Source organism: Buchnera aphidicola (genome assembly GCF_900128725.1).
Lineage (GTDB): Bacteria > Pseudomonadota > Gammaproteobacteria > Enterobacterales > Enterobacteriaceae > Buchnera_F > Buchnera_F aphidicola_K.
In genome coordinates, this window is sequence record NZ_LT667500.1 from 288357 (window position 1) to 403699 (window position 115343).

The following is a 115343-nucleotide window of genomic DNA, read 5'->3' on the forward strand; positions in this document are numbered from 1 at the left end:
TAGAAAAAGCCAAGAAAAGAGCTAAAAAAAATAGCTCTTTTTATGCATAAGATTATACTTTTTTATTAAAAAAATTATTTGATTAAAAACGATAATCTAATTACTTAATGACGTAAACCTAATTTTTTAATTAAAAAAAGATAATTGTGATATTCTTTAGATTTTATGTAATCTAATAACTTTCTACGACGAGAAACCATTTTTAACAATCCCTTTCGCCCGCAATGATCTTCTTTATGAGAAATAAAGTGTTTTTGTAAGTAGTTAATCTTTCTGGTTAACAGCGCAATTTGTACAAATGAATGCCCACTGTTGAGATTAGATTTTCCGTATTTAAGAATTAAATTCTTAGTGTCTAATTCATGTTTTAACATAAATATACTCTATATATTAGTTTATTGAAAATAAAACAGTTAAATGCATGGAATGCAATATAATACTTCATAAATTAAAAATACACTCCGGAATTAAAAAACATAATTCATTTATTTTTCCAATTCCCAAAAATGTATTTTTTTTTCCAGTAACAACTCGAACTACACTAGCTTTAAGCGCATAACATAAAAAAATACTTAAATTTTTTTTAAAACTTTTAGCTTCTACATTATTCAATTTTATTTGAGGGCACTCTAGAAAAAAAGAACTCACCGGAAGCAAAAATGCACTCAGCATGTTCGGGAGATAAAATTTATGAATTTGATGTATATTTTTATTTTCTACAAAATATAAATCAGAAAATGTAACTAATTGGGATGAATTATAAGAACCTACTTTTAAGCGACGTAAAAAAACAACGTGAGCCCCGCAAGTTAACTTTTTTCCAATATCTTCTACTAAACTACGAATATATGTCCCCTTAGAACATATCACTGTTAACTCTAAAAAACCACTGATAAACTGAATACAGTTCAACTGATAAATGATTACGTTTCTTGAACTTCTCGGGATACATATACCTAATCGAGCATATTTATATAAAGGGATCCCTTGATATTTTATAGCCGAAAACATGGGAGGAACTTGCTGTATTTTTCCTAAAAAAGTATTTAAAATTTTAATAATTTCGCTGATGTGCAACTGTATAGAACGAGTATATAGGATTTGACCTGAAGCATCTCCTGTAGTCGTAACTTCTCCTAGCTTAGCTATAACATGATATTTTTTTATAGAATTTGTTAAATATTTAGAAAATTTTGTTACCTTTCCAAACAAAATAGGGAGCATTCCTGTAGCTAACGGATCTAACGAGCCAGTATATCCAGCTTTCTTGGCCAAAAAGATATTTTTTACTTGCTGTAACGCGCCGTTAGAGGAAATACCTTTCGGTTTATCTAATAATAATATTCCGTTATAACTATTATAATTTCTATCATCCATACATTAACCTGTATAATATACAATATAACGATGGCCACCAGTTTATCGTGCGCTCTATTTTTTTCTACTACTATGAATAAGCCTTGAAATCTTCATTCCTTTAATAAAGGAAATATCGTGAATAAAAAGTAACTTAGGGACAATCCGAAGATATATGTGTTGATTAAGTTGCGCACGAATAAATCCTGAAGAATTATGTAGTATTCCTAACACTAATTTAATATAATCAACATCTTCGTGATTTAAAAAAGTTATAAATATTTTCGCATACCCTAAATCTGATGATACTTTTACTTCAGAAACAGTGATTAAAGCATTTAATCGAGGATCTTTTAAATAGTGTCGAATAATAACCGCAATTTCTTTATGTAGGCTGCGTTCTAATCTATTAGCACGATAAAGCTTTTTCAGCATATTATTTCCTATTAAATAATCAATATATTTATATATATGCACAATGAAATCGATCGTGTATATCTTTAAAGCATTATAATAAATTATGTAATTATTTGAAATAATTCAATTATATCTCCAATTTGAACATCATTATAGTTTTTTACACCAATACCACATTCTACTCCGTTACGGACCTCTAAAACATCTTCCTTAAATCTGCGCAAAGACTCTAATTCGCCTTCATAAATTACAACACTATTTCTTAAAACTCGTATTGGATTAGTTTTTCTAATGATTCCATCCATCACCATACATCCAGCTATTAAACCAAATTTTGGAGATTTAAATATACTTCTTACTTCGGCTAACCCTAAAATCTGTTGTTTATGAGTAGGAGTTAATAAACCCGATACTACTGCCTTGATATCATTAATTAAATCATATATTATCGAATAGTATCGTACGTCCAAACTTTCTAATTCTATAATTTTTTTTGCAGAAGGAGTAGCTCTGACATTAAATCCTATTAAGATAGAACAGCTTGTAGAGCTCAAATATGCATCAGTTTCAGTAATAGCACCAACGCCAGACATAATGATGCTAACTTGAGAATTCGAGTTAGACAGTCCGGTCAATGAACCTAATATAGCTTCTAAGGATCCTTGGACATCTGCTTTTAAAATAATATTTACATCTGATTCTTTCGTAACATTAATATCATTAAATAAATTCTCTACATTCATTTTCTTTTGATTCGAAAACTGAAGATCTCGAAATTTTCTTTTTCGATATAACGATACTTCTTTAGCTTTTTTTTCATTATGAACTACTACTAGTGTATCACCATTTTTTGGAACTCCAGATAAACCAAATATTTCTACAGGAAGAGAAGGGGTAGCAAATAAAATATTTTCACTAAATTCATTACGCATTAATTTAATTTTTCCATATTCTAAGCCACAAATGACAATATCATTCAAACGCAAGGTACCTTCTCGTATTAATACAGTAGCCACCGGACCGCGCTGGTTGTCCAATAGAGATTCAATTACGGTTCCAGAAGCCATATTGTCATATGAAGATTTTAGTTCTAATATTTCAGATTGTAACAAAATTGTTGATAATAAATTATCAACACCTTTCCCTGTTTTTGCTGATACCGGTACAAAGATATTTTCTCCTCCTAATTCTTCAGAGATAATAGAGTGTTTTACTAATTCTGTTTTTATATTACTAACGTTAGCATCCGATTTATCTATTTTATTAATAGCCACAATAATCGGAACATTAGCTTGTTTTGCATGTTGAATTGCTTCTATAGTTTGCTGCATTACTCCGTCATCAGCAGCTATCACTAAAACTACTATATCTGTAATCTGTGTCCCTCTAGATCTCATAGAAGTAAACGCAGAGTGTCCAGGGGTATCCAAAAATGTTATCCTGCCATGAGCGGTATTAACATGATATGCGCCAATACGCTGAGTAATGCCCCCACTTTCTCTTGAGGCAACGGCTGTAGCTCGAATACGATCCAACAATGATGTTTTTCCATGGTCTACATGACCCATCATAGTTACTACAGGAGGTCTTTTTTCTAATTTTAGATTACCAGAATTTCGATTTTTCATGATAGAAATTTCTAATTCATTTTCACGATATATTAATACTTCATGGCCCATTTCCTCTGCGACTAACTGAGCAGTATCTTGATCTAATATGTGAGTGCTAGTAGCAGAAACACCTAAATTTAGTAAATTATTAATAACTGCAGAGCTTTTTACAGACATTTTGCTAGATAAATCTAGAACTGAAATAAAATCACCTATAATAATTTTTTTATTTAATTTTTTGGGCGGTTTATTAAACTTTTGTTGTAAAACAGAGCGATGCAAAGAATGAGAATTAAATTTTTTATTATCTCCAGACGAGCGTTTATGCAAACCTTTAGCTGAATAGAAACGGTTTTTTTTATTATTCTTCTGAGAATTAACTAGCTTAGTAGGCTTTTTACGATTAATAAAGCTTTTTTTAAAATTAGATGAGCTATAATCATAGTATGCTTTTTTCTTATCGTTGGGGGCAAGACTATTAGATTCAGTGTTTTGGTGCATTAATTTTTTTTTTTTATTTAATAAACGGGTTTCAGAAATCTTATTATTTATTTTTTTTTTTAAAACCTGATTAACCGGTTTCTGATTTTTTTTTCGCACTATAAAATTGGCGCCAGGAGACTTTATATCTAACTTATTTGTCAATATTTTATCTTTATAAACAATCTCCTTTTTTTTATTTGACATTAATAATGATTTATTATTTTTATCTCTGATTTTTTTAAATTTCACTGGTAGAATTATCTCTTTTATTTTAAAATTGCTTTTAAATAAATATTAATGTTGTTAAATATAATTGAAATACTGGTTAATAAAGATTGCTTAAAAATTTTTTAATTAAATAATTTCACAAATATATAAAAATATTAGGATACATATACCATGATTAATATTTTTTTTTAAAAAATTGCTTTATTTCTTACAACGATATCGTTTTAATAAAAACGATATGTTTGTATAAATCATATTACATATGGTCTATTGAACAAAAATTATAAAAATTTTCCAAAAAAATCTTTAACGTTTTGTAAAAAACTTAATAGAACATTTATCATGTTTTTCATTATAACCCCCTTTATTTAGCATTATGAAACCAGCAAATATTACGGGCCTCCATAATTAAACGGCCAGCCTGAGAAGATGTTAATATAGCAATATCATTTAAATCATCAATACTCTGTTCCGCTAAGCGCTCTAAAGTATATATTTTTTTTTCTGTTAATTCTTGAATGACAATTTCGTTAATATTTTTTAAACGAAATAATTCGGAATTTAGGCAATGTTTTTGAAATACTTTATTAGATTTTTCTTGCTTCTTGCTTAAAAGAGATATAGCTTGTTTGCGAAGCTCTAAAATAACGTTTCGTTTAATTCCTCTAATAGATAATAATTCTTGCATAGAAGCTTCAACTATCGATTGAGCAGAAGAAAAACCCGAATATATTAATAATGAAATATCATTTTCAGTAAGGCGCAATTTATCCTTCAAAATACCAAAAAAATTATTTTTTTCTGTCTTCTTTGCCTGAACTACAAACTCAGAAGTCATTATATTTAATTCCCAACCGGTTAATTGAGATGCTAAGCGTACATTTTGTCCGTTTCGACCAATAGCTTGAGCTAAATTACACGTTTTAACTTCTACATTAATTATATGATTAAAATCATCTAAAACAATTGATGACACATCTGCTGGAGCCATAGAATTGCTTACAAACTTTTCTGGATTCTTATCCCATAGAATAACGTCTATTCTCTCTCCACACAATTCGTTGGAAACAGCTTGAACGCGAGCTCCCCTCATGCCAACGCAAGCCCCTATAGGATCAATTCTCCCGTCGTAAGTAGTAACAGCTATTTTAGACCGAGAACCCGGATCACGAGCAATAGCTTTAATTTCTATTAATTTTTCTCCAATTTCAGGAACTTCAATCCGAAATAACTCTACTAGCATATCTGATTTAGATCGACTAATAAATAATTGAGCTCCATGAGTTTCATAAGATACCTTATACAAGATACCCCGAACCCTATCATTAATTCTAAAATTTTCTCTCGGTAACATATCATCGCGCATGATGATACCATCAATATTATTTCCAATATCTAAAATAGTATAATCTCTATTAATCTTTTTGACAATACCCGCTATAATTCGGCCTCTTTTTTTATAAAATTGATCAAGCACCATTTCTCGCTCTGCTTCTCTAACTTTTTGTATAATAACTTGTTTAGCTATTTGAGTAGCAATTCGGTCAAAAGTTACAGAACTAATACGATCTTCTATGTAATCATAGAGTTGGATAGCATTATCTTCAAATCGAGCAGCTTCTAATGTTATTTCTTTTGTAGGGTTACATACTACATTTACAACTAACCATCGCCGATATGTATTAAAACTACCATTTTTACGATTTATACATACTCTAATATTAATATCTTGATTATATTTTTTTTTAGTAGCAATGGCCAAAGCGCTCTCTAAAGCTTCAAAAATTTTTTCTCTTGAAATAGATTTTTCATGCGATACAGCATCTACTACAGACAATATTTCTTTATTCATATCAGTTATCCTTAAATTAACATGGATATATTAGCCACCTAAAGAATTCAAAGAAAAAAGAAATTTTTTTTTTTAAAAAAAAAATATTAAATATTTAATCATAAATACTACTAAATTATATAAATATATTTACAAAAATATAACAACAAAAAACCCCGAAATATTCGGGGTTGAAATATTAAATAGCTGTTTTAATACATATACATGCAATATAAAGAAATCGAAAAAAGAAAGAAAAAAGAAACATAATTTATACCGAAGACGGGAATCGAACCCGTATACTTATTATCATTAAGTACTACCTCCTCAAGATAGCGTGTCTACCAATTTCACCACTTCGGCTAAAGCTTTAATATAATCATGGCAACTATAGTATAGTAAATAAAAAGAAATAAAGAAATAAAAAAATAAACAAAAAAAACAGGATTATTTAAAATAAAAATTTTATCAATAATATTGATACATTTTATATTTACTATATTATACAAAACACCTTGTGTTCATTTTTAAACACCTGAATAAAAATTCATTAAACTCTTAAAATTAGATAACAATAAATTAATAATTAAAAATAACATTAATAAAAAAAATATTATATATATTGAGGCGGTATTTTTAGACCCCTCTGTAAATAACTGAGAAGAATAATCGCTAGTGGTGGACGATAATTCATTTCCTGGACTAGGTTGAAAAATAATAATAGAAACTAACGCAACAGAAACAAATAACAATACAATTAATAAAAAAAGATGCATACAAAACACCACAGGTTATTTAAACAATAAAATTTCATTAAATACAGCATATCAAAATCACTATATATTAATTATATTTTAATAATATTCTAAAAATATCTTAAAATTTAGTATATGTTACATCAGTATATATTTTTTATAAAGAACATATAAAATGCTTTATAAATGAAAGACAAAAAAAAAACAAGGAAATAACACTATAATTTATGTGCTAATTTTTATAGCTATTAGTTTATTTTTTATAACTTATATAAAATCTCAAAAACATATATCAACATGTTCGTTGTAAATAATTATGTATATTTTATATACATTGTTTTTTATTAAAAATCTATTAGTCATAGTAAATACTATATAAGTATGACTTATAATTTTTTCAAAAAATTAACTATTTTCAGTTTAGCATTATTTTAAAATTAAAAAAAAAAACAATAGCTACATAAAATATTTATCTCTTTAATTTTACTATTATAGATTTACCCGTAAAAAATGACTAAAAATTTTATTTCGTAGATTCGAATAAAAAAGAAAAACAAAGGTATTTATGATTTCATACTCATTAAAATTAATAACGATGAATAAACATAACGCTATACTGTAATAACGCATCTCGATTGAAAAAAAGCAGTATAGCGCATATATTTTCATTGAAATATAAAAATAAAAACATATATAATAAAAATTATATATGTTTTTTCAGAAATAATACCTACCTTATCATTAAAGATAGATATTATTAAATCATGAGAATTTTTTATTAAAGAATTAAAAAATAATTTCAATACTCTTAATCTTAACTAAAGCATTAACATCCTCTCCACCATAAAATAAAAAAAAGTTGTTGTTACTTATACCAAGTTAGTAAAAAAATAAACACTAAAAAATAGATCTCCTTGGAACAAATCTTTTAATTAGTAGACCATCCTTGAGGGGGTCTCACCGGCTTTCGGGACATCAAGTCATCAATTTGACAAGATTCCAGAGTTTCATATTTTATTAAAGCGTCTTTCATAGCATGCAATATATCTATATTTTTTTTAAGAATTTTTTTTGTCCGCTGATAATTAGTTTCAACAAATAATCTCACTTCTTGGTCAATCATCTGAGCCGTAGCATCTGAAAAACGTTGCTGTTCACTTTTAAATCGTTTAAACGAAGATTCATTGTTCTCTTCAGAATATAATAAAGGACCTAATTTCTCAGAAAAACCCCATTTTGTTACCATATTTGTAGCTAATTGAGTCGCTACTTTTATGTCATTGCTTGCACCAGTGGAAACCCGGTGGACACCATAAATTATTTCTTCTGCCAGACGCCCTCCGTATAAAGAAGAAATTTGACCTTCTAAATGCTGACGGTTTTTACTCAGGATATCCTGTTGGGGCAAAAATATAGTAACGCCCAAAGACCGACCTCTTGGAATAATTGTTATTTTATGCACTGGATCGTGCTCAGGCACTAATCTACCAACAATAGCGTGGCCAGACTCATGATATGCGATAAGTTCCTTTTGAAGATCTGTCATGATGCACGACCTTCTCTCAGAACCCATGGTTATTCTGTCTCTGGATTTTTCAAATTCAGACATAGTAACCTTAGTTTTATTAAGACGAGCTGCTAATAAAGCTGATTCATTTACTAAATTAGCTAAATCCGCTCCAGAAAAACCCGATGTGCCTCTAGATAGGATCATCGGCATCACATCATCTCCAACAGGTATTTTTTTCATATGAATCTTTAAAATTGCTTCTCGACCCCTTAAATCCGGAAGAGGTACTACTATTCGTCGATCAAATCTACCTGATCGTAATAACGCAGGATCTAGAACATCAGGTCGATTAGTAGCTGCGATTAAGATAATCCCTTGGTTTTCTTGAAAACCGTCCATTTCAACTAAAATTTGATTTAACGTCTGTTCGCGTTCATCGTTAGAGCCTCGAAAACCTCCTCCTCTTTTCCGACCCACAGCATCAATTTCATCAACAAAAAGTATACACGGAGCGCATTTTCTAGATTTTTTAAACATATCGCGGACACGAGAAGCCCCTACACCAACGAACATTTCTACAAAATCCGATCCCGAGATAGTAAAAAAGGGTACACGCGCTTCTCCTGCAATAGCTTTAGCTAATAAAGTTTTTCCAGTTCCCGGAGGACCTATTAGTAAAACTCCTTTGGGCATTTTTCCTCCCAATTTTTGAAATCGTTGTGGTTCTTTTAAATATTCTACTAATTCAGATACCTCTTCTATAGCTTCAGGACAGCCGGCAACATCTAAAAAAGTAACTTTAGTCATATTTTGAGATACAGTTTTCGCTGTGCTTTTTCCAAACAATAGAGTTCCTTTGCCAATGCTATTGTGTATTTTTTGTGCAAAAAAAACCCATAAACCCGCTAATAAAAATGCAGGAAACCATGATATAAATATAGAAACCAAGATACTTCTTTCCTTGTAGGCTACTCCGGTAATATTAACATGATTTTGCAGCAAAACATCTAATAACTCAGGATCATTCATAGGAGAATAAGTAATGTATTTTTTAAAATCAGTTTTGGTAACTTTGATCTCGTTACCATTAACTGTAGCATCACGAATTTGATTGTTATTAACGTCTTTCACAAAATCAGAATAACTTACGATTACATTTTCTGATTTATAAAAAAAAATGTTTTGAACTAGTGACACCAATATAGCTACAGCAAAAAAACATAAAATTAAATTTTTAATTCTGTTAATCAAAAGATAACCTCTCTATATACTTATATTAAAAAAAATAACTATACTTTTAAGCCATAAGCAATAATAAATACTTCTCGAGAATTCATACATGAAGCCTTCGGTTTATAAATCTTCACAAAATTAAATGTGTTATAAATTTTTTGCATATATTCATCAAAACCATAGCCTTGAAATAATTTTATAATTAAATACCCTTGAAAATTTAAGACTTGTATAGCAATTTTGAGTACAATGTTACTTAATTTAAACATATTGGCATTATCAACAACGGAACAACCGCTAATATTTGGCGACATATCTGACATAACGACATTCCAAGAATATTCTTTAACAATCAATAAAAACTTTTCTAAAAACTCTGTCTTTGTAATGTCTCCATGAAAAAAAGTAACATTCTTTAAAGATTTCATTGGCAAAACATCACACGCAAAAATTATTCCGTATTTTCCAATCTTTTTGCGCGCATATTCTGACCATCCGCCCGGATTTGACCCCAAATCCATAATATTCATTTTATTTTTAAAAATATTTTCCGATTCATTAATCTCTTTTAGCTTAAACCACGCACGAGATCTTACGTTTTTTCTATTTCTTTCTTTAACATATGGATCATTAAAATGTTTTTTTAACCAGCGTTTAGAATTATTTGAACTTTTTTTCAAAACCATAATATCATTTAACACCTTAAAATACACAAAATATACAAGCTTCGTTAACTATTCTTGAAATTAAACTATTTAAAATAAATATACTATTATAATATAAATATTACATTACAAAAAAAATAAATAAAAATAAGAATTTTATAGAAATATCAAAATTATGTTTATGAGAACAAAACTTTAATAAAAAATATCTACTTCAAGAATATTTACGCAATATATAATACATAATATATATTTTAAATATACTCAATTTTTTTAATTAAATATTCTACTGACCCAGAAGGGGTATTTACTATAGCAATATCATTTTTTTTTTTTCCAATTAGTGCTCTAGACATAGGTGAATGAATAGAAATGGAAAATTCCTTACAATTCGCTTCATCATCACCTACAATAGTATAAATAAAAATATCATTAGTACTATTTTGTAACACTGTTACAGTAGACCCAAAGATGACAACACCTCTAAAAGGTATTTTAGTGACATCTATAATTTGAGCATATAATATTTTTTTTTCGATCTCACATATACGATGTTCGCAAAAACTCTGTTCTTCACGAGCCGAATGGTATTCTGCGTTTTCTTTTAAGTCACCTAACTGTCTAGCATTCGCTATGGCCTGCACAATAAAAGGTCTTGTAATATATTTTAGTTTTTTTAATTCAGCTTTTAACCTATTAAAACCTCGCAACGTCATCGGAACTTTGTTAAACAAACCTTTATCTCCTTTACGCTAAAAAAAACAAAACAAATAAAATTTATTTATATTATTTATCTGTTAAATTAAACTATAATTAAATAAAATATCACTTTTGCTCAACACTTCGTTTATATGTTATTATTAAAAATGTTATATGTATTATCTATACACATAAAATGTATTATAAAGCATAATAATCATTGATGTTTTCAATTAAATGAAAATTTTTATAATTAACAGTTGATACAAACAAATTATCGAAAATCATATATAAATTATACAAATAATGATTTTTTTAGAGTATACCTATTACTTTGCTAATATATAGAAAAATTTTAATTAATTGGCGAATACAAGAGTTTTAAAAACCATATATAAAAAACTAAATAATATATTGATTAATGCATATTAACTACTTTCTTGTAAAAAATCGAGTAATAAACATGAACCATGATAAAATTCACTCTTTAATTAAAAAAAAATTAAACCTAAAAAAAGCTCTAGTTTCTGTAAAAGAAAAAAATATTTCAATTATCGCGATAGGAGATATATTTATAGGCATGAATTCTCTTGAAAAACAAAAAAAAATATATAAAATACTATTACCTTATTTTTTTAAAAAAAAAATTCATGCCGTTTCTATACAAGCGTATACTCTTAATGAATGGAAAAAAAAAAACTCTCTTTAATTTAACTAATATTCTCAAATATTTAAAATACATCAATAAATATACTAAAAAAAATCATTATTTATTGATAATAATACATACCTTGCAAAAATATATCATTATAAGTTCTTCTTTTTCTCAAGATCAGCATATTTATCTAAAATCAATGTTTTTAAGTTAAAAATTCTAAATTACAAACATATTTTATATGCATATAATAATTTTTCCAGGCATTTTAAAAAAATTTTAAGAAACAGTATCGTTAAGGAAGCGTCGATGAGCAAGCGCTCTGCATGAAGTAAAAAATATTTTTATTATATCGACCTATATCATTTTAGATGTATATTGTTGTATACGCTTGTCCATAATTTACATAAAATATTAATCTATACAATAATTTAATGACGTAAAAAAACACTTCCACATATATTTTTTATATAAATTTCAGTATTTAAAAAAACAATATTCATTAAAAAATTTTAAGCTTTGTGATAAATAAAATACTAATGTTATATTTAACTAAACAACCTTAAAATTATAAATAAATATACTTTTATTATTAATTAATGGATTAATACTCAGAGAAATATATTATGTATGCAATATTTTTAGACCGCAATAAACAGTATAAAGCTAAAGTAGGCAAAGTAATTAGGTTAGAAAAAATAAATAACAGTGTTGGATCACAAATTTTATTTAAAAAAATAATATTATTCTCGAATAATAAAAAAATATCTATTGGACAACCTGTGCTCCAAAACATATTAATAGAGGGATCAATTCATAAACACGGAAAAGAAAAAAAAATAAAAATCATAAAATTTCATCGTCGTAAACATTATAAAAAGACTCAAGGACACAGACAAAGTTATACAGATGTATTGATAAAAAATTTTATATATCAATAAACACACAATATTAGGATAAAAAATGGCTCATAAAAAAGCAGGTGGTTCATCACGCAATGGAAGAGATTCAAAATCAAAAAGACTAGGCATTAAAAAATATGGAGGAGAATATGTTTATCCTGGAAATATATTAATTAGACAAAGAGGAACAAAATTCCACCCAGGTTATAATGTAAAATGTGGAAAAGACCATACTTTGTTTGCCACATCTCAGGGAAAGGTGAAATTTGAAAAAAAAGGTATTTTAAAGAAAAAATTTATTAGCGTTATTCAAGTTGCATCATAGAAACTAAAAAATACTACATTATGTTTTTAATATACAAAAAAATAATTGTTCAATAATTTTTAAAGATCTATTAAAAAAGAGAAATATAACATGAAATTTGTTGATTCAGCTACAATTCATGTATCTGCTGGAAATGGAGGAAATGGATGCATAAGCTTTAGAAGAGAAAAATTTATACCCAAAGGGGGTCCAGACGGAGGCGACGGTGGTGACGGAGGAAATATATGGATTATTTCTGATACAAATATGAATTCGTTAACAGATTATAGAATACAAAAAACATTTTATGCTGAAAACGGAAAAAACGGATCTAGTGCAAATAGTTCTGGGCGAAAAGGAGAGGATATTTTTATCCGAGTACCTCTTGGAACCAGAATTATTAATCTTCATGACCATTCTATAATAGCAGACATAACGAAAAAAGAACAAAAAGTTCTCATTGCTAGAGGCGGATGGCACGGTATGGGGAACACAAGATTTAAATCTCCTACTAATCGATCTCCTAGAAAAAAAACTAATGGCACTTTGGGTGAATGCCGGCACATTGGTTTAGAGTTAATATTGATTGCTGATGTTGGAACGCTAGGCTTGCCTAATTCCGGAAAATCAACTTTAATTACAGCAATTTCAAACGCTAAGACTAAAATAAATAATTATCCTTTTACTACTTTACGTCCTATATTAGGAGCAGTTCAAATAAAAAAAGAAAAATTCATCGTTGCGGATATACCTGGCATTATACAGGGAGCGTCTACAGGAATAGGTTTAGGCATACAATTTTTAAAACATTTATCTCGCTGTCATTTGTTGCTTCATGTAATTGATATCACCGATATAAGGAAAAATAATATTAACAATATCAGGCGAATTATATTACAAGAATTAAAAAACTTTAAAGAATCGCTTTTTAAAAAACCACGTTGGTTAATATTCAATAAAATTGACAAGCTGACAGAAAAAAAAATTAATTCCGTAATGCTGCAAATAAAAAAAAAAATAGAAAATAACCAAAAATACTATCTTATTTCTGCAAAAAAAAAAATTGGAACTAAACAATTATCACAAGACATAATGCTATATTTGTATCAAAAAAAATATAAAATATAATTTACCGAGCAATCATACTCTCAAGAAGATATATAGACTTTAAAAAAAAATAAAATTATAAACAATAATGAATATTTATTATAAGAATCATGCAAAAAAATTTTAATATTATATGAAGTATAATGCACTTTTTCAAATTTAATAAAATGAAAAATGACACATATATTATAATAAGAAACCCGGGATATACATACCGGGGTTCTTCAAAACAAACAAATTTTAACGTTTAGAAAATTGAGGTCTTTTTCTAGATTTTCGAAAACCAAATTTTTTACGCTCTACTTGTCTGGGATCACGTGTCACAAATCCTTCTTTACGCAAACTTCCTCTTAACGAGTTATCATATTGTATTAAAGCACGGGTAATACCCTGACGAATAGCCCCGGCTTGACCGGATATGCCTCCGCCCTTAACTGTGATATAAAAATCAAAAAAATGTAACATGTTTACTGTATCTAATGGTTGTTGAACGACCATACATGACGTTTCCCTGCTGAAATATTCTTTCAGCGAACGCTTGTTTATAGTAATAACACCCTTGCCTTTACATAAAAAAACACGCGCTGAAGAGCTTTTACGACGACCAGTGCCATAATTAATATACTTCGACATAATATAATAACCTTATTATTTAAACAAATTAAATATCTAAAAAAACTGGTTTTTGCGCTATTAAAGTATGTTCGTTAAAAGGAAAAACTTTTAGTTTTTTAAAAAAAAGCCGTCCAAGCGGTCCTTTCGGCAACATACCTTTTATTGCTTTTTCAATAATGCGTTCAGGATGGTGTGACAGCATATACTTGAAAGTATATTTTTTTATCCCACCAACATGTCCGGTATGATGGTAATAAAATTTGTTAATTTGCTTTTTTCCGGTGACAATTATTTTAGATGCATTTATAACTATGATATAATCACCTACATCTACATGAGGAGTATACTCTGGTTTATGCTTTCCACGTAATCGCTTTGATATTTCAGCGGCAAATCGACCTAAAACTTTATTAGTTCCATCAACATAATACCAAGATCTAACCACTTTGTTTATATTAGCTGAAAAACTTTTCATAATACGATTCCTCAAATAATTACTTAATTTGTCAAATTGATTTACCTAAATTAGAGATAAAAAATTATTCTATATATCCTTTAATATAGATTAATACATCTGGAGTCTTTGTATTTTATAAACACATATAATAAACAGTTAAGATGGAAACTTAAATATGCAAATAAAAAATAAATTATATTTCTTAAGAAATCAAATTAATAATTTAGATTATAAAATAATTAAAATATTAAAAAAAAGAGAATCTGCATCTGTGGAAATACTCAAGTACAAATTATCTAAACAGTTATGCATTCGCGATAAAAACCGAGAGATAGAACTTTTTCAGTCTTTAAATAGACGCAGTAAAAAAAACAAAATAAATCCAGAATTTATAAAAAAATTATTTCAGATAATTGTTCATAATTCAATTCTTATACAAAAAAATTGGAAAAAAAAAATATTAACAAATCAAAAAAAATATTTTTGTGGATATTTAGGACCGATTGGATCATACTCGCACGCAGCTTTTTCATCTTTATCAAAAAAAAATAAAAATATTTTATTAGCGAGCGAACATTCGAATTTCACGTCTATAATAGAATCACTGGTTAGTAATCGTTGTAAATTTGCCTTACTTCCCATAGAAAATAGGATATCAGGAATTATTTCAGAGGTATATGACATAATTAAACAAAAAAAGGAAATATATATAATTAAAGAAATATATATAAAAATTAACCATCATTTATTGACTACCCAAAACTGCTTTATTAACGATATACAACGTATATATAGTCACGAACAACCTTTTAAACAATGCAGCACTTTCTTAAATAAGTTTCCAGAATGGAAAAAATGTTACTTTCCTAGTACCGCGGCCGCAATAAAGCAAATGGTTATAGAAAACAATAAAACTACAGCAGTATTAGGGTCTGCAGACGGAAAAGATTTTTATAATCTAAAATCTATAGCAAAAAATTTATCAAATAAAAAAAATAATATTACTAGATTTATTCTTATTTCAAAAAAATTAAAAAAAATACCCGAAAATATTGAGTCTAAAACTACTATTTTCATCACACTAAATGATAATATAACTAATAAAAAAAAAATACTAAATATTTTTAAGAAAAGAAATATTAAGGTAATTAAAATGATCTCTCCTAAAAATATTATAAAAAAAATACAAAAAACTTATTTCTTAGAAATTCAATCACATATAGATTCTGAAATTACAAAAGATGCATTACATCATGTAGCAAAATATGCAATAAATACTAGGATATTAGGTTGTTATCCCGCTGAATCTATGGAATTTTAAAACGAAAGATACATAAATTCGCGTTAATTGTAAACATAAAAAATAATTATAAAATTGTAAGTAATAAAATTAATCATAAAAAGGTGTTAATAATAGTTATGTTTAATAGCTTAACAAAAAAAATTACAAAAATTTTTGAAAATTTTTCATATAAAGGGCATTTAAAGCCAATAGTTATCAAAAAAATGCTTAAAAAAGTAAAATATGCACTATTAGACGCCGACGTTTCCATCAAAGTTATACAAACTTTTTTAAAGAATGTTAAAGAAAAAATTCAAAATAGCCAAATTAATACTCACTTAAATCCAGGGCAAAATATCATAGATATAATCTTAAAAGAATTAATTTATATTATGGGAAATAAGCCACATTCATTTACATTTATGTCTAACAAACTAACTATTTGTACTCTTATAGGTCACCAAGGCGCTGGAAAAACGACGAGTGTGGGGAAATTAGCCTATTTATTAGCGCATAAATATAAAAAAAAGGTACTTGTAGTATCTGTTGACATATATAGACCAGCCGCTATACTTCAATTAAAAAGACTAATAAAGCAAACAAAAGCTGATTTTTTTTCATCTCATGTTAACCAACAAGCTATTGAAATAGTAAAACTAGCAAAGAAAGAAGCAAGTAAAAAAAAATATGATGTATTGCTTATTGATACCGCAGGAAGACTGCACACCGATAAATTTAAAATTAAAGAGTTGGAAAAAATACAAGAAAATGCCCAGCCTCAAGAAACATTATTGGTCGTTGACTCCATGACAGGACAAGATGCTGTACATTCCATTAATACATTTAATAAAAAATTCCAGCTATCAGGAGTAATTTTAACAAAATTAGACAGCGATACAAGAGGCGGAGCAGCTCTATCGATTCGAATGCTAACAAAAAAACCAATTAAATATATTGGTGTAGGAGAAAAAATACATGATTTACAAATTTTTTATCCAGAGCGAATCGCAAAAAGAATACTTGGGATGGGAGATGTATTATCAATAATAGATGATATTAAAAATAAACTAAAACACAGCGAAAAAAACTTGTTAAAAAAAACAACACAAAAAGGTGATACATTTAATCTAAACGACTTTTTGATACAAATTAAACAAATAAAAAAAATTGGCGGCATTAGCTCTTTAATAAATAAATTGCCAGTCAATATCATTCCGTCTCGCGCAATGCTAGACAGCATAGATGAAAAATCCTTAATAAAAATTGAAGCTATGATTAATTCAATGACAAAACAAGAAAAAAGTTACCCTTCTATAATAAAATCACAAAGAAAAAAAAGAATTGCACGGGGATCTGGAAACACAATACAAGCAATAAATATTTACTTAAAAAAATTTGAACAAACTAAACGCATGATGAAAAATATAAAAAAAAATAAAAAAAACCAAATATTTGAAAAAATTAAAAATTATCTGATAAAATAACATTTAGCTAAATTCATTTTGTCTAGAGCAAATAAGTATTTCTTTTTAATAAAAACTACATAAAACATAAGGCAGAACTATGATAAAAATTAGACTTGCTCGACATGGAGCCAAAAAAAAACCATTTTATAAAATAATAATATCAGATGTAAGATCTGCTCGTAATGGAAAATTCATCGAACGTATTGGATATTTTAATCCGTTTGCTAAAAAAAATGAAAAAAAAATACATATTCGTATTGAAAGAGCTCAATATTGGATACAAAAAGGAGCAAAACAATCTCATCGACTCAAAAAATTATTTAAAATATCTCAAAAATAAAAATAAACACTCGTCACTAACCCTAGTATTTTTATAAATTATGATTATCATAGGAAAAATTAGTCACCCGCACGGAATTTTAGGATGGGTACACGTTATTTCCTTTACGGAAATAAAAAAAAATATTTTTAAGTATTTCCCATGGAAATTAGAAAAATCAAACCTTCAAATCCATAAATGTGATATTTCCATGTATCGAAATTATTCTAAAAATTATATTATAAAATTCAAACATATTAATGACCGAAATAAAGCTACAAAAATTTCTAAAAAAAATATTTATATACCACGCAGTCAATTGCCTATACTCAAATATCAGGAATATTATTGGCATGATATTTTTCAATGTTATGCATATAGTGATAAAAAAGAAAAAATTGGTCCTGTAGTCGGTATACTAGATAATAGTTTCTATAACACGTTAGAGATATTGAATGAAAAAAAAAAAAAAAATATTAATGTACCATTTATACAACCTGAGATAATTCAAAGTATAGATATAAAAAATAAAATTATTATTATTAATAGCTCATACCCTAAATAGGTATTCTAAACATTGAATAAAAAAAATGATAACATTCAGTATTATTACAATTTTTCCCGATATATTTAATACATTCTTGAAATACGGAATAGTAAATCGAGCTATAAAAAAAAAAATTATTGATATCAATATTTTAAATCTCAGAGATTATAGTGATAACCAAAGAAAAAGAATAGATGACCAGATTTATGGGGGCGGAGCAGGCATGCTAATAATGTTCTTACCTTTATTTAAAGCGGTTAACAGAGCAAAAAAAAATAAAAAAAAAAGCATTGTTATCTATTTATCGCCACAAGGAAAAGTTTTAAAACATCAATATATACAGTATTTCATAAAAAAAAAAAATTTAATATTTATTTGTGGTCGTTATAAAGGTATTGATGAAAGATTTATACAAACTCAAGTAGATGAAGAATGGTCTATTGGAGATTATATTTTAACTGGCGGAGAATTAGCTGCTATGGTATTTATAGAAACCATTACCAGATTTATTCCGGGAGCTCTAAACAATAAACAATCTCTATTCGAAGAATCGTTCTCTCACGGTTTATTAGATTGTCCGAACTATACGAGACCAAAAAAAATACATAACTATACAGTACCTTCTACATTATTATCTGGAAATCATAACGAAATAAAAAAATGGAGATTAAAACATGCCATAAAAAATACTTTATTAAAAAAACCTCATATGATAAAAAACATAAAAAGAGATACTAAAATATGAACAATTATATACAAAACCTAGAAAATGAATATAAAAAAAAAAATATACCTATATTTAAATCAGGAGATTCTCTAGTTGTCCAGATATGGGTCTTAGAAAGTAATAAAAAACGAATCCAGGCTTTTGAGGGTGTTGTTATTGCTAAAAGAAATAGAAACCTTAATTCTTCTTTTATAATACGAAAAATATCAAACGGAGAAGGCATAGAAAGAAAGTTTTTAATACATTCTCCTAATATACATAAAATAAAAGTTATTAAGCGAGGATGTGTAAAAAAAGCAAAATTATATTATTTAAGACACCGGACCGGAAAATCTGCTCGAATAAAAGAACAATTGAACTAAAAAAAGAATCATTAATTTTTTAGAAATAATTATAATAACTTTTTTTGAATAATTAAAAAATTTATTTATATTAATTATGCAGTCAGAATATTTTAAAAATTGACTGCACAATACAAATAAAAAAAATTAGGATGATCCTCCTACCGTTAGTTTATCTACTCTAATCGTAGGCTGACCGACACACACCGGGATATTTTGTCCGTTTTTCCCACAACAACCAAGACCATTATCCATCCGTAAATCATTTCCAACCATAGAAATTAGTTTCATTACCTCTATTCCAGATCCAATAAGTGTTGCAGATTTAAGGGGGTATAGAATCTTGCCTTTTTTAACTAAATATGCTTCAGAAGTAGTAAAAACAAAATTTCCAGAAGTAATATCAACCTGTCCATCGCTAAAGTTAACAGCATAAATACCATACTCTAAGCTTAATATAATATCTTGAACAGCGTCTTTTCCCGGTAGTAAATATGTATTAGTCATCCTAGGCATAGGTAGACTCGAATAAGAATCCCTCCGACCATTTCCAGTACTAGTCGACCCCATTAAGTGGGAGTTTAATTTGTCCTGCAGAAAAGACCTTAAAATCCCTTTATCAATTAAAATATTATATTTACTAGGGGTACCTTCATCATCAATATTAATAGATCCCCTAGAGCCTTTTAACGTTCCGTTATCTACTACGGTACATAAGTTAGAGGCTACTATTTTTCCCATTTTTTTAGTAAATATAGAGGTTTTCTTTCGAATAAAATCCCCTTCTAGTCCGTGACCTACGGCTTCATGGAATAAAATTCCAGGCCATCCCGACCCCAAAATAACAGGAAAAGCTCCTGATATAGATGATTTAGCAGATAAAGAAATCAAAGCAATCCGTACCGCTTCTTTGGTCCAAGATTCTATTAATGTTTCATCATTAGACTGTTTCTTTAATAAATCTTGAAACCCTAGTCTACCTCCTCCTCCACTACAGCCATTTTCGCGAATACCGTTTTGCTCAGCCATAACTCTGATAGTAATACGCACTAAAGGGCGAACGTCTTGAGACAAAATATTACTATCAGTCGAACCGATTAATATTTCTTCGTACTCACAAGTTAGAGTCGCATAAACATCTGTAATCCGGTGATCCGTATTACGAGCTAATTGATCAATTAAATTTAATGTATAAATTTTTTTTTCAATAGAAAAATTTTGTATTGAATTAAAGCGGGTATATAAATTCATATTATTAGAGTTAAAACTCTTTTTGAAAAGATGATTTGAAACATCGGGTATCATTTTACAAACTATCTTTGTGGAATCCATTAAACTATTTAATGTAATGACATTAGTGCAAGAAAAAAATGTAGAACAATTTTTTATCACCCTAATACCTACTCCTTCGTCAAACAAATAAGTACTTTTTTTTATTATGCTTTTCTCTAATACCCACGTCTCTTGCTCTCTTAGCTGAAAATAAATATCACCAAAATCAACTTTATTTTCTGACATATAATTTAATAATAAAAAAATATTACTTTCTTGAAGATTGTATCTATTTAATAAAACATTTTTCATAACCTTGATCATTAAAATAAATCTCTCAAAATAATCATAAAATATGATACGGAATCCAATCATAAAAAGGATTGTTTGCGACCTAAAAGTCTTTTACTTCCTTCAAATAAATTGCTATAAACAATGATTTGAATGATATAAAACCGAAAGAATAATATAATTTTAATTATAAAAAACTATTTAATTCTTGAATTAAATGTTATTATATTTTAATTATAATTTTTTATAATTAAATTTATATTATAGGCGTATATATGAATAAAAAAATAAAAATTTTGTTAATAAATGGACCTAACCTAAATTTATTAGGAACGCGAGAACCAAAAATTTATGGAAAAAAAACATTACCTCAACTAGTTCAAAAAATAAAAAAAATTGCAAAAAACCTAAACGTAAAAATTTATGATTTTCAATCCAATGCAGAACATCGAATCGTAGAAAAAATACACGAAAGCAAGACACTAAAAATAAAATTTATTTTAATTAATCCCGGAGCATTTGCTCATACCAGTCTCTCTATACGCGATGCGTTGTTGGCTGTTGGACTTCCTTTTTTTGAAATCCATATTTCTAATATTTTTTCTAGAGAAGAGTTTCGATCACACTCTTGGATATCTGATATAGCAAATGGTATTATATCCGGATTTGGAACCGATGGATATATTTGGGCATTAAATAGTGCAGTTAGTTATGTATTAAAAAAACAAAACTTCAAAAAAAAATCAAACAGTAATTCATAAAACGCACATGCAGTTTTATACTTTTATTTATTTAAAAAACCCATTTTCTTGTTTTAATGCTTCTTAGTTACTAATGCTCAACACAATAAAAACCTGAGTATCATTGGATTAAGTATATTATTGAACATCATCCAATAAAATTTTCCGTTTTTCGGGTAAAATACTATATATAAATTATTTTACTTATTTGATAACAATTAAAGAAAATAATTTCTTAAAAAAAAGATGTATCCAATGAAGAAAATATAAAAACTCTCTTTATTGAAAGAAAATTGAAGCTAAAGAACAAGCCGTATTTTTATTTTAAAGTAACATATTTTGGCTTCATCAATAGAAATACAATTATTAAAAATTAATATATAAAAAATTTTACTACTAAAAAAATCAGTTTTTTTAAATCTTTTTTATTATAACATATATAATAAAAAAGATGCATGTAAAACTAATGATTGAAGTAATCACTACTCACTTCATTATTTCATATCTTCTTCATATAAACAATGAATTAACGCAACCATATCACTTGGGGGACCGGCTACCCAATTTCGCATCAAACCTCTAGATGGATATATGAAAGTTAACCTTCTTGCATGTAACGCTGGTCTAAACCAACCGAATAATATTTTATGTAACCTATTAGTAGAGGAACATAAAAGTCGCGCTCTAAAACCTGGATCGTATACTTGATCGCCTAAAACAGGATGAGAAATAGATGAAAAATGTACTCTAATCTGATGCGTTCTACCTGTTTCTAATCGTACTCGCAAATATGTACAGTGCCGAAATATAGCTATCACTTGATAACGAGTAATAGATTCTTTTCCTCCTGCGCTTACCATCATTTTAGTACGGCGGAATATATGGCGTTTAATGGGTCGATTAATTTCTCCGTCTCGTTCAATCCGACCAACTACGATAACATCGTATTCTTTAATAATTTTACGAGTTTTAAATAAATCTAAAAGATACTGATATGCCGCTATTTTCTTTGCTATCACCAATAAGCCTGTTGTATGTCGATCTAATCGATGAACAATTCCAGCTCTAGGTAAATTAATACTTTCTTTATAATGATAAATTAAAGAATTAAACAACGTACCAGAGGTATGCCCGTAACCTAAATGAACTACTAAATCATAAGGTTTATTAATAATAAGGATATCTGAATCTTCAAAAATAATATTCAAAGGTATATTTTCTTCTTTAAATTCAATACAAGTATTTATGTCTTGAATATATAAACAAATTTTATCATTTAAAAAAACTTTTTTTTTGGAATCCGTATAGTTTTTTTATTAATAGAAACATATCCTGATAAAATTAATTTTTTAACCATAGATCGGGATATCTCATTAACTTGAGAAACGATAATTTTATCTAATCGAATAGCTGATAATTGCTGCATTGAAACCGTGAATTTAATTATTTTTCTGTTAGACATATAATTCTCATTAATTTCTTATTTTTCTTCCGACGAATTCAAAATGAATAAAGATTCTAAGTATTGATCAAAAAAAACTATTTTTTAACTTATAAAAAATCTCTGAAAATTTAGTAAAAAAATTAAGTTATAAGCAAAAAATCCAATGATAAACAGCATATAAATTAAAATCTATTATATATTCTTTTCAAATTATAAATATAATGTAAAAAATATATAATTCAAAAAAAAATAGATTTTAATATTATATAATTCTATTCTTTAAATATCAAGAGACGTTAAATATATGAAAACAGATGAATTGCGAACCATGTTTTTGCGTTTTTTTCAAGAAAAAAATCATAAAATTATTCCAAGCAGCTCTTTGGCGGCTCAAGACAACGATACGCTATTATTTACTAACGCCGGAATGAATCAATTTAAAAAAATATATTTAGGATATAAAAAAAATCATCAACCGTCTATGACTAGTGCTCAATATTGTGTACGAACAGGAGGAAAGCACGATGATTTAAAAAAAGTAGGATATACACCTTATCACCATACGTTATTCGAAATGTTAGGAAATTTTAGTTTTGGTGAATATTTTAAAGAAAAAGCTATTACTTATGCATGGGAGTTTTTAACACACAAAAAATGGTTGCATTTATCTAAAAAAAAAATATGGATTACATATTATTATAATGACGAAGAAACAAAAAAAATTTGGTTAGACGTTATTAGTCTTCCACCAAACCGGCTAATCGCAATATATGATAAAGACAAAATAGAGAATAATTCTGATAACTTTTGGAATATGGGCGATTCTGGTCCTTGTGGCCCGTGTACAGAAATTTTCTATGAACAAAACCTAAAAAAAGAAACTAAACCATTCATAATGAATGCTAGGAAACTAAAAAAATACTGTGTAGAAATTTGGAATTTAGTATTTATGCAGTTTAACCAAATTGAACCTGGTAAAATAGTAAAACTACCCATTCCATCAATAGATACTGGAATGGGATTAGAGCGTATTGCTGCCATTCTTCAAAAAGTAAAATCAAGTTATGAAATAGATACTTTTGTTGACTTAATTGAGATAATTAAAAAAAAACTCAATATAAAAAAAAATAATAAAACTACCTTGAGAGTTATTTCAGATCATATCCGCGCGTCTACTTGTATGATCGCAGAAAATATTCGCCCCGGAAACGAAGGAAGAGGTTATGTGTTAAGAAGAATTATTAGACGAGCACTATGTCATGGATACTTTGCCGGATTACATTATCCTTTTTTTTATAAATTATCTACAGCTGTAATGCATAGTATGCAAAAAATTAATACTGACTTTAATATTTACAAAAAAATAGATATCATTAAAAAAATTTTATTTTCTGAAGAACATCAATTTCATTTAACATTAAAAAATGGGATAAATCGTCTAGGGGAAGAGATTAAAAAAAATAAAAATAATGAATTATATGCAAATCAAATATTATACTTGTACGATACATTTGGACTGCCGATTGAAATAACTCAAGATATTTGCAAAGAAAAAAATATTTTCATTGATGTAAATCAATTAAATAAAATTTTGAACCTTAAAAAAAGAAAAGAAAAAAAAAATATTAAAAATTCATCTTTAATGTTTATTACTAAAAAGTCTATCTTTGATGGTTACCATGAATACACTCAACCCTCTAAAATCATTCAAATTATATCTAATAATAAAAAAACAGATCAATTATCCATAGGGCAAAACGGAATCCTAGTATTAGAAATAACGCCTTTTTACGGCGAATCTAGCGGACAAATAGGAGATTCTGGAGAAATTATAAGCAATAACGGCGCTTTTATCGTAACAAACACACAAAGATATGGCTACTATATCGCTCATATAGGGTTTATGAAATGCGGCACAATGTTTGTACATGATATTATCATGGCTAACATTAATGTAAAAAAAAGAAAAAAAATACAATCTAATCATACGGCTACACATTTATTAAACTCTGCTCTAAGAAATAAATTTGGAGTTAATATACGGCAAAAAGGATCTTTTATAAGCGATAAATATTTAAGATTTGATTTTAACTGTGAGGAATCTATTACCGAACAAGATATTGGTGACTTAGAAAAAGAAGTGAATGATAAAATCCACAAAACTATGTTTATAAACACGCTATATACCTCTTTTGAAAAAGCAAAAAAATATAATGCTATATTCTTAAAAAAAAGAAAATACAAAAATACAGTTCGTATAGTTGATATAAATAACTATTCTATTGAAATGTGTAACGGAACTCATCATACAAATACCGGTAAAATTGGATGTTTTAAAATTATTTCATACGCTAGTATTGGAAACAAAATAAAACGTATTATTGCAATAACAGGCTTACAAGTAATTAAATTCTTAGAAAAAAAAATAAAACAAGAAAAAAAAATAGAAGGTCTACTTAAGACAAAAGAAAATAATACTTATAAAGTAGTAAAAAAATTATTTACCAAAATCAATAAAATTAATCAAGAAAATATAAAATTAAAAAATACAAATACTATACATATTGCTAAACATTTAATACCCAAAGCGAATGTTATCAATCAGATATCTCTTATTATACAGCCTATAGATCAAACTAACCAAAAAATACTCAGAAATATATCTGACATTATCAAAAAAGAACTACAACATACAGTTATTATACTAATTAGTAATAATACCCTTAACAATCAAAAAATAACGTTTTTTATTAGCGTTACAAAGAATATAACTAACAGTTTAAATGCATTAGATATAATGAATATTATATTTTTTACCCTACCTGGAAAAGGAGGCGGAAAAAAAAATATGGCCGCAGGAAAATTAACTCAAACTAGAATTACATTAAAAAAAATCAAAGAGCTTGAGTGTAAAATTATAAAATATATAAAAAGAAAAACAGCTAACAAAAGTTTATAAGTTTTTTATACTAACAGATTAATGTCATCTAATTAATTTCTTCAAAATATACAAAAATATATATTTATTTTTAAAAGGAATCAAGAAATGCTTATTTTAACTCGTCGAACTGGCGAAAAAGTAATAATCGACGATGAAATAACAGTAACAATTTTAGGAATAAAAGGAAATCAAGTGCGCATAGGAATTAATGCTCCAAGAAAAATATCTATACATAGAGAAGAAGTATTCACTAAAATCCGAATGGAGGAAGCCATGTCAGGATATGTTCCTATAAAAAAAATAATTTTATAATACTATTTTTATTTATAAAAGTATTCGCGTGCATCGTTCCGTATAATATAAATGAAAAAAAAAATTAAATAAATAAAGTCACTATTAACGCATGAAGTATATTTACACGAAGCTTTTTTTTAAAAAACTATTTTATAATCCAGAAAATTTAATTTAATTAATTATATAAAAAATAATATGATTAACATGTATATTATGTTAACATATTTAATATCAATATATTGGTGAGGTGGCCGAGTGGTTTAAGGCGCTCCCCTGCTAAAGGAGTATGTATTTATTATGCATCGAGGGTTCAAATCCCTCTCTCACCAAAATAATACTTTTTATGCATCCGTAGCTTAGTTGGATAGAGCACTCGGCTACGAACCGAGAGGTTGAAGGTTCGAATCCTTCCGGATGCATAAAAAGTATTATTTAAAGTATTTATAAATCCTCTAAATAAAAACCAAAAACAGGCTCGTAGCATTGTGTATATACCTAGAATTTTTTTAAATAAAAAAATCAATATTCACGAAAAAATCGAATTAAACACACTAACCTTTCACTATTGTATTCACGTAATTAGATTAAAGATTGGAAATATAGTACATATATTTAATAATACAAATTATATATTTATTTCTACGATTATAAATATTAAAAAAAATTCTATTCTCGTTCAAATAAAAGAAAAAAAACAAGATAACCGAGAATCGAAATTAAATATTCATCTAGGTCAAACTATATCCAAACGAATGAACATGACACTTGAAAAATCTGTCGAATTAGGAGTTAATAGTATTACACCTATCATTCCTAATCAAAAAAACCGTATTAATGAATTAAAAAAAAAGATTAATCAAAAAATTTTACATTGGAAAAAAATTATTATTGCAGCATGCTCTCAGTCAAAAAGAAACATCGTTCCTACCTTAGGCTCGGCGCAAACATTAAGTGAATGGTGCCAACAAATACCTAGAAACTCTACTAAGATAATATTTACCCTAAAAGCTAAAAAAAGTATATATCATGTTCCGAGTCACTATAAAAATATTTATATATTAATAGGAAAAGAAACGGGATTTACCAATCCAGATATACAACTAGCTAAAGAAAAAAATTTTTTAAGTATTTCATTAGGACCAAGAGTTTTAAGAACAGAAACATCCAGTATAGTCGCTATAGCGGCCCTAGAAACACATTTAGGCAAAAAAACGAAAAAAAATAATTAACAATTATATTTATACACCAATCTCAACAAGACAAGATTATTGATGCATTATTCACGAGAAAGAGCTAAATCCAACATTTCATTTAGCGCTAACATTCGAGCTTTCATGTGCTGAACGCAATGAGCAGATTTTTGTTTTTCTAGCTCTAACTCATAACAAAGATTTAATGCTGTAATAAAAATTAATTGTTCAATATTAGATACACTAGTTTTTTCTTTTAGGCGCTCTAAACGTTTATTTAAAATATTTGCTACATAATATAACTCTGAAGAGCTTTTGTCTGGACATCTAACCTTAATGCAACGCCCAAAAACTTCTATATCAATAGATTTTAAAGACATACGTGTTCTCTATAAATAATTCATTTTAAAAAATGAATATTAATCAAATATTCGAAAATATATAAACTACAAAAATAACGTAAATAATTATACAAATACTTCCTTAATCTCGTTCGTATAACTTATTAAGAGAATATCTGCTTTTCTAATGCTAAACAATCCTACCGTTACTACTCCCGGAATATTATTAATCATTTTTTCTAAAAAAATAGAATTTTTTATATATAATCCATATATATCAATAATATAATTTCTATTGTCCGTAATAAAGTTTTTTCTATATTTTGGAACGCCCCCTAGTTTTATAATCTCTCTAGATACTGAATTTAAAGACATAGGTATTACTTCAACCGGAAGAGGGAAAAATTTGAATTTTTTTACATATTTAGAGTAATCAATAATACATAAAAATTTTTTTGCAACTGAAGCAATAATTTTCTCTCTAGTTAATGCTCCACCACCCCCTTTTATCATCTCCATAGAAAAATTGACTTGATCTGCACTATCAATATATATATCTAAGGAATTTAAGGTATTTAAATCAACTATTGGAATATTAAAACGATTTAACCATTTTTCTGATTGGGAAGAACTAGATACCACGCCCTTAATATGATTTGCTACTGTAGATAAAGCCTCAATAAAAAATTTTATTGTTGATCCAGACCCAATCCCGATAATAGAATTTTTAGGAACATATGATAAAGCAAATTGAGCTACAGATTTTTTTAATATATCCAAAATATTCTCTCCAGAATATATTAATATTAATATCAAAATATTACTAAGTACAAATAGAAGCTATCCCTGAATAATAAAAGAAATACAAAGCCCTAAATAAAATTCAAAATTGAGTAATTATACAAAAAAATATCTTTTTAACAATTAAGCGTGAGCTTATATATAGATATATAAAATCAATATAAATAAAGAAAATGTGATTAATTCAATTTATTAAAAAAAATATTGTTTCTGGGGTACCTGGATTCGAACCAGGGATGCCGGTATCAAAAACCGGTGCCGTAACCTCTTGGCTATACCCCAATACATATGTTATTATGAATAAAAATTTTTATTAATAATAACCTAAAATTTTACGGAAGGCGAGACTTGAACTCGCAAACTTTTCAGTGCCAGAACCTAAATCTGGTGCGTCTACCATTTTCGCCACTCCCGCAAAAAACTATTTAATAAATTTTTCTTGGCTACAACGAGAATCGAACTCGTGACCTCAGCGTTATGAGTGCTGCGCTCTAACCGACTGAGCTATATAGCCTGTTATTTTGTTTAAAAAATAATATTTAGATATTAATTCTACACAAATAAAGCAATTATTACAATCAAAATATATATAAATAAAAATATTTTTACAATGAAAATAATCATTATATTTAATATTGTAAAATTTCATGAAAATTAAAATACAAATTAATCAAAAAAATATGGAGTAATAATGCACATCAAGCGTAACTTTATTACAAGAATAGTCAAAAAATCAATATCAAAGCAACCTAAAAAAAAAATAAGAACGCGCTTTCCCCCAGAGCCTAATGGTTACCTACACCTCGGTCACGCTAAATCTATATATTTAAATTTTAATATCGCAAAAAAATACAATGGTGTTTGTACCTTAAGATTTGATGACACAAACCCAAAAAAAGAAAATATAAAATATATTGATGCAATAAAAAAAGATATACAGTGGTTAGGTTTAAATCTATACAAGGAACCAAAATATACCTCACAATACTTTTATAAATTGTATAAATACGCCATTCAGTTAATCAGAAACAATCTTGCATACGTAGAAGAATTAAATAAAAAAGAAATTAAAAAATATCGAGGATCATTAAAAACACCTGGAAAAAATAGCCCTTTTAGAAATCGAACAATTGAAGAAAATTTACTTTTATTTAAAAAAATGAAATCAGGAATTATACCAGAAGGGTCGATGTGCCTTAGAGCAAAGATTAATATGAAGTCTCCTTGTATGGTGTTAAGAGATCCAGTTTTATACCGAATTATTTTTACTAAACATCACCAAACAAATCATGAATGGTGTATTTACCCTATGTATGATTTCGCTCACTGTATCGCTGATGCTTTAGAAGGCATCACGCATTCTTTGTGTACTCTTGAATTTCAAGACAATCGTCAGTTATATGATTGGATATTAAAAAAACTAAATCTTAATCAAAAACCTCCTAAACAATACGAATTTGCTAAATTAAATTTAGAATATGCAGTATTATCTAAAAGAAAACTACAAGAATTAATAGATAAAAAAATAGTTCAAGGATGGGAGGACCCACGATTACATACATTGTCCGGATTGAGAAACAAAGGATATACTAGTAATTCTATTAAAATGTTTTGTGAAAAAATTGGTATAACTAAACAACAAAATATAATCGAATTATCTCTACTAGAGTCGTGCATTAGAAAAGATTTAAATATGACTTCTCCTCGGCGAATGGCTGTTATCAATCCCATTAAAATAGTAATTGAAAACATTCCAAAGAATCATATAGAATATTTTAGCGCCCCCAATCATCCACAAATAAAAGAAATGGGCACCAGAACGATTATGTTTTCTCAAAAAATATATATCGAAAAAGAAGATTTTCGTAGTACGGATCAAAGCAACTATAAAGGGTTAATTTTAGGAAAAAAAGTTCGCTTAAAATACGCGTGTCTCATTAAGGCAAAGAAAATTTTAAAAAACCAAAACAATGAAATTGCATATATTGTATGTAAATATTATCCCGAAAAAACAAAAAAAAATAAAAATCAAAAAAAAAAATATAATATAATTCACTGGATATCTCAAAAATCAGCTATTCCAGCTGACTTTCAATTATTTGATACATTATTTACAACCAAAACACCTGAAAAAGAAAAAAAGATTATTCCGTTTTATAATCCCCAATCATTGATTAAAAAAAAAGGATATATTGAATCTATTATAGAAACAGAAATTGTAAAACACGCTTACCAATTTGAAAGAATTGGATATTTCTTGAAAAAAAACACACATAAAAAACACAAAAAATATATTTTTAATAGAATTGTCTCGCTAAAAAACAAATACAGGAATTTTATTGACTAAATCAGCCGCTAAAAATATAAATACTTATGCTTAAGTCATAGATATTAAAATATATTTTATACTTTCAATAAGATATTTTGTTTGTATTTAAGAGACGCATATTAAACGTATATATACAACACGTAAAAAACTATTAATATATTTTTTCTAAAAACAGCAAAACCAAATCTAATGTTCTGTCAATAATTTTATTTGAGAACGACGAATCAAAATAAACAATTAAAAATATAATTATACAAACTAAAATAAACGAATATAATTAAAATAATAACATTTTAGAAAAAATATCGTTGTTGGTTTAATTTCAAAAAATCAACTTATTTATCAAAACCCCTTATATGTTTATATACTTTTTTATACATCAGGAAATATTTATGTTAAAGATAAAAAAAATACACGCTAGAGAAATATTAGACTCTCGAGGGTACCCAACTGTAGAAGCAGAAGTTCATTTAAATAGCGGTCACATTGGATCAGCGGCGTCTCCCTCTGGCGCATCAACAGGATCTAAAGAGGCTCTTGAGCTAAGGGATAACGATACAAGTCGTTTTTTTGGAAAAGGGGTTCAAAAAGCAGTACATAATATTAATTATTACATTTCTCGCGCTTTAGTAAATAAACAAGCAGATGATCAAAAAACAATAGATTCTACCATGATTGAATTAGATGGTACTCAGAATAAATCAAATCTTGGAGCCAATGCTATTCTTTCGGTCTCCTTAGCTGTATCCAAAGCAGTTTCATTGGCACGAAACATACCCTTTTATTCTTATATTTCTAAAATTAATAATTCCAAAAACAATTATTTAATGCCCTTGCCGATGATTAATATTATTAACGGTGGTATGCACGCTAATAATAATATTGATATTCAAGAATTTATGATACAACCCATTGGTGCTCATAGCATCAAGCAAGCAATACAAATGGGTTCAGAAATTTTTCATACGTTAGGGACGCTGCTAAAAGAAAAAGGATACTCTACCTGTGTAGGAGATGAAGGCGGATATGCTCCAAGCTTAAGCTCTAATGAAGAAACATTCTCTTTAATTAGTTTAGCTGTAGAAAAAGCGGGTTATAAGCTAGGAGAAGACATTACTTTTGCTCTAGACTGTGCTGCCTCAGAATTATTTGATAAAAACACTAAACTGTATACATTAAAAAACGAAAATAAAAAATTTACCTCACAAGAATTTACGCATTATTTAGAAAAATTAACTCAAAAATACCCTATTATCTCTATAGAAGATGGTCAAGATGAAAGCGATTGGGAAGGTTTTCAGTATCAAACGAAGATTTTAGGAAAAAAGATACAGCTAGTAGGCGATGATTTATTTGTGACTAACAAAAAAATCTTTACCAAAGGAATAAAAGAAAAAATTGCTAATGCTATTTTAATTAAGCTAAACCAAATAGGTACATTAACAGAGACATTAGAGACAATTCAGTTGGCTAATAAACACGGATATTCAACCATAATATCTCACAGATCTGGAGAAACTGAAGATACAAGTATAGCTGATCTCTCGGTTGGAACTTCTGCCGGACAAATTAAAACTGGCTCTATCTGTAGATCAGAGCGAACAGCAAAATATAATAGATTACTGAAAATAGAAGAATCCTTAAAACTACAAAAAAGTACATTTAAAAAGCAAATAAACCTTTTTTAAAAATATCAACAAACTCACTGTAATGCTGTCTAGAAATAAAAAATATTGTTTAATTAATACAAATAGGGGAATATACCGCCCCTATTAATATTAATATACCCTTTTCGCCCAAATAATATTCAAAAAAAATATTTACACCAAGTATTTCTCTAATTAATATTCGAGAATGCTTGTTAATAATCATGTTAATAATTCTTTCGTTATTCTAAATTCTAATATTTTATTAAAAATCTATTTATCTTAAAATAGTAAAAAATCATGTATTTTTATAAATAAATTTCATGAACAAAAAAAAATATATTAATCAATAAAAGAGCGTTGAGATGACAAAAAAAAAAATATTACTAATAGACGGAAACTACTGTTTGTACCAAACCTATTTTTCCTTTATAAATTTAAAGAATCAATTAAATGAACCAACAGGAGTTTTATATGGATGCATCGAAATACTAAATCAATTAATAAAAAAATTTAATCCCAAAAAAATCATTATGGTATTTGATACTCCAACTAAAACATTGAGACATCAATTATATGAAGAATATAAAAAAAATAGAACCCCTATGCCTTCTGGACTAGAAGAACAAATAATTCCATTAAAAGAAATAATACAATTGTTAGGCATTCCAATAATAAGTCTTGATAACGTTGAAGCTGATGATATCATAGGAACCTTATCGTCTATTTTCGAGAAAAAAAAATATTACATCTTCATATACAGCGCCGATAAAGATATGACGCAACTAGTAAATAAAAAAATTACTATTATTCCAGGAGGAATAAATAAAAACATATTAAACGAAGATGATATATACCAAAAATATGAAATATCTCCACAGTCTATGGCAGATTTTTTTGGATTAGCGGGTGATAAATGCGATAATATTCCCGGAGTACCGGGTATTGGAAAAAAAACAGCAATTATTCTTTTAAAAAAATTTACATCTGTAAAAAATATTTATAAAAATTTATTCAAAATTTCTAATTTACCCATACGAAATATTAAAAATATTACCAAAAATTTACAAAAATATAAAAAACAAGCGCTTTTGTCTTGTCAATTAACAAAAATTAATCATTCAATTCCATTGCCTAATTTGCCGTTAATCTTAAAAGACTGTAACTTACAAATACCTTTATTAATTAAAAAACTACAATACTATCAGTTAATAAAATTCTTAAAAGAAATATCCAACAATCAATTTCCTATAATTAATATATATCATGAAAAAAAAAAAAAAAAATATATCGAAATTGTTGATGAAAACATGTTATATAAGTTAATACAGATCATTATGAAAAAAAAAATATTTTCTATCGCCGCTCACCTGAGTGATATCACAAAAAGCAATATACTTTCAGTATCTATATCTATAAAAAGCTATAAAGTTTGGTGGTATACTTCAAAAAACCAAGATCATAAAGATAAAAAAATTACTAAAAAATTATTCTTAAAAAAAATGAAACCGATTTTAGAAAATAAAAAATATAGAAAAATAGGAAAAAACTTAAAAAATATGTTTCATATTTTCAAAAAATATAACATTACATTAGATGGAATGTATTTTGATACACTGGTTATTTTTTATTTTTATACAATGCGCTACGAATATACAGAATTTTTATCTAACCTAATGCAACAATATAAAATAAGAGAAAAGCATATCCTGACGGAAAAAAAAATTAATACTATCATCCAAGAATCAATTGTGTCTCAAAAAATCTATAAACAATATAAAAAATATATGTATATTCAGTCTAAAAAAAAAATATTTAAATCAATCGATATGCCTCTCTTACTTGTTTTATCTACCATGGAACATAACGGTGTACTAATAAAAAAAAAAATACTAGAAAAACAAAAAAAAAGAATTAGTAATACAATAAAAATACTTAAAAAAAAAATATATTTTCATGCAAAAGAAAAATTCAATATCAACTCTTCAAAACAATTACAAAAAATTCTATTTGATAAACATCACCTCCCGTATGTTAAAAAAACAAAAAAAGGCAGTGTCTCTACCAACGAGCACGTACTAACGGAATTATCTAATTTTCATAAATTACCTAAAATCATTTTACAATATAGAATGTTAAATAAAATCAAAAATACATATTTAAAAAATTTAATCCACTGTATAAATAATCAAACAAATAGAATTCATACCACGTATCACTTAACCTCTACTTCAACTGGTAGATTGTCTTCCACTCAACCTAATTTACAAAATATTCCAATTAAAACAAAGTTAGGAAAAAAAATTAGAATCGCGTTTATAGCTAAAAAAAAATGGTTATTATTAACCGCGGATTACACTCAAATTGAGCTTCGAGTTATTGCTCACTATTCTCAAGATCAAGCTCTTATTGAAGATTTATCTCAAAAAAATGATGTTTACTGCAAAACGGCGAGTCATATCTTTAATATCCACGTTAATAATATTCAGCCACATCACAGAAACATAGCTAAAACTATTAACTTTGCTATATTATACGGAATTAGTCCTTTTGGACTGTCGCAAAAATTAAATATTTCTACTGCACAGGCTAAAGACTATATACAATCATATTTTTTTAGATATCAAAAAGTAAAAAAATACATGAACCTTGTATATCATACGGCCAAAAAAAAAAAATATATCAAAACCCTCTTTGGGAGAAAATTACACATCTCCAACATTACGTCACAAAATAAAGCATTAAGAAACAATGCGAAACGATTTTGCATAAATGCAATTATACAAAATACAGCAGCAGACATCATTAAAATATCTATGATTAATTTACATTCTATATTTCAGGAAAAATTTTTTAATGATGCTAAAATAATTATGCAAATACACGATGAATTAGTATTTGAAATAAAAGAGGATAAAAAAGAAGATTTAATTAAAGTTATCAAACACAGCATGGAAAATAGCACACTGTTAGCAGTTCCTTTAAATATTTTCATAAATATAGGGAAAAATTGGAAAGAGGTTCAACCATCAAGCTTGTCTGTGTAATGAAGAAACATACCACAACGATAAAATTTCTATTACTGCCGAAATATTCGATTTATTAAATTTAGAAAAACTCAATATAGTAATCTTCATACACCATTTGATTAATTTTTTACGTAACAAAAAAACTCTTCTATACGCGTATTGTTTAGAAACTTTATCGCTTTTTGTTAAAATAATTAATACAGGTAATAATCTTAATTTTATTTTTTTTAAAATAATTTTGTCATATTCCTGTAAAGAGCGACGGATATCAGAGAGAAAAACAATACCCCTCAAACACTTTCTATTCCTTAAATAAAAAAATAAATTATTGTTGAGTAAATTTTGTGTAACGTGATCAATTTTAGAATACCCATAACCAGGAAAATCTATTATCCGAAAATCTGATAAAACATTAAATAAATTTATTGTTCTTGTTCGACCGGGGAGCTTGCTAACTCGAGCTAATTGTTTGTTATTGGTTAAACAATTAATAAGACTAGATTTTCCTGAATTAGAACGACCTAAAAAAGCTACTTCTATTCCAAAAAAGTCTTCTACTGCAGAGCAGTCAATAATGCTTTTTAAAAAAAAAGTTTTATCAAACTTTATATTATTCAAATATATGTTATCCTTATTTCTTATGAAAAACTTGATAAAAAAACATCCTCAATCTTCACATATGCGCGCATAAAAATAGAAACAATCAACTTTAATATACAATTAAAAAATTTTATACAGTTCAAAATAAAACATGGTATTTACAACAATTATATTTGTTAAAAAGAAATATAGATATACAGAAATAAAAATAAAGCTATATACATATCATGTATTCACATTGTATGCGCACATCAAAGATGATGTATTGAAATTCAATGAAGATAATTAATAATATTTAATAATTAAAAAACAACTATGTCATAAATTTTATAAAACATTTCAAAAAGAGTGTATATGAAAAAAAAAATAAAAAACATTGCTATTATTGCTCATGTTGATCATGGAAAAACTACTTTACTTGACCAACTGCTCAAACAATCAGGAACCTTTCAGGAACATGAAGAAACAGTTGATAGAATTATGGATTCTAACGAACTAGAAAAAGAAAGAGGAATAACCATTCTATCAAAACATACATCAATTCAATGGAATAACTATCATATCAATATCATTGATACACCTGGACACGCTGATTTTGGAGGAGAAGTAGAAAGGATATTGTCTATGGTAGATTCTGTTTTATTAGTAGTAGATGCTTTTGAAGGGCCGATGCCGCAAACGCGATACGTAACAAAAAAATCATTTCTATATAACATTAAGCCAATCGTAGTAATTAATAAAATGGATAGAAAAACTATTAGACCGGATTGGGTAGTAAACCAAATATTTGATTTGTTTGTGAACCTATCGGCTAATGACGAGCAATTAGATTTTCCAATAATATATTCGTCAGCTTTATTAGGAAAGTCAGGAAATCACCCTGAAGACATGAAGAACAATATGATTCCTTTATTAAACGCTATTACCAAACATACTCCTAAACCAAGTATATCACAAAAAAATTTTTTTCAAATGCAAATATCGCAATTAGATTTTAATAACTATTTTGGACTGATAGGAATTGGAAAAATACAGCAAGGCACTTTAATTAACAACCAAACAGTTTCGGTATTAAGAGAAAATAAAAAAATATATACGGGAAAAGTTAACCATATATTAAGATTTTATGGATTAAAGCAAAAAAAAATTAAAAAAGCGTATACTGGAGATATTGTAGCGATTACTGGACTTAGCGACATTTCTATTTCTGATACCATTTGCGATCCAGAATTTTTATACCCTTTACCTAAATTAAAGATCGATAAACCAACAGTAAAAATGTTATTTTATGTTAATCAATCACCTTTTTGTGGCCAGGAGGGAAAGCATATCACTTCAAGAAAGATTTTTGAGCGCTTAAAAAAAGAAACTATTCGAAATATATCGTTAAAAGTAGAAGAAACAAAAAATTCAAACGCTTTTTCTGTTTCAGGAAGAGGTGAATTGCATTTATCTATTCTACTTGAACAATTACGTAGAGAAAATTTTGAGTTAGAAGTATCAAGACCTAGAGTTATCTTAAAACAGAAAAACGGAATTTTTACTGAGCCGTATGAATTAACGTTACTTGATATTGAAGAAGCGCATCAAGGCCAGTTAATACAAAAAATTGGTGAGTTAAGAGGGGACATACAAAAAATATTAAATAATGAAAATAACAGAATTCAAATTGAATGTATTTTATCTAGCAGATCTTTAATTGGGTTCCGGTCTGAATTCATGAATATTACCTCGGGTAGCGGAACGTTTTTTTCTACTTTCAGTCACTATGATACAATGCAGGCAAAAACATACGGATATCGAAAAAATGGAGTTCTTATATCTAAAAGCACGGGAACAGCTGTTTCTTTTTCCATTTGTAATTTACAAAATAGAGGAAAAATGTTTATTAAGCACGGAGAAAGAGTTTATGAAGGTCAAATCGTGGGAATTCATAATAGATCAAATGACTTAACCGTAAATTGCTTGACTGGTAAAAAACTAACTAATATGCGAGCTTCAGGTACTGACGAAGCAATCAATTTAGTAAAACCAATTAAAATTACGCTAGAATATGCGTTAAATTTTGTAAATGACGATGAATTAATAGAAATTACACCGAAGTCTATACGATTAAGAAAAATATTCCTTAAAGAGAGCGAAAGGAAAAAAAATAACAAAAAAATAATAGAAAATGCATACGCTCATAAATAAAAAATTATTTGAAGAATCTTTAAAAGAGAATCTTTATAAATTAAAAAAAGATTCTTTTTTACTATCTACGTGATAGTATAGGGATATTTTTCAAACATTCTATGTTCGAAAATAGATGTTTAAAGAACTAAAACATATGTATGCTAAATAACACCTTCGGACATGATGATAAAAAAAATCTATTCTGTTCTTTAAAAAAAAACTTTTTCATACGAACTTGTAGTAATATTTTTTCTTTATGCACAAATACCCATGATAAAATTATCCCTACCTGGCAGGTAAGTCCGTATGAATCTATATACTCAACATATTCTCTAACCTTGGGGGAGCATGAGCAAACCATGGTACCTAATAAAGAGCAAATAATAAATTTATTAATTTTTTTATTTTCATACATACACAAAGCCTCTTGGCCATAATAACAACCTTTATTAAACGTAATTGCATTCCATTTTTTTAAACCCATCGTCTGCAAAATAAAACGACCTGATATTGGTGGATCAAAAACAGGAAAATTAGCTTCAATATCTAGCGCTAACCATTGAGAACTATAACTAAATAAAACTTTATCTCTCATAAAATTCAAAAAACAAGCTAATCCTGCTCGAGGAACAATAATTAATAATCTTTGAATCGGCTCTTGTAATTTTAATACAATAAAGTTGTTGATGACAAAAAATTTTTTATCTCTTTTAATCGATTGCGAAAAAAAAATTTCTAATAAACCATAAACTCGCTTACCGCATAAACCATACAAAAAAAAATTTTTTTCTTCTGAAATATTTACTTTAGAAAATAAAGCATATTTATTTAATTCCAATAGATGCTGGGGCACTATAGAAGACCTCACAACATACATATAACAACCATAATATTTAAATATTAAAAAAATAGCTAAAACTTTTCCCTGAAGATTACAATAAGCTCCAACTTTATAGATATCCCGATAAATATCATTAATATTGATAGTAAACTGATTATTTAGATATTTTTTTTTATCTATTCCAGTCACCCTTATAAGGGACCATTGCTCTAACGATATTAATGTATCGCTTATATTCGAACTTAAACAAACATATTTCTTGTAAAAACTGTTATGTATCATAAATAACTCTTACTCCTTAAATATCTATAAAACACTGGGTATTATACGTATACACCCTGTAATAAAATTATTGATGTTTAATAAAAATATAACTATATTATAAAAGAACTATAACATATATACGCGGTAGCATAAAAAATTATTAAATCCAAATATATCTTCAAGAATGATATCAGAAGATCTATTGGATATAATTTCTTTTATAATAAAAATGGAGAAAAATATTGGAAAATCATTTTTTAATAAAAAAAAAAAAAAAAATACAAGACAGAATCTATAACTTAAAGAGGGCTCTTTGACTATAACAACAAACAAAAAGCAATTCAATTAATCGATATTAAAATAAAAGCATTGTTAATGCAAAAAAAAACTAAAAAAATATCTGAATTATATAAAAAAAAAAATCTTTTATTAGAAAAAACAAGAAAAATTCAAGAATTAACTATGATATTTCAAGAGATAAAAGATTGGATAGAAATATTTAAAAATGAAAACGATATCGCAGTTATAAAAGAAATAAAGTCTGAATATAAAAAATTGAAAAAAAAAATTAATATTTTAGAAAAATATACTTTGTTTAATAATAAACATGATAAAAAAAATTGTTTTTTAAACATAACATCTGGATCTGGGGGAACTGAATCTCAAGATTGGACTAGGATGTTGTTAAAAATGTATTTAAAATATTCAATAAAAAAGGGTTTTAAAGTAACAGTTATTACAGAATCTAGGGGAGAAAACGGAGGAATAAAATCTATTACAGTAAAAGTAAAAGGTAAATTCGCGTTCGGTTGGTTTCGCACAGAAACCGGAATACATCGATTAGTTAGAAAAAATCCATTTGATTCGAACAATAAAAGACATACTTCTTTTAGTTCAATATTTGTATATCCGGAACTAAAAAATAAAATCAATATAAATATTCAGCCTAAAGATTTAAGAATTGATGTATACCGAGCATCAGGATCAGGAGGTCAGCATGTAAACCGAACAGAATCAGCTGTTCGTATTACGCACATCCCTACCGGAATAACTACTCAATGTCAAAATGATAGATCACAACACAAAAACAAAAATACAGCTTTAAAACAACTGCAGGAAAAATTGTATAATGCAGAAAATAAAAAAAAATATATAGAAAAAAAAAATATTAATAAAAATAAACCAGATATTAAATGGGGAAACCAAATCCGCTCATATACATTAGATGATTCAAGAATCAAAGATATAAGAACACGAATAGAAAGAAAAGATATCGAAAATATTTTAAACGGTGATTTACATGAATTCATTGAAGCGAGTTTAAAAATGGGATTTTAAAAAATATGTCAAAAATTATAGAGTCTAGCAAAATAGACGGAATTGCAAAAAAAGAAAAACGGATCAGAAAAAATAAACTTCAAAAACTGCGCCAATTAGGATTTGATTTTCCGAATAAATGCCATTACAAACAAACCATTCAGGAGCTGTGTTGCTTATACGGACAACATGCTAAACACGAATTACATGAAATTAACTGTAACATTAGTACGGCCGGAAGAATAATCAAAAAAAGAGTTTTAGGAAAAGCCTTATTTTTTGTTATACAAAATTATAATTTTGTTATTCAAATTTATATAAAAAGCAATTTATTTGAAAAAAATTATTATAAAAATCACATTATAGAATTAGATTTAGGTGATATTATTGAAACTCAGGGTAAATTATTTAAAACTAATACACTAGAATTATCTATTTATTGTAAAAAAATATACTTATTAACAAAAGCTATAAGACCCTTACCGGATAAGTATTATGGTCTTAAGAATCAAGAAATTAAGTATAGAAAGAGATATTTAGACCTTATTTCCGGAAAAGAAACAATGAATATCTTTATAAAAAGATCCGATATTATTTTTAATATCCGGTCTTTTATGAAAAAAAAAAATTTTCTCGAGGTAGAAACTCCTATGATGCATCCCGTTCCGGGCGGAGCTAATGCAAAACCTTTTATTACTTATCACAACTCTTTAAGCGAAACTATGTATTTAAGAGTAGCCCCTGAATTATATCTAAAAAGACTGATTATCGGAGGATTTGATAAAATATTCGAAATAAATAGGAATTTTAGAAACGAAGGTATTTCTACTAGACATAATCCTGAATTTACTATGATGGAAATTTACATGTCTTATAGTAATTACAAAGATATGATGTCTCTTTTAGAGAAACTGTGTATTTTTTTAGTAAGAAAAATTTCTTCTTCATTAATTATAACGTATAATAAACATGAATTAAACTTTAATAAAAAAATAAAAAAAATGACAATGATCGAATCTATTATAAAATTTAATAAAAATATTCACGCTACTGATTTAGACGATATTGACAAAATAAAAGTATTAATCAAAAAACTAAATATTCATACTACTTCTTCCGCATCTCTAGGAGAGATTATACATTTAATTTTCGAAAAAACGACAGAAAAAAAAATCATCAACCCTACCTTTATTACAAGTTATCCTATTGAAATTTCCCCTTTAGCCAGGAAAAAAGAAAAAGATAAAAAAACTGCAGAACGATTTGAATTTTTTATATCTGGATATGAAATAGCGAACGGTTTTTCTGAATTAAATGATCCCAACGAACAAAAAAAACGCTTTAAATTACAAATAAAACAAAAAAAAAGAAACCAAAAAGAACTACATAATTTTTATTATGACAAGGATTATATTACAGCACTAGAACATGGTTTACCGCCTACATCTGGATTAGGTATAGGAATTGATAGATTGATAATGATTTTGACAAATCAAAAAAGTATTAAAGATGTTATCTTATTTCCTATTTTAAAAAAGATTCTTTAACTAAAGTGTAGTAAATAACAAGAAACGAAAAGATTTTTAGGCAATTTAATCAATTATAAAGCCAAATAATAAAATTATTATACTCAAATAAAATCTATGCATTCTATTCTTTAAATTCAGAAATTAAAATAATTTAAAAAATAATAAAAAATAACCCCACGGAATCATCATATGCGTTATACAACTGAAATACAGCAAAAAATGTTAGAACGTAAAAATTTAATACCTTTAATTGAAAAATATAATACTCCCATGTGGGTTTACAATGCAGATATTATTAAAACACAAATTAAAAAATTGAAAAAATTTGATATTATTAGATTTGCTCAAAAATCTTGTTCTAATATCCATATCTTAAAAATTATGCAACGAAATAATATAAAAATTGATGCTGTATCTTTAGGAGAAATCGAAAGAGCTTTAGCTGCAGGGTTTCAACCTAAAGATCATAATATTGTTTTTACATCAGATATTTTAGAAAATGATGTTCTTCAAAAAGTCATTGAACTCAATATACCTGTTAATGCGGGTTCAGTAGATATGTTAAAAAAAATCGGGAAAATATCTCCACAATACCCTGTATGGATCAGAATTAATCCTAAATTTGGTGATGGACATCATTTAAAAACTAATACGGGAGGAGAAAATAGCAAACACGGAATTTGGGATCCGTTAGAGGCTCTTGCAATAATCAAACAATATAACTTAAATTTAATTGGATTGCATATTCATATTGGTTCGGGAGTTAACGAAAAAAACTTATATCAAGCAAGTCTAGCAATGCAAAAATATGCAATACAAATAAACAAAAAAATACAATTTATCTCAGCTGGGGGGGGATTAAAAATTCCATATACATCTCTAGATCAAGAGACTAATATTAGTAATTATTTTGAAACATGGAATAAAACTAAAAAAATTATTTCTTCAAGACTAAAATGTCCTATTCGGCTAGAAATTGAACCAGGACGTTTTTTAGTTGCTCAATCTGGTATTTTAATTGCTGAAATATATTCAATAAAAAAAATAGGAAAAAATACTTTTATACTTATAAATGCAGGATTTAATGATTTAATGAGACCAGTATTGTACGGAAGTTATCATAAAATCACCGTACTCCATAAAAATCCTATAAATGAACAAAAAAGCTCAGTTATTCAAGGAATTATTGCAGGACCATTATGCGAATCAGGAGATGTGTTTACGGTAACAAAAACTGGAATAATATGTCATAGAAAAATCCCACAAGTCCATATCGGAGATTATATTATTATACATAATACGGGGGCTTATGGTGCTTCTATGTCCTCAAATTATAATAGTCGACCGTTAATACCAGAAATATTATATAAAAATAATAAATTTAAATTAATTAGAAGGCGTCAAACAATACAAGAAATGTTAAACTTGGAAACATCGTTATAAACATACGTAAGTAAATTGTATGAACGGTTTCAATCCATAAAACACTTTATAAAAAATAATAAATTTATTTTTGATATCTAGTGGGCGCTTAAACCAACTTAACGTACTAAATATGCCTATACATAACTTCAAACTCAATATTAAAACTATGAAAAAAAAAGTATATATTAAAACATGGGGATGTCAAATGAACGTTCATGACTCCTCAATGATAAAAAATATTTTAAAAGCAACCAATCAATATACTATAATCGATCAACCTGAAATATCTGACATATTAATTTTAAATACCTGTTCAATTAGAGAGAACGCACAAGAAAAGTTATTTCATCAACTCGGCCGGTGGAAAAAATTAAAAAAAAAAAAAACAAAAACCATAATAGCGGTGGGGGGATGTGTTGCTACTCAAGAAGGAAAGAAAATTTATAAAAGAGCTAATTTTATCAATATTATATTTGGTCCACAAACACTGCATAGATTACCAAAATTATTGGAGCAAGCTTATACGAATAAGAAAATATTAATTGATATTAAAGAAAAGTCGCTAAAAAAATTTGACCATTCAATTAATAAAGAAATAAACAAAAAAATTACGTCATTTGTTACTATCATAGAGGGATGTAATAAATATTGTTCTTTTTGTATTGTTCCGTATACTAGAGGAAAAGAAACTAGTAGAAATAACAAAGACATTCTCACAGAAATAACCAGTCTAACACAAATTGGAGTACGCGAAGTTATTTTATTAGGTCAAAATGTTAATGCTTATAATATATACAATAAAAAAAGCAAAAAAAAATATCGTTTTTCAGACTTATTATATGAAATAGCCGCAATTCCAAAAATTGATAGAATCAGATATATAACTAGTCATCCCATAGAATTTAGCGATGATATTATAGATGCATATAAAAAAATTCCTCAGCTAACAAATTTTTTACATTTACCCATACAGAGCGGATCAAATAAAATTTTACGACTAATGAAGCGCGGCTATACTGTAGAAAAATATGAACATATTATTGATAAATTAAAGCACATTAGACCTAACATGACAATTAGTTCTGATTTTATTGTCGGATTTCCTGGAGAAACAGATAAAGATTTTCAAAAAACCCTTGATTGCGTATCAAAAATTAATTTTGATACTAGCTATAGTTTTATCTATTCGCAAAGACCGGGAACCAGAGCAGAAAAATTAATAGATACAACTTCTCTAGAAGAAAAAAAGAAAAGATTATTTCTCCTACAAAATACAATAAAACAACAAGCGCTTCGTTGGAAAAGAAGGATGTTAGGCACTCAACAATCCGTTTTAGTAGAAGGCTTTATGAAAAACAATATTCACGAATTATATGGACGAACAGAAAATAATAGAATTATTATTTTTACCGGAAACTCAAATCTAATTGGAAAATTAATCAACGTGACTGTTACCAACATTAATTATCATACTTGTTTGCAGGGAAAAATTAATAAAATAAATACTTACAAAATACTCAATACGCGTTCAGCAAGCTAATAAAATAAAATTCAAAAAACTAATATGAAACTATATATTCAGAATAGATGCACAAAAAAATCTTTTTTTCCTAAAAAAAAAGATTTTTTATTATGGTTATATACAATTTTAGAAAACCAAAAAAAAGAAATTACTATTAGAATAGTAGATTGCCTAGAAATAAAATATTTAAACTATCGTTACAGAAATCATAATATTGTAACTAACGTTCTATCTTTTCCTTCTACAGAATCAATATACACTAAGCACCACTTTCCTTATTATATAGGAGATATCATTCTATGTTCTGAATATATTAATAAAGAAGCAAGGCATTTAAAAAAAAATATATTAGAGCATTGGGCTCACATGGTTGTTCACTCTGTATTACATCTATTACATTATCAACATGACGATAAATCAAGTCAAAAAAAAATGCAAAGACTAGAAAAAAGAATAATGCTAAAGTTAGGATATCGCGACCCTTATAATTAAAAAAAAATAAAATTTAATGTCGTACTATTAAAAATATAGCTTATATTTAAAATTTATAAATTTTAATAAACTTTTAATATATTTATACAATACTAAATAGCTTTTGATTTCTTATATATACGCCCAATTAAAATCCACCTTAACTTTGCCTATACTATTTATAAATATTATATATATAATGATTAATTAAAAACACACAATCAAACAAATTACATGAAATATATACATTTTTATCGCATGTACATATTAATAATAATTATGTGAAAAATCTTATTTATAAATTTCTTGAATAAATGAATAATATTAAAATGTTTATTGGAAAAAAATATGAAACACAATGAATATCATCATAAAAAAATAGAATCGATGGTTCAAGATCACTGGATGAAAAAAAATACTTTTTCTGTCATTAAAGATAAAAAACAGGAAAAATTTTATTGCTTACCTATGTTACCATACCCTTCTGGAAAATTACACATGGGTCACGTACGCAATTATACTATATGTGACGTTATTTCTCGTTATCAGCGCATGCTTGGAAAAAACGTATTACATCCTATAGGCTGGGATGCATTTGGGTTACCGGCAGAAGAAACGGCAATTAAAAATAATATTTCACCTCAAGAATGGACATATAAAAATATTGCTATTATGAAAAAACAATTAATATCACTCGGTTTTAGTTATGACTGGACGAGAGAAATTACTACATGTACACCAGAATACTATCGCTGGGAGCAATTATTTTTTATAAAACTATTTAAAAAAAAACTGGTATACAGAAAAAAAACTTTAGTTAATTGGTGTGAATTTGATCAAACTGTACTTGCAAACGAACAAGCTCAAAAAGGTTTATGCTGGAGATGCGGTTCCAAAATTACTTTAAAAAAAGTATCACAATGGTTTATTAAGATTACAGAATATGCAGAAGAATTATTACAAGATCTCCAGCTACTAGCTGAATGGCCTAAAGAAGTTATTACTATGCAAAAAAATTGGATAGGAAAATCAATAGGAATAAACATAACTTGTAAGCTTTACAATAAAGATTATACGTTAAAAATATATACTACTCAGCCCGAGACTATTATGGGGATAACCTTTTTTGCAATATCAATACATCATCCGTTAATTTCATATCTCCTCAAAGATGACGTTCAAATAAATCAATTTATAAAAAAAAATAAAGATATAAAAATTGCAGATTTTCAAAACAAAAACCAAACTATAGGAATTAATACCAATTTATTCGTACTACATCCAATCACCCAAAAAAAAATACCGCTATGGATTGTAAATTATGTAAAACATGATTATGCTACCGGAGCTATCATGGCTGTTCCAGGAAGCAATGCAACTGATTATAATTTTGCTAAATCTAACCATATTTCTACTAAACAAATATTTTCGAAGATAAATCAAGATAATCAGGAAAAAGAAAAAATAAAATTAGTGAATTCAGGAAAATTCAATGGATTAAGTAAAAAAAAAGCACGCAAAGTAATCTCAAGTATTCTTATTAATCAAAAAATAGCAAAAAACGCCACATTTTACAAAATAAAAGATTGGTGTATTTCTAGACAAAGATACTGGGGGGCGCCTATTCCTGTTATTAAAAATAAAAGAGGAGAATGGTTTCCCGTTTCTGAAGCCGAATTACCTATTCTTTTACCCAAAGCAATATGTAAAAATCAATACTTCACATCTATGCCGAACAAAAAAAATAAATTAGAAAAAAAAATTTCTCAAAAATTAATGACTCGCGAAAGTGATACATTCGATACTTTCATGGAATCTTCTTGGTATTATGCTAGATACACTAATCCATATTGGACAACAGATATTATAGATATTGAATCAGCAAAATACTGGCTCCCTGTAGATCAATATGTTGGAGGAATCGAACACGCTGTAATGCATTTAATATATTTTAGATTTTATCATAAATTATTGCGTGATTTCGGATATTTACATTCTTTAGAGCCGGTAAAAAAACTTATCTGCCAAGGCATGGTGATAATTGATTCATTTTATACACATAATGCTGATGGAAGTAAAAAATGGTTATCATTATCAGAACTGAAGGTTACTCGTAATATTCATGACAAAGTTATTAACGTATCAAAAAAAAATGATTCACGAAAAGTAGTGTACGCTGGAAAGATTAAAATGTCAAAATCAAAAAATAACGGTATAGATCCAACCTTCATAATAAATAAATATGGAGCAGATACACTACGATTATTTTTAATGTTTGCAGCTCCTATCAACTCGGATCTAGAATGGAACTCACAAAGTATTGTAGGCATGTATAGATTCTTAACAAAAATATGGAACTTTGTTCATTCTACTAATACTGATCTATCCACAAAAAACTGTAACAGCGCTAAATATAGCCAATCAAAAATATTATCCCGATTACATAAAACAATATTAATCGTTACCCAGGATATTGAGATAAAAAATTCATACAATACAGCTATAGCGCAAATAATAAAATTTTTTAACTATATTGTAGAAAAACATGCGCAAAAAAAAATAGACGCAGAAGTTTTAAAGGAATCTTTGGAAACTATTATAAAAATTATGTATCCTTTTACGCCTCATATTTGTTTTGTTTTATGGAAAAAAATAAAAGGAAATCATCAAATTATTGATACCGAGCCATGGCCTCAAGTTAAAAAAAATTTAATTATTAAAAATTCTTGTAGGCTTGTGGTTCAAATTAATGGAAAAAAAAGAAATGTCATAACAATTAATAATAATTTAATTAAACAAGAAATTATTAAGTTTATTGTACAAGCACAAGAAACGAAAAAATATTTCCAAAATATGGTGATTCAAAAAATTATTTATATACCTAAAAAAATTATTAATTTTGTCTTATATTCAGATAAATAAAAGAAAAAAAATATTATGTTTATTGATACTATGAATTTAAAAAAATATTTATATAATAATAAGATTAGTACCATTGTAATAATCGAATCTAACTATATTTTTATTAAAGAAAATAAAAAAATAATTATCAAATATTTTAAAAAAAAAATTTTAAAATAGTAAATCAGCTGACCTATCAAGCACACAATTGGCAAAATACCACTCAAAAAATGCAAAAAAAAGATTTATTTTTTCAAAATAAAATATTTTATATAACAATTTATGAGTCACAGCTATCGTGGCGCATGAAACTAGACATAGAGAAAACAAAAAAATATACTAAAAATATTATTAAAATATTTTGTTTTCCGTGCTTATATGATGCCTTGTCGTGTAAAAATTTTTTCATTAATTTTTTTAAATTTAGAATTTTAATAATAAATAATGAATCATCATATATTCAAAATATAAACTATTGGATGGAAAAAAAAATAAAAACAAGTAACATGAATATTACGAAATCAGCAAAAAAGTTTTTATTCACAAAAAACCATACTAATATACTAGTTTTAACTAATTTTTTAGAAAAAATTATTTTATTATATCCCACACAAATCGTTACACTAGAAATGATTCAAAAATATTACAATATAAATAAGGTATTCAATTATTCTAATTGGATTCAAGCTATTGTCAATCTAAAAAAAAAAAATCTCTTTTTATTCTCAAGACGCTGAAAAAACAAAAATATGATTATTTGATCCTAATAAGCGCTTATAAAACACTAATATATATACTTTTACATCTTAAAGAAAAGAACACTATAAAAGATAATTATGCGGATTGTTTAGCATATAAAAATACAATAATAAATATGCCTCTACACTCACTAATCCAAAAAAATAGTATTCAGACTATTAAATTAGCTTTTACACTGCTAAAACAAATAGAAATTTGTTTACAATATGAACAAATCACGATGATTTGGATGCATTTACAAACATTATCTATTCTTTTGAGTTAAAGTTTTTACTTAATCGAATCTGTATGATTATGTTACATAGATAAATATAATAATATGTAAATATATATATATACGTATATATATATTTATATTTACAAATAAAGATTTTTTAAAAAATATTGTTGACATTTACTTCTGAGCACAAAGGAGCAAGATAATGAAAAAAAAAATAGATTTACTGGGATTAAGATGCCCCGATGTCATCATGATACTGAGAAAAGAAATAAGAAAACTGAAACAAGGACAAACAGCTGTAGTTGTTACGGATGATGTATTTAGTAAAAAAGACATTATTTTATTTTGTCGGTTTATGAAACATCAGTTATTATCTATATCCTACAAAAAAATTCCCTATACCTGTATGATTAAAGTTGGAAAAAAAATACTAATCTAATTGCATTATAAACACTTTTAATAATATTATTGATGTATCAAAATATTCAAAATACGACGCAAAGGCTCAGCCGCGCCCCATAATAATTGATCACCGACCGAAAAAGCTGATAAATATTTTTTCCCGAAGTTCATTTTTTTAATACGACCAATTGGAATATTTAGTGTTCCAGTTACATTTAAGGGAGTTAATTGCTTTATAGAATCCTCAAGAGTATTATTTATTACTCTTACCCAAGGATTATGAGAAGCAAGCATAGACTGAATCTCTTTAATCGAACAATCGCTATTAAGCTTTATAGTAAAAGCTTGACTATGGCATCTTAGAGAAGGAACTCGAACACAAATACCATCAATTGGAATATAATTCTTTCTATTTAATATTTTGTTTGTTTCTGCAGAACCTTTCCACTCTTCTTTCGTTTGACCATTATTCATAGGAGTATCAATCCACGGCAGTAAATTTCCCAATAATGGAGTTTTTATTTTATTTTTTGAACAATCAATGGTTTTTAAGGATTTAGTAAATTCTCTTTCCAATTCAAGTATTGGTCGTTTAGAAGAAAGGTAAGAAGAGATATCTGTATAGGAATATCCTATTTGTTTTAATAAATCTAACATACTCTGTGCGCCACTACCTGATACAGATTGATATGTAGAAACAGAGACCCACTCAATAAGATTTTGTGTGAACAGACCCCCTAAGGACAACAACATCAAACTAACCGTACAATTTCCACCAATAAAAGCCTTAGTTCCGCTTTCTATACCAGCCTGTATTGCATCCAAATTTATTGGGTCTAATACGATAATAGATTCATTATTCATCCTAAGATATGACGATGCATCAACCCAATAACCCTTCCAACCTCGAGCTTTTAGTTTTTGATACACAATTTTTGTATATTTTTCACCTTGACAAGAGACAATAATATCTAGAGGAATTAGACATTCTAGATCATACGCGTCTTCTAAGAGAGGAGTTTCTAAATTTTCTACGTTAGGAGAAGCGCAATGTAATTGCGAAGTTGTAAAAAAAGCTGAATAGAAATTATTAAAATCATTTTCTGCTTTCAAGCGTTGCAATAAAACAGATCCCACCATTCCTCTCCATCCTACAAAACCTACTACTTTTTTCATAATTTTTCTCTGTAATATAAATTAAATATAATTAATAACATATATTAATCACCATATAAGCTATTTAATGCATATCAATGTACTATTGATTTTTCGAAGGAATGAATACACATTATATTCCTTTATTGATAATTAACACTCAAATATTATCTATTTTAACTATTATACATAATAAAAAAAATAATATATATTATATAAAAATTTTTAACTTATAGTTTAGTAAAATTTTAGAAAATACTTTAAATATTATAGATAAGATATTGTTGGAGATATATACTTTTATGATTTTTACAGAAACTATAAATCACTAAACTTTCAATAATAATCATGTATATCATATATTTATTTTTCTTTAACAATACTAGCTTTCTAGCAAAGCCCCTAATTTATTTTTAATTTATTTTTTAATTTATTTTTTAGCAATGAATTTTTTTTAAAAACCTAAAAAATCATAACAATATATATTTAATTTTTTTTAAATAACAAATTTATCTATGAAATTATATAAATACCCATAATATACACCTTCATTCTCTTTAAAAGAATATAAAAAAATTTTATAAACTTAATTATATTTTTGTTGGTTATATTATAAAAAATATAAGAATATAGAAATATAAATATCAAATATATTTTTAATAAAACAAAGAATAAATAAAATAATAGAAACGATGTCTTCTAAAAACAATGAAAAATATTTTTTTTCAATAAATTAATTATTACATACCTCTATTCATATAGAAATAATGTATTTTCAAAAATAATTAACAAATACTTTATAAAAAGCAAAGCTATTAATTTTCACAAATCTTCTGAAAAAATAAAAAACTCTTTAAAAAAAACATTTAATGTATACACACTGTAATATTGAATATACTGAAATCAACTGGTAGTTAATGTGACTTTAACGGTTTATACTAATATTTATAACAATAAGTATCATACATATGCGGCGTGCAGAAGAACTACAAAAAAATATTCGCTTTAGCGATAAAATTTATAATAATCCGTACAAATATATATTATACTAATGCTACACAAGAATTAGCTATATGCTGATACTAACAATTTTCATCATAAAATATGATATCTATAAAAGAGTAAAATTGTATGATACACATGAAGGATATAGAACTAACTAATAAAAGGGTGTTTATTCGACTAGATTTAAATGTCCCTATTGATAAAAACAAAATTACCTCAAGTGAACGAATTGATCGATCCATTCCTACGATTCAATTAGCTTTAAAAAAAAACGCAAGAATTCTCTTGGCCTCTCATTTAGGAAGACCTAAAGAAGGAGAATATAATAAACGATTTTCTTTATTTCCCGTTTTTCAGTATTTGAAAAAAAAATTACCAACTGTAGATATAATTTTTTCTCAAAATTATTTAAACGGAATACAGATACAACCTAATCAAATTGTATTATTAGAAAATGTGCGCTTTAATTGCGGAGAAACTAAAAATAACACTCATTTAGCTAAAAAATATGCTCAATTATGTGATGTCTTTGTTATGGATGCATTTGCCACAGCGCATCGTGTAGAATCTTCTACCCACGGAATTTGTGATTTTGTAAAAACAGCTTGCATAGGTCCTCTTTTATACTCAGAAATAAAGATACTAAAAAACATTCTAAATAAACCCAAGCGACCCATGGTTACAATTATTGGAGGCGCAAAAGTATCAACAAAATTTAAATTGTTAAGCTCACTATTAAAAATAACAGATACTATGTTAGTTGGCGGAGGTATAGCAAACACATTTATTTCCTTATTTCATTCGGTAGGCAAATCTTTACATGAAAAAAATTTCCACAAACAGGCCAAAAAGCTGTATTCTTCCAATAAAATATTATTTCCTAGCGATTCCAGAGTTAGTACATCATATTCAGAACAAGCGCAAGCTACTGTAAAACCAATTTCTCAAATATCTGATAATGAAGAAATCTTGGATATCGGAGATAAAACAATTGATAACTATGAAAAAATTATTAATACCGCTAAAACAATATTATGGAATGGTCCTATGGGTGTATTTGAGTTTCCAAACTTTAGAAAAGGAACAGAAAAAATCGCTAGAGCCATTGCAAATCACTCTGCTCTTTCTGTTTCGGGCGGCGGGGATACTATAGCTGTAATTGATTTATTTGATTTAAAGAAAAAAATATCCTATATTTCTACTGGCGGAGGGGCGTTTTTAGAATTTATAGAAAATAAAACTCTTCCGGTCATTGAAAGACTAAAACGCTTTAAAAATAAATAAATTTTGTCAAAAAAAACAAAATAGAACACCTTCTCAACTAAGGATATTAATCATGTGTAAAATTTTAGACATCGTTGAACCAGGAGTATTAAATGCCGAGGAGTCAAAAACTATCTTTGCATTAGCCAAAAAACATAATTTTGCCATACCTGCTATTAATTGCATCAATACTGATTCTATAAATACTGTTTTAGAATCTGCATCCATTATGAAATCTCCAATCATTATTCAATTTTCATATGGCGGATCAATATTTATGAGCGGCTCAGGCTTAAAAAAAAAATTACATGATCGAGCAATTATTGGAGCTATATCTGGAGCACAATATACTCATCACATTGCTAAATATTACGACGTTCCTGTAATTCTACATACGGATCACTGTGATTTAGAACACCTTCCGTGGATTAACGGATTGTTATTAGAAGGAAAAAAAACATTCAAACAAACAGGACGACCTTTATTTTCATCCCACATGATAGACTTATCCAAAGAAGATATTAAAAAAAATCTATTCCTTTCTGTTAAATATCTAAAAAAAGTTACAAAATTAGACATGATGTTAGAAATAGAATTAGGCTGCACGGGAGGAGAAGAAGACGGAATAAATAATTCCAATATAGATAATGAATTATTATACACTGATACAAAAGATATTTTGTATGCCTTCAACAAATTAAGTAAAATTAATAATAATTTTATTATTGCTGCTGCATTTGGAAACGTACATGGCGTATATCAACCCGGCAAGGTTGCGCTAAGACCATCTATATTAAAAAACGCACAAAAATATATAAGTAGCATAAAAAAATTACCCGATAATCCTATAAATTTTGTTTTTCATGGAGGATCTGGTACTAATATTTCACATATTACAAAATCTATTAATTATGGAGTTGTAAAATTCAATATTGATACCGATATGCAATGGAATTATTGGAAAGGAGTCTTAGATTTTTATATCAGAAACAAACCATTTTTACAACATCAGTTAGAAAATTCTCTCAAAACTAACCAACCAAATAAAAAATATTACGATCCTCGAGCATGGATTCGGCACGCTCAACAATCTTCTATTAAGTATTTAAACAAAATGTGCATAAACTTAAACTCATACAATAAATTATAAAATACGGCATAGTGTATTTTACACTATAACAAAATTACGATAATATATATCATTTTATTATTTAATATCATATAATTAGTTAATATTTATGGTCTATTTTATATTTTAGGCAAAAAATAGATGATTATATAATTAAGCAAAAAATTCTTGAATCATTTGTATTCTGGTTTACAAAATTTTTTTAATAATAAAAAATAAAAAATGTGCAACAAAATTTGCGTTATAAAAAAAATAATGGAAAGATTGCGTATCATTGATTGTATTCATTATATAGGAGTATACTTATTAAGTAACAAACAAATATTTATATCTTATTTAATCAATTTATTTTCTGCCATTGTAGTCATTACCATTGGTTTTTTTATCAGTAAGATTTTTGCCAACGGCGTTCAAAAACTATTATCCGTAAAACATATTGACAGCACTATTGCTGGATTTTTATCTACTTTAGCGCGCTATATTGTTATTACTTGCGCCTGTGTTGTTGCATTAGGCCAAATAGGAGTAAAAACTACTTCTATTTTTGCTATTGTAGGAGCCGCAGGAATGACTATAGGGCTAGCCCTGCAAGGATCTTTGTCAAATTTTGCAGCAGGAGTACTATTAGTATTGCTGAGGCCCCTACGAACTAGTGAATATGTTAATTTAGGTAATGCAGCGGGTACAGTTTTAAATATTCATATATTTTACACTACATTAAAAACACTAGATGGAAAAATTATAGTCATACCCAACGGAAAAATTATTGCAGGAAATATTATAAACTATTCTCGCGAACCTATGAGAAGAAATCAATTTGTTATAAATGTTGCATATGATTCGGATGTAGATCTAGTCATTTCTGTATTGAAATCCGTACTTGATCAAGAAGAACGCGTATTAAAACATCCCGGAAACTTTGTAGGTTTAAACGAATTTTCTCCATCATCGTTAAAATTTATTGTAAAATGTTGGTGTTATACCGAAGAATTAAATTCAGTATATTCTGATTTAATGCTACAATTTAAAAAAGCATTAGATCAACATAATATAACTATACCATATCCGAAAATGGATGTTTATTTATATAAAAAAATTAATAAAATATTAAAGAGTAGCAAAGACAATACTGTAGAGAGAAAGAAAAAATAATACATAATTTGCATAATGGTATAGAGAAAAAATAACCTCTATACCTTTCAAACAAACATTTTTAGTTAAATGTTGAGGCTCAATGCTAAAAATATATCAATCAAACAACATGGACTTTCTTTTAAAAAAAATATGTAAAAAAATCCTTCTTCATAAATTAGAAAATATATTTCCCGAGGAGGCATTTTTAATTCAAAATAATTATATAAAGCAATGGTTAGAGATAAATATTGCCAAACATAATAATATTTATATAAATATAAAATTTTTCCAAATTTCTAAATTTTGTATCAATATATTAAAATTAATGAGTAAAAAAAACACGTTATCGATATTTAATATAGAACATTTACAGTGGATATTAATGTCCATTATTCATGATACACGTGACTGCATTTTTTTAAAAGAAGCTGGAGTATTATTTAATAGTTTTGAGTTTTGCGCTCATATGGCAAATATTTTTAGACAATATATTATCTTTAAACCTGATCTAATTTATACATGGGAAACAAAAAAAGAAAATAATAATAATTATAAAAAAAAAGAATATTCTTGGCAAAAAAAATTATGGATACTCATAATAAAAAAAATAAAATACCTAAAACAAAAAAATCTTACAGAAATAATTAATAGCTTTTTAAAAAATATAAAACGAGATAATAATTTAAAGTATATTCCTAAAAACATATTAATATTATCTCATGCTCCTCTAGATCCCCTAATGTATTTTGTACTCTACTCCATGAGAAAAATTTCTACAATATATTTATTTCAATACCAGTGTAATATTAAACCAGATAAACAAGTTGACTATTTATATCAGTTTTTTAAAAAAAAATCTTTTCTGCTAAACCGAAGAAAAAAAAATAAACAAGAAATTATAAAAAAAAAAACATTTTTAATGAAAAAAATACACAAAAAATTTTAAATATTCTTCAATACGATTTATTTAACAATCAGTTAGACGATTTCAGATTAAAAGAAAAAAAAAAAATATATGACAACTCTATCGTCATTCGTAGAAGCTCCTCATATTCGCAAGAAGTTCAACAAGTATGCACGTATATACAGCATATAGTAGCGATAGATCCAAGTATAAACTTAAATAATATTTTGATCACAGCCTATAACATACATCCTTATATACCTTATATAAAAGAAATATTTCCCTCTTCGCTCAAAAATCATTTAAAAATTAGCAATTCACAGAAAGAGAATCAGACAAAGCAAAATGTTGTGTCAACGATACAAAATTTATTAAAAGTTAAGTACAATCGATTTCAATGTTCTTGGGTATTATCCATACTAAATTCTAAACTCTTAAGAAAAAAATTTTCTATTAAATCTCAAGATTTACAAACCCTATATACTCTGGTAACGAATTTAAATGGTCAATTTGGATTTGATGAAAAACATTTTAAAAAAATGTTTCTTCCCAATATTCGTACATCTTCATGGAGCTATGCAATCAATCGTATTACTTTAAGTTTTTGGTTAAAAAAAAGTCACTCTATATGGAACAACATATCAACGCCTAATTCTCTCAGTTACAAGCATAGTATCCTGCTAGGAAACTTTGTCAACTTAATTCTGGAATTAAATAAGCTGCGAAAAACAATATCATACAAAAAAACATTAACGAATTGGTCAAAGATTATTTCTAAAATAATAAATGTTTTTTTTGAAGTACCTGTTCAACATAAAAAATTTTTTTTTAAATTAACAAGCATATGGAAAAAAATTATATCAGAAGGAATAAATCTTTTTTATTTGCACAAAATCTCTATTGATACATTGTTAGAAAGATTTTTCAAACAGAGTTCTTTATTGTTTACAAAAAATCATTTTATGTCCGGGAGAATTAATATACTCAACTTAAATCATATTACTTGTACCCCATTTAAGATGATATGTATAATAGGTTGTAACCAGGACCAAAAAAAAAAAAATAAAATTAATATATTTGATAAAATCAGCAAAAAAAATAATAACAATTACAAAAATATTTTTTTTGACACCATTATGCTGGCAAAAAAATATTTATTTTTTAGTTATTTAAAAACCATAACAGATGGAAAAAAAATATATCTTTTAAGCAACCTACAAGATATCTTATTTTATTTAAGTAACCGATTTGATAATTTGTATAAAATATACCCTAAAAATAAAAATCAATTAAAGACTTCATATTCAAAATATCTGAAACCACAAACAATAAAAAAAAAAATAAAAAATACTCTCACTAATAAATGTATTCAATTAACAGAATTAATAAATTTTTGGAAAAATCCAATTAGTTATTTTTTTAAACATACTTTAAACATAAAAATTAATAAAAATTTCGAAAAACAATTGCCTAAAGAAGAATTATTTGATCTAAATCCTCTAGATAAATATAAAATTAATAAACAAATGTTACACCTAGCGCTGTTAAAAAAACAAAATAAAACATTATTTCAAAAATATAAATTAAGAAATAAATTACCCCAGAGTAATGTAGGAAAGATTTTATGGAGAAAAGAAGAAAAAAAGATATACCTTTTATCAAAAAAAATTAATCAAATAAGACATTTTCCTCATAAAATTAAAATTAATTTAAAACTAAAAAAATATCATCTGAGTGGATTAATAAAAGAAATAAATACATGCGGTTTAATTCACTGGAGTGTCAGTAAAATAAAATATACCCATATAATAGCTACATGGATAGAACACATAATTCACTGTATACTTTACACGCCTCAAAAAAGTATTTTGCTAGGAATAAATAACTCTATTATAGAATTTTCTCCATTAACACCAAAAAAAGCGCAAAAATATTTAAAAATGTATATCCAGGGATATTTAGATGGCACTAAAAAACCTATTTTAGTGTTAAAATCTGGAATGATGTGGTTATATTCTGTATATGTTAAAAAAAACAATACTTTTAAAAAAGATCAAAGTGATCTTAATGTTGCAAAAAAAAACTTTTTTAAAATATGGACTGATAATTCATTTTATAAAGGAGAAAACAGCAATATCTATGTACAAAAATTAATTCCTGAAATGAATAGCGTTATTATGAAAAAAATATGTAATACTGCAAAATATTGGTTTTTACCTGTTCTAAAAAACACCAATCTTAAAAAAAACCATATTATCTAATTTACAAAAACACATTCACATCAAGAAAAATAAAAAATATGGAATACATACCTTTTAACATGCAAAAAATACCCAATCATGGTATTACTTTAGTAGAAGCATCAGCAGGAACGGGAAAAACATTCGCTATTATTATTCTATATTTGCGATTGCTGTTAAATGTTGGAATAAAAAATACATATTCTAAACCTTTATCTATAAACGAAATCTTAGTAGTTACATTTACTGAGGCGTCAAAAAATGAATTAAAAAAAAGATTATATAAAAAAATTTATCAATTATTTCATATGCATATTAATGGGATGGATTCTGATAACGCTGATTTACAAAAAATCATTAAAGATATAAAGAACCCAAAAAGCGTTACTAAAATATTAAAAAAAGCAAAAAAAAATATTGATTGCATCATGATATATACATTACATAGTTTTTTTCGACATATTTTATTAGAACAAAGATTCTTATGTTCACAAGTAATACCTAAAAAAATGCTTCCGGACATAGAAGAAATACAACTAGAGGCTACAAAAGATTTTTGGAGAAAAACAATATATCCGGCAAATAAAGAAATTGTTGCGCTTATATTAAAAAAATGGAAAAATCCCCAGGCACTATTTAAACATATTTTTACTTGGATAAATCAAGTAAACCTAAATTTTACTCATAACTTTTCTAAAACAACAAATTTAAATAAAAAATATGACAAAATTATAAGCATAATTAATAAAACAAAAAATATATGGAATGAAAAAAAAAAAGAAATACAAAAACTAATTCAAAAAATACAGTTAAATAAAAATATATATAATAAAAAAAATATTAAAAGATGGTATACTGAAATTAGTATATGGGCAAAGAAAAATACAAAAAAATGCTTTTTTCCTAAAATTTTAAAATATTTTCAAATAAGAGAAATAAAAAAAGATTATTCACAAAAAAATAAAATAAAATATTTATTTTTCATTTATGTAGAAAAGATCTTTACTTACTACAATATATTTTTTGAATATTTTATTTATTTATCGTTAAAAAATATTCAAAATATTACAAAAAGAAAAAAAAAAGAAAAAAACGGATTAGAATTTAACGATTTAAATACGATACTATGGAAACAAATTAACCGCAAAAAATCAATCATAAAAAAAAATATTTTAAAAAAATATACCATAACAATAATTGACGAATGCCAAGATATTGATAGCATTCAGTTCAACATATTTTATCGATTATATAATAATTCCTATAATAAATCCCTTATCCTCATAGGCGATCCAAAGCAATCTATATATGGTTTTCGTGGCGCTAATATAGCCTCTTATTTAAAATTAAAAAAAAAGATTAAAAAATGTTTTTTCTTAGAAAGAAATTTCCGCTCTTCTGAAAATATAGTCAAAGGAATTAATATAATATTTTCTCGTTTAAAACAACCTTTTATATTAAAAGACATTCCTTTTCAACCTTCTAAAGTTCATTCGGGCAATAAAAAAATAAAATTTGTTGTTGATAACAAAACACAACCTGCGTTTAAATTTTTTTATAAAAAAAAAACTACAATTACCGTACCAGAATATTATCTTTGGATTTCTCGACAATGCGCATATTCAATAGGCCAGTGGTTGTCGCATCAATCTACTAAAAAATCTTTTATCATTTTAAAAAACAAAAAAAAACGTCATATTCAACCTCAAGATATTGCTATACTAGTAAAAAATAAGCATGAAGCTCATATCATCGCTCAAGAACTAAAAAAACAAAATATCCCAACAATATATACATCTCAAAAAAAAAATATTTTTAATACAGTTGAAGCAAGGGAAATTATGTGGATTCTAGATTCTGTTCTTGATATTTCTAATGAATCCAAGTTTCAAAAATTATTGGTTACAAAAATATTTACAAAAAGCATCTATGATATTTATTCAATAAAAAACAAACAAAAGCTATACTTTTATTTATTAAAACGATTAAAAAAATACTACTCCATTTGGAGTAATAGCAATGTATCAAAAATGATAGAAGAAATAATAAATGATTTTAAAATCCCATTTTTATATCAAAACGCACCCAGAAACTCTCCCAACCTAGATAATATTCTCAATATAAGCACAATACTAGAAAAAAAAAATAACATTATCACAAACAAATTTTTATTGAATATATGGTTTAAAGAAAAAATTTCTCAAAACAAAAAAAAAGACGACGATAAATATAATCGTCAACAAATAGATCAACCGATTAATCAGGACTGCGTTACAATTACAACAATACATATGTCGAAAGGGCTAGAATATCCGATAATATGGATACCATTTATCAGTCATTCTCAAAACAAGAATAATCAAATATTTTTTTGCAAAAAAAAGGATAAAAAAATTATCGATTTAAAAAATAAAATAAAAAATCAAATACTATCTCAGTTAGAAGCATCTTCGGAAAATATGCGATTACTTTATGTTTCTTTAACCAGAAGCATAGTTCACTGTAGCATTGGTATTGCTATACTAAAAAAAAAGAGTAACAATGCATATACAGCAAAATTACCTCATCTGTATATAAATAGTTTACACTTTTTGATACTAAACAAAAAAAAAGACGATGAAAAAAACCTAATTCAAGAATTAGATAGCATGCAAGAAAAAAACATTATTCAAATACAAAAAGGATGTCAAATTAAAAGAAAAATTTACCAAAACAGAAAAATAAAAAAAACAATAACCGTTATATCAAAAATGTTGTATACAGAAAAATATCCGTGGATAAAAGTAAATTTTTCCAAAATTATGAAGTACAATGTCTCTCATAAACCAAAATGTTTATTTAAAAAATTAGATCATATAGAAAAAACCTTATGCGAAAAATACACCTCTTCTATTCAAACACACATACATGCGCTCCCTAAAGGGAAGGAATTTGGAATATATTTGCACGATATTTTAAAAAAAATACAATTTTCAAATATTAGAGCAATAAAGGAGATTATGATAAATTCTAATTTTTTATCACTCCCCGATCTCTGGATAGACCGGTTATGTACTTGGATTCATATCTTTATTGCTACACCATTAAGCGAAAACAAATTATCTTTAAATAAAATCAAGGAAAAAGAACATAAAAAAGAATTAAAATTCATAATTCCTATTAAAAAATATATTAACGTTGATGTTTTAAACAGTATTGTAAAAAAATTTGACCCTATCTCTAAAAAATGTCCGGATATTGTTTTTAAAAATATTGCTGGAATATTAACTGGCTACATAGACTTAGTCGTTTTCTGGAAAAAAAAATATTATATTATTGACTATAAATCTAATTGGTTAGGACCTGATCATAGTTATTACTGTAAAAACAGTATAAAAAAAGAAATTATAAAATATCGCTATGATCTACAATATCAGATATATAGTTTGGCAATTCATAGATATCTAAAAAAAAAGATTATGAATTATAGTTATCAAAAAGATTTCGGAGGAATATTTTATTTATTCCTTAGAGCTTTTGACGATATAAACCACTCTGGCATTTTTTTTATAAAACCCAATTATAATTTAATTTTTAATCTCGATAAACTTATACGTGGACAATTTTATGATGATAAAAAATAAAAAAAATTTTTTTAAAATAATTAATTCTGCTAAAAAAAAAAAAAAATTTTTTGCATAGATTTTTATACTTGTATCAATAAAAGTTTCTTATGCGCCTCACCAGAAATAATTTTTGTAGTATTACTACTAAGTCACGCCGTACATCAAGGGAGTAGCTGTTTACCGATTGAAATCTTTAAAAATAAAAAACTTATGGTATCAAAAAATAAAATTTTTTCCAAGTTATTATCTTTAATACAAGAGAAAAATAATAACTGGTTTCATTCAATTTTAACTAGTATTTTTTGTAGCTACGGGGCACAAAAAACACCCTTAGTTTTAGATAGAAAAAATATTTATTTATATAAATATTGGTATTTAGAAAACGAAGTTATTGAATTTATTTATCGCAAGGGGTTAAAATATCAAGCGGAGAACTTCATTAAGTACAAAAAACTTTTCGAAAAATATTGTCCAGAAAAAATTGATATTCACCAAAAGCTAGCTATAAAAAACGCTTTATTACGAAATATTTTTTTTATTATTGGAGGTCCAGGAACAGGAAAAACCTATATATTAACCTACCTAATCTTGATTTTAATCAAAGCTGAAAAAAAAAAAATAAATATTAAATTAACTGCTACTACAGGCAAAGCTGCTATAAAATTAACACAATCTATATACTTAATACTTAAAAAAAAATTAGTAGGTAAAAAAGAAAAATTATCATTTCCAAAAACAGGCACCACTCTACACCAACTATTTAATATCAAAAAAGATGAGAGACCAGGTCATGATAACAATCAGGAAAAATATAAAAAAATTGATGTTTTAATAGTGGATGAATCATCTATGATCGACTTAAATCTTATGAGCGTAATTGCTACACGCATAGCGCTAAAAACTAAAGTTATTTTTGTTGGTGATATTCATCAATTGCCTTCAATAGAAGTGGGATCAGTATTACAAGAACTATGCGATCATAAACCAGATTTTGAAAAGAAAAAAAAATGGAAAAAAAATATTGCAGTCTTAACAAAAAAATATCGATTTAAGAAAAATTCCGGAATAAACACTCTTATACAAGACATAGAAAATGAAAAATATAAAAATATTTATAAAATATATAAAAATAAATTTACTGATATAATATGGCGGGAGGTAACAAACGAAAAAACATATTGGCAAATGATAAAAGAAATGCAGAAATATTATGAAAGATATCGGCATATTCTTAATATTAACTCGACGCCCAAACAAATAATTCAAACATTTAATAAATATCGCATTTTATGTGCAGTGAAAGACGGTAATTTTGGAATTAAAAAAATAAACAAACATTTAGACAAATATTTTATTAATAAACAAATTGAAGAATCACAAAAACCTAATCACTACTCACAAAAAAATACATGGTATCATGGCAAACCTATTCTAATAAAAAAAAATAATATATCATTAAAAATAATGAATGGAGATATTGGGATATGCCTATTAGTTAGAAAAAAAATAAAAGTATTTTTTATATTACCCGATGAAACTGTAGGAATTATTGATCCAAGAGCATTGATAAATTATGAAACTGCTTGGTCTATGACCATCCACAAATCACAAGGATCGGAGTTCTCGTCTATAAAAATTTTGATACCTAATTATTCTTCTCAAATTATATCCAAAGAATTGTTTTATACAGCAATAACTCGGGCCAGAAAAAAAATAACTATATATTGTAATATAGATATTATAAAGCTTATTATAAGAAATAAGAAAAAAAGATATTCTGGTCTATATCAAAAATTAATTTCATTAAAAATATAATTTTTAAAATTATGGTTGCGGGAATTGGATTTGAACCAACGACCTTCGGGTTATGAGCCCGACGAGCTACCTGACTGCTCCACCCCGCTATCAATTTTAAATATTATAACACATTAATAATAATAAACAACTAGTTTTAAATAATTAAACCGTGTTAACGGTGCGTAAGTATAATATAATTATTTTTATACCAGTTATAACTTTAAGAATCAACAAAAAATAGTCTTTAAAAAATACTTTTATATAAAATATTTCTTATTATTATCGTTAAAAACATTTATAATAAAATAACCAGAAAACTAATAAAGGCATCAACATATATGATTCTATCCAAAAGACGAAGAGCTCGAGAGTTAGCTATTCAAGTATTTTATTCTTGGCAAATATCTAAAAACGAATCTATATTAGAGACTATAAATTACGTGATTAAAGAAAATAAAAAATATGTGCTAGATACTGCTTACCTAAACGACGTTGTCTCCGGGGTGATTAGCAATGTAAACAGACTAGATAAAATTATTTATTCTCATTTATCTAAAAAAATTCAACGAATCGATTACATTGAAAAAGCTATATTGAGATTGTCTTCCTATGAAATTATTAAACGAAAAGATATTCCATACAAAGTAATCATCAATGAAGGCATTGAATTAGCAAAAACATTTGGTTCACAAACAAGTCACAAATTTATTAATAGCATTCTAGATAAAATCGTTTTAGAAAAAAATTTAGTTTAAATAAAAAAATAAAAACTGAATAACCGTGATGTTTATATCGATCTAAAAATAAAAATTTAGAAATAAATAATATATCCATTAACCTTAAAATATATAATAATAAGAGTGTATCTTACGAAAACTATGTTTTAATACAATCAAACGTAAAAAATAAATTTATTTAAAAAACCATGTGTACAAAAACAACAAAAAAATGGGATAAAAAATTCGCAAAATCTATAGCGCAGCAATTAAATATTAATATGACAAAACAACACTGGAAAATTATTTTTTATATGCGTGAATTTTATCAGAAATATAATATAAAACCTACTATCCGACTATTGCTAACATTTATTAAAAAAGAAAAAAATATTTTTTTGACTAGTCAAGATTTATTTATCCTTTTTCCAAAAGGATTCATAAAATATGCTAGTCAAATATCAGGATTGACCACAAAAAATGATTGTTTTTAATAAAAATATTAATATTTTAAATAATTTGCAGACATTAAAAAACTCATCAAAAAAATAAGTAAAATAGAATATAAAAACATAATACGAGACCATTTTTGCTCCGAAAAGAGAAAAAGATGGCCAAAAATTGATAAACAAAACCAAAAAAAGATAAACAAACTAGTAATAAAAAAATACAAAATATTTACATAACTAAAGTAAAATAATAAAAAATTAAAAAAAAATAAACTAATAATGCATATAGATATGCATTTTTTAGTATATACAATACCATGCAAAATAGGAACCGTAGGAATGTTTATTAATGTATAATCATTAATTCGATATAATATAATTGAGTAGGCATGAGCTATTTGCCAAAAAGAAAAAATAAAAAATAAAATCAAACAACACAAATCTAAATTATTTTTTACAGCAATATAACCAATAATAGGCGGTAAAGACCCGGAAACGCTACCTACAATTGTTGAATAACTTGTTATCCTCTTTAAAAAAAGAGAATAGAGAATTACATAAAAAAAAATACCAATGATAGAAAAAATTGCAGATAAAACATTAATATACATGTAAAAAATAAATAACCCTAATATGAACAGAAAAAGAGCTAAAAAAAATAAACTTTGTACAAGTGCATTGCTATTAGAAATGCATAGAATTCTGTATTTTGTGCGATGCATTGTTTTGTCTAAATCTCTATCAATAATATTATTCAATATACATGCAGAAGAAATAATACACGTTATTCCTAATAATACTCGTAAAAATAAAATAGTTTCTATATGACCTCGAGAAGCTAAAAAAAAACCGCCCGATAAACTAATTAAATTGCCTAAAAGAATGCCCGGTTTAATTAATTCTAACTTTTTTAAAATGTTATATTTGTGCATTTTTAAACAACAATTTAATACTAGTGATTTAAATGATCGAAAATCCATAAAGATCCTATACTAATAATAGCAATGATTGCAACAGTAAACATTAATGAGAATATAATAAAAGAATTCTTTTTAGACAACCTAATACCTATAAAATACTTCAAACATAAAAAAACTTGAAAAATAACTAAAAAATAAAAAAAATATCTATGATTATCCAAAAAATGCAATTGATTCTTTAATAAAAAAAAATAAAAAAAAGAAAAAAATAAAGAAACAAAAAAACCTATAAAAAATTTTTTTTTTATACATTTAACTATAGTATCTATCAGTATTTCTTTTTCTTTTTTCAGCATTAATTATACTCCCCCCTTATATATATTATTAACTTTATACCGTTATTGAAAATATACGCATATCATTAATAAAATCCAAATAATATCTATAAAATGCCAAAATAAACTTATACAAACTAGTGAGGTATTCACAAAACCAGCTAATCCAAAGTAAAGAACCTGAAAAATTAAAACTAATATCCACAATAAACCAAAAATAACATGTAACCCATGCATTCCTAATAAAGCAAAAAAAGAAGAAAAATACCCATTAACGCTGGGATAAAATCCTTTATGGAAAATATCTATACAATCAAAATATTCGATTCCTATAAAAGCGCACCCTAAAATAAACGTAGTAAATAAAAAAAATAAAACACAAAGTTTATTAGACGTTTTAAAAAAATGTTTTGCTAAACTACATGACACAGAGCTAAATAATAAAACTAGGCTTTTTGCTAAAATAACAGTTTGTGAAAATAAATGATTTTTTCTTAAAAAACCATCGTATCCGTGTCTTAACATGATTATATATACGATAAACAAAATAGAAAAAACAATACAATCACTCATTAAATAAATCCAAAAACCAAAAATATTTAAATTATTTGATAAAGAATATGAAATCTTTTTTTGTTTTTCACTCACATATGGCTCCTATTTTTATAAAAATTATATAAACGGGTGTTTAAAAATTAAATTTATTACTTCGGTACATTTCTATTTTCTATTTCATAAATCATTTTTTTTGAAAAAAAATACCCCTTGTCCTTCGAGAAAGATTTTTTTAAAATGCTAAAAAAGATGCCGATTACAGAAAAAACGGTCATCCACCAAATATGCCATATCATAGAAAAGCCAAAGAAGGTAGCAAAAAACCCAATGAAAATACCAATAGACGTATTACTTGGCATATGAATAGGCTCAAAAATATTTTTTTTTAAATCATTCTTTTTATTGAGTTTATCGTGCCAAAAATTATCTATTTGATGAACAACGGGTATTCTAGAAAAATTATAGACCGGTGGAGGAGACGGAATAGACCACTCTAGTGTTCGTCCATTCCAAGGATCGCCGGTATTATCTCGATAAACAGAAGATTTACGATTTTTAATGGAAACGAATAACTGAATGAACTGAGAAATAACGCCTAATAAGATTAGAAAAACACCTATCGTAGAAATAGCAAGTAAATTATGGTATTCACAATTAATATTTTGACTTAAACGACGAGTCATCCCCATACAACCAAGTATGTATAAAGGCATAAAAGCAACAAAAAACCCTGTTATCCAAAAAACAAATGCACATTTTCCCCAGTATTCGTTTAATTTAAAACCAAACATTTTTGGAAACCAGTAAGTGATACCAGCAAAACAACCAAAAACAACCCCTCCTATAATAACATTGTGAAAATGAGCCACTAAAAATAAACTATTGTGCATTACAAAATCTATGGATGGAATAGATAAAAGCACTCCCGCCATTCCTCCTATAGTAAAGCTCACTAAAAAACCAATAGTCCACAGCATGGCTGAGTGGAACTTAATACGCCCACCGTACATAGTAAATAACCAATTAAAAATCTTAACTCCTGTAGGAATAGCAATTATCATTGTGGTAATACTAAAAAACGAATTTACATTCGCTCCAGCTCCCATGGTAAAAAAATGATGTAACCATACCACAAAAGATAAAATTGTAATAACAATTGTTGCCCACACCAAAGAAACATAGCCAAATAATGCTTTTCTAGAAAAAGTAGATACAATTTCAGAAAAAATACCAAATATTGGTAATATCAAAATATATACTTCCGGATGTCCCCAAATCCAAATTAAATTAACATACATCATCATATTTCCGCCCATATCATTAGTAAAAAAATGAAAATTAGCGTATCTATCTAATGATAGAAATATCAAAGTAATAAACAACACCGGAAAAGAAATTAATATTAAAATATTAGTACACAAAGCAGTCCAAGAAAAAACAGGCAATTTAAACATTGTCATTCCTGGAGCGCGCAATTTAAGAATAGTAACTATGAAGTTAATAGCGGTCAAAGTAGTACCAATTCCAGCAATTTGTAAAACCCAAATCCAATAATCTACACCCACCCCAGGACTATATTGAATACCGGATAGCGGAGGATATCCCAACCAACCTGTTTTAGCAAATTCACCCACACCTAACGATAACATCATTAACACTACTGAACTGCAAGTCAGCCAAAAACTTAGATTATTTAAAAACGGAAAAGCTAAATCCCTTGCTCCAATTTGGAGAGGAATTACTAAATTCATAAAACCAATAACCAAAGGCATCGCCACAAAAAAAATCATAATAACACCGTGAGCCGTAAAAATCTGATCATAATGATCAGAAGGCAAAAGACTTATATGCCCCGGCAAAGATGAAAAAAACTGTTGTAATCGCATAATTATAGCGTCAGAAAAACCCCTAAGAAACATAACAAAAGACAAGATAAAATACATAATAGCAATTTTTTTATGATCCACAGAAGTAAACCACTCATTCCATAAATATTGCCATTTTTTTAAATATGTAATGTATGCACATATAACCAAAGAAAAAGATAAAATCAAGAAATATGTGACCATAATAATGGGCTCATCATACGGTATTGAGTTAAAAGTTAATTTTCCAAACACAGTTATTTGTCCTTATTCTATAAAATATATAAAAATTAGTTCATTTTATCTCAATCTATTTCAATTTATATATTGTGTGGTATAGTAAATGTGTTAATTATTTTATTCAATAAAAACGAATCAACGTATGAAAAATACTGAATGTCATCTTTCTCATTGTCTTTAGATATACTTAAAAATTGATTCTTTAAGAACAAAGTATTTTTTTTTAATTGGATCATTTTTACCCAATGATTAAAATCAGACATATTTTTTTGAACATTCACCTGAAACTTCATATTAGAAAAACCTCGACCGCTATAATTAGAAGAAAATCCTTTATATTTACCTCTATGCAATGCAATTAAATTTAACTCTGTTTTCATGCCTGCCATAGTATAAATTTGACTACCCAAATTAGGAATAAAAAATGAATTCATAACAGATTGAGAAGTAATATGAAAATGTATTGGAACATTTTTAGGGAACGATAGTTCGTTGATTGTAGCAATTTTATAATACGGATAAATAAACAACCATCGCCAATTTAAAGATACTACTTCAATCGTAATAGGTTTATGAGCGTTTACTTGAAGAGACTTGCTAGGCTCTAAAGCATGTGTAGTTTTCCATGACAAATTTGCCAAAAAGATAATAATCACAATAGGGATACACCAACATATAAACTCTAATGCATAAGAATGAGACCAATTAGGTATATAATTTGATTTTTTATTTGATTCACGGTAATAGTAAGAAATACAAAATATTAAAACTAATACAGGCAACACAACAATCAGCATAATACTAAATACTGACAGCATTAAATTCAATTCAGTATTTAAAATATGACCTGCAGCATATATACATATACTTTTTCTTAGATACGTTAATACCGCTAATACTATGGAAACCAAAAGAACCATTAAAAACTTAAATAAATGACATTTGTTAAATATTTTCATTATTTTCAATCCAAATAAAACAATATATTTATTTTTTATGTATTTTGTTACTAAATAAAAAAAATTGATAAAAATAAAAAAACTATTTTTTATAGAAATTTTGTGATAAAAATAAATATCTATTAAAACTATAAATATAAAAATGTTTTATGAAAAAATGTTTAATTGATGCTAAAAACATTTATTTTGCTTTATACTATTAAACATCTAAAGGTGTTTTATAATTCTAAATTGACAGAAAGAACAATTATATTGTATATTAAAAAACAAAAATTTGTTTATTTATACAAAAATTCTTATAAAAATAAAAAATATATAACTAAAAAAAAAAAGAGTTTGTAGTAAATAAAGAAAAAATACAAATTCTATTTTATATACAGAAAAAACCTATTTTTCAGATATAAAAATGGATCAATTAGGTGCCGAATAAGAAATATTTCATTAAAATAAATGATCATGAAAAAAATTATTAAAAATAAATTAAAGGCTATACTGAATATTCAATATTTAAAAATCATAAACAATAGTCAATTACATCGTTTTCACCAACATAAACCACCACATTATACCATTATAATAGTATCTGATTCATTTAATGACCTATCAAGATTTCAACAACATAAAAAAATTTTTTCAGTATTCTTAAATGATATCCCGCAAAAAATTTATTCTATGAAATTACATACTTATAATACAAGAGAGTGGAAAAAAAAAGAAAATCAAATATTTTTATTAACCCCGTGCATACATCAAAAAAAATAAAAATTTTTATAAATTAATATAAAAAAACCATAAAACATCTTTCAGCATTGAAGGTATAAATGAAAAGAAAAATAAAAATGCAAGGTATTATAAATAATACTTATGCTTTATAAATAATTTACAGTATGAACAAACAAAAAAAAAATATAATACATATACTGTTATGTTAAAAGCAATTCTGTTAACAGATACTGTTTTTTTAAGTAATGTCTTCCTCCAATAATTCATTATTATTAATATATATTGTAAAAAATTTTTATAAAAAATACATTTATTAATACTTACAAAACAATATTACTTAATAAAAAATTTATTTTCCTCAAATAAAGAAGATAAATTCATATAAAAAAACATAAAGAAAAAAATAAATTTTTCTATTTTAATAAAAAGAACTAAATACACGTCCTACGTTTACCTTAATCACAGTATCAATAAAATATATATAAAAAAATATATCACACTGAAAGATACTTATAAATACTCTTTTAAGAAAAAAAATATGACATTCATTCATAAAAATGAAAAAACAAAAAAAAATGTTTCATTAATACCATTTATAATCGAAAAAACGCGCCACGGAGAAAGATCATACGATATTTTTTCAAGATTATTAAAAGAAAGAATTATTTTTATAGTAGGAGAAATTGATGATGTTCTAGCTACTAGTGTTGTATCTCAAATACTATTTTTAGAATCGAAAGACAAAAAAAAAGATATTTTCTTATATATTAATTCGCCTGGAGGAATTGTTACATCCGGCTTATCAATTTATGATACTATGCAATTCGTCAAACCAAAAATTCATACCGTCTGTTTAGGGCAAGCCTGTTCTATGGCTGCTATATTACTTTGTGCTGGAAGCACAGGAAATCGATTTTGCCTGCCTAATGCTCGTATTATGCTCCATCAGCCCCTCGGCGGATTTACGGGTCAAGCTTCAGATATTATCATCCATGCCGAAGAAATAAACAAAGTAAAAACTATAATAAATAACTTGCTTTCATATCATACAGAACAGCCGATTGAAAAAATTATCAAAGACACAGAACGAGATTACTTTTTTTCTCCTCAAGAAGCTATTAAATACGGACTTATTGATGCAATTTTTAAAAAAAAATAATTAAAAATAAGATTTTTTATAAAAATCGGTCATTAATTATCACTGAGAAAAATATGGATAACACTATTAATAATCAAAATATTATTATTTGCTCTTTCTGTAAAAACAATATAAGCGAAGCATCAAATATAATTAGCGGGGTTTACGGGAATATTTGCGCTCAATGTATTATACTTTGCAATGACATTTTGGGTACATATTTAGAAAAACAACAGAAAACAACAATTCCATTATCTACTCCAAAAGAAATAAACAAATACTTAGATAAATTTATCATAGGGCAAAAACAAGCTAAAAAAACTATTTCAGTAGCTGTATATAATCATTATAAAAAAATAAACTATTTATTTAACTATAACCGTTCTATTGAATTAGGAAAAAGTAATATTTTATTAGTTGGACCAACCGGAACCGGAAAAACATTAATCGCAGAAACATTGGCAAAATATTTAAATGTGCCATTTGCTGTTACGGATGCTACTACCTTAACAGAGGCAGGTTATGTAGGAGACGATGTTGAAAGTGTTTTAAGAAATTTAATAGAAAATAGTAATTTTAATATTTCTCAGGCCGAAAAAGGAATTATATATATTGATGAAATTGATAAAATTGCCAAAAAACAGAAAAATCTTTCCATTACTAGAGATGTGTCAGGGGAAGGTGTTCAACAATCCTTATTAAAAATATTGGAAGGAACAATGGCCTCAGTACCCATAAAAGGAAATAGAAAACACCCTAATCAAGAGACTTGGAAAATAGATACATCAAAAATTTTATTTATTTGTGGAGGAGCTTTTTTCGGCCTCAAAAATATTATTTCCAAGCGGAAGGATAATAGGCCAAATATAGGATTTAATATAAAGTATAAAACACAAAACAAACATAAAACTACAGACTCTATATTTAAAGATATTCAGCCCTCAGATTTAATTAAATACGGATTAATACCAGAATTTGTTAGCAGGCTGCCTATAATTGTTCAACTAAACAATTTAACACTAAAAAACTTAATTAAAATACTTTACAAGCCAAAAAACGCATTGATTAATCAATATAAAAAATTATTCTCGCTTGATAACATTGAATTAAAATTTCACAAATCTTCTTTAATAGAAATCGCGAAATATGCTGCTCAAAAAAAAATGGGGGCACGCGGATTACGCTCTATTTTAGAGTCAATTTTATTGTCTACTATGTATGACGTACCTTCTTTAAAAAACATAAAAAGCATACATATTGATAAATCCGTTATTCAAGGAAAATCTTTACCTAAACTACACTTTTTTGTTGATTAAAAAAAGAAAAACAGTTCGTAATACAGACGTCTATCTCTGGATATATGAGTGAAAATATAAATATGTACCACGTTATAGGCTTTATTAATAAACATATAAAATTATGCAAAAAGATATGTTTGTAAACACTAAAAAGAGAGAGATATATATGAATTCTGGGTATTCTGAAAATATTGATATTCCAATATTACCCTTACGAGACATTGTCATTTATCCGTACATGGTTACTCCTTTATTTATAGGTAGAAAAAAATCAATAAAATGCATAGAGTTTTCTATGAAACATCATAAAAAAGTGTTTTTAATTACGCAAAAAAAATCTGAAGTAGAAAACCCTAAAAAAAAAGATTTGTTTCAAATAGGTACAGTAGCCAAAATTGTACAATTATTAAAGCTACCGGACGGAACAATTAAAGTGATCGTTGAAGGAAAAAAAAGAGCAAAAATAAAAAATATCACAACCAATGATAATTTTGATATAGCGAACATACATTACGTTCAATCAATAGAAATCAAAGACCAAGACCAAAAAGTATTAATTAAAACGATTTTAAATCAATTTAAAAAATACGTTCAAATAAATAAAAATCTCTCTTTAGATGCTTTAAACGCAATACAAAAAATTACCAATACAGATAAGTTAAGTGATGTTTTAGCTTGCCACATACCTTTAAAAATTCAGGATAAACAATTACTATTAGAAATGCAGCATACTAATAAACGATTAGAATTTTTGATAGGAGCAATGGAGGTAGAGATAGATCTATTAAAAGTAGAAAGACGTATTAGAGCTAGAATCAAGCAACAAACAGAACAAAATCAAAAAGAATATTTCTTAACTGAACAAATAAAAGCAATTCAAAGAGAACTAGGAGATACAGATAATTCCATCGATGAACATGAAGAATTAAAAAACAAAATTAATCTAGCTAAAATGCCTAAAGCTGCAGCACAAAAAACTCACGAAGAATTAAAAAAACTAAAAATGATGTCACCCATGTCTGCAGAAGCTGTCGTAGTAAGAAATTATATAGAATGGATGATCAAAATTCCGTGGAACAAAAAAAGCAAAATAAAAAAGAATATAAATACTGCACAAAAAATACTAAATATAGATCATTTTGGCCTACGTCACGTAAAAGAGCATATTTTAGAATATTTAGCAGTACAGCATCGGAATAAAAAAATAAAGGGTCCAATTTTATGTTTTGTAGGTCCGCCGGGAGTGGGGAAAACTTCATTAGGCAAATCTATTGCACGGGCAACAGGAAGAAAGTATATACGCATGGCATTAGGCGGAGTAAAAGACGAAGCAGAAATTAGAGGACATAGAAAAACATACGTAGGCTCTATGCCCGGCAAATTAATCCAAAAAATAACAAAATCAGGTGTAAAAAATCCTTTATTCTTATTAGACGAAATAGATAAAATGGCATTTAATATTCGAATCGATCCAGCGGCTGCTCTATTAGAAGTATTAGATTCAGAACAAAACAATTCTTTTAACGATAATTACCTAGAAATAGATTATGATTTATCAGAAGTTATGTTTATCGCAACCGCTAATTCCATGAACATACCTTCTGCTTTATTAGATCGAATGGAAGTTATTCGATTATCCGGATATACGGAAGAGGAAAAAATAAATATTGCCCAAAAATATCTACAACCAAAACAAATGAAAGAAAATGCATTAAAGCAAACAGAATTATTTATTGAAGATGACGCCTTAATAAATATTATTAGGTATTATACTCGAGAATCTGGAGTAAGAAATCTTGAGAGGTCAATTTCAAAGATTTGCAGAAAATCAGTAAAAAAAATCTTATTAGATAAAAATAAAAAAAATATTATCATTAAAAAAAATAACTTAAAAAAATATTTAGGTATCAAAAAATATACCTATGGCAAAATCAGTAAATTCAATCAAATAGGACAAGTAACTGGATTAGCTTGGACAGAGATGGGAGGAGACTTATTAACTATAGAGTGCACGTGTATGCCGGGAAAAGGTAAGCTAGTATACACGGGATCCCTGGGAAAAGTAATGCGAGAATCTATACGCACGGCCCTTACCGTAGTCCGGTCACAAGCATCAAAACTAAATATTAAAAAAAATTTTTATTATAAAAATGATATTCATGTACATGTTCCTGAAGGAGCTACTCCTAAAGACGGACCAAGCGCCGGAATAGCTATGTGTACCGCATTGGCGTCATGTTTTACAAAAAATCCAGTAAAATCTAATATCGCTATGACCGGAGAAATTACTTTACGAGGACAGGTATTGGCTATTGGAGGATTAAAAGAAAAAATAATAGCAGCTCATCGCGGAGGAGTTCAAGTAGTTCTAATTCCCCGAGAGAATAAACGAAATTTAAAAGAAATACCTAAAAATATTCTTTCTACATTAGAAATACATTCAATAAAAAATATATCAGAAGTTTTGACGCTAGCTTTAGAAAAAAATCCTTATACTGATAATATAAATAAATAAAAACGTGAAAAAGAAATTGAATCAAGTATTACTTTATACAATATAGCTAACAAAATTCTATATTTTTGTTGGCTATAAAAATAAATAAAAACTTCTTCATCATCCATACCATTATTAGAAGGGAAAAATGAATATATTTGCATTAAAAAATTTTCATAAAAAAAAAATCTTATTAATACTTACTATAGTGATAATTTCATCAATAATATTAGGAAATTTATCCAATTGTTTTATGAGTAACCCAAAATTACCGTCTATCCAAGTTAATCAAGACAAAATATATCCAGAGATATTAAAACTTGCTCTCCATATAGAAGAGAAGAAACAGAATCAAAAAATGAAAAAAAAATTACCAACACGCATTCACAAAAGCGCTATATACAAAACATATCTTATGCAACAGGTAATTACCAAAATAATTAACGAATCTCTTTTTCAACAATATGCAGAGAAAATACATTTCAGTGTATCAGAAGCATATATAAAAAATAAAATTCGTTTTTCAAAACTTTTTCAAGTTAATAATCATTTTCAATATGCTAAATACTTAAGTTTTCTAAATGCAATTAAGTATACTCATAAAGAATATATCAATGCGTTAAAAAAAAAAATATCAGCACAATACTTAATAAAAACGTTATTAAAATCTATTATACTTTTAAAGACAGATATAAGGAATAAATTCAAAAAGATTATAGATAGAAAAAATATCCAATCTATAACCTTTAAAATTAATTTAAAGCCATTAAAAAAAAAAGAAAAAAGGTTACAGATACAAGAATATTTTAATGCAAATAAAAAAAAATTCTACAAACCGGAATCTCTAAAAATTAATATAGCCTGTTTAAAAAAAAATTTTTTTTATAAAAAAAAAATTAGTGATAGCGATATTAACAAGCATGCTAACAAAAATATGAAAGAATATACTTCTAATGTCCAATATAAATATAGTTATATTAAAACCGATAGCTTAAAATTAGCGAAAATGTTCAAAAATAATTACCACCCAAAAAAATCTACTATATCTTCTCATAAAAACCAATCTAACCAAAAAAATAAAACGTTTAATAATATCTCGCTAGGATGGATAAATAAAAAAAATATACCTTTGTTTATTCAAAAGTGTAAACTCTATAAAAAGGGGAGCTGTTCAAAAATAATTTTTTATAAAAAGAATTTTTTTGTTATAAAGTTAGACGATATAAAAAAAAAATGTATCACAAACCCTTATTCTCTAAAAGAGCAGAGTATGCGCCCAGTTAACGACAATAATATTTTATTTGATAAAATTATTTGTAATAACAAACAAAATGATTTGTTCAAAAATAACATAAAGATAGCTACGCTGTTACCTCAACAATTGTCTAACACATACTTAACCCCTTCTTTAAATTATAAAAATGTAACTAAATATTCTTGTTCTAATAAATTTAATAAATTTATACAAAAAGAATTTTTTAATGGAAAAAAGATTAATAAGGATCCAACAATAAAAATATATATCAATAAAAAAAACCATATATATCTACTCCAAAAACATTCATACAAACCTAAAAGGCTAGAAAACAAAAATATCATCTATAAAAAAATTTTAAATATTTTAACAACGAAACAGATATACAAGAAAAACTATAAACATATAAAAAATTTTTTATTAACCCCTAAAGATAAGAAAAAAGATTACTTATATAAACACAAATACTGCCCTCACAAAACTCAAACAATATCTATACAAAAAAATCCAGAAATCATGCACATTATCAACAAACTACCAAAAATAAAGAAAAATCAATGTATATATTTTTATCTTCCGCAGAAAAACAAACAAAATAAATTAATAATATACAAAAAAGAATTTTTCAAAAAACAAAATGTCATAAATAAATATGAAATCATTCAACAAATTAAACAATATCTAAAAATAAAAATAATAAGCACTATTGTATCGAGCTTATACAAGACCTCAAAAATAATATATAACCCAGGTATAAAGAAATCATAAAAGTAACAAAAAAATCATTCGTATACACAACAACATAACGATTTAAATTTCTAAATAACTTAAAATTTATTATTATTTTTGTTTATATATCAAAATTCTATTAATATTAAATACGTTGAGAACATTCAATGAAACTATTACGACAGTTAGCTTGGTATTTTTCTAAAGAGTGGAAAAGATACACGGGAGCCTGCATTCTCTTAACTATAGTCACAGTATTACAATTACTACCATCTAAAATTATTGGTTCTACAATTGACTTAATACTAGATCACAACGCTTCTAGCCAAACAGTTATCTTGCAAATCTTAAAAGTTATCCTGATATCTATAACAATTTATATATTAAGATATTTCTGGAAAGTTTTACTATTTAGCGCTTCATACGATCTATCATCTCAGTTGAGATTAAAGTTCTGTTCTGCTTTACTAAAAAAAGATGCTGTTTTTTATTCAAATCATAGACATGGAGACCTTATCTCTAGATCTACAAATGATATTGATAGAGTGGCATTTTCTCTTGGAGAAGGAATTCTAACAATTGCCGATTCTGTCATTTTAGGATCCTCTATTTTTATCATGATGTGTGTTCAAATAAATTGGAAATTATCTTTTTTTGCATTAACGCCTATGCCTATAATGGCAATAATTATGAAAAAATGTGGTAACAAACTGTATAAAAATTTTCAAAAATCACAAAAATGTTTTGCATCTTTAAATAACCAAGCCCAAGATAGTTTAAGCAATATTCACATGATTAAAAATTTTGGACTAGAGAAGTCAGAAATAAAAAAATTTTCTATAGCTGCCGATTTAGTTAGAAAAAGAAATTTTAAAGTCTCAAAAATTGATGCCCAATTTGATCCAATTATTCATATATCTGTCGCATTCTCTAATTTATTTGCGGTATTGGGAGGAAGCGCTCTAATCGCTAAAAACCAGTTAACTTTCGGACAATTAACTAGTTTTATTTTATATTTAGGATCTATGGTTTGGCCTGTGCTTGCATTTGCTTGGATGTTTAATATATTAAAAAGAGGAAACGTCTCGTGGAACCGAATTCAAGAAATAATACAAGAACAAGAAAAAAAAAAAATAACTCTCATTAATCAAAAAAAAGTTATCAAAGATAATAATTTTAATATTTGCATACCTAAGTTTTCTTATCCCAATAGGACCAATGAAGTATTAAATAACATAAAACTTATTATACCCAAAAATAATACATTAGGCATATGCGGGCCAACAGGATCAGGAAAAACAACTTTAATTAGACTGATTCAAGGACATTTTCCAATATCTAATGGATATATCAAATATGACGGACAAAATATCAAAGATATATGCATAAAAAAATGGCGCGCAACTATTTCTGTTGTCAACCAAATACCCTTCTTATTTTCTGATACTATCTTAAATAATATCTCTTTTGGAAAACCCGAGGCTAACTTAGAAAATATAAAAGATGCAGCAAAATTAGCTTGTATACATCATGAAATAAAAAAAATGCCTCAAGGATATCATACTCATGTAGGAGATACAGGAATTAAGCTTTCCGGAGGTCAAAAACAAAGAATTACCATTGCCAGAGCATTTTTAGTTCCATCCAAGATTTTTATTTTAGATGACCCATTATCATCAGTAGACCATGAGACAGAATATAAAATTATTAAAAATATCTACGAATATACAGAAAAAAATAACATTACCACTATAGTAGTAACACATCGGTTATCAATATTAGAAAAATTTAATAAAATTATTATCATAAAAGACGGTATGTTATTACAACAAGGATCACATAAAGAATTATTATCTTCGGATAATTGGTACCAAAAAATGTATAATTATCAGAAGTTTAAATGAAATATCATTTGTAATATTCTTGAATTCATTGAGGGAAAAATAATAATGGAAGAAAAACAATATTCTTCATGGAAGTTAATAAAAAGATTATTAACTTATTACTCCAAAGAAAAATATTTACTACTATTTTCGTGCCTATTGATTGTATTAGCTACAATAACAGAAATTTCTAGCCCTATAATATTGAGTAATTTTATTAAAAATATTTTACATTGTCATAATATAAAAACCAAAAAAACCTTATATTTCATTATTTATTTTGTAGTCTTACAAAGTCTATCCTCATTGTTTTATTATCTTTATACTATAGTTTTTAGCTCTCTTTCAGCGAAAATTATAAAAACCATAAGAATCGAAATGATGGAAATAGCACTACGACAACCAATGAAAATATTTGATCAACAACCAATTAATTCAATAATTACTAAAATAACTAATGATACCGAATCCGTACAAGAATTCTATGAGACGATAATATCATCTTTTCTCAAAAGTATTATATTATTTAGCATGATACTAGCCGCTATGCTTATGCTAGAATGGCATATGGCGTTACTAAGCGCCTCTATAACTCCTTTTTTACTAATAATAGTCATAACTCATCAGCGCTATAGTAAACCCGTAATAAAACAAATAAAAAAGTATATATCACGAATGAACAATACTGTTCATGAAATTATTAATGGAATTGTAGTGATTCAGCAATTTAATCAAGAAAAAAATTTTCTAAAAAAAATCGAAAAAATTAATAACCACAATTACTTAAATAAAATGAGGATATTAAAAATTGATGCACTATTGTTACGACCATTATTAACCTTAATATCTACTATAATACTATCATCGATTATAGTAATATTAAAAATTTTTCCCATGAAAAATTTAGAAATAAGCGTTCTACACACATTTATTAACTATATTCGTTATCTTAATGAACCTTTGGTAGCAATTACAAATCAACAAACTATACTTCAACAAGTCCTAGTTTCTTCTGTAAGAATTTTTAAATTTATTGATTCTCCTATAGATACATATGGTTATAATTCTGTTCCTTTAAAAACAGGTAAAATTACATTTCATAACGTATCTTTTTCTTATCCTAATACCGATAAAGTAATTTTAAAAAATATCAATATTAATATACCAGACAAAAGTTATATCGCGTTAGTAGGAAAAACAGGAAGCGGCAAAACAACATTGTCTAACTTAATTCTCAAATATTATACAGCTACTCAAGGAGAGATACTCTTAGACGGAAAACCTATAGATACCTTTGCAAATTCGGTTCTACGAAAACATATTTCTATAGTACAACAGGAACCGACGATTTTATACGATAATTTGATTAAAAATATATCGTTAGGAAGAAACATTAAACAAAAAAAAATTATAAAAGCTTTGCACCAGAGTCAGCTAAAAAAGCTTGTAAATTCCTTACCAGAAGGATATATGTCTGTATTGGGTAAAAAAGGCAATAATTTATCTCAAGGACAGAAACAAATGATTGGAATTGCTAGAATATTAGTCTCTCAACCAAAAATATTAATTTTCGATGAAGCAACAGCAAGCATAGATTCAGAATCAGAACAAAAAATACAAAAAATATTGTCTTCTATTAAAAGAAAATCAACAATTATTGTTATAGCTCATAGACTATCTACCATAGTAAAAGCAGATACAATTGTTGTTTTAGATAAGGGGAAAATTATCGAAATGGGAAGTCATGATCAATTGATAAAAAACAAAAAATTATATTATAAAATGTATACACATCAAAATAATTATACGGACATATAAAACATATGATATATGATTAAGGAAATATATTTTATAATACCTGTTAGAGGACTTCGTAATACCTACACCATTTAAATTGGCTGCTTCTTTCCAGACCTGACCAGTTGTTTAAAATAATAGAATTACAAACATCCTCTAACAAAAAATTAATAATCAAAAAAAAAAAAAAAAAAAAAATAAAATTTATTTCACTCATAATTAAACATGAATCAATTAAACAAGTCAAGATAAATTTAATATCATTAAAACATTTGTTTCGTTATTAAGAGCATAAAATGAAATATAAAATACTATCCAATAAATGGAGACCACAAACGTTTGATCAAATTATTGGTCACAAATATATTATAAAAATAATAAAAAATAGTCTTGATTTAAAGCGTATCCACCAATCCTGGTTATTTTCTGGAATGCATGGAGTTGGAAAAACTACTATAGCACGCATATTGGCTAAAAGCTTAAATTGCAAAACAGGAATTACATCTCGGCCATGCAGAATTTGTTCACATTGTATAGATATAGAAAAAGGAAAATTTCTAGATTTTATAGAATTAGACGCAGCTTCAAAAACAAAAGTAGAAGATATTAAAATAATACTAGATTCTATACAATATCCGCCAATACAGGGAAGGTTTAAAATTTACCTCATTGATGAAATACATATGTTATCCCGACATAGTTTTAATGCTTTATTAAAGGCGTTAGAAGAACCTCCTCGATATATTAAGTTTATTTTAGCTACTACACATTTAAATAAAATACCTGATACTATAATTTCAAGATGTTTACATATTAACTTATTACATATTAGCCTAATAAAGATATCTAGATATTTAAAAGATATACTAGACCAAGACAACATCCATATTGATGAAGAAATATTAAACGCAATCTCTAATTCTGCTCAAGGCAGCATTAGAAACGCCTTAAATACTCTAGAACTCATCACTTCTTCTATGCAGGAAAAAAAATTAAAAAAAAAAAATATTTATAAAATATTAGGCGTTTTTGATAAAAAAAAAATATTTATTTTAGCTGATAACATTATTAATAATAATATTAACAATATTTTCAAAATATTAGATGACGTCGAAAATATGGGTATACAATATGATCAGATAATATTATCCTTAATTACTTTTTTTCACAATTTATCAATAATAAAGATTACCGAGTCCCTAAAAGATTCTCCAAAAAAAAATTTGTCTGTATATAATCACAAAATTTATATTTTATCCAAAAAAATTCTCTTTAAAGATACACAGATTTATTGTAAAATCCTTATTCAGGGAAGAAAATACTTAAAATATTCCCCTAATCCCAGAATAGGCATTGAAATAATATTTCTTCAAATATATCAATATATAAAAGAAAACAATAATTTTCAATAATATAAATATATTCAATAAAAAAAGAAAATTATTGATAAAGGTTATTTCTCAAAAAATAATTTAACAACTAGGATATAACATTAATATTTTAATTATATATTCTACTCACAAAAAAAAGAAAAAATGTATACTACAGAAAAAATAAATGAAATTTTGCAACAAGCAAAAAATATGCAGAAAAAAATAGAAGACATCCAAAAAGATATTAGCATAGCCGAAATTACTGGACAATCCGGGGCAGGCCTAGTAACCGTGGTAATGACTGGAAATTATAATTGTAAATACATTAAAATAAATAGCGAAATTATAGATGCAAAAAAAAAAACATTTCTACAAGATTTAGTTGCATCTGCTATTAATGATGCGATACAAAAAATAACTAAATTACAACAAAAAAAATTATCCTTAGGGCCAGGTTTATCCGATTCTTCCTAAATACAATCAAGAAAATAATAACAAAATACTATTAAAATCAGATATAATATCCTGTAGATCAATTATTTGGTAAAAATATTTTTTAAAATAAATGGAATTTAAAAATGCAAAATAAAAAAACTCACGCCTTTCAATCAGAAGTAAAAGAGTTGCTCCACATTATGATCCATTCCTTATATTCTAATAAAGAAATTTTTTTAAGAGAACTAATATCCAACGCTTCTGATGCGATAGAAAAAATTAGATTCGAAAAACTCTATCATCCTGAGAAATATACCAATCATTCTTACAGTCCAAAAATACAGATTTCAGTCAATAAAAATAAAAAACAAATTATTATTTCGGATAACGGTATTGGAATGCAGTACAAAGAAGTAATAAAAAATTTAGGAACCATAGCTAGATCAGGAACTAAATCATTTCTGAGTAAAATTAACAATATCGAAAATAAAGAAAAAAATGAATTTATTGGCCAATTTGGAGTGGGATTTTATTCTTCTTTCATAGTCTCAAACTCTGTATCTGTTTTTACTAAACATGCTTTAAGTCAAGAAAAAACAGGTACTTTATGGACGTCGGAAGGAAAAGGAGATTATTCTGTTGAGGTCGTCCCAATAGAACTACACGGCACTAAAATTATTTTATCCTTAAAACCAGAGGAAGAAACATTCTTAGAAAATTGGAAGATTAAGCAAATTATAAAAAAATATTCTGATCATATAGCGGTGCCTATAGAAATAGAAAATTATGATGAAAAAACAAAAATTTTTTCTTGGGAAAAAATTAATGAAGCTCAAGCGTTTTGGGTCCAAAATAAAAAAGAAATTACCAAAGAAGCTTATCAAAAATTTTATAAATATATAACAAATGATTCCGAAAACCCTTTAATCTGGAGTCATAATAAAGTTGAAGGAAATCAAGAATATATTAGTTTGTTATACATTCCGAAAAAATCTACTTGGGATATGTGGCACAGAGAAAATAAACACGGTTTAAAGCTATATGTTAAAAATGTATATATTATGGACGAAGCAAATCAATTTTTACCTAATTACTTACGCTTTGTAAAAGGAATTATTGATTCTCAAGACCTTCCTCTGAATATTTCGAGGGAAATACTGCAAGATAGTTCAATTACTGTAGTGTTGCGTAAATCTTTAACAAAAAAAATACTAAAATTATTAGAGTCTCTCTCTCAAAAAAATAAAAAAAAATATCAAAAATTTTGGAGCTCTTTTGGTGTAGTATTTAAAGAAGGCGTAGCAGAAGATACAGAAAACAAAGAAATAATTTCTCGTTTATTACGCTTTTCATCTATTAAAAACAAAGAAAATACATTATCTCTAGAAGAGTATGCGCAAAAGATGATAGAAGGTCAAAAAAAAATATACTTTATAACCGCTGAAAGCTATCAATCTGCTATAAATAATCCGCATTTAGAAATTTTTAAAGAAAAAAACATGGATGTATTATTACTTTCAGACAAAATAGATGAATGGATGATGAATTATTTACCTGAATTCCAAAATATAAAATTTCAATCAGTAAGCAAAACAGATACGTCAATCGAAGAATTTATTTCTAAAAAAAATACCCCCGATGAAACATGTAATAAATTTATTCAAAAAATAAAAACAATATTAAAAAATACTGTCAAGGATGTTAGGATCACGTATCGTTTAAAAAATACGCCCGCTATCGTATTAACCGATTCTAATGATATGAGCACTCAAATGGCGAAAATGTTCAGCGCAGCAGGACAACCTGTTCCCCCAATAAAATATATACTCGAAATAAATCCTAATCACCCATTAATAAAAAAAATACAGAAAATAGAAAATAAAGAAAATTTTCATAATTGGATAAAAATATTATTTGAGCAATCAATTTTAGCAGAAAAAGGTAGTTTAGATAACCCTCATAAATTTATTAAGAGAATTAATCATTTATTTTTATCATAAAATCATAAAAAATATAAACATAATTTATATAGAAAAATCGTTTTTTTTAAGGAATATTTTATTATGAAGCGTATTATTATTCTAGGAGCCCCGGGAAGCGGAAAAGGAACACAGGCTCAGTTATTATCAAAATCCTTGTGTATACCATTTATTTCTGCAGGAGAAATACTACGTCAAGAAATAAAGAAAAATGAAAAAACAAGAAGCTATATAAAAAATACAATAAATCAAGGCAAATTAGTCAAAAGTTCTTTTATGATTCAGTTAATTAAAGAAAATATACAAAAAAAAAATAGCTTTAATGGATTTATCCTAGACGGATTTCCTCGGACAATTGAACAAGCAAAGTCCCTAAAAAAATATATTGCTATAGAGTATGCAATATATTTAAATATTGAATACAAAGACATTATTAATAGAATTGAGGGGAGATTAATACATAAGCCATCAGGTAGAACTTACCACAGTATATTTAATCCTCCTAAACAACATAATGTTGATGATATTACAGGAGAAATATTAAGCAAAAGAAAAGATGATACAAAAAAAATTATAAAAACCCGATTCGAGGAATATATTAAACATACTCAACCACTAATTCATTGGTTTCAAAAAGAAAAAAAAAAAATTCATTATCTAGAAATAGAGGCTAACCAATCAATTAATCACATACATAAAAAAATCATTAATCATTTAAATAAAAAAAAAAAATATAAATAAAAATTTTGCGCTCTACAGGATTTGAACCTGTAACCTACAGCTTAGAAGGCTGTTGCTCTATCCAAATTGAGCTAAGAGCGCGAAAAAAAACCAAATTTTTAATATTATACTTAACAAGACATAAAAAATCAATAATTCTATTTACAGAAATAAAATTTTTATATAGTATATATAAATAATAAATATATACACTAATGTTAAACTTAAAAAAAATTTGGTATTTCTTAAATAATGAAAAAAAAAATTCTTAACGGAATACAAACAGCTCAAAAAATAACCAATAAAATAAAAAAAATAGTAAAAAAAAGAAAAAAAAATAAAAAAAAAGTTCCTAGCCTGGCAATGATTATAGTTGGAAACCATCCCGCTTCTTTAACATACGTATTTAAAAAAAGAGAAGCGTGTAATATTGTAGGTTTTTTTTCTGTATATTGGCATTTATCCAAACATATAAAGGAAACAGAACTATTAAATTTAATCCATCAATTGAATCAAAACACATGTATTGATGGTATATTAGTTCAATTGCCATTACCTATTAATATTAACTGTATAAAAATAGCAAATAGCATTGACCCTCAAAAAGACGTAGACGGATTTCATCCCTATAATATAGGATCTTTATATCAGTGTAACCCAGCATTAAGAGCGTGTACTCCTAAAGGCATAATTACATTATTAAATGAATACAAGATAAATATTTATGGTTTACATGCAGTCATTATTGGATCATCGAATATCGTAGGCAAGCCTATGTATTTAGAATTATTGCAAGCGGGATGCACGCCTACCCTAACGAATAAATTAACAATTAATTTAAAAAAATATGTTCAACAAGCAGATTTAATAATAATTGCAATTGGCCAACCAAACTTTTTATACGGTGACTGGATAAAGGATGGAGCAATTGTTATTGATGTAGGCATCAATTATATTTATAAAAATAAAAAAAAAATAATAGTTGGAGATGTACACTTTGAATCTGCATCTTTAAAAGCATCTTATATTACTCCCGTTCCAGGAGGAATTGGCCCGATGACAGTGGCGTCTCTGTTACAAAATACATTACAAGCATGCAAAAACTATAAAAAATAAATCTTTTTTTTTTTTTATTTCTTAAATCGATATGTTGAAATATTCAGATTATCTTCTACAATTACTCCTAATTCAAACAATTTTTTTCGCAAAAGATCTGCTAAATTCCATTGTTTTTCGAGCCGAAATTTTTGCCTCATATTCACTAAATTTTCAATAATTAAAATATTGCTCATTGACATTCGTGTAGTTTGATATAAAAAATTTTTTGGACTTCTATTAAATAAACCTAAAATATTTCCTAAAGAAACCAAATCAGAAGCAAGTATATTAGCTAAATAAGTATTATTTTTTTTAATTTTATTGATGTGTTGAGATAATTTTTGTAAAACTAAACATGCTTGAGAAGTATTAAAATCATTATTCATTGCCGAATAAAACTGGTTTTTGAATACATTCCTTAATTCAATTTCGTAATCTGTTTTAAAGGAAGCGCTAATGATACAATCAGATATAGATTGATACATTTTTATTAAAATATATTGAGAAATGCATAAATTTTTTTCTGAATAATATAAAGGGTGTCGATAATGTGTAGACAAAAAATAATATCTAACGACTTCAGGATCATAATTGTTCAATAAATGACGAATAGAAACAGCATTTAAAAGCGATTTAGACATTTTTTGGTTATTAAGAATAACCATACCTGCATGCATCCAAAATTCAACACAAAAAGAGCCCTGAAAGCTCTTTGATTGAGCCATTTCATTTTCGTGATGGGGAAATAATAAATCTACTCCTCCCCCATGAATATTGACATTATTTTTAAAGAATTTGTTAATAATAGCCGAGCATTCAATGTGCCATCCCGGGCGTCCTCGACCCCAAGGCGATAACCAAGATACATGAGCAGAAGATTGAGAATTATTATATTTCCATAAAACAAAATCGCGTGATCGATCAACAGAAGAACAATCCTCGGTAGCTTGGCGAGAAAGACAACAATCAGATACTCTATGCGACAACAATCCATAATTTTTATAACTATTAATAGAAAAAAGTACATCTCGGCTATCAGAAACATATGCATATTTTTTTTTTATTAAAACATCTATCATTTTAAAAATATCAGGCATACATTTTGTAACACGAGGCTCTCGATGAGGAGGAATTAAATTTAATAGTAAAAAATCTTCTTTCATCAATCGAATCATACGAGAAGCTAATGAAAATACCGACTCTTTCTGTTGTTCTGCCTTCTTAATTATTTTGTCATCAATGTCAGTAATGTTGCGAACATAAAAAATATTATATCCTATCTGTTTCAAATAACGGATAATAATATCAAATATTACAAATGTCCGAGCATGACCAATATGACATAAATCATATGCCGTGACACCACATACATAAATATTTATATTTTTACTTTTTGCATGCTTGAATATTTCTTTTTTTTTCGTTAAAGTATTAAAAATTTTCAGCATATTAAAGCTCATTACAAAAATTTTAAAGAAAAAAAATATATATAATGATTTAAAATTATAATAAAATATTTTTATATATCATAAATCAAATGTTGTTATACTATATAACAATCATAATTCTTATATATACAAGAAATAAAAGATTATTTATAGAAAAGTAATTCGTATATATGCTACAGGATATACTATTAAATAAAAAAAATAAAAAAATACTCAAGTTATATAATAATATTATATCACAGCGTATTTATTTATAAAAAATAATCGATATTTTTATATAAATAAAAAATTATTTTCTTAAACGTTAGATGATTTTTATAAGAGAAAACGAATGGAAAAAAAATTCACGACACTTCTAAAATTCCCATGTACCTTTACATACAAAGTCATAGGGTTGTCACAGCCGGAACTAACTAATAATATTGTAAAAATAATACAACATCATGTTCCAGGAGATTATGCTCCACAAATTAAACCGAGCAATGAAGGAATATATTTATCAATTTCAATTACTATTTTTGCAAAAAATTTTAAACAAATAGAAAAATTATATAAAGAATTAATTAAAATTCATTTAGTTAAAATGGTTTTCTAAAATCACTTTGCGATGCGGTATTGTAATCATACTCCGCACCGCAAAAGTACTACTTATGCTGAATAAAAAAATATTTTTTAAAACTTTTTTATAAACTTACAACATTAGCAGCTGATGGCCCTTTTGCGCCTTCGGTAATTTCGAATTCAACACTTTGACCTTCTGCCAAAGTTTTAAATCCGTTGCTTTGGATAGCAGAAAAATGAACAAAAACGTCTTTGCTTCCATCTTCAGGAGTAATGAAACCAAATCCTTTAGATTCATTAAACCATTTTACATTACCTTTAATCTTGGACATCTATATATTACCTTAGAGTGAAAATATAAACTAAAACTTATACCTACGGTTAATGCATTATTTATAAATAATATATCTAATATAGATCAATGCTATCCTTGATTAAGGTAGCAATTCTTTATTTGTAATACAATGTATCAATTAAATTAAAAAATTTAAAACACAATAGATATAAATACGAATATAAAAAATTTTAAATATGATAGAAAATAAAATTAAAAAAAACAATACCCGGCAATGTCCTACTCTCACACAAGGAGACCTTGCACTACCATCGGCGTTGAAACGTTTCACTTCTGAGTTCGGAATGGATTCAGGTGGTACCATAACACTATTGTTGCCGGGTCTTATTTTTTTTAGAAAAACACCTCTGGTGTTGTAAGGTTAAGCCTCTCGGGTCATTAGTACTAGTTAGCTAAACATATCACTATGCTTACACACCTAGCCTATCTACGTCGTAGTCTCCAACGTCCCTTCAGTAAATATATTTACATATATTTCAGGGAAAACTAATCTTGAGGTGAGTTTCGTGCTTATATGCTTTCAGCACTTATCTCTTCCGTATTTAGCTACCGGGCAGTGCCATTGGCATGACAACCCGAACACCAGGGATACGTCCACTTCGGTCCTCTCGTACTAGAAGCAGATCCTCTCAATTTTCCTACGCCCACGGCAGATAGGGACCGAACTGTCTCACGACGTTCTAAACCCAGCTCGCGTACCACTTTAAATGGCGAACAGCCATACCCTTGGGACCTGCTTCAGCCCCAGGATGTGATGAGCCGACATCGAGGTGCCAAACACCGCCGTCGATATGAACTCTTGGGCGGTATAAGCCTGTTATCCCCGGAGTACCTTTTATTTGTTGAGCGATGGCCTTTCCATACAGAAACCACCGGATCACTAAGACCTGCTTTCGCATCTGCTCGCGTTATCACGCTCGCAGTTAAACTGGCTTATGCCTTTGCACTAACCTTACGATGTCCAACCGTAATTAGCCAATCTTTGTACTCCTCCGTTACTCTTTGGGAGGAGACCGCCCCAGTCAAACTACCCACCAGACACTGTCTCTGCATCGGCTGACGACGCTAGATTAGAAAATCAATGTTTATAGGGTGGTATTTCAAGATTGACTCCATCAACACTAGCGCATTGACTTCTCTGTCTCCCACCTATCCTACACAATAAAAATCAACTCTCAATGTCAAGTTATAGTAAAGGTTCACGGGGTCTTTCCGTCTTGCCGCGGGTACACTGCATCTTCACAGCAAATTCAATTTCACTGAGTCCTGGATGGAGACAGCCTGGCCATCATTACGCCATTCGTGCAGGTCGGAACTTACCCGACAAGGAATTTCGCTACCTTAGGACCGTTATAGTTACGGCCGCCGTTTACCGGGGCTTCAGTCAAAAGCTTTAGGTTTCCCTTAACTCTATCAATTAACCTTCCGGCACCGGGCAGGCGTCACACCGTATACGTCCACTTTCGTGTTTGCACAGTGCTGTGTTTTTAATAAACAGTTGCAGCCAGCTGGTATCTGAGACTAACGTAAGCTTCAAAAGAAAATTTCTACACTTACATGTTAGCGTGCCTTCTCCCGAAGTTACGGCACTATTTTGCCTAGTTCCTTCATCCAGGTTCTCTCAAGCGCCTTAGTATACTCTACTTAACCACCTGTGTCGGTTTCGGGTACGATTCATGTCATACCTATATGCTTAGAGGATTTTCTTGGAAGCGTGGTATTAGTTACTTCATTATTTTTAAATAATTCGTATTCGTATCTTAGATTTTATATAAAAAATCGGATTTTCCTAATTTTTCATCCTACATACTTAAACCGAGACTACCAACCCTCGGATAACCTAACCTTCTTCGTCTCCACGTCGCGGTACAACTAAGTACTGGAATATTAACCAGTTTCCCATCGACTACGCCCTTCGGCCTCGCCTTAGGGGTCGACTTACCCTGCTCCGATTAACGTTGAACAGGAACCCTTGGTTTTTCGGCGAGCAGGTTTTTCACCTGCTTTATCGTTACTCATGTCAGCATTCGCACTTCTGATACCTCCAACATTTTTTACAAAACATCTTCACAGGCTTACAGAACGCTCCCCTACCCAATAATAAAAATCTTTATTGCCGTAGCTTCGGTGCATAATTTAGCCCCGTTATATCTTCCGCGCAGGCCGACTAGACCAGTGAGCTATTACGCTTTCTTTAAATGATGGCTGCTTCTAAGCCAACATCCTGGCTGTTTATGCCTTCCCACATCGTTTCCCACTTAATTATGACTTAGGGACCTTAGCTGACGGTCTGGGTTGTTTCCCTTTCCACAACGAACGTTAGCACCCGCTGTGTGTCTCCCGTGATAAAATTTTTCGGTATTCGGAGTTTGCGTTGATTTGGTAGGCCGGGATGGCCCCCTAGTCAAAACAGTGCTCTACCCCCGAAAATTAATACACGAGGCGCTACCTAAATAGCTTTCGGGGAGAACCAGCTATCTCCCGGTTTGATTGGCCTTTCACCCCTATCCACAAGTCATCCGCTGATTTTTCAACATCAGTCGGTTCGGTCCTCCAGTTAGTTTTACCCAACCTTCAACCTGCTCATGGATAGATCACCGGGTTTCGGGTCTGTATCTTGAAACTAAAAAAATATTCGCCCATTTAAGACTCGGTTTCCCTACGGCTCCCTTAACAGTTAACCTTGCTACAAGATACAAGTCGCTGACCCATTATACAAAAGGTACGCAGTCACTCTTCTAAAGTTCTAAAAGCTCCTACTGCTTGTACGTATTTGGTTTCAGGATCTATTTCACTCCCCTAACCGGGGTTCTTTTCGCCTTTCCCTTACGGTACTAGTTCACTATCGGTCATTCAGGAGTATTTAGCCTTAGAGGATGGTCCCCCTATCTTCAAACAAGATTTCTCGTGTCCCGTTCTACTTTTTGAATTCCGGAAAACAAATATTTCGTGTACAGGACTATCACCTTGTATCGTAAGCTTTTCCAAACTTTTCTACTATAAATGTTTTCTTTTCTAATTCTAGGCTTTTCCCAGTTCGCTCGCCGCTACTGTGGGAATCTCAATTGATTTCTTTTCCTCAAGGTACTTAGATGTTTCAGTTCTCTTGGTTTGCTTTATTAGCCTATTTATTCAGCTAATAATGACTTTTGAATGTCAGGTTTCCCCATTCGGAAATCACCGGTTAATATCGCTTCATATCAGCTCACCGATGCTTATCGCAGATTAGCACGTCCTTCTTCGCCTCTGAATGCCAAGGCATCCACCAAATACGCTTATTACGCTTAACCTTACAACCCACAGGTGTTTTTCTAAATTTTCAATCATATCCAAATTTTTAAAGAACGTTACTATTTATCTTTTTTTCAGTTACAAAACAATTATAACATATTTTTTTCTTTAGTACACAAAAATATTTTTAATTTTGTCCCCTAGGGGATTTGAACCCCTGTTGCCGCCGTGAAAGGGCGATGTCCTAACCACTAGACGAAGAGGACGATAAAAAATAACAATAAACATTAATTTTTAATGTTACAGAATCAATAGAAAGTGTCAAGTGTTTTTTTTAAATTTTTTAAATTATTTACAATAAGAAGCTCTATAAAACGAGAATCTGGATGAATTTTCTTAATTTAATAATTTAAAACATTAATTTTAATTTATTAAAAGTTTTATTAATATCCGGTAATACTCCGAACCAAAACAAACACGAATATGCAGCTTGAGCTACCAACATTCCAAATCCATCAGAAATATTTGTGCTTCCTAAATTTTTACAAACCAATAAAAAAGGGGTCAATGATTGTGTACGTGAGTACGAAATATCGTAACATATAGTCTTAGGAGTAACTACGTATTTAGGAAAAAAAGGAGATTGATTATATAACCCGCACGAAGTTGCGTTTATCAAAATATCAAATTCATATTTATTTAAACGATCTGAAAAAACAGAAATTTTTCCAAAATGTGTAAATTTTTTTATTAAATCAACCGACTTGTCAAGTGTTCGATTTAAAATAACTACAGAACATTGTTCTTTTAATAAATGATATATAATTGAATGCGCTACACCACCGGCACCTAATAACAATACTTTAGAGTATTTTTTTATATATTTTAAGCGTTTTAAATCATAAATTAGCCCTATTCCATCCGTATTATCTCCTAAAATATTAGAATCTATACTTTTCTTTAAGGTATTTGTAGAATTAGAAATTTTTGCGCGCTTAGAGTATTGATGAAGCGCATGAAATGCTAATTTTTTAAAAGGTACGGTTACATTACATCCAAATCCGCCGCATTGAAAAAATTTTTTTATTTCAATAAAAAAATTTGATTTAGTACACAAAAACAAGTTATAATTGTAATTTATTTTTATTTCTTTTGAAAAAATATTATGTATTAAAGGAGATAAAGAGTGTTTAACAGGATTGCCGAATAAACCAATAGAATATATTTTTTTTTTGACAACATAATTTTTCATAAAAACCCTTAAAAATAATAATATTACTACCTCAATTAACATTGAAGATAAATAAATAAAAATGTTTATAGTTCGTCATATATATATATCAAAATATATATGAAACTCTTATTGTGTTTAAACCATATACAATCCAAATCACCTATTCACTAATATGCAGATTAGTCTTTATGTCTATTCATAAAATATTACAATTTCCAGACTATCGGTTACGTTTAAAATCAAAACCAATAAAAAAAATTAATCATAAAATTATTAAAATAATATATGAGATGTTTAACACCATGTATGCCAATAACGGGATAGGGCTAGCCGCTCCTCAGATTAATATACGAAAACAAATCATTGTTATTAGCGCCTTAACTCCTCACCATCCAGAGCTCATCTTAATAAACCCCATTATCTTAAAAAAAAGTCATAAATATATACACACTACAGAAGGATGTTTGTCTGTGCCGAAAAAAACAGCTAAAGTTAATCGATCAAGCTACATCAGGATAAAAGCTATAAATAACATCGGAAATACCTTTATCTTAGAAGCACGCTCTCTTCTGTCTATTTGCATACAACATGAAATTGATCATTTAATCGGAAAATTATTTATAGATTATCTCACTTAGCATTAACTTATTTATTAAATAATTTAATACATTAAAATATGTCAAAAAAAATATCAAAAATTGTTTTTGCCGGAAGTAATGATTTTGCATTAGCGCATTTAGAGTCATTACTTAATTCTAAATATATTATATCAGCAGTATTAACTAAACCAGATAACTTGTATTGTAAAAAAAGAGAAAATTGTTTTTCTCTTATTAAAAAGTATGCTATAAAAAATTATATAACACTATTACAGCCTAAAAATTTATTTAATGAAATATTCTATTCTTCTCTTAAACAAATCAATGCAGATATATTAATAGTATCATCGTATGGAAATAAAATACCCAAAAAAATTTTAAAAATATTTCCATTCGGAGGAATCAATATTCATGCATCCTTACTACCCAGATGGAAAGGAGCGGCTCCAATTCAATGGGCCATTTTATCAGGAGATAAAAAAACAGGAGTTAGCGTAATAAAAATGAATTCTCGAATTGATTCGGGAAAAATAATATATACGCTCTCTTGCCCCATTAGTCAACTAGATAATACCATTACTTTGAGCGCAAAATTAATTCCAATTTCACTACAATGTATGTATCAATCTTTACAAATCATAGACAACCCGTATATTATAAATTACCAAAAACAAAATAAAATTCTTGAAAAACAAGCTCCTAAAATTAAAAAAAAAGATTCAATAATTTCCTGGTCTCATTCAGTCATTCAGATAGATCGATTAATTAGAGCATTTGTATCTTGGCCATGTTGTCAATTTTTAATCAATAAACTGTATGTCAAAATTAAAAAAGCATCTATTTTTTCTGTAAAAAAACATGATTTTCAATGCGGAGAAATTATCGAAGTAAATAAAACTGGAATACAAATAAATACTGGAAAAGGAATATTAAGAATAGAAAAAATAAAAATACCAGGAAAAAAAACTTTACACATCAGCCAAATACTACACGCAAAGAAAAAAATATTTGTTAAAAAAGCTATATTAAAATAATAGAAAATAAATATATTATAAAAACTTCGTAGTTAACAAGAACGGCATAAAAATGCCGTTTTATTAAACTAAAACATTAAAAAAAAGTTTATATCTTTTAACAATATTTAAACATTTCTACCAACTAATTCTACAAAGGCTAAAGGAGCGTGATCACCTTTTCTAAAACCGCACTTCAAGATACGTAAATACCCACCAGGACGAGAATAAAAAAAAGGCCCTAATTCATGAAATAACTTTTTTACCGAATAAATATCGCGGACACGAGAAAATACTAATCTACGGTTAGATATCGTATCATACTTAGATCGTGTAATCAGGGGCTCAAAAAAACGACGTAGCTCTTTTGCTTTCGGCAAAGTAGTTGTTATATGTTCATACTTAATTAATGAACATATCATGTTTTTGAACATAGCTTTCAAATGACTTCGCGTTTTATTTAATAACCGCCCTGTTTTTCTATGTCTCATACTTTTATGTCCTTAAAAACTTTATAATACCAGTATAGAATATTAAAAAAATAATAAACAATATCTTAATTATAAGATTTTATCTTCTAAAAGAACTTTAGGAGGCCAATTGATTAACTGCATACCTAATGAAAGATTTCTAGTCGCTAATATATCCTTAATTTCAGTCAATGATTTTTTTCCTAAGTTTGGCGTTTTAAGTAATTCTACTTCAGTTTTTTGAACTAAATCACCAATATAATGAATACTTTCGGCCTTCAAACAATTAGCGGAGCGTACAGTTAATTCTAAGTCATCTACTGGTCTGAGTAGGATTGGTTCAAATTCTGGTTTTTCTTCTTTGACTTCTACTGCACGGCATCCCCTCAAGTCTACAAACGATTCTAGTTGTTCTGCGAGGATAGTAGCTGCTTTTCTGATTGCTTCTTCTGGATTAATAGTCCCGTTTGTTTGCATATCTATAATCAACTTATCTAAATCTGTTCGCTGCTCTACTCTAGCCGCCTCGACGTGATAAATAATACGATCAATTGGGCTGTAGGACACATCTAAAAATAATTTTCCTACAATAGAGTTTTCCGCATTAACCCCTTGTCTAGATTTCGCTATGACATACCCTCGGCCTCGTTCTACCTTCATTCTCATATCTAAAAGAATATCAGGAGACGTAATATGACAAATAACATGTTTTAAGTTTATGATTTCAGTAGAAGCATCATGATCAATATCTTCAGCTAGTACTGGGCCGATACCTCTTTTTTTTAAGTATAATATTGCTTCATCTTTCTCAAATAATTTAATTGATAAACCTTTCAAATTTAACAATATATCTAATATGTCTTCTTGAACTCCTTCTTTATGCATATATTCATGCAATATTCCACGAATTTCTACCTCAGTAATAGCACACCCAGACATGGAAGATAGTAAAATTCTTCTCAAAGCATTTCCTAAAGTATGCCCAAAACCACGCTCTAAAGGCTCCAAAATAATCTTGGAACGAGTAGAGCTAATTTTTTCAATATTTACTAATCTGGGTTTTAAAAAATCTTCTACAAAAACGGACATTATTGTTCTCTCTAAATATGTAAAACCTTATTTACTTAGAATATAATTCCACGATTAAGTGTTCATTAATGTCAGCAGATAAGTCATCACGCTCTAGAGCACGTATAAAACACCCTTCCATCATTGAATAATCAACACTTAACCAACTAGATTCCTCTCGTTGCTTCATAATTTCTATAGCTGCTTTAACTCTTAATTGCTTCTGAGATTTTTTACTAACAGATATTTTATCATTAATAGACACCTGGAAAGAAGGTATATTCACCAACCTATCATTAACTAAAATAGATTTATGGCTAATTAATTGACGCGATTCTGAGCGAGTAGCTCCAAAACCTATACGATAAACAATGTTATCAAGACGCTTCTCTAACAAAAATAATAAATTTTGCCCCGTATTCCCTTTCAATTTAGATGCTTTTTTGTAATAATTATGAAACTGTCTTTCGAGTATCCCGTACAAACGACGTAATTTTTGTTTTTCACGTAACTGTTTAGCGTACTCTGATAAACGTAATCGACGAGATCCATGTTGACCTGGAGCTTGATCAATCTTACATTTAGAATCAATAGACCGGACGCCTGACTTTAAGAATAAATCCGAACCTTCTCTTCGGCTTAATTTTAATTTAGGACCCAAATATCTTGCCATATTTATATGTCTCCTATTTATTTAAACTAGTTACACTCTACGTTTTTTCGGAGGGCGGCATCCATTGTGAGGAATCGGTGTAACATCTCTAATATTTGTGATGCGAAAACCAAAAGAATTTAATGCTCGAATAGTAGATTCGCGACCCGGACCCGGACCTTTAACCATAATTTCTAAGTTTTTGATCCCATACTCTTTTACGCGTTCTGCGCATTTTTCTGCCGCTATTTGCGCAGCAAAAGGCGTTGATTTTCTTGAACCTCGAAAACCAGATCCTCCAGAAGTTGCCCAACTTAATGTATTTCCCTGACGATCAGTAATCGTGACAATTGTATTATTAAAAGATGCATGAATATAAGCAATTCCATCTAAAATTTGCTTTTTAACACGCTTCTTAACATAGCGAGTAGCGATTTTTTTTGACATAATCGATTATTATTATCCTCATTATCTACTTTTTATTAATTTTCTAGGACCCTTACATGTTCGCGCATTGGTTTTTGTTCTTTGCCCTCTAGCCGGAAGATGTTTTCGATGACGCACCCCGCGGTAACAATTAATATCTATTAATCGCTTAATATTAATAGTTTTTTCTCTACGCAAATCCCCCTCTACAACGAGCTTAGAAATCGTTATTCTCAAAGTTTCCAATTGTTTTTCGTCTAATTCTTTTACCTTGACGTGATGCCTAATACCTGAAACAATGCAAATTTTTCGAGATAAAGACACACCAATGCCATAAATATCTGTTAATGCAATTAATACATGCTTATGATCAGGAATATTAATTCCAGAAATTCTGGTCACAAATATTACTCCGTTGCTTAGAATAAAAACCATCATAGATGGTAAATTATTAAAGAAATTTAATTATTATAAAAACATATAGTTGACATTTTCTATCCTTGTCTTTGCTTATGCTTAGGATCATTGCTACAAATTACGCGAATAACATTACTTCGACGTATAATCTTACAACTACGACATAAACGTTTTACCGATGCACGAACTTTCATACAATCTCCAAAAAAATATAGAATACATATTCTAATTAACTTCTTGAGTATAGATTAGCTTTTTTCAATATCTTTTTATATTGTGTAGACATCATGAGCGTTTGCGCTTGCGCTATAAATTCCATTAATACTGCTACAATAATTAATAAAGAAGTTCCGCCAAAGTAAAATGGAACCTTTAAAAAAGAGCGCATAATATTTGGAAGTAAACATAAAAAAACAGTATATATAGCACCTAAAGCAGTTAACCTAGACACGATTTTGTTAATATATTCTGCAGTTTTTATTCCAGGACGGATTCCGGGTACAAAAGCTCCCGATTTTTTCAAATTAGTAGAAGTCTCATTAACATCAAAAACCACTCCAGTATAAAAAAAACAAAAAAATATTATTAATCCAGCGTTTGCCACGATAGAAATACTGCTATGTAGTTGAAAAAAAAGAAATAATCTATTAAAAAGAATAGAGTTACCAAAAATATAACGATAATAAGCAAAGATAAGTGATGCTAATAAAACACAGCTAGATGAAAAAATTACCGGTACTACTCCAGCCATATTTAACTTTAAAGGTAAATAGCTATTATGAGCGGAATACATTCGCATTCCCTGTTGACGTCTAGCGTAACAAACAACAATTTTTCTCTGACTGCGTTCTATAAAAACAACTATAAATGTTACAAAAAAGATGATGAATAAAATTGAAAGAATATATAAAACATTAAAATGATTTTTGCGTATGATCTCTAACGTTTGTGTACACGAAAGAGGTAAATTCGAAACTATTCCAGAACAAACAATTAAAGAAACTCCATTTCCCAAACCTTTTTCGGTAATAAATTCTCCTAACCACATTAAAAAAACGGTGCCAGTTACTAAACTAGTGATTGCGCTTGTATAAAAATATCTATCCGGACACAGGATAATATCCTTCATTCCAGAAAGGGAAGGCAAGCTAACTACAACACCAATAGACTGAATAAGTGAGATAAAAAATGCCATATATTTAGTATACTGGCTCAATTTTTTTTTTCCAGCAGTTCCATCTTGCTTTAGAGCAATAAAATGAGGAATGATTAACGTAAAGAGCTGGATAATAATAGAAGCGGATATATAAGGCATCACTCCCAGAGCAAAAATCGATGCTCGATTTAAGGAACCCCCTGACAACATATTAAATGTTGATAAAAAAGAACTATGATTCTGAAAAATAACTTTTTTTAAAACTTCAGCATTAATACCAGGAATTGGAATAAAAGAACCTATACGAAAAATAACAATGGACACTAAAACTAAAAAAATTCTTTTTTGTAAATTATATAATGTAGACATAGTATGCGTTCTATTAAAAATAAATTGTTTAAAAGTATATAATTATTTTTTTAAAGTTTTAACCGTCCCTCCAACTAACTCAATACATAATCGAGCCCCCTTGGTCACAAATAATCCCGAAATTACTATCGGTTGATTAATACATCCAATTTTAATAATTTTAACATATTTAATACTTTTTTTAATTAAATTTATTTTCCTTAAAGCTTCTAAATTTATAATTTTTTTAGACGGAAAAACATTTAATTCAAATAATCGAATTTCATCCGTGATTTTTTTTTTCTTAGATACAAAGCCAAATTTTGGAATTCTTCGATATAACGGAGTTTGCCCACCTTCAAAGCTATTACGAATTTTTCCTCCTGATCTAGATTTTTGGCCTTTATGCCCTCTTCCTCCTGTTTTTCCTAGTCCCGAACCAATACCTCGACATATGCGTTTTTTTGTTTTCTTTAAATACATAGCATTTGATAATGAATTTAAATACACGGTTTATCCCTTACCTGAATTGATATCATATAAGATACTTTTCTAATCATACCGCGAATAGCTGCAGTATCTTTCCGTTTAACAGAATCTCCGATATGACGTAAACCTAAACCATTCATAGTAGCTATATGTTTAGGTAAACGACCAATTTGACTTTTTATTTGTGTGATAAAAATCGTTCTCATAAATTACCTTCTTTATCAGTTTAAAATTTCTTCTATAGACTTTCCACGTTTTTTAGCAATCATTTTTGGCGATCGAATTTTTTTTAAACCATTAATGGTTGCTCGAACTACATTAATAGGATTGGTAGATCCATATATTTTTGCTAAAATATTTTGAATACCCGCTACTTCTAAAACAGATCTCATAGCCCCTCCAGCAATAATGCCAGTTCCTTCTGATGCAGGCTTCATAAATACATTAGAGCCAGTATGACGGCCAACAATAGAGTGCTGTATCGTTTGTTGGCACAAAGGTATTAAAATCATATTTTTTCTCGCTTTCTCCATGGCTTTCTGGATAGCGGCAGGAACTTCACGCGCTTTGCCGTATCCAAAACCAATTTTTCCATTACCGTTGCCTACCACAGTTAAAGCGGTAAAAGAAAAAATCCTACCTCCTTTTACTGTTTTTGAAACCCTATTAACAGAAATTAATTTTTCTTTTAAATCCGTAGATGCTTTTTTATCAAAATTCATGTATACCTCCATTTCTCATTTTTAAAAAACCAAACCTGATATACGCGCCGATTCAGCTAATTCTTTAACTCGACCATGGTACTGGAAACCAGAGCGATCAAAAGAAACAACCTTAATGCCTTTTTCTAAGGCTCTTCTAGAAATTAGCTGACCTACTAATTTTGCAGAAATTTTGTTTCCAGTATATGCGCTTGTTATTTTTAGTTTCTTAAATTCCAAAGTCGAAGCAACGACCAACACTTTAGCTGTTTGGTACGAAATAATTTGGGCATAAATATGCCTAGAAGATCGATGAACTACTAAACGGAATTCTCGACTGCTATGTATTTTTTTGCGTATTTTGGTATAACGCCGAATGCGAGAATCTTTTTTTTTTATTTTTCCTTTCATGCTACTTCTTTTTCGCCTCTTTAATCCGAACTATTTCATTTAAATAACGAATACCTTTTCCTTTATAGGGTTCCGGAATACGATAAGAACGTATATTAGCCGCTACCTGCCCTACAAGTTGTTTATCTATACCCGTCAAAATAATCTCGTTTTGAGGTAAAAGAGATACATTTACAGATTTTGGAAGTTCATAGTAAATAGGGTGTGAAAAACCTAAATATAATTTTAGGATACCTGGATTTTCTATTGTAGCACGATAACCAATACCTAATAAATTTAATTGTTTTTTAAACCCTGCAGTTACCCCTATAATCATGCTATTAATGACGGAACGACAAGTACCTGCTTGCATCCAACCATAAGAACCAGAAAAATGATTATGTGAAAAAAATAAAACACCTTCTTGTTGAACAATTTTAACACATACATGTATTTTACGCTGTAATGAACCTAAAGGACCACTAATAATGACCTCTAAGTTATTAATATTTACTGTTACATTTTTGGGAATCGTTATCGATGACTTAGCAACACGAGACATTTTTAACTTCCTCTATTCTTATGAATAATAATATTAATCTACATAACATATAATTTCTCCACCTAATCCCTTTTTTTTTGCCAAGCGATCGGTCATCACTCCTCGAGAAGTAGATATAACGGCAATGCCTAGATGGTTCATGACATCAGGTAAGCTGTATTTATTGCAATATTGGCGCAAACTCGGTCGACTAGCTCTGGAAATATGTTCTATGACTGCTTTTCCTTCAAAATATTTTAAAAAAATTTTTAAAGTTAAATGACCTTCTCGTTGAACACAATAATTATAAATATATCCTTCATATTTCAATACTTTTATAATATTTTCTTTCATCTTAGAAAAAGGAACAATTACAAAAATTTTATTGGAATTTTGACCATTACGTATACAAGTCAACATATCTGCTATTGGGTCTTGCATGCTCATAAAATATCCTATTTTTAATAAAATTAAAATTATATTAAGACGCTTATTCAGGGATAATTACCAACTCGCTTTTGTTAATCCGGGAATTTCACCTCGCATAGCAGCCTCTCTTAACTTAATTCGACTTAAACCAAATTTACGCAAAAAAGCATGTGGGCGCCCTGTTTGTCGGCAACGATTACGTTGTCGCGAAGGACTGGAGTCTCTAGGTAAAATTTGTAATTTTAACATAGCGCTCCAACGCTCTTTATCTGATGATAATTGCGATTTTATAATTTTCTTTAATTTTAATCGTAGTGCATAATATTTTAATGCCAGTTTAACTCTTTTTATTTCTCTAACTTTTATAGATTGCTTGGCCATACAATAATTTCATCCTATATAATATTATTTTTGAAAAGGAAAACCAAAAGAAGAAAGCAAACACTCTCCTTCCCGATTCGAAAGCGCATCCGTGGTAATAGTAATATTCATTCCCCTGATAGAATCAACTTTCTCATAATTAATTTCTGGAAAAATAATTTGTTCTCGAATGCCTAAACTATAATTACCTTGACCATCAAATGATTTACGAGACATACCTCTAAAATCACGTATACGCGGTATTGCTATGGTAATTAATTTATCAAAAAAATCCCATTTTCTCCTACCCCGCAAAGTCACCTTGCACCCGATAGGATAACCTTTACGAATTTTAAAATTGGCAATAGATTTTTTAGCTACTGTAATAATCGGTTTTTGACCAGAAATTTGAGTTAAATCATGAACAGCATAATCCAATATTTTTTTATCGGAAATAGATTTTCCTACACCCATATTGAGAGTAATTTTTTTAATTGTAGGCACTGCCATTACAGTTGAATACCTAAATTTCTTCATTAACTCTGGAATAACATGAGTATTGTAATAAACACGTAATCTTGACATAAAAACTCTCTTTTCCTATAGTTTACTTTAATAACGCGTGATTAGATTTAAAGCGACGTACTTTTTTTCCAGAACCCCAAAAAAATTCTATTTTATCTGCTTTATTAGTTGTTTTATTAAAATGAGCAATATTAGAAATATGGATAGGTAACTCTTTTAAAATTATTCCCCCTACTTGTTTTTTTTCTGGAATCGATTTTTTGTGTTTTTTTACTAAGTTAATTCCCTGTACAATCACTCTATTAATCTGACGATATATCTTTTTCACTATTCCTGTCTTTCCTTTGTCCTTTCCCACTACTACTATTACTAAGTCGTTACAATGAATTTTATACGACATACTCTATATTCCTCATTTAAAGAACTTCTGGGGCTAAAGAAACGATTTTCATAAACGGTTCTACTCTCAGCTCTCTAGTTACCGGACCAAATATACGGGTACCAACAGGCTGATTTGTAGCATCGTGTAAAAGAACACAAGCATTACTATCAAAACAAATCATAGAACCATCTGTTCTACGAATTCCGTATTTTGTTCGCACAATAACTGCTTTCATAACCTCACCTTTTTTTACTTTACTGCGCGGAATAGCTTCTTTAATAGCTACCTTAATAACATCACCAATACGAGCATATCGCCTGCGAGAACCCCCTAAAACTTTTATACACATAACAAGACGAGCTCCAGAATTATCTGCTACCTGCAAAATGGTTTGCACTTGAATCATATATGAGCCTTTTTCTTATATTCATTATCAAAATGAATAATATGAATTTTAAACATGATAGAAGACATGAAACTCAACTACACATAATTCTCATGTCTCCTGAGTATAAAAAATAAAAAAAATTTAAATTATAGATTTTTTTATAACATTTACTAAAATCCAAGATTTCGTTTTAGATATAGGTCTACATTCACAAATTTGTACTAAATCCCCAATATGACTGATATTTTTTTCATCGTGAACGCATAATTTAGTTCTTTTTTTTACAAATTTTCCATAAACAGTATGCTTAATTCGGCGATTCACGATAACAACGATTGATTTATTCATCTTGTTACTAGTTACATGACCATGTAAAATATTTTTTTTTTCATTCATCATTAATTTTTTATCCGATTTGTTAATAAAGTTTTAACCCTCGCAATTTTTTTTCTTACTTGTTTGACTAAATGGGTTTTTTTTAACTTCCCAGCAGCTATTTGAAGCCGAATATTAAACTGTTCTTTTAGCAACCCCGTCAATAAGTTTCTTAAATCATGTTGAAGAACATTTTTTTTTTTTATAATGTGCATAATTAAATTACCGTTTGGCAACAAAAATAGTTTTAATAGGTAGCTTTGATGCAGCTAACTTAAACGCTGACCTACATTCTTGCTCTGAAATACCTTCTATTTCATATAGTATCTTACCTGGTTGAACTAAAGCTACCCAATACTCTACATTACCCTTTCCCTTGCCCATACGAACTTCTAACGGTTTTTGAGTAATCGGCTTATCCGGAAAAACACGAATCCACATTCTACCTTGACGTTTTACTGATCTTGTAATTGTCCTGCGAGCCGATTCAATTTGTCGAGAAGTTAACCGACCTCGATCAATAGCTTTTAATCCATATTCTCCAAAATTTACTTTACTATCTAGAGAAAAACCTCTATTTTTACCTTTATGCATTTTACGAAATTTTGTACGCTTTGGTTGTAACATCAGCAAAATCTCCAGATTTATCTACGGTACTTGCGAGAATTATTTTTCTCTGAACCTAATATTTTTTTGTCTTGCTCGCTAGAGAGCGCCATGCCTCCTAAAATTTCGCCTTTAAAAATCCATACTTTTACACCGATAACTCCATAGGTAGTATGCGCTTCTGATGTACCATAATCAATATCTGCTCTCAAGGTGTGTAAGGGTACTCGGCCTTCTCTGTACCATTCTCTGCGGGCAATTTCAACACCGCCTAAGCGACCGCTTATCTCTACTTTAATACCTTTTGCTCCTTGTCTAATAGCATTTTGAACAGAACGCTTCATAGCACGGCGAAACATAATTCTTCTTTCTAGTTGAGAAGCAATATTGTCTGCAACTAACTTAGAGTCCAGTTCAGGTTTACGAATTTCAGAAATATTTATCTGAGCCGGCACTCCGGTTAAATGAGCAATTTCACTACGCAATTTATCAACATCTTCTCCCTTTTTTCCAATAACAATGCCGGGCCGAGAAGTGTGTATAGTAACTTTAATGTTTTTAGATAAACGCTCGATAATTATTTTGGATATGGAGGCTTTAACTAATTTTTTAAGTATAAACCGGCGTACCTGAAAATCGCTATCGATATAGTTCGAAAATTCCTTCTTACTGGCAAACCAAACTGAGTTCCAGGATTTTATAATACCTAACCTCATGCCATTAGGATGTACTTTTTGCCCCATTACGATTCTCCAAGAGTATATTATCAGACAAAATGACTGTAATATGACTAGTTCTTTTTAAAATTTGATCTGCCCTTCCTTTTGCTCTAGGCATCATTCGCTTGATACTTCGGCCACCATTAACAAAAATTTTTGAAACGGTCAATAATTCTGTATTACAGCCATAATTATGTTCAGCGTTAGATAATGCTGATTGTAATAGCTTTTTTACAAAAAAGGCTGCTTTTTTATTTAATCCAGATAATATTTGCAAAGCGGATAATGCTTTTTTACCGCGAATAATATCTATTACTACACGTATTTTTTGAGCTGAAGATCGAACTTTATTATACTTTGCTAATATATCCATATGATTATCTTATAAGTTTACTTAACTGGTTTTTTAATTTTTTTATCCGAAGTATGGCCTCTATACGTTCTCGTTAGCGAAAATTCTCCTAATTTATGACCTACCATTTCCTCGGTAATAAAAACAGGAATATGCTGGCGCCCATTATGGACAGATATCGTTAAACCAACCATATTAGGAAACACCGTAGAACGCCTTGACCAAGTTCGAACAGGTTTTTTGCTCTCTTCTTTTAACGATTTTTGAATTTTTTTTAATAAATGAACATCAATAAATGGACCTTTTTTAAGAGAACGGGGCATATATACTCTATCCTTATGTAATTATTTATTTCTATGGCGCAAAATGAATTTTTCGGTACGCTTATTTCTCCGAGTTTTTTTACCCTTCGTTTTTAAACCCCAAGGACTGACCGGATGCTTACCAAAATTTCTACCCTCACCTCCTCCGTGGGGATGATCTACCGGATTCATGGCTGTTCCGCGAACAGTAGGTCGCACACCTAGTCTACGTGTAGCTCCGGCTTTTCCTAAAGAACGCAACATATGCTCTGAGTTTCCTACTTCTCCAATAGTAGCTCGGCATTGCCCGTGAATCTTTCTCAATTCTCCTGAACGCAAACGTATCGTTACATATTGATTTTCCTTAGAAATTAATTGCGCATAATTTCCTGCTGATCGCGCCATTTGACCCCCACGACCAATTTTTATTTCAACATTATGTATAGTAGTTCCAATAGGTATGTTTTTTAATGATAAACTGTTCCCTAAGCTAATTAACGCTGACTCTCCTGATTCAACAAGATCTCCAATCTTAATTCCTTTAGGCTCTAAAATATAACTTTTCACACCATCCCGATATACTATAAAAGCAATGTTTGAAGAACGATTTGGATCATACTCAATCCTTTTAACTGTAGCAGGAATATTATCTTTATGCCTTCTAAAGTCAACACAGCGGTATAGTTGTTTATGCCCTCCCCCTCTATGTCGAGTCGTAATACGACCATAATTATTTCTTCCTCCGGTTTTAGCTTTTATATGCACCAGAGATGCATGAGGGCGACCTTTATATAAACGAGCATTTACTACTTTAGTCACATGTCGTCTTCCCGAAGAAGTTGGTTTACATCGTATAACTGCCACATAGCCTCCTATATTATTATCATTCTGAGTGACCTAGAAATTCCAGATTTTGACCCGACTGTAAGATGACATAGGCTTTTTTCCAATTACCAGACTTACTCGTCTTATTTTTATTACGCTGAGTTTTTCCTTTAACTATTAAAGTGTTGACTTTATTCACTCGTACTTGGAAAAATTTTTCAATCGCTGACTTTATTTCAAATTTTGTAGCATTCTTCAATACCTTTACAACAACAGTATTATTTTTTTGTATTTTCTCCGATGCTTTCTCGGAAACATGAGGAGATAATAATATCTTTAACAACCGATGGACTAAAATCATGCAAATATTACCTCAATTTTTTTAATAGCTGCGACAGTAAACAAAATATCTTTATAAGATAATAAACTAATAGGATCAAGGGCTTCTGTGTTTATTACTTTAACATGATATAAATTCCTTGACGCATATGATAAGTACGTACTTACACCGTCAATAACAATTAAAACGTCCTTAAAATTCATTAATTGTAATTTTTTTAATAAACTTTGAGTTTTAGGAAGCTCTACCGAAAAATCTTTAAACAAAAAAAAACGATTTTGTCGAATTAATTCTGAAAAAATACTCTGCATGGCGCCGTGATACATTTTTTTATTTACTTTTGGGGAATATATTTTGGATTTTGCGGCAAAAGTTACCCCTCCAGATCTCCAGATAGGGCTTCTAAGCGAGCCGGACCGCGCTCTCCCTGTGCCTTTTTGTCTCCATGGTTTTTTTCCAGAACCAGAAACTTCAGATCTGCTTTTTTGAGCTTTACTGCCTTTCCTCTTTTTTGCTAGATAAGCTGTTGTAATCTGATGAACAAGAGATTCATTAAATGCTACACCAAAAATACATTCTGGCAAATTATACATTTCGTCTGTATCTTGAAGCATTAATTCCATCTTTTTATACTCCTTAATGTTTCCTTTTTACAGAAGGTTTTAATAAAACCGTCCCCCCCGAACAACCTGGAATAGATCCTTTAATTAAAATTATTTTTTTTGTATTATCAATTTTAATAATATCCAGATTTTGAATAGTAACACGCGCATTCCCCAAATGGCCGGACATTTTTTTCCCTTTAAATACATGACCAGGCGTTTGGTTTTGACCAATAGACCCGGGAACACGGTGAGATAAAGAGTTACCATGAGTTGCATCCTGCATGCTAAAATTCCAACGCTTTACTGTTCCAGAAAAACCTTTGCCTTTAGAAAATCCGGTTATATCTATTGTTTTAATATTATCAAAAATATTAATAGTTATTTTTTGACCGCGTTTAAACTGATATGATTTTTGACATCTAAATTCCCGTAAATATTTACCAACAGAAACATTAGCTTTTAAAAAATGACCCTTTTCAGATTTTAAGATTTTATTTTTCTTTTTAATCCCGGCTGTTAATTGAATAGCTTCGTATTTATCTGTATTTAACGATTTTACTTGAGTAACAAAGTTATCTAATACCTGTATAACCGTTACAGGAATAGATACATTATCATCTGAAAATATACGAGTCATCCCCAACTTTTTCCCTATTAAACCAATCATTATATTTTAACCTTTATATAGTAATTAATTTTATATAATAAATCTTACTTTACCCCAAACTAATTTGTACATCAACGCCGGCTGCAAGATCTAATCGCATTAAAGCATCAACAGTTTTTTCTGTTGGTTGTACAATATCAATTAATCGTTTGTGTGTTCTAATTTCGTATTGATCACGAGCATCTTTATTTACATGAGGTGATACTAAAATAGTAAATCTTTCTTTTCGAGTAGGTAAAGGGATAGGTCCCAGCACTTTTGCTCCAGTTCGTTTCGCTGTATCTACAATTTCTGTAGTTGATTGATCAATTAAACGGTAGTCGAAAGCTTTTAATCGAATACGAATTCTTTGATTCTGCATAAATACAGAACTCCTTATTTGAATGAAATCCATTCCTATTAATTGAATTAAATGACATAAAGATACGCGTAATTACGCAATAATTAATCTAAAAAGCATTTTTGCAAAATTCTCTTGTTAAAACACAATACTAATAAAAAATGCCAAGAAAAGAGACAAACTCTATTCTTGACAAAATGTCAAAATATTGATATATAATAAAATTTATATTAATATTATGCAATAACTTTTATGACTACTCCGGCGCCTACTGTACGCCCTCCCTCACGAATTGCGAAACGCAATCCTTCCGCCATAGCAACGGGGTGTATTAATGTTACTACCATATTAATATTATCACCGGGCATTACCATCTCAACGTTTTCAGGAAGTTCAACAGAACCAGTTACATCTGTTGTACGGAAGTAAAATTGAGGACGATAACCTTTAAAAAACGGAGTATGTCGACCCCCTTCTTCTTTAGATAAAACATAAACTTCTGATTCAAATTTTAAATGGGGGTGAATAGTCCCGGGCTTAGCAAGTACTTGACCGCGCTCAATATCTTCACGCTTTGTTCCGCGAAGCAAAATTCCAACATTTTCTCCTGCTCGGCCTTCATCCAATAATTTACGAAACATTTCAACACCTGTGCAAATAGTCTTAGCTGTTGCTTTTATACCTACAATTTCAACCTCTTCTCCAACTTTTAAAACGCCCCTTTCAACACGACCTGTTACTACAGTTCCTCTTCCAGAAATCGAAAAAACATCTTCTATAGGTAATAAAAAAGGAGCGTCGATGGCTCTAACGGGTATAGGGATATATTTGTCTAAATAGTTTGCTAGCTCAATAATTTTGTCTTCCCAAGCCTTTTCGCCTTCTAGAGCTTTCAGCGCAGACCCTCGGACTATAGGGATATCGTCTCCTGGAAAATCATATTGCGTTAATAAATCTCGAACTTCCATTTCTACTAATTCTAATAACTCTTCATCATCAACCATATCGCATTTATTTAAAAAAACAACAATATTAGGTACGCCGACTTGTCTTCCTAATAAAATATGCTCTCGGGTCTGAGGCATGGGACCGTCTGTAGCTGCTACTACTAAAATAGCTCCGTCCATTTGAGCGGCACCAGTAATCATATTTTTTATATAATCAGCATGTCCGGGGCAATCTACATGTGCGTAATGACGTAGTTCAGTATCATACTCTACATGCGAAGTATTAATTGTAATACCTCTAGCTTTTTCTTCTGGAGCATTATCGATTTGTTCAAAAGCACAAGGCGTTCCGCCAAATCTCTTGGATAAAACAGTAGTAATAGCTGCCGTTAAAGTAGTTTTTCCATGATCTACGTGGCCAATCGTTCCCACATTAATATGCGGCTTAGATCGATTAAATTTTTCTTTGGACATTATATGTTCCTTAACTTTTCATTCAATATTAATTAAAATTATCAAAAATATACAATATTTAAAAATACTAATATCTTATTACTTTGATATAATAGTATCACAAATTGTAGAAGGAGCTGCAGTATACTTCATAAATTCCATGGAATAAGAGGCTCTTCCTTGAGTCTGCGACCTCAAATCAGTTGCATATCCAAACATTTCCGATAACGGAATATGAGCTTTAATACTTTTTCCGCCTAGCGTATCATCAGACATACCTTCAATAATTCCTCGACGACGATTAATATCGCCAATAACATCACCCATATACTCTTCAGGAGTTTCTACTTCTACTTGCATAATCGGTTCTAGCAAAACAGGGTTAGCCTGCTTGAAAGCTGATTTAAACGCATATGACGCCGCTAGTTTAAACGCTAATTCAGAAGAATCAACATCATGATACGAGCCATCGTGTAAACGAACCCCTACATTTACAACAGGATAACCAGCTAAAGGTCCTGACTTTAATTGTTCTTGAATACCTTTGTCAATGGCAGAGATGTATTCTCCGGGAATAGCGCCCCCTTTAATATCATTAACAAATGAATAACATTTTTTATCAGATGTTAATGGAAATAAATCAATTACTACATGTCCATACTGCCCTCTGCCTCCAGACTGTTTGATATGTTTTCCTTCAATATCTTCTACTTTATTTAAAATTGTTTCTCGATAGGCTACTTGCGGTTTTCCAACATTAGCATCTACCTTAAATTCGCGTTTCATGCGATCAATAATAATTTCTAAATGTAACTCACCCATTCCTGCTACAATAGTTTGATTAGACTCATGATCGGTCCATACCTTAAAAGAAGGATCTTCCTTCGCTAATCTATTCAACGCCAAACCCATTTTTTCTTGATCTACTTTAGTTTTTGGTTCTACAGCAATTGAAATCACAGGTTCAGGGAAGTCCATTTTTTCTAAAATAATAGGATGGTTGACATCACACAATGTATCTCCGGTCGTTACATTTTTTAAACCGATTGCTGCTGCAATATCTCCAGAACGAACTTCTTTTATCTCTTCACGTTTATTTGCATGCATTTGAACAATTCGGCCAAACCGTTCGGTGTGTGATTTTACAGAATTTAATACAACATCACCTGATCGAACGATTCCGGAATAAACACGAAAAAAAGTTAAATTTCCAACGAATGCATCTGACGCAATTTTAAAGGCAAGAGCAGAGAAAGGATGCTTATCATTTGCGCTTCTAGATAAAACAGGAGACGCTAATTTATCAATAAAATCTTTAGTTTCCTTAATATCCTTCGGTGAAGGTAAATAATCGATTACCGCATCTAAGAGAGCTTGAACTCCTTTATTTTTAAATGCTGATCCGCAAGTTATCAATGTAATTTCATTATTTAAAGCTCTTTTTCGGAGACCTCTTTTAATATCTTTTTCTTCTAAATACTCATTATGTAAATATTTTTCCATAAGCGAATCATCTGCTTCGGCAGCAATTTCAACTAAATTCTTATGCCATTTTTTAGAAATACACAATAAATCTTGTGGAATTTCATAATATTGGAAAGTTATCCCTTGATCATTTTCTGACCATTTTATCGCTTTCATTTTAACTAAATCAATCACACCTAAAAATTTTTCTTCAGAGCCAATTGATAACTGAATTGGAACAGCAAGCGTATGCAACCTAGTACGAATCTGCTCAACTACTTTTAAAAAATTAGCTCCTGTTCGATCCATTTTATTTACAAAAGCAATCCTAGGTACGCGATATTTATTCGCTTGCCTCCATACTGTTTCTGATTGCGGCTGAACCCCTCCAACCGCACAATAAATCATGACAACTCCATCTAATACGCGCATCGATCGCTCAACTTCAATCGTAAAATCTACATGGCCCGGAGTATCTATAATGTTAATTCTATGCGATGAAAACTGATTAGCCATACCAGACCAAAAAGTAGTAGTTGCAGCTGAAGTAATTGTGATCCCTCTTTCTTGTTCTTGAGCCATCCAATCCATAGTAGCTGCGCCATCGTGCACCTCTCCAATTTTATGATTAACCCCAGTATAAAATAATATGCGTTCTGTTGTAGTTGTTTTACCTGCATCTATATGTGCGCTAATTCCTATATTTCTGTATTGGGCAACAGGCGTTATTCGTGCCATAAGAATCCTCTTATTGATGTATTAATATATTAAAAAATTAAAAAATAGTTGAAATAAACGCTTTCCTTATAAAAATTACCAACGATAATGAGCAAAAGCTTTATTGGCATCTGCCATTTTATGCACTTCTTCGCGTTTTCGGACTGCTGAACCTTTGTGATCAATAGCATCCGCTAATTCGTGAAATAATCGCAGAGACATGGATTTATCCTTCCGTTTACGAGCAGCTTCTACTAACCATCGCATAGCTAAAGCATTACGCCTAACTGGTCGAACTTCGACGGGAACTTGATAGGTAGACCCTCCAACACGACGCGACTTTACCTCTACTGACGGTTTAACATTATCTAATGCAGATACGAAAACATCTAACTCTTTTTTTTGTTTTTTCTTTGATAACAGCGATAAAGCAGAATAAACAATATTTTCTGCAATAGACTTTTTACCATCTATCATTAATATATTAATGAATTTAGCTAATAACTCTGAAGAAAACTTAGGATCCGGTAAAATTTTACGCTGTCCTATTATACGACGACGAGGCATAATTATATTCCTTTAAAATATTTATACTTTTAATTTTTTAACACCATATTTTGATCGACCATTTTTACGATCCTTTACTCCTGAACAATCTAAAGAACCTCTGACAACATGATATCTAACACCAGGTAAATCTTTTACCCTACCTCCTCGAATCAAAATAACTGAATGTTCTTGTAAATTATGACCCTCTCCTCCAATATATGCTGTTACTTCATAGCCATTAGTTAACCGAACTCGACATACTTTTCTTAATGCAGAATTTGGTTTTTTAGGAGTAGTAGTATATACTCGAGTGCAAACACCCCTTCTTTGTGGACATCCCGATAAAGCTGGAACACTGCTTTTTACTATTTTTCTCACTCTCGGGGATCGAACTAATTGATTTATAGTTGACATATATGCTCCAAATATTTTAAATAAATCATTTGATTATAAATAACGATCTTAACATTAAAAAAAGAAATAAAATTTATATTACATATATATTTATATAATAAAAATATCACCAAGTTATATTATTATTATGACCAAGTGTTAAATATACAAAACCATCATAACTAACTAAAATCAAATTTTTATTTTTAGCTATAGCTAATAAACCCCTGGCAACTAAATCTTCCTTTAAAAAATAAATTAAATTAAAATTTTTGTCTATTTTTTCATAAAAAATACTATCCATCGTACTTAACAAAACACCATCTTGCGCGCACAGCAAATCATCTTTTATGGAACTAAAAGATAAACAAGAAGACTGCAATAATCTATAAGGTGAACTTAACAAGATATGCAACATAGTTATAATTTTTACCATCTAAAAATAACATCAAATTTATCTATTTTATTTCTTAAGCAGCAAGAATTTAAAAATTTCACCGGTAATAAAAAATTATCTTTTTCAGTTAATCCCCGCTTATAAGCTGATTTTTTACAAAAAAAAAATCTTGTAAATCATATAGCAGCAGAACCTTAAAAGAAATAGAATAATTATGAGAATAAATATATTTTGGTTGCTGAAACAGCATTAGCTGTAATACGCCGTCGTCAATAAAAAATAAAGCTATTTTTTTTATCGCAAGCGAACAAGAAATAATAAAATCCAATCCCTCTCTACCGAGATTCTCTCCATATGGAGAGCTAGAAAAAATAAAAGCTATCGATTTATTTGAATTACGAATAAAATCATAATTAGAACTGTACAATACGATCACCATGATGTATGTTAAATGCCATTTCACTGGAGCTCATCCATTGAAAATGTGAAGAAAAATTTCCTTGCAAGCAACCGTATTTAATAGCGGATTTATTTGACAAAACGCCTCTTCTATAAGAAGAACTGGGACAAACGCATAACTTACAAGAATATTTTTTTTTTAAACGAATCCACGCGTGTAAAATATTAAATTCATCAAGAGAAGGGAAAATCATACTATTAGCA

General features: G+C 28.1%; 113 protein-coding genes, 9 tRNA genes, 2 rRNA genes and 1 other RNA gene (1 of these 125 only partly in view). 53 read left to right on the forward strand and 72 right to left on the reverse strand.

Features of this window, described 5'->3' with window-relative positions; genetic code table 11:
* Nucleotides 1-104: 104 nt before the first annotated feature.
* The 10 genes from rpsO to greA all read right to left on the reverse strand — a co-directional run bounded on the left by rpsO (nucleotide 105) and on the right by greA (nucleotide 10822).
* Complete coding sequence (gene rpsO / locus CINFORN2912_RS01190) at nucleotides 105-374, reverse strand: 30S ribosomal protein S15 (RefSeq protein ID WP_075433925.1); 270 nt, start codon at nucleotides 372-374, stop codon at nucleotides 105-107.
* Nucleotides 375-441: 67 nt separating this feature from the next.
* Nucleotides 442-1377 carry a tRNA pseudouridine(55) synthase TruB gene (gene truB, locus CINFORN2912_RS01195; protein ID WP_075433928.1) on the reverse strand — a complete coding sequence of 312 codons (936 nt, stop codon included), beginning with the start codon at nucleotides 1375-1377 and terminating at the stop codon, nucleotides 442-444.
* 54 nt (nucleotides 1378-1431) lie between these two features.
* Nucleotides 1432-1791, reverse strand: coding sequence for a 30S ribosome-binding factor RbfA (gene rbfA / locus CINFORN2912_RS01200; RefSeq protein WP_075433931.1), 360 nt, complete (start codon nucleotides 1789-1791; stop codon nucleotides 1432-1434).
* A gap of 83 nt (nucleotides 1792-1874) precedes the next feature.
* The gene (gene infB, locus CINFORN2912_RS01205; protein ID WP_075434235.1) at nucleotides 1875-4070 is read right to left on the reverse strand and encodes a translation initiation factor IF-2; all 2196 of its coding nucleotides are present in this window, start codon (nucleotides 4068-4070) and stop codon (nucleotides 1875-1877) included.
* 388 nt (nucleotides 4071-4458) lie between these two features.
* Nucleotides 4459-5946, reverse strand: a complete 1488-nt coding sequence (gene nusA / locus CINFORN2912_RS01210) for a transcription termination factor NusA (RefSeq protein WP_075433934.1) — start codon at nucleotides 5944-5946, stop codon at nucleotides 4459-4461.
* A gap of 253 nt (nucleotides 5947-6199) precedes the next feature.
* Nucleotides 6200-6288, reverse strand: a tRNA-Leu gene (locus tag CINFORN2912_RS01215).
* A 164-nt stretch (nucleotides 6289-6452) separates the two neighbouring features.
* Nucleotides 6453-6701: a preprotein translocase subunit SecG gene (secG, locus tag CINFORN2912_RS01220; protein WP_075433936.1), complete on the reverse strand. Its 249-nt coding sequence runs from the start codon at nucleotides 6699-6701 to the stop codon at nucleotides 6453-6455.
* Between the two features lie 907 nt (nucleotides 6702-7608).
* On the reverse strand, nucleotides 7609-9441 hold the full coding sequence (ftsH, locus tag CINFORN2912_RS01225) for an ATP-dependent zinc metalloprotease FtsH (protein ID WP_082253681.1): 1833 nt from the start codon (nucleotides 9439-9441) through the stop codon (nucleotides 7609-7611).
* 38 nt (nucleotides 9442-9479) lie between these two features.
* Nucleotides 9480-10109, reverse strand: a complete 630-nt coding sequence (locus CINFORN2912_RS01230) for an RlmE family RNA methyltransferase (RefSeq protein ID WP_075433939.1) — start codon at nucleotides 10107-10109, stop codon at nucleotides 9480-9482.
* Nucleotides 10110-10342: 233 nt separating this feature from the next.
* A complete protein-coding gene (gene greA / locus CINFORN2912_RS01235) occupies nucleotides 10343-10822 on the reverse strand; it encodes a transcription elongation factor GreA (RefSeq protein WP_154101265.1) in 480 nt (159 codons plus the stop codon).
* Between the two features lie 428 nt (nucleotides 10823-11250).
* Here greA and CINFORN2912_RS01240 point away from each other — a divergent pair, with 428 nt between their 5' ends.
* The 4 genes from CINFORN2912_RS01240 (at nucleotide 11251) to cgtA (ending at nucleotide 13776) form a co-directional block, all read left to right on the forward strand.
* Nucleotides 11251-11496, forward strand: coding sequence for a BolA/IbaG family iron-sulfur metabolism protein (locus CINFORN2912_RS01240; RefSeq protein WP_075433946.1), 246 nt, complete (start codon nucleotides 11251-11253; stop codon nucleotides 11494-11496).
* A gap of 572 nt (nucleotides 11497-12068) precedes the next feature.
* A complete protein-coding gene (gene rplU / locus CINFORN2912_RS01250) occupies nucleotides 12069-12383 on the forward strand; it encodes a 50S ribosomal protein L21 (protein ID WP_075433954.1) in 315 nt (104 codons plus the stop codon).
* Nucleotides 12384-12405: 22 nt separating this feature from the next.
* On the forward strand, nucleotides 12406-12669 hold the full coding sequence (gene rpmA / locus CINFORN2912_RS01255) for a 50S ribosomal protein L27 (protein WP_075433958.1): 264 nt from the start codon (nucleotides 12406-12408) through the stop codon (nucleotides 12667-12669).
* Between the two features lie 90 nt (nucleotides 12670-12759).
* Nucleotides 12760-13776 carry an Obg family GTPase CgtA gene (gene cgtA / locus CINFORN2912_RS01260; protein WP_075433962.1) on the forward strand — a complete coding sequence of 339 codons (1017 nt, stop codon included), beginning with the start codon at nucleotides 12760-12762 and terminating at the stop codon, nucleotides 13774-13776.
* Nucleotides 13777-13995: 219 nt separating this feature from the next.
* Here the strand turns inward: cgtA and rpsI are convergent, their stop codons facing one another.
* Both rpsI and rplM read right to left on the reverse strand, forming a co-directional pair.
* On the reverse strand, nucleotides 13996-14388 hold the full coding sequence (gene rpsI / locus CINFORN2912_RS01265; RefSeq protein ID WP_075433965.1) for a 30S ribosomal protein S9: 393 nt from the start codon (nucleotides 14386-14388) through the stop codon (nucleotides 13996-13998).
* A 28-nt stretch (nucleotides 14389-14416) separates the two neighbouring features.
* Nucleotides 14417-14845, reverse strand: coding sequence for a 50S ribosomal protein L13 (gene rplM, locus CINFORN2912_RS01270; protein ID WP_075433968.1), 429 nt, complete (start codon nucleotides 14843-14845; stop codon nucleotides 14417-14419).
* A 157-nt stretch (nucleotides 14846-15002) separates the two neighbouring features.
* Between rplM and CINFORN2912_RS01275 the strand changes: the two genes are divergently transcribed.
* The 6 genes from CINFORN2912_RS01275 to rplS all read left to right on the forward strand — a co-directional run bounded on the left by CINFORN2912_RS01275 (nucleotide 15003) and on the right by rplS (nucleotide 19530).
* Nucleotides 15003-16148 (forward strand): prephenate dehydratase domain-containing protein, encoded by a 1146-nt coding sequence (locus CINFORN2912_RS01275; RefSeq protein WP_075433971.1) that lies wholly within the window; start codon nucleotides 15003-15005, stop codon nucleotides 16146-16148.
* Nucleotides 16149-16246: 98 nt separating this feature from the next.
* Complete coding sequence (ffh, locus tag CINFORN2912_RS01280; RefSeq protein ID WP_075433974.1) at nucleotides 16247-17593, forward strand: signal recognition particle protein; 1347 nt, start codon at nucleotides 16247-16249, stop codon at nucleotides 17591-17593.
* Between the two features lie 79 nt (nucleotides 17594-17672).
* Nucleotides 17673-17915: a 30S ribosomal protein S16 gene (gene rpsP / locus CINFORN2912_RS01285; protein ID WP_075433977.1), complete on the forward strand. Its 243-nt coding sequence runs from the start codon at nucleotides 17673-17675 to the stop codon at nucleotides 17913-17915.
* A gap of 40 nt (nucleotides 17916-17955) precedes the next feature.
* Complete coding sequence (gene rimM / locus CINFORN2912_RS01290; RefSeq protein WP_075433980.1) at nucleotides 17956-18459, forward strand: ribosome maturation factor RimM; 504 nt, start codon at nucleotides 17956-17958, stop codon at nucleotides 18457-18459.
* A 25-nt stretch (nucleotides 18460-18484) separates the two neighbouring features.
* Nucleotides 18485-19186: a tRNA (guanosine(37)-N1)-methyltransferase TrmD gene (gene trmD, locus CINFORN2912_RS01295; RefSeq protein WP_075433984.1), complete on the forward strand. Its 702-nt coding sequence runs from the start codon at nucleotides 18485-18487 to the stop codon at nucleotides 19184-19186.
* Nucleotides 19183-19530 (forward strand): 50S ribosomal protein L19, encoded by a 348-nt coding sequence (gene rplS, locus CINFORN2912_RS01300; RefSeq protein WP_075433986.1) that lies wholly within the window; start codon nucleotides 19183-19185, stop codon nucleotides 19528-19530. The genes trmD and rplS overlap by 4 nt, the downstream gene beginning before the upstream one ends.
* Nucleotides 19531-19656: 126 nt before the next feature.
* Here the strand turns inward: rplS and tldD are convergent, their stop codons facing one another.
* Nucleotides 19657-21093 carry a metalloprotease TldD gene (gene tldD, locus CINFORN2912_RS01305; RefSeq protein ID WP_244268596.1) on the reverse strand — a complete coding sequence of 479 codons (1437 nt, stop codon included), beginning with the start codon at nucleotides 21091-21093 and terminating at the stop codon, nucleotides 19657-19659.
* Between the two features lie 254 nt (nucleotides 21094-21347).
* On the opposite strand from tldD, the gene aroQ reads away from it, so the two are divergent.
* Nucleotides 21348-21833, forward strand: coding sequence for a type II 3-dehydroquinate dehydratase (gene aroQ, locus CINFORN2912_RS01310; protein ID WP_075433989.1), 486 nt, complete (start codon nucleotides 21348-21350; stop codon nucleotides 21831-21833).
* Nucleotides 21834-22306: 473 nt separating this feature from the next.
* Here the strand turns inward: aroQ and CINFORN2912_RS01315 are convergent, their stop codons facing one another.
* Together CINFORN2912_RS01315 and CINFORN2912_RS02130 are read right to left on the reverse strand one after the other, a co-directional pair.
* The gene (locus tag CINFORN2912_RS01315; protein WP_082253683.1) at nucleotides 22307-23080 is read right to left on the reverse strand and encodes an RluA family pseudouridine synthase; all 774 of its coding nucleotides are present in this window, start codon (nucleotides 23078-23080) and stop codon (nucleotides 22307-22309) included.
* Nucleotides 23081-23088: 8 nt separating this feature from the next.
* Entirely contained in the window at nucleotides 23089-23274 is a 186-nt protein-coding gene (locus CINFORN2912_RS02130) for a S4 domain-containing protein (RefSeq protein WP_082253684.1), read from the reverse strand.
* A 286-nt stretch (nucleotides 23275-23560) separates the two neighbouring features.
* On the opposite strand from CINFORN2912_RS02130, the gene alaS reads away from it, so the two are divergent.
* The 5 genes from alaS (at nucleotide 23561) to CINFORN2912_RS01340 (ending at nucleotide 27720) form a co-directional block, all read left to right on the forward strand.
* The gene (gene alaS, locus CINFORN2912_RS01320; RefSeq protein WP_075433992.1) at nucleotides 23561-26215 is read left to right on the forward strand and encodes an alanine--tRNA ligase; all 2655 of its coding nucleotides are present in this window, start codon (nucleotides 23561-23563) and stop codon (nucleotides 26213-26215) included.
* An 87-nt stretch (nucleotides 26216-26302) separates the two neighbouring features.
* Complete coding sequence (csrA, locus tag CINFORN2912_RS01325; protein ID WP_075433995.1) at nucleotides 26303-26509, forward strand: carbon storage regulator CsrA; 207 nt, start codon at nucleotides 26303-26305, stop codon at nucleotides 26507-26509.
* Between the two features lie 223 nt (nucleotides 26510-26732).
* A tRNA-Ser gene (locus CINFORN2912_RS01330) sits at nucleotides 26733-26820 on the forward strand.
* 16 nt (nucleotides 26821-26836) lie between these two features.
* A tRNA-Arg gene (locus CINFORN2912_RS01335) sits at nucleotides 26837-26910 on the forward strand.
* Nucleotides 26911-26976: 66 nt separating this feature from the next.
* Nucleotides 26977-27720: a 16S rRNA (uracil(1498)-N(3))-methyltransferase gene (locus CINFORN2912_RS01340; protein WP_075433997.1), complete on the forward strand. Its 744-nt coding sequence runs from the start codon at nucleotides 26977-26979 to the stop codon at nucleotides 27718-27720.
* 47 nt (nucleotides 27721-27767) lie between these two features.
* On the opposite strand, the gene zapA is transcribed toward CINFORN2912_RS01340, so the two are convergent.
* The 5 genes from zapA to CINFORN2912_RS01365 all read right to left on the reverse strand — a co-directional run bounded on the left by zapA (nucleotide 27768) and on the right by CINFORN2912_RS01365 (nucleotide 29337).
* On the reverse strand, nucleotides 27768-28061 hold the full coding sequence (gene zapA / locus CINFORN2912_RS01345; protein ID WP_075434000.1) for a cell division protein ZapA: 294 nt from the start codon (nucleotides 28059-28061) through the stop codon (nucleotides 27768-27770).
* 87 nt (nucleotides 28062-28148) lie between these two features.
* Nucleotides 28149-28805, reverse strand: a complete 657-nt coding sequence (gene rpiA, locus CINFORN2912_RS01350) for a ribose-5-phosphate isomerase RpiA (protein ID WP_075434239.1) — start codon at nucleotides 28803-28805, stop codon at nucleotides 28149-28151.
* 228 nt (nucleotides 28806-29033) lie between these two features.
* Nucleotides 29034-29105, reverse strand: a tRNA-Gln gene (locus CINFORN2912_RS01355).
* Nucleotides 29106-29156: 51 nt separating this feature from the next.
* Nucleotides 29157-29238, reverse strand: a tRNA-Leu gene (locus tag CINFORN2912_RS01360).
* A 25-nt stretch (nucleotides 29239-29263) separates the two neighbouring features.
* Nucleotides 29264-29337 (reverse strand) — tRNA-Met (locus tag CINFORN2912_RS01365).
* 177 nt (nucleotides 29338-29514) lie between these two features.
* Here CINFORN2912_RS01365 and CINFORN2912_RS01370 point away from each other — a divergent pair.
* The 3 genes from CINFORN2912_RS01370 (at nucleotide 29515) to polA (ending at nucleotide 35845) form a co-directional block, all read left to right on the forward strand.
* A complete protein-coding gene (locus CINFORN2912_RS01370) occupies nucleotides 29515-31170 on the forward strand; it encodes a glutamine--tRNA ligase/YqeY domain fusion protein (protein WP_075434003.1) in 1656 nt (551 codons plus the stop codon).
* Nucleotides 31171-31544: 374 nt separating this feature from the next.
* Complete coding sequence (gene eno, locus CINFORN2912_RS01375) at nucleotides 31545-32840, forward strand: phosphopyruvate hydratase (RefSeq protein WP_075434007.1); 1296 nt, start codon at nucleotides 31545-31547, stop codon at nucleotides 32838-32840.
* Nucleotides 32841-33163: 323 nt separating this feature from the next.
* Nucleotides 33164-35845, forward strand: a complete 2682-nt coding sequence (gene polA / locus CINFORN2912_RS01380) for a DNA polymerase I (RefSeq protein WP_075434010.1) — start codon at nucleotides 33164-33166, stop codon at nucleotides 35843-35845.
* Here the strand turns inward: polA and yihA are convergent.
* On the reverse strand, nucleotides 35828-36445 hold the full coding sequence (gene yihA / locus CINFORN2912_RS01385; protein ID WP_075434012.1) for a ribosome biogenesis GTP-binding protein YihA/YsxC: 618 nt from the start codon (nucleotides 36443-36445) through the stop codon (nucleotides 35828-35830). The two genes, polA and yihA, sit on opposite strands and share 18 nt — an antisense overlap.
* Nucleotides 36446-36781: 336 nt before the next feature.
* Between yihA and typA the strand changes: the two genes are divergently transcribed.
* On the forward strand, nucleotides 36782-38620 hold the full coding sequence (typA, locus tag CINFORN2912_RS01390; protein ID WP_075434015.1) for a translational GTPase TypA: 1839 nt from the start codon (nucleotides 36782-36784) through the stop codon (nucleotides 38618-38620).
* Nucleotides 38621-38747: 127 nt separating this feature from the next.
* Here typA and CINFORN2912_RS01395 read toward each other — a convergent pair whose 3' ends face one another.
* Nucleotides 38748-39725: a hypothetical protein gene (locus CINFORN2912_RS01395; RefSeq protein WP_075434018.1), complete on the reverse strand. Its 978-nt coding sequence runs from the start codon at nucleotides 39723-39725 to the stop codon at nucleotides 38748-38750.
* Between the two features lie 221 nt (nucleotides 39726-39946).
* Here CINFORN2912_RS01395 and prfB point away from each other — a divergent pair.
* From prfB to tusA, 9 genes are all read left to right on the forward strand, one after another.
* A protein-coding gene (gene prfB / locus CINFORN2912_RS01400) for a peptide chain release factor 2 (RefSeq protein WP_172800928.1) occupies nucleotides 39947-41045 on the forward strand; the annotation gives its coding sequence in 2 pieces (ribosomal slippage) (nucleotides 39947-40021 and nucleotides 40023-41045; 1098 coding nt in all).
* A 5-nt stretch (nucleotides 41046-41050) separates the two neighbouring features.
* The gene (lysS, locus tag CINFORN2912_RS01405; protein WP_075434023.1) at nucleotides 41051-42571 is read left to right on the forward strand and encodes a lysine--tRNA ligase; all 1521 of its coding nucleotides are present in this window, start codon (nucleotides 41051-41053) and stop codon (nucleotides 42569-42571) included.
* 171 nt (nucleotides 42572-42742) lie between these two features.
* Entirely contained in the window at nucleotides 42743-43996 is a 1254-nt protein-coding gene (gene lysA, locus CINFORN2912_RS01410; RefSeq protein ID WP_075434026.1) for a diaminopimelate decarboxylase, read from the forward strand.
* A 148-nt stretch (nucleotides 43997-44144) separates the two neighbouring features.
* Nucleotides 44145-45518 (forward strand): tRNA (N6-isopentenyl adenosine(37)-C2)-methylthiotransferase MiaB, encoded by a 1374-nt coding sequence (gene miaB, locus CINFORN2912_RS01415; protein ID WP_075434240.1) that lies wholly within the window; start codon nucleotides 44145-44147, stop codon nucleotides 45516-45518.
* A 24-nt stretch (nucleotides 45519-45542) separates the two neighbouring features.
* Nucleotides 45543-45992 (forward strand): rRNA maturation RNase YbeY, encoded by a 450-nt coding sequence (ybeY, locus tag CINFORN2912_RS01420; protein WP_075434037.1) that lies wholly within the window; start codon nucleotides 45543-45545, stop codon nucleotides 45990-45992.
* 327 nt (nucleotides 45993-46319) lie between these two features.
* Nucleotides 46320-48893 (forward strand): leucine--tRNA ligase, encoded by a 2574-nt coding sequence (gene leuS, locus CINFORN2912_RS01425; RefSeq protein ID WP_075434039.1) that lies wholly within the window; start codon nucleotides 46320-46322, stop codon nucleotides 48891-48893.
* Nucleotides 48894-49102: 209 nt separating this feature from the next.
* The gene (locus CINFORN2912_RS01430; RefSeq protein WP_075434040.1) at nucleotides 49103-49609 is read left to right on the forward strand and encodes a hypothetical protein; all 507 of its coding nucleotides are present in this window, start codon (nucleotides 49103-49105) and stop codon (nucleotides 49607-49609) included.
* The gene (locus CINFORN2912_RS02155) at nucleotides 49549-49896 is read left to right on the forward strand and encodes a hypothetical protein (RefSeq protein WP_432416203.1); all 348 of its coding nucleotides are present in this window, start codon (nucleotides 49549-49551) and stop codon (nucleotides 49894-49896) included. Before CINFORN2912_RS01430 ends, CINFORN2912_RS02155 begins: the two co-directional genes overlap by 61 nt.
* 157 nt (nucleotides 49897-50053) lie before the next feature.
* A complete protein-coding gene (gene tusA / locus CINFORN2912_RS01440) occupies nucleotides 50054-50290 on the forward strand; it encodes a sulfurtransferase TusA (protein ID WP_075434043.1) in 237 nt (78 codons plus the stop codon).
* A 26-nt stretch (nucleotides 50291-50316) separates the two neighbouring features.
* On the opposite strand, the gene asd is transcribed toward tusA, so the two are convergent.
* Complete coding sequence (asd, locus tag CINFORN2912_RS01445) at nucleotides 50317-51429, reverse strand: aspartate-semialdehyde dehydrogenase (RefSeq protein ID WP_075434045.1); 1113 nt, start codon at nucleotides 51427-51429, stop codon at nucleotides 50317-50319.
* 1110 nt (nucleotides 51430-52539) lie between these two features.
* Between asd and CINFORN2912_RS01450 the strand changes: the two genes are divergently transcribed.
* The 7 genes from CINFORN2912_RS01450 (at nucleotide 52540) to recD (ending at nucleotide 64503) form a co-directional block, all read left to right on the forward strand.
* Nucleotides 52540-53697, forward strand: coding sequence for a phosphoglycerate kinase (locus tag CINFORN2912_RS01450; protein WP_075434046.1), 1158 nt, complete (start codon nucleotides 52540-52542; stop codon nucleotides 53695-53697).
* A 52-nt stretch (nucleotides 53698-53749) separates the two neighbouring features.
* Nucleotides 53750-54826 carry a class II fructose-bisphosphate aldolase gene (fbaA, locus tag CINFORN2912_RS01455; protein ID WP_075434048.1) on the forward strand — a complete coding sequence of 359 codons (1077 nt, stop codon included), beginning with the start codon at nucleotides 53750-53752 and terminating at the stop codon, nucleotides 54824-54826.
* Between the two features lie 234 nt (nucleotides 54827-55060).
* Nucleotides 55061-55957 (forward strand): small-conductance mechanosensitive channel MscS, encoded by an 897-nt coding sequence (gene mscS / locus CINFORN2912_RS01460; protein ID WP_075434241.1) that lies wholly within the window; start codon nucleotides 55061-55063, stop codon nucleotides 55955-55957.
* A gap of 82 nt (nucleotides 55958-56039) precedes the next feature.
* A complete protein-coding gene (locus tag CINFORN2912_RS01465; protein ID WP_075434050.1) occupies nucleotides 56040-56885 on the forward strand; it encodes an exodeoxyribonuclease V subunit gamma in 846 nt (281 codons plus the stop codon).
* A 308-nt stretch (nucleotides 56886-57193) separates the two neighbouring features.
* Entirely contained in the window at nucleotides 57194-59104 is a 1911-nt protein-coding gene (locus tag CINFORN2912_RS01470; protein ID WP_172800926.1) for an exodeoxyribonuclease V subunit gamma, read from the forward strand.
* A 38-nt stretch (nucleotides 59105-59142) separates the two neighbouring features.
* Entirely contained in the window at nucleotides 59143-62706 is a 3564-nt protein-coding gene (gene recB, locus CINFORN2912_RS01475) for an exodeoxyribonuclease V subunit beta (protein ID WP_075434053.1), read from the forward strand.
* Nucleotides 62707-62811: 105 nt separating this feature from the next.
* Entirely contained in the window at nucleotides 62812-64503 is a 1692-nt protein-coding gene (recD, locus tag CINFORN2912_RS01480) for an exodeoxyribonuclease V subunit alpha (RefSeq protein ID WP_280144521.1), read from the forward strand.
* Between the two features lie 12 nt (nucleotides 64504-64515).
* On the opposite strand, the gene CINFORN2912_RS01485 is transcribed toward recD, so the two are convergent.
* Nucleotides 64516-64592 (reverse strand) — tRNA-Met (locus tag CINFORN2912_RS01485).
* 234 nt (nucleotides 64593-64826) lie between these two features.
* Here CINFORN2912_RS01485 and nusB point away from each other — a divergent pair.
* Together nusB and CINFORN2912_RS01495 are read left to right on the forward strand one after the other, a co-directional pair.
* Complete coding sequence (gene nusB / locus CINFORN2912_RS01490) at nucleotides 64827-65240, forward strand: transcription antitermination factor NusB (protein WP_082253698.1); 414 nt, start codon at nucleotides 64827-64829, stop codon at nucleotides 65238-65240.
* Nucleotides 65241-65410: 170 nt separating this feature from the next.
* Entirely contained in the window at nucleotides 65411-65695 is a 285-nt protein-coding gene (locus CINFORN2912_RS01495; protein WP_075434058.1) for a TusE/DsrC/DsvC family sulfur relay protein, read from the forward strand.
* An 8-nt stretch (nucleotides 65696-65703) separates the two neighbouring features.
* Here the strand turns inward: CINFORN2912_RS01495 and cyoE are convergent, their stop codons facing one another.
* The 5 genes from cyoE to cyoA all read right to left on the reverse strand — a co-directional run bounded on the left by cyoE (nucleotide 65704) and on the right by cyoA (nucleotide 70524).
* A complete protein-coding gene (gene cyoE / locus CINFORN2912_RS01500; RefSeq protein WP_082253689.1) occupies nucleotides 65704-66630 on the reverse strand; it encodes a heme o synthase in 927 nt (308 codons plus the stop codon).
* Nucleotides 66603-66926: a hypothetical protein gene (locus tag CINFORN2912_RS01505; protein WP_075434059.1), complete on the reverse strand. Its 324-nt coding sequence runs from the start codon at nucleotides 66924-66926 to the stop codon at nucleotides 66603-66605. The genes cyoE and CINFORN2912_RS01505 overlap by 28 nt, the downstream gene beginning before the upstream one ends.
* A 42-nt stretch (nucleotides 66927-66968) precedes the next feature.
* A complete protein-coding gene (locus CINFORN2912_RS01510; RefSeq protein ID WP_075434061.1) occupies nucleotides 66969-67553 on the reverse strand; it encodes a cytochrome c oxidase subunit 3 in 585 nt (194 codons plus the stop codon).
* A 56-nt stretch (nucleotides 67554-67609) separates the two neighbouring features.
* Nucleotides 67610-69580, reverse strand: a complete 1971-nt coding sequence (gene cyoB, locus CINFORN2912_RS01515; protein WP_075434063.1) for a cytochrome o ubiquinol oxidase subunit I — start codon at nucleotides 69578-69580, stop codon at nucleotides 67610-67612.
* Nucleotides 69581-69645: 65 nt separating this feature from the next.
* A complete protein-coding gene (cyoA, locus tag CINFORN2912_RS01520) occupies nucleotides 69646-70524 on the reverse strand; it encodes a ubiquinol oxidase subunit II (protein WP_075434064.1) in 879 nt (292 codons plus the stop codon).
* Between the two features lie 456 nt (nucleotides 70525-70980).
* Here cyoA and CINFORN2912_RS01525 point away from each other — a divergent pair, with 456 nt between their 5' ends.
* The 7 genes from CINFORN2912_RS01525 to CINFORN2912_RS01555 all read left to right on the forward strand — a co-directional run bounded on the left by CINFORN2912_RS01525 (nucleotide 70981) and on the right by CINFORN2912_RS01555 (nucleotide 81862).
* Nucleotides 70981-71286, forward strand: a complete 306-nt coding sequence (locus CINFORN2912_RS01525) for a BolA family protein (protein ID WP_075434065.1) — start codon at nucleotides 70981-70983, stop codon at nucleotides 71284-71286.
* 499 nt (nucleotides 71287-71785) lie between these two features.
* Nucleotides 71786-72406 carry an ATP-dependent Clp protease proteolytic subunit gene (locus CINFORN2912_RS01530; protein WP_075434067.1) on the forward strand — a complete coding sequence of 207 codons (621 nt, stop codon included), beginning with the start codon at nucleotides 71786-71788 and terminating at the stop codon, nucleotides 72404-72406.
* A 38-nt stretch (nucleotides 72407-72444) separates the two neighbouring features.
* Nucleotides 72445-73701: an ATP-dependent Clp protease ATP-binding subunit ClpX gene (clpX, locus tag CINFORN2912_RS01535; protein WP_075434068.1), complete on the forward strand. Its 1257-nt coding sequence runs from the start codon at nucleotides 72445-72447 to the stop codon at nucleotides 73699-73701.
* Nucleotides 73702-73849: 148 nt separating this feature from the next.
* Nucleotides 73850-76198 (forward strand): endopeptidase La, encoded by a 2349-nt coding sequence (gene lon / locus CINFORN2912_RS01540; RefSeq protein WP_075434245.1) that lies wholly within the window; start codon nucleotides 73850-73852, stop codon nucleotides 76196-76198.
* Between the two features lie 127 nt (nucleotides 76199-76325).
* Entirely contained in the window at nucleotides 76326-78200 is a 1875-nt protein-coding gene (locus CINFORN2912_RS01545; protein WP_075434070.1) for a SurA N-terminal domain-containing protein, read from the forward strand.
* Between the two features lie 128 nt (nucleotides 78201-78328).
* Nucleotides 78329-80065, forward strand: coding sequence for an ABC transporter transmembrane domain-containing protein (locus CINFORN2912_RS01550; protein ID WP_075434071.1), 1737 nt, complete (start codon nucleotides 78329-78331; stop codon nucleotides 80063-80065).
* A gap of 45 nt (nucleotides 80066-80110) precedes the next feature.
* Nucleotides 80111-81862 (forward strand): ABC transporter transmembrane domain-containing protein, encoded by a 1752-nt coding sequence (locus CINFORN2912_RS01555; protein ID WP_075434073.1) that lies wholly within the window; start codon nucleotides 80111-80113, stop codon nucleotides 81860-81862.
* 41 nt (nucleotides 81863-81903) lie between these two features.
* Here the strand turns inward: CINFORN2912_RS01555 and ffs are convergent.
* Nucleotides 81904-82000: signal recognition particle sRNA small type (gene ffs, locus CINFORN2912_RS01560), an RNA gene on the reverse strand.
* Between the two features lie 137 nt (nucleotides 82001-82137).
* Here ffs and dnaX point away from each other — a divergent pair.
* From dnaX to CINFORN2912_RS01580, 4 genes are all read left to right on the forward strand, one after another.
* Nucleotides 82138-83253, forward strand: coding sequence for a DNA polymerase III subunit gamma/tau (gene dnaX, locus CINFORN2912_RS01565; RefSeq protein ID WP_075434074.1), 1116 nt, complete (start codon nucleotides 82138-82140; stop codon nucleotides 83251-83253).
* A 123-nt stretch (nucleotides 83254-83376) separates the two neighbouring features.
* Nucleotides 83377-83688 (forward strand): YbaB/EbfC family nucleoid-associated protein, encoded by a 312-nt coding sequence (locus tag CINFORN2912_RS01570; RefSeq protein ID WP_075434076.1) that lies wholly within the window; start codon nucleotides 83377-83379, stop codon nucleotides 83686-83688.
* 104 nt (nucleotides 83689-83792) lie between these two features.
* Nucleotides 83793-85649: a molecular chaperone HtpG gene (gene htpG / locus CINFORN2912_RS01575; protein WP_075434078.1), complete on the forward strand. Its 1857-nt coding sequence runs from the start codon at nucleotides 83793-83795 to the stop codon at nucleotides 85647-85649.
* Between the two features lie 63 nt (nucleotides 85650-85712).
* Nucleotides 85713-86369 carry an adenylate kinase family protein gene (locus CINFORN2912_RS01580; RefSeq protein ID WP_075434080.1) on the forward strand — a complete coding sequence of 219 codons (657 nt, stop codon included), beginning with the start codon at nucleotides 85713-85715 and terminating at the stop codon, nucleotides 86367-86369.
* A 6-nt stretch (nucleotides 86370-86375) separates the two neighbouring features.
* Here CINFORN2912_RS01580 and CINFORN2912_RS01585 read toward each other — a convergent pair.
* Nucleotides 86376-86450, reverse strand: a tRNA-Arg gene (locus CINFORN2912_RS01585).
* Nucleotides 86451-86600: 150 nt separating this feature from the next.
* On the opposite strand from CINFORN2912_RS01585, the gene folD reads away from it, so the two are divergent.
* Nucleotides 86601-87464 (forward strand): bifunctional methylenetetrahydrofolate dehydrogenase/methenyltetrahydrofolate cyclohydrolase FolD, encoded by an 864-nt coding sequence (gene folD / locus CINFORN2912_RS01590; RefSeq protein WP_075434081.1) that lies wholly within the window; start codon nucleotides 86601-86603, stop codon nucleotides 87462-87464.
* A 14-nt stretch (nucleotides 87465-87478) separates the two neighbouring features.
* Here folD and cysS read toward each other — a convergent pair whose 3' ends face one another.
* Nucleotides 87479-88894, reverse strand: a complete 1416-nt coding sequence (cysS, locus tag CINFORN2912_RS01595) for a cysteine--tRNA ligase (RefSeq protein ID WP_075434083.1) — start codon at nucleotides 88892-88894, stop codon at nucleotides 87479-87481.
* Nucleotides 88895-89225: 331 nt separating this feature from the next.
* Between cysS and ybeD the strand changes: the two genes are divergently transcribed.
* A complete protein-coding gene (gene ybeD / locus CINFORN2912_RS01600) occupies nucleotides 89226-89489 on the forward strand; it encodes a DUF493 family protein YbeD (RefSeq protein WP_075434085.1) in 264 nt (87 codons plus the stop codon).
* An 88-nt stretch (nucleotides 89490-89577) separates the two neighbouring features.
* On the opposite strand, the gene cspE is transcribed toward ybeD, so the two are convergent.
* The 5 genes from cspE to aroE all read right to left on the reverse strand — a co-directional run bounded on the left by cspE (nucleotide 89578) and on the right by aroE (nucleotide 94293).
* Nucleotides 89578-89787, reverse strand: a complete 210-nt coding sequence (cspE, locus tag CINFORN2912_RS01605; protein ID WP_025369112.1) for a transcription antiterminator/RNA stability regulator CspE — start codon at nucleotides 89785-89787, stop codon at nucleotides 89578-89580.
* Between the two features lie 229 nt (nucleotides 89788-90016).
* Nucleotides 90017-90132: ribosomal RNA gene (gene rrf / locus CINFORN2912_RS01610) — 5S ribosomal RNA — on the reverse strand.
* Nucleotides 90133-90167: 35 nt separating this feature from the next.
* Nucleotides 90168-93100: ribosomal RNA gene (locus CINFORN2912_RS01615) — 23S ribosomal RNA — on the reverse strand.
* A gap of 135 nt (nucleotides 93101-93235) precedes the next feature.
* Nucleotides 93236-93307 (reverse strand) — tRNA-Glu (locus CINFORN2912_RS01620).
* A 143-nt stretch (nucleotides 93308-93450) separates the two neighbouring features.
* Nucleotides 93451-94293, reverse strand: coding sequence for a shikimate dehydrogenase (gene aroE, locus CINFORN2912_RS01625; RefSeq protein WP_172800927.1), 843 nt, complete (start codon nucleotides 94291-94293; stop codon nucleotides 93451-93453).
* Nucleotides 94294-94463: 170 nt separating this feature from the next.
* Between aroE and def the strand changes: the two genes are divergently transcribed.
* Together def and fmt are read left to right on the forward strand one after the other, a co-directional pair.
* Complete coding sequence (gene def, locus CINFORN2912_RS01630) at nucleotides 94464-94913, forward strand: peptide deformylase (RefSeq protein WP_075434087.1); 450 nt, start codon at nucleotides 94464-94466, stop codon at nucleotides 94911-94913.
* Between the two features lie 38 nt (nucleotides 94914-94951).
* Nucleotides 94952-95908, forward strand: a complete 957-nt coding sequence (fmt, locus tag CINFORN2912_RS01635) for a methionyl-tRNA formyltransferase (RefSeq protein ID WP_075434089.1) — start codon at nucleotides 94952-94954, stop codon at nucleotides 95906-95908.
* 107 nt (nucleotides 95909-96015) lie between these two features.
* On the opposite strand, the gene rplQ is transcribed toward fmt, so the two are convergent.
* The 35 genes from rplQ to tusD all read right to left on the reverse strand — a co-directional run.
* The gene (gene rplQ / locus CINFORN2912_RS01640) at nucleotides 96016-96378 is read right to left on the reverse strand and encodes a 50S ribosomal protein L17 (RefSeq protein ID WP_075434091.1); all 363 of its coding nucleotides are present in this window, start codon (nucleotides 96376-96378) and stop codon (nucleotides 96016-96018) included.
* Between the two features lie 69 nt (nucleotides 96379-96447).
* Nucleotides 96448-97446, reverse strand: coding sequence for a DNA-directed RNA polymerase subunit alpha (locus CINFORN2912_RS01645; RefSeq protein WP_075434093.1), 999 nt, complete (start codon nucleotides 97444-97446; stop codon nucleotides 96448-96450).
* Nucleotides 97447-97477: 31 nt separating this feature from the next.
* On the reverse strand, nucleotides 97478-98098 hold the full coding sequence (rpsD, locus tag CINFORN2912_RS01650) for a 30S ribosomal protein S4 (RefSeq protein WP_075434095.1): 621 nt from the start codon (nucleotides 98096-98098) through the stop codon (nucleotides 97478-97480).
* A 30-nt stretch (nucleotides 98099-98128) separates the two neighbouring features.
* Entirely contained in the window at nucleotides 98129-98524 is a 396-nt protein-coding gene (gene rpsK / locus CINFORN2912_RS01655) for a 30S ribosomal protein S11 (RefSeq protein ID WP_075434097.1), read from the reverse strand.
* 21 nt (nucleotides 98525-98545) lie between these two features.
* The gene (gene rpsM / locus CINFORN2912_RS01660; protein ID WP_075434099.1) at nucleotides 98546-98905 is read right to left on the reverse strand and encodes a 30S ribosomal protein S13; all 360 of its coding nucleotides are present in this window, start codon (nucleotides 98903-98905) and stop codon (nucleotides 98546-98548) included.
* A 92-nt stretch (nucleotides 98906-98997) separates the two neighbouring features.
* Nucleotides 98998-99114 carry a 50S ribosomal protein L36 gene (rpmJ, locus tag CINFORN2912_RS01665; protein WP_075434101.1) on the reverse strand — a complete coding sequence of 39 codons (117 nt, stop codon included), beginning with the start codon at nucleotides 99112-99114 and terminating at the stop codon, nucleotides 98998-99000.
* Between the two features lie 35 nt (nucleotides 99115-99149).
* On the reverse strand, nucleotides 99150-100445 hold the full coding sequence (gene secY / locus CINFORN2912_RS01670; protein WP_075434103.1) for a preprotein translocase subunit SecY: 1296 nt from the start codon (nucleotides 100443-100445) through the stop codon (nucleotides 99150-99152).
* Nucleotides 100446-100487: 42 nt separating this feature from the next.
* Nucleotides 100488-100934 carry a 50S ribosomal protein L15 gene (gene rplO, locus CINFORN2912_RS01675; protein WP_075434105.1) on the reverse strand — a complete coding sequence of 149 codons (447 nt, stop codon included), beginning with the start codon at nucleotides 100932-100934 and terminating at the stop codon, nucleotides 100488-100490.
* Nucleotides 100925-101119 carry a 50S ribosomal protein L30 gene (rpmD, locus tag CINFORN2912_RS01680; protein WP_075434106.1) on the reverse strand — a complete coding sequence of 65 codons (195 nt, stop codon included), beginning with the start codon at nucleotides 101117-101119 and terminating at the stop codon, nucleotides 100925-100927. The genes rplO and rpmD overlap by 10 nt, the downstream gene beginning before the upstream one ends.
* 15 nt (nucleotides 101120-101134) lie before the next feature.
* Nucleotides 101135-101635 (reverse strand): 30S ribosomal protein S5, encoded by a 501-nt coding sequence (gene rpsE / locus CINFORN2912_RS01685; protein ID WP_075434108.1) that lies wholly within the window; start codon nucleotides 101633-101635, stop codon nucleotides 101135-101137.
* Between the two features lie 21 nt (nucleotides 101636-101656).
* Nucleotides 101657-102025: a 50S ribosomal protein L18 gene (rplR, locus tag CINFORN2912_RS01690; protein ID WP_075434110.1), complete on the reverse strand. Its 369-nt coding sequence runs from the start codon at nucleotides 102023-102025 to the stop codon at nucleotides 101657-101659.
* 1 nt (nucleotide 102026) lies between these two features.
* On the reverse strand, nucleotides 102027-102566 hold the full coding sequence (gene rplF, locus CINFORN2912_RS01695) for a 50S ribosomal protein L6 (protein ID WP_075434112.1): 540 nt from the start codon (nucleotides 102564-102566) through the stop codon (nucleotides 102027-102029).
* A gap of 33 nt (nucleotides 102567-102599) precedes the next feature.
* Entirely contained in the window at nucleotides 102600-102992 is a 393-nt protein-coding gene (gene rpsH, locus CINFORN2912_RS01700; protein WP_075434114.1) for a 30S ribosomal protein S8, read from the reverse strand.
* 57 nt (nucleotides 102993-103049) lie between these two features.
* Nucleotides 103050-103355, reverse strand: coding sequence for a 30S ribosomal protein S14 (gene rpsN / locus CINFORN2912_RS01705; protein WP_075434116.1), 306 nt, complete (start codon nucleotides 103353-103355; stop codon nucleotides 103050-103052).
* A 24-nt stretch (nucleotides 103356-103379) separates the two neighbouring features.
* Nucleotides 103380-103919, reverse strand: coding sequence for a 50S ribosomal protein L5 (gene rplE / locus CINFORN2912_RS01710; RefSeq protein WP_075434118.1), 540 nt, complete (start codon nucleotides 103917-103919; stop codon nucleotides 103380-103382).
* A gap of 22 nt (nucleotides 103920-103941) precedes the next feature.
* The gene (rplX, locus tag CINFORN2912_RS01715; protein WP_075434120.1) at nucleotides 103942-104259 is read right to left on the reverse strand and encodes a 50S ribosomal protein L24; all 318 of its coding nucleotides are present in this window, start codon (nucleotides 104257-104259) and stop codon (nucleotides 103942-103944) included.
* 16 nt (nucleotides 104260-104275) lie between these two features.
* Nucleotides 104276-104647: a 50S ribosomal protein L14 gene (gene rplN / locus CINFORN2912_RS01720; RefSeq protein WP_075434122.1), complete on the reverse strand. Its 372-nt coding sequence runs from the start codon at nucleotides 104645-104647 to the stop codon at nucleotides 104276-104278.
* A 123-nt stretch (nucleotides 104648-104770) separates the two neighbouring features.
* Nucleotides 104771-105025, reverse strand: coding sequence for a 30S ribosomal protein S17 (gene rpsQ / locus CINFORN2912_RS01725; protein WP_075434249.1), 255 nt, complete (start codon nucleotides 105023-105025; stop codon nucleotides 104771-104773).
* A gap of 2 nt (nucleotides 105026-105027) precedes the next feature.
* Nucleotides 105028-105219, reverse strand: a complete 192-nt coding sequence (rpmC, locus tag CINFORN2912_RS01730; protein ID WP_075434124.1) for a 50S ribosomal protein L29 — start codon at nucleotides 105217-105219, stop codon at nucleotides 105028-105030.
* Between the two features lie 7 nt (nucleotides 105220-105226).
* Nucleotides 105227-105631, reverse strand: coding sequence for a 50S ribosomal protein L16 (rplP, locus tag CINFORN2912_RS01735; RefSeq protein ID WP_075434126.1), 405 nt, complete (start codon nucleotides 105629-105631; stop codon nucleotides 105227-105229).
* A 17-nt stretch (nucleotides 105632-105648) separates the two neighbouring features.
* Nucleotides 105649-106353: a 30S ribosomal protein S3 gene (rpsC, locus tag CINFORN2912_RS01740; RefSeq protein ID WP_075434128.1), complete on the reverse strand. Its 705-nt coding sequence runs from the start codon at nucleotides 106351-106353 to the stop codon at nucleotides 105649-105651.
* A complete protein-coding gene (rplV, locus tag CINFORN2912_RS01745; protein ID WP_075434130.1) occupies nucleotides 106331-106702 on the reverse strand; it encodes a 50S ribosomal protein L22 in 372 nt (123 codons plus the stop codon). Before rplV ends, rpsC begins: the two co-directional genes overlap by 23 nt.
* A 17-nt stretch (nucleotides 106703-106719) precedes the next feature.
* Complete coding sequence (rpsS, locus tag CINFORN2912_RS01750) at nucleotides 106720-107004, reverse strand: 30S ribosomal protein S19 (RefSeq protein WP_075434131.1); 285 nt, start codon at nucleotides 107002-107004, stop codon at nucleotides 106720-106722.
* 21 nt (nucleotides 107005-107025) lie between these two features.
* Nucleotides 107026-107847 carry a 50S ribosomal protein L2 gene (gene rplB, locus CINFORN2912_RS01755; RefSeq protein WP_075434133.1) on the reverse strand — a complete coding sequence of 274 codons (822 nt, stop codon included), beginning with the start codon at nucleotides 107845-107847 and terminating at the stop codon, nucleotides 107026-107028.
* Nucleotides 107848-107866: 19 nt separating this feature from the next.
* Nucleotides 107867-108169 carry a 50S ribosomal protein L23 gene (gene rplW, locus CINFORN2912_RS01760; protein WP_075434134.1) on the reverse strand — a complete coding sequence of 101 codons (303 nt, stop codon included), beginning with the start codon at nucleotides 108167-108169 and terminating at the stop codon, nucleotides 107867-107869.
* Nucleotides 108166-108771, reverse strand: a complete 606-nt coding sequence (rplD, locus tag CINFORN2912_RS01765; RefSeq protein ID WP_075434136.1) for a 50S ribosomal protein L4 — start codon at nucleotides 108769-108771, stop codon at nucleotides 108166-108168. Before rplD ends, rplW begins: the two co-directional genes overlap by 4 nt.
* 13 nt (nucleotides 108772-108784) lie before the next feature.
* Entirely contained in the window at nucleotides 108785-109420 is a 636-nt protein-coding gene (gene rplC, locus CINFORN2912_RS01770) for a 50S ribosomal protein L3 (protein ID WP_075434138.1), read from the reverse strand.
* Nucleotides 109421-109469: 49 nt separating this feature from the next.
* Nucleotides 109470-109781, reverse strand: coding sequence for a 30S ribosomal protein S10 (rpsJ, locus tag CINFORN2912_RS01775; protein ID WP_075434139.1), 312 nt, complete (start codon nucleotides 109779-109781; stop codon nucleotides 109470-109472).
* A 215-nt stretch (nucleotides 109782-109996) separates the two neighbouring features.
* Nucleotides 109997-111181 carry an elongation factor Tu gene (tuf, locus tag CINFORN2912_RS01780; RefSeq protein ID WP_075434140.1) on the reverse strand — a complete coding sequence of 395 codons (1185 nt, stop codon included), beginning with the start codon at nucleotides 111179-111181 and terminating at the stop codon, nucleotides 109997-109999.
* A gap of 78 nt (nucleotides 111182-111259) precedes the next feature.
* Entirely contained in the window at nucleotides 111260-113362 is a 2103-nt protein-coding gene (gene fusA, locus CINFORN2912_RS01785) for an elongation factor G (protein ID WP_075434142.1), read from the reverse strand.
* Between the two features lie 75 nt (nucleotides 113363-113437).
* Nucleotides 113438-113908: a 30S ribosomal protein S7 gene (rpsG, locus tag CINFORN2912_RS01790; protein WP_075434143.1), complete on the reverse strand. Its 471-nt coding sequence runs from the start codon at nucleotides 113906-113908 to the stop codon at nucleotides 113438-113440.
* 21 nt (nucleotides 113909-113929) lie between these two features.
* The gene (gene rpsL, locus CINFORN2912_RS01795; protein ID WP_075434145.1) at nucleotides 113930-114304 is read right to left on the reverse strand and encodes a 30S ribosomal protein S12; all 375 of its coding nucleotides are present in this window, start codon (nucleotides 114302-114304) and stop codon (nucleotides 113930-113932) included.
* 106 nt (nucleotides 114305-114410) lie between these two features.
* Nucleotides 114411-114719, reverse strand: a complete 309-nt coding sequence (gene tusB / locus CINFORN2912_RS01800; protein WP_244268598.1) for a sulfurtransferase complex subunit TusB — start codon at nucleotides 114717-114719, stop codon at nucleotides 114411-114413.
* 88 nt (nucleotides 114720-114807) lie between these two features.
* Nucleotides 114808-115119: a sulfurtransferase complex subunit TusC gene (gene tusC / locus CINFORN2912_RS01805; RefSeq protein WP_244268599.1), complete on the reverse strand. Its 312-nt coding sequence runs from the start codon at nucleotides 115117-115119 to the stop codon at nucleotides 114808-114810.
* Nucleotides 115094-115343: the 3' portion of a sulfurtransferase complex subunit TusD gene (gene tusD / locus CINFORN2912_RS01810; RefSeq protein WP_075434146.1), read on the reverse strand. It continues 137 nt past the right edge of the window; the window shows 250 of its 387 coding nt (coding positions 138-387); its start codon lies beyond the right edge, outside the window — the gene reads right to left on this strand; the stop codon is at nucleotides 115094-115096. The genes tusC and tusD overlap by 26 nt, the downstream gene beginning before the upstream one ends.

Excerpts from the sequence above, each read along its gene's own strand:
- rpsO (WP_075433925.1), bottom strand. The coding sequence starts at position 374 with ATGTTAAAACATGAATTAGACACTAAGAATTTAATTCTTAAATACGGA.
- truB (WP_075433928.1), bottom strand. The coding sequence starts at position 1,377 with ATGGATGATAGAAATTATAATAGTTATAACGGAATATTATTATTAGAT.
- rbfA (WP_075433931.1), bottom strand. The coding sequence starts at position 1,791 with ATGCTGAAAAAGCTTTATCGTGCTAATAGATTAGAACGCAGCCTACAT.
- infB (WP_075434235.1), bottom strand. The coding sequence starts at position 4,070 with ATGTCAAATAAAAAAAAGGAGATTGTTTATAAAGATAAAATATTGACA.
- nusA (WP_075433934.1), bottom strand. The coding sequence starts at position 5,946 with ATGAATAAAGAAATATTGTCTGTAGTAGATGCTGTATCGCATGAAAAA.
- secG (WP_075433936.1), bottom strand. The coding sequence starts at position 6,701 with ATGCATCTTTTTTTATTAATTGTATTGTTATTTGTTTCTGTTGCGTTA.
- CINFORN2912_RS01230 (WP_075433939.1), bottom strand. The coding sequence starts at position 10,109 with ATGGTTTTGAAAAAAAGTTCAAATAATTCTAAACGCTGGTTAAAAAAA.
- CINFORN2912_RS01240 (WP_075433946.1), top strand. The coding sequence starts at position 11,251 with ATGAACCATGATAAAATTCACTCTTTAATTAAAAAAAAATTAAACCTA.
- rplU (WP_075433954.1), top strand. The coding sequence starts at position 12,069 with ATGTATGCAATATTTTTAGACCGCAATAAACAGTATAAAGCTAAAGTA.
- rpmA (WP_075433958.1), top strand. The coding sequence starts at position 12,406 with ATGGCTCATAAAAAAGCAGGTGGTTCATCACGCAATGGAAGAGATTCA.
- cgtA (WP_075433962.1), top strand. The coding sequence starts at position 12,760 with ATGAAATTTGTTGATTCAGCTACAATTCATGTATCTGCTGGAAATGGA.
- rpsI (WP_075433965.1), bottom strand. The coding sequence starts at position 14,388 with ATGTCGAAGTATATTAATTATGGCACTGGTCGTCGTAAAAGCTCTTCA.
- rplM (WP_075433968.1), bottom strand. The coding sequence starts at position 14,845 with ATGAAAAGTTTTTCAGCTAATATAAACAAAGTGGTTAGATCTTGGTAT.
- CINFORN2912_RS01275 (WP_075433971.1), top strand. The coding sequence starts at position 15,003 with ATGCAAATAAAAAATAAATTATATTTCTTAAGAAATCAAATTAATAAT.
- ffh (WP_075433974.1), top strand. The coding sequence starts at position 16,247 with ATGTTTAATAGCTTAACAAAAAAAATTACAAAAATTTTTGAAAATTTT.
- rpsP (WP_075433977.1), top strand. The coding sequence starts at position 17,673 with ATGATAAAAATTAGACTTGCTCGACATGGAGCCAAAAAAAAACCATTT.
- rimM (WP_075433980.1), top strand. The coding sequence starts at position 17,956 with ATGATTATCATAGGAAAAATTAGTCACCCGCACGGAATTTTAGGATGG.
- trmD (WP_075433984.1), top strand. The coding sequence starts at position 18,485 with ATGATAACATTCAGTATTATTACAATTTTTCCCGATATATTTAATACA.
- rplS (WP_075433986.1), top strand. The coding sequence starts at position 19,183 with ATGAACAATTATATACAAAACCTAGAAAATGAATATAAAAAAAAAAAT.
- tldD (WP_244268596.1), bottom strand. The coding sequence starts at position 21,093 with ATGAAAAATGTTTTATTAAATAGATACAATCTTCAAGAAAGTAATATT.
- aroQ (WP_075433989.1), top strand. The coding sequence starts at position 21,348 with ATGAATAAAAAAATAAAAATTTTGTTAATAAATGGACCTAACCTAAAT.
- CINFORN2912_RS02130 (WP_082253684.1), bottom strand. The coding sequence starts at position 23,274 with ATGTCTAACAGAAAAATAATTAAATTCACGGTTTCAATGCAGCAATTA.
- alaS (WP_075433992.1), top strand. The coding sequence starts at position 23,561 with ATGAAAACAGATGAATTGCGAACCATGTTTTTGCGTTTTTTTCAAGAA.
- csrA (WP_075433995.1), top strand. The coding sequence starts at position 26,303 with ATGCTTATTTTAACTCGTCGAACTGGCGAAAAAGTAATAATCGACGAT.
- zapA (WP_075434000.1), bottom strand. The coding sequence starts at position 28,061 with ATGTCTTTAAAATCTATTGATATAGAAGTTTTTGGGCGTTGCATTAAG.
- CINFORN2912_RS01370 (WP_075434003.1), top strand. The coding sequence starts at position 29,515 with ATGCACATCAAGCGTAACTTTATTACAAGAATAGTCAAAAAATCAATA.
- eno (WP_075434007.1), top strand. The coding sequence starts at position 31,545 with ATGTTAAAGATAAAAAAAATACACGCTAGAGAAATATTAGACTCTCGA.
- polA (WP_075434010.1), top strand. The coding sequence starts at position 33,164 with ATGACAAAAAAAAAAATATTACTAATAGACGGAAACTACTGTTTGTAC.
- typA (WP_075434015.1), top strand. The coding sequence starts at position 36,782 with ATGAAAAAAAAAATAAAAAACATTGCTATTATTGCTCATGTTGATCAT.
- CINFORN2912_RS01395 (WP_075434018.1), bottom strand. The coding sequence starts at position 39,725 with ATGATACATAACAGTTTTTACAAGAAATATGTTTGTTTAAGTTCGAAT.
- lysS (WP_075434023.1), top strand. The coding sequence starts at position 41,051 with ATGTCAAAAATTATAGAGTCTAGCAAAATAGACGGAATTGCAAAAAAA.
- lysA (WP_075434026.1), top strand. The coding sequence starts at position 42,743 with ATGCGTTATACAACTGAAATACAGCAAAAAATGTTAGAACGTAAAAAT.
- miaB (WP_075434240.1), top strand. The coding sequence starts at position 44,145 with ATGAAAAAAAAAGTATATATTAAAACATGGGGATGTCAAATGAACGTT.
- ybeY (WP_075434037.1), top strand. The coding sequence starts at position 45,543 with ATGAAACTATATATTCAGAATAGATGCACAAAAAAATCTTTTTTTCCT.
- leuS (WP_075434039.1), top strand. The coding sequence starts at position 46,320 with ATGAAACACAATGAATATCATCATAAAAAAATAGAATCGATGGTTCAA.
- CINFORN2912_RS01430 (WP_075434040.1), top strand. The coding sequence starts at position 49,103 with ATGCAAAAAAAAGATTTATTTTTTCAAAATAAAATATTTTATATAACA.
- tusA (WP_075434043.1), top strand. The coding sequence starts at position 50,054 with ATGAAAAAAAAAATAGATTTACTGGGATTAAGATGCCCCGATGTCATC.
- asd (WP_075434045.1), bottom strand. The coding sequence starts at position 51,429 with ATGAAAAAAGTAGTAGGTTTTGTAGGATGGAGAGGAATGGTGGGATCT.
- CINFORN2912_RS01450 (WP_075434046.1), top strand. The coding sequence starts at position 52,540 with ATGATACACATGAAGGATATAGAACTAACTAATAAAAGGGTGTTTATT.
- fbaA (WP_075434048.1), top strand. The coding sequence starts at position 53,750 with ATGTGTAAAATTTTAGACATCGTTGAACCAGGAGTATTAAATGCCGAG.
- mscS (WP_075434241.1), top strand. The coding sequence starts at position 55,061 with ATGGAAAGATTGCGTATCATTGATTGTATTCATTATATAGGAGTATAC.
- CINFORN2912_RS01465 (WP_075434050.1), top strand. The coding sequence starts at position 56,040 with ATGCTAAAAATATATCAATCAAACAACATGGACTTTCTTTTAAAAAAA.
- recB (WP_075434053.1), top strand. The coding sequence starts at position 59,143 with ATGGAATACATACCTTTTAACATGCAAAAAATACCCAATCATGGTATT.
- CINFORN2912_RS01495 (WP_075434058.1), top strand. The coding sequence starts at position 65,411 with ATGTGTACAAAAACAACAAAAAAATGGGATAAAAAATTCGCAAAATCT.
- cyoE (WP_082253689.1), bottom strand. The coding sequence starts at position 66,630 with ATGGATTTTCGATCATTTAAATCACTAGTATTAAATTGTTGTTTAAAA.
- CINFORN2912_RS01505 (WP_075434059.1), bottom strand. The coding sequence starts at position 66,926 with ATGCTGAAAAAAGAAAAAGAAATACTGATAGATACTATAGTTAAATGT.
- cyoA (WP_075434064.1), bottom strand. The coding sequence starts at position 70,524 with ATGAAAATATTTAACAAATGTCATTTATTTAAGTTTTTAATGGTTCTT.
- CINFORN2912_RS01525 (WP_075434065.1), top strand. The coding sequence starts at position 70,981 with ATGAAAAAAATTATTAAAAATAAATTAAAGGCTATACTGAATATTCAA.
- CINFORN2912_RS01530 (WP_075434067.1), top strand. The coding sequence starts at position 71,786 with ATGACATTCATTCATAAAAATGAAAAAACAAAAAAAAATGTTTCATTA.
- lon (WP_075434245.1), top strand. The coding sequence starts at position 73,850 with ATGAATTCTGGGTATTCTGAAAATATTGATATTCCAATATTACCCTTA.
- CINFORN2912_RS01545 (WP_075434070.1), top strand. The coding sequence starts at position 76,326 with ATGAATATATTTGCATTAAAAAATTTTCATAAAAAAAAAATCTTATTA.
- CINFORN2912_RS01550 (WP_075434071.1), top strand. The coding sequence starts at position 78,329 with ATGAAACTATTACGACAGTTAGCTTGGTATTTTTCTAAAGAGTGGAAA.
- CINFORN2912_RS01555 (WP_075434073.1), top strand. The coding sequence starts at position 80,111 with ATGGAAGAAAAACAATATTCTTCATGGAAGTTAATAAAAAGATTATTA.
- dnaX (WP_075434074.1), top strand. The coding sequence starts at position 82,138 with ATGAAATATAAAATACTATCCAATAAATGGAGACCACAAACGTTTGAT.
- CINFORN2912_RS01570 (WP_075434076.1), top strand. The coding sequence starts at position 83,377 with ATGTATACTACAGAAAAAATAAATGAAATTTTGCAACAAGCAAAAAAT.
- htpG (WP_075434078.1), top strand. The coding sequence starts at position 83,793 with ATGCAAAATAAAAAAACTCACGCCTTTCAATCAGAAGTAAAAGAGTTG.
- CINFORN2912_RS01580 (WP_075434080.1), top strand. The coding sequence starts at position 85,713 with ATGAAGCGTATTATTATTCTAGGAGCCCCGGGAAGCGGAAAAGGAACA.
- folD (WP_075434081.1), top strand. The coding sequence starts at position 86,601 with ATGAAAAAAAAAATTCTTAACGGAATACAAACAGCTCAAAAAATAACC.
- cysS (WP_075434083.1), bottom strand. The coding sequence starts at position 88,894 with ATGCTGAAAATTTTTAATACTTTAACGAAAAAAAAAGAAATATTCAAG.
- ybeD (WP_075434085.1), top strand. The coding sequence starts at position 89,226 with ATGGAAAAAAAATTCACGACACTTCTAAAATTCCCATGTACCTTTACA.
- cspE (WP_025369112.1), bottom strand. The coding sequence starts at position 89,787 with ATGTCCAAGATTAAAGGTAATGTAAAATGGTTTAATGAATCTAAAGGA.
- aroE (WP_172800927.1), bottom strand. The coding sequence starts at position 94,293 with ATGAAAAATTATGTTGTCAAAAAAAAAATATATTCTATTGGTTTATTC.
- def (WP_075434087.1), top strand. The coding sequence starts at position 94,464 with ATGTCTATTCATAAAATATTACAATTTCCAGACTATCGGTTACGTTTA.
- fmt (WP_075434089.1), top strand. The coding sequence starts at position 94,952 with ATGTCAAAAAAAATATCAAAAATTGTTTTTGCCGGAAGTAATGATTTT.
- rplQ (WP_075434091.1), bottom strand. The coding sequence starts at position 96,378 with ATGAGACATAGAAAAACAGGGCGGTTATTAAATAAAACGCGAAGTCAT.
- CINFORN2912_RS01645 (WP_075434093.1), bottom strand. The coding sequence starts at position 97,446 with ATGTCCGTTTTTGTAGAAGATTTTTTAAAACCCAGATTAGTAAATATT.
- rpsD (WP_075434095.1), bottom strand. The coding sequence starts at position 98,098 with ATGGCAAGATATTTGGGTCCTAAATTAAAATTAAGCCGAAGAGAAGGT.
- rpsK (WP_075434097.1), bottom strand. The coding sequence starts at position 98,524 with ATGTCAAAAAAAATCGCTACTCGCTATGTTAAGAAGCGTGTTAAAAAG.
- rpmJ (WP_075434101.1), bottom strand. The coding sequence starts at position 99,114 with ATGAAAGTTCGTGCATCGGTAAAACGTTTATGTCGTAGTTGTAAGATT.
- secY (WP_075434103.1), bottom strand. The coding sequence starts at position 100,445 with ATGTCTACATTATATAATTTACAAAAAAGAATTTTTTTAGTTTTAGTG.
- rpmD (WP_075434106.1), bottom strand. The coding sequence starts at position 101,119 with ATGAGAACGATTTTTATCACACAAATAAAAAGTCAAATTGGTCGTTTA.
- rpsE (WP_075434108.1), bottom strand. The coding sequence starts at position 101,635 with ATGAATTTTGATAAAAAAGCATCTACGGATTTAAAAGAAAAATTAATT.
- rplR (WP_075434110.1), bottom strand. The coding sequence starts at position 102,025 with ATGAAAGGAAAAATAAAAAAAAAAGATTCTCGCATTCGGCGTTATACC.
- rplF (WP_075434112.1), bottom strand. The coding sequence starts at position 102,566 with ATGTCTCGTGTTGCTAAGTCATCGATAACGATTCCCAAAAATGTAACA.
- rpsH (WP_075434114.1), bottom strand. The coding sequence starts at position 102,992 with ATGAGCATGCAAGACCCAATAGCAGATATGTTGACTTGTATACGTAAT.
- rpsN (WP_075434116.1), bottom strand. The coding sequence starts at position 103,355 with ATGGCCAAGCAATCTATAAAAGTTAGAGAAATAAAAAGAGTTAAACTG.
- rplE (WP_075434118.1), bottom strand. The coding sequence starts at position 103,919 with ATGTCAAGATTACGTGTTTATTACAATACTCATGTTATTCCAGAGTTA.
- rplX (WP_075434120.1), bottom strand. The coding sequence starts at position 104,259 with ATGTCGTATAAAATTCATTGTAACGACTTAGTAATAGTAGTAGTGGGA.
- rplN (WP_075434122.1), bottom strand. The coding sequence starts at position 104,647 with ATGATTCAAGTGCAAACCATTTTGCAGGTAGCAGATAATTCTGGAGCT.
- rpsQ (WP_075434249.1), bottom strand. The coding sequence starts at position 105,025 with ATGAATGAAAAAAAAAATATTTTACATGGTCATGTAACTAGTAACAAG.
- rpmC (WP_075434124.1), bottom strand. The coding sequence starts at position 105,219 with ATGCACATTATAAAAAAAAAAAATGTTCTTCAACATGATTTAAGAAAC.
- rplP (WP_075434126.1), bottom strand. The coding sequence starts at position 105,631 with ATGTTACAACCAAAGCGTACAAAATTTCGTAAAATGCATAAAGGTAAA.
- rpsC (WP_075434128.1), bottom strand. The coding sequence starts at position 106,353 with ATGGGGCAAAAAGTACATCCTAATGGCATGAGGTTAGGTATTATAAAA.
- rplV (WP_075434130.1), bottom strand. The coding sequence starts at position 106,702 with ATGGATATATTAGCAAAGTATAATAAAGTTCGATCTTCAGCTCAAAAA.
- rpsS (WP_075434131.1), bottom strand. The coding sequence starts at position 107,004 with ATGCCCCGTTCTCTTAAAAAAGGTCCATTTATTGATGTTCATTTATTA.
- rplW (WP_075434134.1), bottom strand. The coding sequence starts at position 108,169 with ATGATTTTAGTCCATCGGTTGTTAAAGATATTATTATCTCCTCATGTT.
- rplD (WP_075434136.1), bottom strand. The coding sequence starts at position 108,771 with ATGGAATTAATGCTTCAAGATACAGACGAAATGTATAATTTGCCAGAA.
- rplC (WP_075434138.1), bottom strand. The coding sequence starts at position 109,420 with ATGATTGGTTTAATAGGGAAAAAGTTGGGGATGACTCGTATATTTTCA.
- rpsJ (WP_075434139.1), bottom strand. The coding sequence starts at position 109,781 with ATGCAGAATCAAAGAATTCGTATTCGATTAAAAGCTTTCGACTACCGT.
- tuf (WP_075434140.1), bottom strand. The coding sequence starts at position 111,181 with ATGTCCAAAGAAAAATTTAATCGATCTAAGCCGCATATTAATGTGGGA.
- fusA (WP_075434142.1), bottom strand. The coding sequence starts at position 113,362 with ATGGCACGAATAACGCCTGTTGCCCAATACAGAAATATAGGAATTAGC.
- rpsG (WP_075434143.1), bottom strand. The coding sequence starts at position 113,908 with ATGCCTCGTCGTCGTATAATAGGACAGCGTAAAATTTTACCGGATCCT.
- rpsL (WP_075434145.1), bottom strand. The coding sequence starts at position 114,304 with ATGTCAACTATAAATCAATTAGTTCGATCCCCGAGAGTGAGAAAAATA.
- tusB (WP_244268598.1), bottom strand. The coding sequence starts at position 114,719 with ATGGTAAAAATTATAACTATGTTGCATATCTTGTTAAGTTCACCTTAT.
- tusC (WP_244268599.1), bottom strand. The coding sequence starts at position 115,119 with ATGGTGATCGTATTGTACAGTTCTAATTATGATTTTATTCGTAATTCA.